Annotated in this window: 66 protein-coding genes; 22 read left to right on the top strand and 44 right to left on the bottom strand. The window is 54.7% G+C overall.

Going from position 1 to position 90,273, the window contains the following annotated elements; all coding sequences use genetic code 11:
- Nucleotides 1-125: 125 nt before the first annotated feature.
- The 5 genes from KJ970_20170 to tadA all read right to left on the bottom strand — a co-directional run bounded on the left by KJ970_20170 (nt 126) and on the right by tadA (nt 10,915).
- Nucleotides 126-3,269, bottom strand: coding sequence for a CHAT domain-containing protein (locus KJ970_20170; GenBank protein MBU2693240.1), 3,144 nt, complete (start codon nt 3,267-3,269; stop codon nt 126-128).
- Between the two features lie 32 nt (nt 3,270-3,301).
- On the bottom strand, nt 3,302-4,147 hold the full coding sequence (locus KJ970_20165) for a hypothetical protein (protein ID MBU2693239.1): 846 nt from the start codon (nt 4,145-4,147) through the stop codon (nt 3,302-3,304).
- Complete coding sequence (locus KJ970_20160) at nt 4,144-4,935, bottom strand: sigma-70 family RNA polymerase sigma factor (protein MBU2693238.1); 792 nt, start codon at nt 4,933-4,935, stop codon at nt 4,144-4,146. Before KJ970_20160 ends, KJ970_20165 begins: the two co-directional genes overlap by 4 nt.
- 135 nt (nt 4,936-5,070) lie before the next feature.
- Nucleotides 5,071-8,745, bottom strand: coding sequence for a hypothetical protein (locus KJ970_20155; protein ID MBU2693237.1), 3,675 nt, complete (start codon nt 8,743-8,745; stop codon nt 5,071-5,073).
- A 253-nt stretch (nt 8,746-8,998) separates the two neighbouring features.
- Complete coding sequence (gene tadA, locus KJ970_20150; GenBank protein ID MBU2693236.1) at nt 8,999-10,915, bottom strand: Flp pilus assembly complex ATPase component TadA; 1,917 nt, start codon at nt 10,913-10,915, stop codon at nt 8,999-9,001.
- A gap of 233 nt (nt 10,916-11,148) precedes the next feature.
- Here tadA and KJ970_20145 point away from each other — a divergent pair, with 233 nt between their 5' ends.
- Nucleotides 11,149-12,573 (top strand): FapA family protein, encoded by a 1,425-nt coding sequence (locus KJ970_20145; GenBank protein MBU2693235.1) that lies wholly within the window; start codon nt 11,149-11,151, stop codon nt 12,571-12,573.
- A 46-nt stretch (nt 12,574-12,619) separates the two neighbouring features.
- On the opposite strand, the gene KJ970_20140 is transcribed toward KJ970_20145, so the two are convergent.
- Nucleotides 12,620-13,477 carry a hypothetical protein gene (locus KJ970_20140; GenBank protein MBU2693234.1) on the bottom strand — a complete coding sequence of 286 codons (858 nt, stop codon included), beginning with the start codon at nt 13,475-13,477 and terminating at the stop codon, nt 12,620-12,622.
- Entirely contained in the window at nt 13,474-14,121 is a 648-nt protein-coding gene (locus KJ970_20135) for a sigma-70 family RNA polymerase sigma factor (protein ID MBU2693233.1), read from the bottom strand. The genes KJ970_20140 and KJ970_20135 overlap by 4 nt, the downstream gene beginning before the upstream one ends.
- Before the next feature lie 182 nt (nt 14,122-14,303).
- On the opposite strand from KJ970_20135, the gene KJ970_20130 reads away from it, so the two are divergent.
- Nucleotides 14,304-17,477, top strand: coding sequence for a CHAT domain-containing protein (locus KJ970_20130; protein MBU2693232.1), 3,174 nt, complete (start codon nt 14,304-14,306; stop codon nt 17,475-17,477).
- 231 nt (nt 17,478-17,708) lie between these two features.
- Nucleotides 17,709-20,888, top strand: coding sequence for a VCBS repeat-containing protein (locus tag KJ970_20125; GenBank protein MBU2693231.1), 3,180 nt, complete (start codon nt 17,709-17,711; stop codon nt 20,886-20,888).
- A gap of 104 nt (nt 20,889-20,992) precedes the next feature.
- Here the strand turns inward: KJ970_20125 and KJ970_20120 are convergent, their stop codons facing one another.
- Nucleotides 20,993-22,345, bottom strand: coding sequence for a hypothetical protein (locus KJ970_20120; protein ID MBU2693230.1), 1,353 nt, complete (start codon nt 22,343-22,345; stop codon nt 20,993-20,995).
- Between the two features lie 225 nt (nt 22,346-22,570).
- Between KJ970_20120 and KJ970_20115 the strand changes: the two genes are divergently transcribed.
- Entirely contained in the window at nt 22,571-25,843 is a 3,273-nt protein-coding gene (locus tag KJ970_20115) for a PDZ domain-containing protein (GenBank protein ID MBU2693229.1), read from the top strand.
- A gap of 60 nt (nt 25,844-25,903) precedes the next feature.
- Here KJ970_20115 and KJ970_20110 read toward each other — a convergent pair whose 3' ends face one another.
- Both KJ970_20110 and KJ970_20105 read right to left on the bottom strand, forming a co-directional pair.
- The gene (locus tag KJ970_20110) at nt 25,904-26,755 is read right to left on the bottom strand and encodes an HDOD domain-containing protein (protein ID MBU2693228.1); all 852 of its coding nucleotides are present in this window, start codon (nt 26,753-26,755) and stop codon (nt 25,904-25,906) included.
- Nucleotides 26,756-26,878: 123 nt separating this feature from the next.
- Nucleotides 26,879-27,406, bottom strand: coding sequence for a zf-TFIIB domain-containing protein (locus tag KJ970_20105; protein MBU2693227.1), 528 nt, complete (start codon nt 27,404-27,406; stop codon nt 26,879-26,881).
- A gap of 331 nt (nt 27,407-27,737) precedes the next feature.
- Between KJ970_20105 and KJ970_20100 the strand changes: the two genes are divergently transcribed.
- Nucleotides 27,738-30,053 carry a S9 family peptidase gene (locus KJ970_20100; GenBank protein ID MBU2693226.1) on the top strand — a complete coding sequence of 772 codons (2,316 nt, stop codon included), beginning with the start codon at nt 27,738-27,740 and terminating at the stop codon, nt 30,051-30,053.
- Nucleotides 30,054-30,137: 84 nt separating this feature from the next.
- Here KJ970_20100 and KJ970_20095 read toward each other — a convergent pair whose 3' ends face one another.
- Nucleotides 30,138-31,904, bottom strand: a complete 1,767-nt coding sequence (locus tag KJ970_20095; GenBank protein MBU2693225.1) for an agmatine deiminase family protein — start codon at nt 31,902-31,904, stop codon at nt 30,138-30,140.
- Between the two features lie 700 nt (nt 31,905-32,604).
- Between KJ970_20095 and KJ970_20090 the strand changes: the two genes are divergently transcribed.
- Nucleotides 32,605-33,660, top strand: a complete 1,056-nt coding sequence (locus tag KJ970_20090; protein ID MBU2693224.1) for an OprO/OprP family phosphate-selective porin — start codon at nt 32,605-32,607, stop codon at nt 33,658-33,660.
- An 86-nt stretch (nt 33,661-33,746) separates the two neighbouring features.
- Here the strand turns inward: KJ970_20090 and moaA are convergent, their stop codons facing one another.
- Genes moaA through KJ970_20065 form a run of 5 tightly spaced genes read right to left on the bottom strand, consistent with a single transcriptional unit; the run spans nt 33,747 to nt 38,425 of the window.
- Nucleotides 33,747-34,706 carry a GTP 3',8-cyclase MoaA gene (gene moaA / locus KJ970_20085; protein MBU2693223.1) on the bottom strand — a complete coding sequence of 320 codons (960 nt, stop codon included), beginning with the start codon at nt 34,704-34,706 and terminating at the stop codon, nt 33,747-33,749.
- Nucleotides 34,703-35,923 carry a molybdopterin molybdotransferase MoeA gene (locus KJ970_20080; protein MBU2693222.1) on the bottom strand — a complete coding sequence of 407 codons (1,221 nt, stop codon included), beginning with the start codon at nt 35,921-35,923 and terminating at the stop codon, nt 34,703-34,705. Before KJ970_20080 ends, moaA begins: the two co-directional genes overlap by 4 nt.
- A gap of 6 nt (nt 35,924-35,929) precedes the next feature.
- Entirely contained in the window at nt 35,930-36,907 is a 978-nt protein-coding gene (locus KJ970_20075) for an ABC transporter ATP-binding protein (GenBank protein MBU2693221.1), read from the bottom strand.
- Complete coding sequence (locus tag KJ970_20070) at nt 36,894-37,592, bottom strand: ABC transporter permease (protein MBU2693220.1); 699 nt, start codon at nt 37,590-37,592, stop codon at nt 36,894-36,896. The genes KJ970_20075 and KJ970_20070 overlap by 14 nt, the downstream gene beginning before the upstream one ends.
- Entirely contained in the window at nt 37,589-38,425 is an 837-nt protein-coding gene (locus KJ970_20065; protein ID MBU2693219.1) for a substrate-binding domain-containing protein, read from the bottom strand. The genes KJ970_20070 and KJ970_20065 overlap by 4 nt, the downstream gene beginning before the upstream one ends.
- Nucleotides 38,426-38,650: 225 nt before the next feature.
- Between KJ970_20065 and fdhD the strand changes: the two genes are divergently transcribed.
- Nucleotides 38,651-39,424 carry a formate dehydrogenase accessory sulfurtransferase FdhD gene (gene fdhD / locus KJ970_20060; protein ID MBU2693218.1) on the top strand — a complete coding sequence of 258 codons (774 nt, stop codon included), beginning with the start codon at nt 38,651-38,653 and terminating at the stop codon, nt 39,422-39,424.
- Here the strand turns inward: fdhD and KJ970_20055 are convergent.
- The 18 genes from KJ970_20055 to KJ970_19970 form a co-directional block, all read right to left on the bottom strand.
- Nucleotides 39,414-40,574: a cysteine desulfurase gene (locus KJ970_20055; GenBank protein ID MBU2693217.1), complete on the bottom strand. Its 1,161-nt coding sequence runs from the start codon at nt 40,572-40,574 to the stop codon at nt 39,414-39,416. The two genes, fdhD and KJ970_20055, sit on opposite strands and share 11 nt — an antisense overlap.
- Entirely contained in the window at nt 40,525-40,920 is a 396-nt protein-coding gene (locus KJ970_20050) for a LysR family transcriptional regulator (protein ID MBU2693216.1), read from the bottom strand. The genes KJ970_20055 and KJ970_20050 overlap by 50 nt, the downstream gene beginning before the upstream one ends.
- A gap of 169 nt (nt 40,921-41,089) precedes the next feature.
- Nucleotides 41,090-41,785, bottom strand: a complete 696-nt coding sequence (phoU, locus tag KJ970_20045) for a phosphate signaling complex protein PhoU (GenBank protein ID MBU2693215.1) — start codon at nt 41,783-41,785, stop codon at nt 41,090-41,092.
- 25 nt (nt 41,786-41,810) lie between these two features.
- Nucleotides 41,811-42,635: a phosphate ABC transporter ATP-binding protein gene (pstB, locus tag KJ970_20040; GenBank protein MBU2693214.1), complete on the bottom strand. Its 825-nt coding sequence runs from the start codon at nt 42,633-42,635 to the stop codon at nt 41,811-41,813.
- A gap of 5 nt (nt 42,636-42,640) precedes the next feature.
- Nucleotides 42,641-44,002, bottom strand: a complete 1,362-nt coding sequence (gene pstA, locus KJ970_20035; protein MBU2693213.1) for a phosphate ABC transporter permease PstA — start codon at nt 44,000-44,002, stop codon at nt 42,641-42,643.
- Between the two features lie 2 nt (nt 44,003-44,004).
- Nucleotides 44,005-45,075, bottom strand: a complete 1,071-nt coding sequence (locus KJ970_20030; protein MBU2693212.1) for a phosphate ABC transporter permease subunit PstC — start codon at nt 45,073-45,075, stop codon at nt 44,005-44,007.
- Nucleotides 45,076-45,246: 171 nt separating this feature from the next.
- Complete coding sequence (locus KJ970_20025; GenBank protein ID MBU2693211.1) at nt 45,247-46,092, bottom strand: phosphate ABC transporter substrate-binding protein; 846 nt, start codon at nt 46,090-46,092, stop codon at nt 45,247-45,249.
- 46 nt (nt 46,093-46,138) lie between these two features.
- Nucleotides 46,139-47,257 carry a putative porin gene (locus KJ970_20020; GenBank protein ID MBU2693210.1) on the bottom strand — a complete coding sequence of 373 codons (1,119 nt, stop codon included), beginning with the start codon at nt 47,255-47,257 and terminating at the stop codon, nt 46,139-46,141.
- Between the two features lie 110 nt (nt 47,258-47,367).
- On the bottom strand, nt 47,368-49,164 hold the full coding sequence (locus KJ970_20015) for a cell wall metabolism sensor histidine kinase WalK (protein MBU2693209.1): 1,797 nt from the start codon (nt 49,162-49,164) through the stop codon (nt 47,368-47,370).
- Nucleotide 49,165: 1 nt separating this feature from the next.
- Nucleotides 49,166-49,852 carry a response regulator transcription factor gene (locus KJ970_20010; GenBank protein MBU2693208.1) on the bottom strand — a complete coding sequence of 229 codons (687 nt, stop codon included), beginning with the start codon at nt 49,850-49,852 and terminating at the stop codon, nt 49,166-49,168.
- A gap of 243 nt (nt 49,853-50,095) precedes the next feature.
- A complete protein-coding gene (locus tag KJ970_20005) occupies nt 50,096-50,983 on the bottom strand; it encodes a DUF547 domain-containing protein (GenBank protein ID MBU2693207.1) in 888 nt (295 codons plus the stop codon).
- A 90-nt stretch (nt 50,984-51,073) separates the two neighbouring features.
- A complete protein-coding gene (locus tag KJ970_20000; protein ID MBU2693206.1) occupies nt 51,074-52,108 on the bottom strand; it encodes a branched-chain amino acid aminotransferase in 1,035 nt (344 codons plus the stop codon).
- A 277-nt stretch (nt 52,109-52,385) separates the two neighbouring features.
- Nucleotides 52,386-53,690 (bottom strand): citrate (Si)-synthase, encoded by a 1,305-nt coding sequence (locus KJ970_19995; protein ID MBU2693205.1) that lies wholly within the window; start codon nt 53,688-53,690, stop codon nt 52,386-52,388.
- Nucleotides 53,691-54,062: 372 nt separating this feature from the next.
- Complete coding sequence (locus tag KJ970_19990; GenBank protein MBU2693204.1) at nt 54,063-56,462, bottom strand: hypothetical protein; 2,400 nt, start codon at nt 56,460-56,462, stop codon at nt 54,063-54,065.
- A 192-nt stretch (nt 56,463-56,654) separates the two neighbouring features.
- Nucleotides 56,655-56,954 (bottom strand): isoamylase early set domain-containing protein, encoded by a 300-nt coding sequence (locus KJ970_19985; protein ID MBU2693203.1) that lies wholly within the window; start codon nt 56,952-56,954, stop codon nt 56,655-56,657.
- A gap of 178 nt (nt 56,955-57,132) precedes the next feature.
- Entirely contained in the window at nt 57,133-57,972 is an 840-nt protein-coding gene (locus tag KJ970_19980) for a metal ABC transporter permease (protein ID MBU2693202.1), read from the bottom strand.
- Entirely contained in the window at nt 57,969-58,718 is a 750-nt protein-coding gene (locus tag KJ970_19975) for a metal ABC transporter ATP-binding protein (protein ID MBU2693201.1), read from the bottom strand. Before KJ970_19975 ends, KJ970_19980 begins: the two co-directional genes overlap by 4 nt.
- Before the next feature lie 2 nt (nt 58,719-58,720).
- Nucleotides 58,721-59,626, bottom strand: coding sequence for a zinc ABC transporter substrate-binding protein (locus KJ970_19970; protein MBU2693200.1), 906 nt, complete (start codon nt 59,624-59,626; stop codon nt 58,721-58,723).
- A 181-nt stretch (nt 59,627-59,807) separates the two neighbouring features.
- On the opposite strand from KJ970_19970, the gene KJ970_19965 reads away from it, so the two are divergent.
- The 4 genes from KJ970_19965 to KJ970_19950 all read left to right on the top strand — a co-directional run bounded on the left by KJ970_19965 (nt 59,808) and on the right by KJ970_19950 (nt 64,834).
- Entirely contained in the window at nt 59,808-62,126 is a 2,319-nt protein-coding gene (locus tag KJ970_19965) for an SO_0444 family Cu/Zn efflux transporter (GenBank protein ID MBU2693199.1), read from the top strand.
- 12 nt (nt 62,127-62,138) lie between these two features.
- Nucleotides 62,139-63,017: a protease modulator HflC gene (locus KJ970_19960; GenBank protein MBU2693198.1), complete on the top strand. Its 879-nt coding sequence runs from the start codon at nt 62,139-62,141 to the stop codon at nt 63,015-63,017.
- Nucleotides 63,018-63,084: 67 nt separating this feature from the next.
- Nucleotides 63,085-63,978: an FtsH protease activity modulator HflK gene (gene hflK / locus KJ970_19955; GenBank protein ID MBU2693197.1), complete on the top strand. Its 894-nt coding sequence runs from the start codon at nt 63,085-63,087 to the stop codon at nt 63,976-63,978.
- A 37-nt stretch (nt 63,979-64,015) separates the two neighbouring features.
- The gene (locus KJ970_19950; GenBank protein MBU2693196.1) at nt 64,016-64,834 is read left to right on the top strand and encodes a hypothetical protein; all 819 of its coding nucleotides are present in this window, start codon (nt 64,016-64,018) and stop codon (nt 64,832-64,834) included.
- A gap of 40 nt (nt 64,835-64,874) precedes the next feature.
- On the opposite strand, the gene KJ970_19945 is transcribed toward KJ970_19950, so the two are convergent.
- From KJ970_19945 to KJ970_19930, 4 genes are read right to left on the bottom strand one after another with little or no spacing between them, the layout of a single operon-like run.
- Complete coding sequence (locus KJ970_19945) at nt 64,875-65,858, bottom strand: zinc-dependent alcohol dehydrogenase family protein (protein MBU2693195.1); 984 nt, start codon at nt 65,856-65,858, stop codon at nt 64,875-64,877.
- 18 nt (nt 65,859-65,876) lie between these two features.
- Complete coding sequence (locus tag KJ970_19940; GenBank protein ID MBU2693194.1) at nt 65,877-68,468, bottom strand: fused MFS/spermidine synthase; 2,592 nt, start codon at nt 68,466-68,468, stop codon at nt 65,877-65,879.
- Nucleotides 68,469-68,473: 5 nt separating this feature from the next.
- Nucleotides 68,474-69,652 (bottom strand): GNAT family N-acetyltransferase, encoded by a 1,179-nt coding sequence (locus KJ970_19935; protein ID MBU2693193.1) that lies wholly within the window; start codon nt 69,650-69,652, stop codon nt 68,474-68,476.
- Nucleotide 69,653: 1 nt separating this feature from the next.
- Nucleotides 69,654-70,409 (bottom strand): class I SAM-dependent methyltransferase, encoded by a 756-nt coding sequence (locus tag KJ970_19930; GenBank protein ID MBU2693192.1) that lies wholly within the window; start codon nt 70,407-70,409, stop codon nt 69,654-69,656.
- Between the two features lie 126 nt (nt 70,410-70,535).
- On the opposite strand from KJ970_19930, the gene KJ970_19925 reads away from it, so the two are divergent.
- Nucleotides 70,536-72,956: a sulfatase-like hydrolase/transferase gene (locus KJ970_19925; GenBank protein ID MBU2693191.1), complete on the top strand. Its 2,421-nt coding sequence runs from the start codon at nt 70,536-70,538 to the stop codon at nt 72,954-72,956.
- A gap of 9 nt (nt 72,957-72,965) precedes the next feature.
- On the opposite strand, the gene KJ970_19920 is transcribed toward KJ970_19925, so the two are convergent.
- Nucleotides 72,966-75,497, bottom strand: a complete 2,532-nt coding sequence (locus tag KJ970_19920) for a M20/M25/M40 family metallo-hydrolase (GenBank protein ID MBU2693190.1) — start codon at nt 75,495-75,497, stop codon at nt 72,966-72,968.
- 302 nt (nt 75,498-75,799) lie between these two features.
- Here KJ970_19920 and KJ970_19915 point away from each other — a divergent pair, with 302 nt between their 5' ends.
- From KJ970_19915 to KJ970_19900, 4 genes are read left to right on the top strand one after another with little or no spacing between them, the layout of a single operon-like run.
- Nucleotides 75,800-76,390, top strand: a complete 591-nt coding sequence (locus tag KJ970_19915; GenBank protein MBU2693189.1) for an RNA polymerase sigma factor — start codon at nt 75,800-75,802, stop codon at nt 76,388-76,390.
- Nucleotides 76,391-76,402: 12 nt separating this feature from the next.
- Nucleotides 76,403-77,275, top strand: a complete 873-nt coding sequence (locus tag KJ970_19910) for a hypothetical protein (GenBank protein ID MBU2693188.1) — start codon at nt 76,403-76,405, stop codon at nt 77,273-77,275.
- Complete coding sequence (locus tag KJ970_19905; protein MBU2693187.1) at nt 77,268-77,951, top strand: hypothetical protein; 684 nt, start codon at nt 77,268-77,270, stop codon at nt 77,949-77,951. The genes KJ970_19910 and KJ970_19905 overlap by 8 nt, the downstream gene beginning before the upstream one ends.
- Before the next feature lie 34 nt (nt 77,952-77,985).
- Entirely contained in the window at nt 77,986-78,429 is a 444-nt protein-coding gene (locus KJ970_19900) for a hypothetical protein (protein MBU2693186.1), read from the top strand.
- A gap of 55 nt (nt 78,430-78,484) precedes the next feature.
- Here the strand turns inward: KJ970_19900 and KJ970_19895 are convergent, their stop codons facing one another.
- A complete protein-coding gene (locus KJ970_19895; protein ID MBU2693185.1) occupies nt 78,485-79,783 on the bottom strand; it encodes a hypothetical protein in 1,299 nt (432 codons plus the stop codon).
- Nucleotides 79,784-80,086: 303 nt separating this feature from the next.
- On the opposite strand from KJ970_19895, the gene KJ970_19890 reads away from it, so the two are divergent.
- Entirely contained in the window at nt 80,087-80,719 is a 633-nt protein-coding gene (locus KJ970_19890; GenBank protein ID MBU2693184.1) for an RNA polymerase sigma factor, read from the top strand.
- Nucleotides 80,709-81,338: a zf-HC2 domain-containing protein gene (locus KJ970_19885; protein MBU2693183.1), complete on the top strand. Its 630-nt coding sequence runs from the start codon at nt 80,709-80,711 to the stop codon at nt 81,336-81,338. Before KJ970_19890 ends, KJ970_19885 begins: the two co-directional genes overlap by 11 nt.
- Before the next feature lie 202 nt (nt 81,339-81,540).
- On the opposite strand, the gene KJ970_19880 is transcribed toward KJ970_19885, so the two are convergent.
- Together KJ970_19880 and KJ970_19875 are read right to left on the bottom strand one after the other, a co-directional pair.
- On the bottom strand, nt 81,541-81,921 hold the full coding sequence (locus KJ970_19880) for a Fic family protein (GenBank protein ID MBU2693182.1): 381 nt from the start codon (nt 81,919-81,921) through the stop codon (nt 81,541-81,543).
- Entirely contained in the window at nt 81,918-82,070 is a 153-nt protein-coding gene (locus KJ970_19875; GenBank protein ID MBU2693181.1) for a hypothetical protein, read from the bottom strand. The genes KJ970_19880 and KJ970_19875 overlap by 4 nt, the downstream gene beginning before the upstream one ends.
- 144 nt (nt 82,071-82,214) lie before the next feature.
- On the opposite strand from KJ970_19875, the gene KJ970_19870 reads away from it, so the two are divergent.
- Both KJ970_19870 and KJ970_19865 read left to right on the top strand, forming a co-directional pair.
- Nucleotides 82,215-83,435, top strand: a complete 1,221-nt coding sequence (locus KJ970_19870; protein ID MBU2693180.1) for an ATP-binding protein — start codon at nt 82,215-82,217, stop codon at nt 83,433-83,435.
- A gap of 251 nt (nt 83,436-83,686) precedes the next feature.
- On the top strand, nt 83,687-84,064 hold the full coding sequence (locus KJ970_19865; protein MBU2693179.1) for a hypothetical protein: 378 nt from the start codon (nt 83,687-83,689) through the stop codon (nt 84,062-84,064).
- Between the two features lie 249 nt (nt 84,065-84,313).
- Here the strand turns inward: KJ970_19865 and KJ970_19860 are convergent, their stop codons facing one another.
- Entirely contained in the window at nt 84,314-84,574 is a 261-nt protein-coding gene (locus tag KJ970_19860) for a nuclear transport factor 2 family protein (protein MBU2693178.1), read from the bottom strand.
- Between the two features lie 338 nt (nt 84,575-84,912).
- Between KJ970_19860 and KJ970_19855 the strand changes: the two genes are divergently transcribed.
- Together KJ970_19855 and KJ970_19850 are read left to right on the top strand one after the other, a co-directional pair.
- Nucleotides 84,913-85,272: a hypothetical protein gene (locus KJ970_19855; GenBank protein ID MBU2693177.1), complete on the top strand. Its 360-nt coding sequence runs from the start codon at nt 84,913-84,915 to the stop codon at nt 85,270-85,272.
- A 432-nt stretch (nt 85,273-85,704) separates the two neighbouring features.
- Nucleotides 85,705-88,788: a S8 family serine peptidase gene (locus KJ970_19850; protein ID MBU2693176.1), complete on the top strand. Its 3,084-nt coding sequence runs from the start codon at nt 85,705-85,707 to the stop codon at nt 88,786-88,788.
- A gap of 7 nt (nt 88,789-88,795) precedes the next feature.
- Here the strand turns inward: KJ970_19850 and KJ970_19845 are convergent, their stop codons facing one another.
- The gene (locus KJ970_19845; protein ID MBU2693175.1) at nt 88,796-89,962 is read right to left on the bottom strand and encodes a hypothetical protein; all 1,167 of its coding nucleotides are present in this window, start codon (nt 89,960-89,962) and stop codon (nt 88,796-88,798) included.
- Between the last annotated feature and the right edge of the window lie 311 nt (nt 89,963-90,273).

The raw sequence follows: 90,273 nt of genomic DNA, 5'->3' as shown, positions 1-90,273 counted from the left end.
TCCGGTTTCTTGTGATACCGGCAATGCGGATTGGGACAGTGCGGCGGCTTGAAATAGGTTCGACATTTCGACATACCCTGCTAGGTGTGCAGGAAACACGCCAAATGCAATCTTCGAAGCACAAGCTATCGCTCCCCGATCAGGATGAAACTGGACCAATACGTCGGATGCTGGAAAGGTCGTACGCCTTCGGCATCGGTCATGTTTCGCAGCCATTGCTTTGCCTCACCAAGGGCCTCAGCCTTGTTCATTGGGAGATTCTTTCCGGAGATATCACGATGGCGTTGCGAATTTGTAAGATTTTCATAAAAGCGCCCCATGAGAAGCGAAGTCGCTGTATCTTCAACCCTCCAAAGACTCACCAATACACTTCGAGCTCCGGCCTGCAATACAGCATATGCCAGACCAATAAATCCTTCCCCCGCCATTTTCCCGCCGAGAGCGGTCTGGCAACCCGACAGCACCACAAGATCGGCTTCCAGGTCCCATTCACGAACAATCTCTTCCAAAGTGACCAGCCCGTCGTAGATTCTCTTCCCCTCCATTGTCGTTTCCAGTGGGTCTGGAAGATTGACCAGGGACAAGACGAGTGCGGAACGTTCCGGTTGTTCATCATCCATCAGAGTGTGGGTCGCGAAATGGAGAAGATCGAACTCGCCAAGGGCGCCCGATGAGGCCAGATCAACGATTTCCTGTTCCGTGGCGTCAGGGCCGATGAGTGTCATGGCATCAGGGAGAACAGATGCGACTCTCTTGACTTCCTCACGCGTTCCCGGCAGGCGTGGTAGAGAGGCCAGCGCTTCCTGATTCCCGGCAAGCATTCCCCGCAGCACCGGCAAATCAACTGGGATATCGCGCACCGAGAAATAGACCGGTTCCTTCTCTTGATTTTCCATTGCGGCGAGCTGATCTAATGTAAAAGGCGGATCGCCGACGAGAAGGGCCTTGTGGGATGGCCGGTCTGAATTTCTTTTCCCCATTTCTTGCAGCCAGGTATAGATTGTCGCCGAAGGGGCGTAAGAGACAGCGTACCGATCTCCAATAAATCTCCCACCATGATCTTTCAGGGCCTCAATAGGAATACCGAGCATCGGTCCTGTAGGTATAATGACTAGGTTTTTAATATCAGTAAGACATTCCGAGAAGGGATCGATCCATCTTTCACAAATCGCTTGGGCATCAGCTTCAATACGCTCAACCTCCGTGACCCTGAAGGGCCAGGAAGCCGCAATGATCAAGGCTTCATGAAAATCGAATGCCGTCGGCTCTTTCGGATCGACAACATCATCCGCCCCCTTTATTTCAATCCAAGTGACCGGGCCGGAATGCCGGATGAGATAGCCCCAAGAATCAAAAGTCTTTTCCTCCATTTCAGTGTGGAGCCACCCGAGTATCGCCGTCTCATCATCAAGCCCGCGCTGGATCCGCTCCAAGGGGAAAACCTGCCCCTCGGTCACAGGATACCTCGAGGCGATCCCGCGCTGAAATGCGCTCCAAGCGGCTTCCGTATAGAGAAGCTGAGTGCGTTTCTCGTTGAACTCCCCGAGCTTCTCACCCGTGGAGTCTGTCTCACATGTCTTTCCAAGCGCCTCGAGTTGTCTTTCCAGCCGGCCGAGTTCACCATTCAGGGAATCCTGTGTAGCGATTTCAAAAGGAGTCAGGGTCCGCTGTCCAGTGGCGATGAGCAGATCCGCCAAAGCACGTCCCAATCCCCTCTCCGCGGCGCGCCAGGCGCCCATCGGATCACCGAGACGCAACCGGGTCGCGGCGAGGCGAGTGTAAGGGGATTCTTGAAAACGGGCGCGGGTAAGACCTTCTCCAGCTCGGAGCCGCGCCGTCTCAAACACATCCGCTGCCTGCTTAAAGGCTGTTTCCGCCTCCTGATAGCGCCCCTGAGCCAAGTCATTGATCGCCATATCATTCAGGACCATCGCCACCTTTGGATGTTCTTCTCCCAGCAACTTGCGGAACATCTCCAGCGCTCTGGCGAAATCGACCTCAGCTTCGGCATACCGGTGTTGACTCCCAAGGCAACAACCCAAGGCATCATATGCCGCCGCGACTTTGGGGTGTTCTTCGCCCAGAATTCTTACCAGGGAGGGGATGGCCAGGTTTAACAGCTCAATGGCACCGCCGTAGTCTCCTTTTTGCCGGCGGAATGAAGCCAGGCTCTTCCTGTTGGAGGCGATCTCGAGATGATCTTCACCCAGCCGCCTCCTGTTCATTTCCAGAGCTTCTTGGAGGATCGGCTCCCCCGCTTCATAATCTCCCTTCCGGTAAAGAAGTGTTGCCAGAGCTTTTAAACAGCTGGCGACGCGCGGACTGTCTTCTCCCATCTGCTTTCGACGGATCGCCAGAGTTTCACGATAAAGTGATTCTGCCGCGCTATAATCTCCCTGATCCATAAGAAGGCAAGCCAAATTGTACAACAGCGTCGCCGTGTCTTCGTGTTCATTTCCGACCCGCTTCCGGCACTTCGCTACGGCATCCCTCAAGAGAGGCTCCGCCTTGGCGAAGTCACCCTCCCTCCAATAGACAGCCGCCAGATCACTCAAACTCATCGCCGTCCTGTCATGTTCTTCGCCGAAGACCTCCCTGCGGAGGGTCAGCGCCTCAAGATGGAATTGCTCAGCCTGCCGATAATCGGTTTGGATATAAGCCAGCCAACCCAGATTAGAATCAACCTCCGCAACATCGGGATGCTCTCTCCCGAGCAACTCAACACTCATATTCAAGGCCTCATGATAGAATTCCTCGGCGCGGGCATGATCCCCCAGATCGAAAAGACAGAGCGCCAGCCTATTGAGACTTCGGGCTATCTCAGGATGCGCATCCCCAAAATGGCGTCGATAAATCTGCAACTGCCGTTCGGCAGCGGTGACTCCTTTCGCATACTCACCACCACTCCAATAATCCTCGATATCAGTCACCAAACCATCCGCTTCGGAAAGCTCCTCCTGATCCTCCTTCGACAGGGTTGTTATCTGCTCCAATGTTTTCAAAAGCCACTCGGCGTCGATTTTTCTCCATGGTTTTGCCGCCGGATCGTCGGCAAGAAGTCGGGTGAGTTCGCGGGCCTGGATCAACGCCTCATCATATCTTGCGTCCACGCGCAGACCGGCAATCCCTTTGATCAAGGAGTCCGGATCCTGCGTCCTGCCGGCATTCCCGGTGGATTCCTCATCGGCATAACTGATTGAGATGGAGCAGGGGGCATATAGCCCGCACAGCAACAAAAGGAGGCTGACCCATGTGGAGCCATAGCGCATGGTGACACCTCCTGGTTGGGCAAAGGTCAGTTTTATGGCTGCATCAATTGACGCGCCCGGTCACCGATGGCGCCTGTTTCCGCAGCCAACACATTCAATAGGGAATCCGCGAGGGATGTCCGGCCGGATTTCTTTAAGGCGATATAGAGAGTCCAACGCGCCTCGCTGCCCCATGGATCCGGCAGCGAGCGGCTTGATACTGAATTCAACAGCTCCGCGGCCTCACCATATCTTCTGCTCATGGCCAGAGCGCTGCCAAGATAGACTTTTCGCACCGTTTCCAGATGACCCATCGCCTGAGCACTCTCAAGATGCTGGATCGCCGATTTTAAATCCCGGTGTGCATAGGCATCGAGTCCATCCGCGAGAATCTCATGGATGGCATCTCCGGACCCCGAGCGAAATTGCATTTCCTGACTTGATCGAGGCAGCCAATAAAGATCCGATGCGGTATCTGCGTCCTCATGCTGAGACCAAATGACAAGCAGGAGAGCCGCTGTGGCGACAACGAGAGCCGCGCCGAACTGATTTCGAGGGCGCTTGAGGATGGATAGGAGACCCTTCCAAGTGCGGGAAATCTGATCGGAAACCGGTTGTGAAGCGGCCTCCCCGCACTTAACCGGGTCCGATCCGGATCGTGTTTGAAGCTCGATCTCGCCGGCGGCGTTGGTCGTCAATTTCGCCATCGCCCTGAGCCGCTCCCGGCGGCTCACCATTTCCTGAAATTCAGACTCGCACTGTGAACAAACCGACAAATGGGATAGGGCCATATCCCTCTCTGCTTTCGGTAGCAGATTGTGTAACAAATCCAGGAGGAGATCCTCCCTCAGGTGACCGGAACTTCCGCCGGTACTCTGATTGTCGGTACGGTATTTCACTCTCCAACTCCCGGATTCAAGATCTCTTCAAGCCGGAATGCTTTCCATAATTCCACAAATGTCCCCGGCGGAATTTCCTGGGGATGATGACCTTTCTGTCGCATACAATCCCGAATCATTATGCGGGTCCTTTGTAATAGGACATCGACATGGCTCGCCTTGAGCGACACCTCCGGATGGCAGGCAATCTCCCGGCTCGACAGTCCGCAAAAGACCCGGAAAAACCAGATCTTGCGGGAACGATCGCTTAATTGCTCGGCGCATTCCCGCAGCGCAGCCGCGAATTCGTTTCGCTCTACTTGAATGTCGGGGGGATCTATCGGGCTCATTGTCCTAACCGCATTCTCCAGGGTATCGGGTCCCACATCCCATTCAGGACGATCTTCATCCACCGGTTCAATCCGGCGTCGCTTCTCACGGAGATGATCCAACAAGCCGTTGCGGGCCGCCTTTGACAGGAATCCCATGATTTCGCCATCGGTCCTGCCCGTCATCTCCCATGACCCTGATTCGATTCTGCGGAGCAAATCTAACGATTTTTGTGAGGCGATATCTTCCAGATCCTCAGGCGAGGCTTTTCCCAAGCGGGAGAGATGGATACGTAAGTATTTGGAAATAGAGGCATTAAGAAGAAACCATGCCGCCTCCCGATCCCGATCTTGTTGAGAATTATTTTGGGGATGCCGCAGCGTCCGGGAGAGCTGCTCCAGGCGTTTGGGCCAAAGCGGTCCCTGGGATGTGGCGGGTGAATCCAATGATGGATGACCCGCTGGAGTTTCTTGTTGCACAGCCGGCCTTTCCCCATCCGGTATCGCTTGGGGGGACAGTTCCTTCGGATCGATTATGAAGATTCTTCCCGACAAAGACAAGGAGGGCGGTTCACCTCGAACCGCCCTCTCCAGGGATCACTACAAATCAGCTGATCAGCGGACCAGCATCATCCGCCGGCTCTCCCTGTGGTTTCCTGACTCGAATCTCGAGAAATAGACGCCGGACGCAACCGGTTGTCCCGAATCATCCCGCCCATCCCAAATGATAGCGTGCGGGCCTCCACCAAACGCCCCCTGGGCCAGCGACCGGATCCTGCGGCCGCCGACATTGTAGATCGCCAGCTTGACCTGGCCCGGCGATGAGAGCTGGAAGCGAACCATGGTCTTGGGATTGAAAGGATTAGGCTGATTCGGCAGCAGACAGGTCGTCAGCAGGGCAGGATTCTCTTGATCGGGTGTTCCCGCGGCATCCCCGATGAACTGGATCTGCGCTTGATCGGAATTGGCCTGCAAGTCGGCCAGACTGGACCCACCCAATACCACAAAAGTCACTTCGTTGCTGTCCCCCGGTGCGAGTGAGAAAGGCCCCGCCGAGACCAGAACACTATAGTCATCAGGGGTTGAGCCGTCCTCTAGGATATAGGATCGATTCGTTCCCCTGAGGAACCCCATTTTGTCGGCATCGAGGAGATAACTCTGAGGCCAGACATAGGTCGGATTGTGAATCAGGGTGAGATTAGCGCGGCGATCAGGAGACTGATCGGCATCGAGCAGCCTCAAACCCACATACTCACCGGAAGTATCGGTCATGTAGACCAATGAGCGCGCCCGGTCGATCCCGCCCGTGTCATCCGTTCCATCACCCAAATCGAAATCGAGGAACAGGGACGCATACATTTCATCCATCGTTGAACCACTGGTGTTGTGGATAAAAGTGCGAATGATCACATAATCATCATCGGGCGCATTCGCATAAGCCCATGATTCCTGACGGACATAGAGCCCGTGCGGTGACACCGCCCCGGCATCTGTATAACCTGCATGGATCATCTGATCGGGATCGACCCCGGCCACACTGACGACATGGCCGTCGGGCGCCGTAGAGACAACCCACTCGCGGGCTGGGTCACTATCGTAGTCCCGGTTTGCAACATATTCACCATCCGAAACCCAGAGACCTCCCGTATAGAGATGATTGGACCCGGTGATCGGATAAATAAAGCCGGAACCCTCGGCTTGTGTTTCATCCATAAATCCAAGGATTCCCTGATCGGTCATTGTAAGAAGGCAATTGCCGACATTGTGATCGGCATAGTTTAGCAGGCCCCCACAGCCGATGGGCCAGGCGCCAATCAGGTCGCACTCGGGGTTCGGCGGAGAAAAGGGCGCGCAGGGTGAGCCGGCGGAGAGGGTATAATCGCCGTTGGGTGCATTGCAGAAGAGCGGCGGCAAATTAATGTTACCGCTGATGCCGTTCTGGGTGGCGATACACGCCGTATAGTCCCCGCCGGCATTACCGTAAACATCGCAACATTCAAGTGTGGCGGTGCAATTAACATTGCAACAGACCGCCTCTCCTTCAGTACTGTAGGCGATGATCGTATTCTGAATGAACAGGCGGGAATCCCAATCGACGAAAGCACCGGCGCCGCATTTATTGGGGCCACCGACGCTGTTGGCATAGAATGTGCAATTTTCCAAAGTGGCCTCCGCATCATTCCCCAGATAGAAACCACCGCCCCATCCATTATCGCCATCGGCTCTATTATCAACAAATGTGCACGAATCGATCGTCGAGAAAAAATAGAATGCAGCGATAGCGCCGCCATATTCAGCGTTGTTGCCATAGAACATACACTTTGTGATTTGTGGATCGAGATTTCCTTGGGTTTGAATAGCGCCGCCTGACAGGGCCTGGTTGGCTTCAAAATGACAATCGCGGACGATGGGTGACCCGAATACGGACCACAAACCACCGGCATCGATAGCGGCCGTATTCGATACAAATTCGCATCTCTCGACTAATCCCGTGGAACCGCCACCAAACGCGAGCCCTGCTCCATTATCCGCGGTGTTTCCCTGGAATGTGCAGCCGGAGAAATATGGATTTGAGGCGCCGTTAACCATCACCGCACCACCCTCATAGCTGTCACATTCTTCAAACCAAACATTAATAAAGGAAGGTGCCGCAGCAGAACAGGCGACAGCGCCACCATTGTGAACGTGATAGCCGTTTCGGATTGTCACGCCTTCCAGCATGGAGGTGCGATCTTCGTTGTTATGAAAATAAAAGCCCTGCTTGGTCCCACCGCAATCGATGATACAATTTTCGGGGTGTCCACTTGCGGAGCGCACCGTAATCGCCCTGCCCTCATAGTCCATATTTTCATTGCCGGCGCCTGCATAGATCGCATCGCAGAGCTCTACGGTATCGCCGTTTTGTGACGCATCGATCCCGGCCTGAATCGTCAAGAAGTCACCCGTGCCATCGGGGCAAACCTGATGAGTTATCGGCCCTGAACAACCAACGCCCCAGGCTCCAACCTGCTGGCCACAGGGACTGTTGCCGGGTGCGCACGGAGAAATATCGCGAAGGGTGAAATCATCATTTGAAGGATGGCAATAGGCCGGAAACGCAGAGAAATTATTGCTGGCTCCAATCAGGCCGGACACAAATCCCGGACCCCCTTCGTTTCCATAGACATCGCAACAGGACAATGTCACCGGGTCAGCCAAATACCTGTCAAAGGCGACGCCGCCGGTGCCATCTGAGACAATAGTCCGTACAATATTCGCATTGCCGTTTGTATGGAACATAAAGGCGCTTCCGGTATAAGATGAATTGGAATAGAAAGTGCAGTTTATAAAATCCGGGGCAAACGGGGTATCTCCATAAATGTAGACTGCACCACCGGAAGTGGATGAACTATTTCTTGTAAACGTACAATACTCAACCGTCATCTGTGCACTATAGGCATAAAGAGCCCCGCCCATCGAAGCGGTATTTTCAGAGAAAAGGCAATTATCGATCTCGGAATCAGTACCCTCCAAAAATACGGCTCCGCCGATAGTCCGAGCATCGTTATTGAGAAACGAACAGCCGATTATCTCGGGATTATATGGGATAACGCCGCCATAGAGATAAAGACCGCCCCCCTGACCGACCCCCATGCTGCCGGTTGTATTGCCTGTAAAAATGCAATCTTCGATTCTCGGCGAGGAGCCGACAATCCCGGCGATCCCACCACCGCGAACCGTATTGACAAAAGTTGAAACGGTATTGTTTTCAAGGATACAACCAATAATCGAGGGATGTGCCGGCTCATCTTCCGTGATGGGAGGAAACCCCGCTTTGCCGATCAGAACCCCTCCGCCGTCACTGTTGACATGGCCATTGCGAATCGTAACATACTTCAGATAGGAATCACGACCTTCACCGCCGTCAAACCAGAAGGCGCGGTCTTGGCCCTGGCAATCAATAATGCAATTGACCGGATCATTGTTCAGCGATCGAACCGTAATCGCCTTTCCGTTATAATGAATCCCGCGATTGCCCCCTCCGGTAAATGTGCCATCTGCGAGAAGGACGGAATCTCCATCTTGAGCCGCATTGATCGCCGATTGAATCGTCGGGTAACTACCACTCCCGTCTTCATAAACGATATAAGAATCCAGCCGGAAATTTGGACTCTCGCTGATCGACGCGGCATATCCGCCATGGGTTTCAACCGGATCCCCGGCGAATATCGATTCGCCCCCGGCAAATAGAGATAACAGAGCGATTAAAACCGAAACGCTCAGGCCTCTAATACTCATTGATGATCTCATGGTCACGACCTCCCCCCTTGCGGCGCTTCAGTTCGCCCCGCCTCACCGCCGCTTTTCTAAAAGGTTAAATTCCCCTCAACTTCATGAACATTTTCATATCCATAAACTGATACTGGGGAGGCGGGAAAATCTAACAGCGTACCATGGAGGAAGCCGCAACCTGCTGATTTAATGAGTTCTGGCGGTCCTCACTGACCTTGGGAGGATTCCTGTCAGAGAACATGCGTTCCGGCCGGAGGGAACTCACGGAAGATCAGGCGGAGTTCAGATTCTGCCCGGCCACCGCAAGATTCTCCGTGCAGTAGGGACAGAAATTCCATTCCGGTTTAACCGTTTTTTGACACAAGGCGCAGGTTTGATTAACCCGTTGACCGCACATCGGACAGCCAACGAACCCCGGCCTCAAGTATGTTCCGCATCGAACACAAAGAGTCGGTATATCATCATCCATATGAACCGTACGAAGAAGTTCCGAGATCGTCGTCTGCCCATTGAGGGCCTTATCAATTCCATCTTCCAAGAGTGTTTTCATCCCCTCGGCCATGGCTGCTTCTTTTATGGCCTGCTCGCTGGCATCATTAACAATCAAATCCCTGAGCGGAGGGCTCAAGACAAGCACCTCATGAACGCCCAATCTCCCCTTATAACCCGAACCATTGCATTTGGGACAGCCTTTTCCCACGTAGAATATTTTATTATGGGCATGAGTCTCCGGAATTCCCAAACTCTTAAGATCATGCGGCCCCGGTGAGTCTTCTTCAATACAGTCCGGGCAAATGCGCCTGACAAGCCTTTGAGCCACGATCCCTATTATGGTAGAGCTGACAAGGTAGGATGGAATGCCCAGCTCACGAAGCCGCGTAATAGTGCCCGAGCAGCTGCGCGTATGCACCGTGCTGAAGACAAGATGGCCGGTCAGCGCCGCCTGCATGGCAATCTGAGCCGTCTCAAGATCCCGCATCTCGCCCACCATGACGACATCCGGGTCCTGCCTCAACAGCGATCTCAATGTATTGGCGAAATTGAGCCCGGCCTTCTCATTGATGGCAACCTGGTTTATGCCTTCCAGATCGTACTCGATTGGGTCCTCAATAGTCGTAATATTCTTCTCAACACTGCGTATCTGCGCCAGACAGGTATACAGAGTTGTTGTCTTGCCCGTGCCGGTCGGCCCTGTCAGCAGAAAGATCCCCTGGGGTTTGGAAATGAGCGATGTGACTCTACGTTCGTTCTCCTTTGAAAAACCCAGTTTTTCAACACCGACAACCAGACCTTTTGGATCGAGAATTCGGATAACAACCTTCTCACCATAGGCTGTGGGAAGAGTTGATACGCGCAAATCACATATCGTGTCTCCAACATTGACCTGCAAACGTCCGTCCTGTGGCATCCTTTTCTCAGCGATATCAAGCTGCGTCATGACTTTAATTCTGGAAATCACCGCTCCCTGCACCCATTTGGGAAGTGTTGTGCTCACCCTGAGGTGGCCGTCAATCCTGTTCCTAACAATCAACGAGTCCCTTGTGGGTTCGACATGGATATCCGAAGCTTTTCCCTCAACGGCCTTTGAGATCAAGATATCGACCATTTTGACAATGGGCGCGGCTTCGCTTCGTTTCTTCAGATCCTCAATGCCCTTCTCTGTCTCCTCCATCGCTTTCAGGACAATCACGCGTTTTTCCGAAGAAATATCCTGGACCAATGATTCGACGGAAGATCCGATATGGTAATGACGATCAATGGCCCACTGGATATCGGATTTTGTGGTGAGGTGAAGATTGATATGCAATCCGGAGATAAATCGGATATCTTCCACTGCATCGAGATTCAACGGATCGACAACCGCAATGTTTAGTGATTTTCCTTCTATCGACAGTGGCAGGATAAGATGTTTTATGGCAACCTTTTCATTCAATATTTCAATGGCCGCCGGCTCGACCGGATAGGTCTTTAGATCAACTATGGGCAGACCGAGCTGCGAAGCCAGGGCGAGAGCGATATCCTGGTCCGTGCAAAACCCCTTCTCGATAAGGAGTTCACCAATGCGGGTTTTACGGTCCTTGCGATCTTCCAGGGCTTTCGTGAAATCGGCTTCTGAAATCACACCCATTTCGATGAGGAGTTCACCAATCCGTTTCTTCGCCTCTTTGGCCATGAATAAAGCTCCCATTGTTTTGCCATCCCCAGGTGCTGGATCTTGATCGGATTAGACCCATAACCTGAAGTACACCATGAGATTACAGAAACCAAATAATTCCGCTTTCTATCTATCGGCAGAAATCCCGGCCATCTCAATGAATGAGTTCCTGGAAACCGGTGAAATGGGAGCGGGCGGGCCATAAAAGCGGGGGCTTGCCAGGGAAAGAATTGCAGTCCCTTTCCGCATCACCTACTCTTTTAGCCATGAGCGAACTCACTGAAATAGCCGCCAAGACGGATGAAAAAAGGCAGATCAGACTCTGTTCCGATCTCGAGAATTTAACGCTCTATCTTGATATTATTCATGATTCAGAACCGATACCTATCGATGCTGAAATGATAAAGCGTCTCCTCGCCGAGAAAAAAATTGAACTCACAAACGAATATACGACTTTGTTTGACGAATTTATCGCTGATTTCAACGCCAACCCCCGCAATATCACCGAACACTTACTATTCTCGGGCCGGGCGCCGGTTCATGGGATAGATGCCCCTGTGAGCTGGGAAATTGAATTTGAAAAGCGGGCGCTGAGTTTGGAAGGCAGAGAGAAGATAAATATCCATGAGGTAACCAGCTTCTTTAATGTCGACAAAGGCCAAGTCATCCTCCGCCTCGGAGATCCCACGCCCGGTGTCGACGGTATCGATATATATGGTGGAACGCTGGTCGCAAGGGAAGGCTCGGCGATGCCCTTTGAAGCGGGCGTCAACGTCCAATATATCGATCCCCACACTTGTGTGGCCACAAACAGTGGAGCCATACAGATCAAAGGAAAAAGCATTTCTATAAGTCCCGTCTACAATGTGGATGGTGACGTCGATTTCAGTGTAGGGAATATCGATTATAAAGGCGCCGTGTTCATCAAGGGAAATATCTGTGACGGATTTTCCGTCAAATCGGAATTCGATGTCATCGTTGGCGGCTCGATTGAGGTTGCCAATGTAGAAACCGGCGGCAATCTGACGGTTATGGGCGCCATTCTAACACGTGGCAAAGGAACCATACTCGTCGACGGTTCGCTTGAGGCGAATTACATCAATAGCGCAACGGTGGATGTCGGCGGTGATATCCTGGTTCACAAATCGATATTGGACAGCAATATAACGTGCAAAGGCAAAATCCTCGTTGAGAACGGAGCCATCATCGGCGGCACCCTAAGAGCCCGGCATTCAGTCCACGCCGGTACTCTTGGTTCAAAGATGAGCGCCAGAACGGCGATCATTGTCGGACCACGTTATAACCAAGATGGCGGATCAGGTACTATCGATAAAAACCTCAAGAATCTAGAAGAAAAGATAAAGAAGCTGGAAACCACGTTGAGGCCTTTTGAACAAAACCCTGCTATTCTTGAACGTCTCCCGCAGGACAGAAGGGATGTATTTGAGAAGATTACGATGGAACTAATGAACCTCGAAGCCAAGAGGGATAAAATCCAGGAGGAGATGAACGCACCCGATACGGATGATACCCCGAAAGAAATTATAGTTAGAGAGCGGGTTTTTCCAAATGTCGAGGTTCAAATCGGGTATTCATCCCGGCTCTTTAATGATGAGATTATCGGCCCCGCCGTCTTGGTCGCCAACGAAGCCCGGGCCACAATATCCGCTTCAAGCCCCCCGGGCGTTTGATGGATCTCTCCACAAGCTGATCGTTCGGGGTGACCACCTCCTTGACTTACCATCCTGCTTCTCGCAAAGTGTTCAGCTGCTCATTCGCTTTTTTGCTATAACCAATACTGCTGTCCGCCAGGAATTCAAGATATTCCACCGCCATTTCAGGATTGCCCAGAAGCAGCTCAATTTGAGCGGAATACCATTTTGAGCGCTCCGCTATCGGCCGGATTATAGAGGCGGCGGTACCTTTCAAATAGGGCCGGGCCTCCTCCGGCCGGTTCTCGAGGAGAAGGCTGAGTCCCAAATAAAAACGTGTTTGATCAGGGTTCTTCCAATGGCCGTCCCTTTCCCCGGCCGCCACGGAGGCTGCCAGTTCAGCGGCGGCCTCTTCATATCTTCCCGCCGCATAATAGGTCATACCCCTGCTAAATCGTTCAGCGGCGTCCGTCGCCCCTTCTCCTCTGGTCTGCAGTTGTGTATAAGGGACGGGCTCGATCTGCGCTAATCCTGAGATTCTTGCGGTTTCATCCGATGATAGAAGAACGGCAAAAACAACCGCGGCGGCGGCGAGGGCTCCGAGGGGCGCCCAGACTTTAGGTTGGCGCGTCATGTCCCCCCATTTATTGAGCCGCGAGACGGCGCTCCTCCACCAGTCCGTCACTGTCTTGGCGGGATTCTTATCCCGTTTTTCAGGAGCCATCCCCGCCCCGGCCGTCTCAAGCAGCGCGCCGATCTGGTGCGCCTTATCCGTCATGACCCTGGAAATGGAAGATCCCTCATAAAGAGCTTCAAGGCAGTAGGGGCAATCCGTCAGATGGCTCTCAAATAGCATCGCCTCACTATCATCGAGAAGCCCGAGTTCATACGCCGCAATGAAAACTCCCTTTTCAGGGTCGATACACTGAATCCGCTCTTTCACGGCTGGAGGTTCCCTTCCATCTCTATTAAAAGGGCTCGAAGACGCGCCCGGCACCGGTGAAGCGCAACATGGTAACTCGCACGGGAAAGAAATGGGAAATCCTCATGAATCATTCCCATGGCCCTTTGAGATACCTCCCGCTGCCCTCCTCCTAGTTCAATGCTTTTTAAAACCCCTTTCATGATTTTCCCACACCGTTGATCATTCTGAGAGAGTGCCTGGATTGCGTCGGCGATCCGCTCAATGAGTCCGGAGGTCTGTTCCGCCCATCTCCATTTCTCATCCCAAAGAGAAACCGCCAGCGGTTCCCGAATCTCAAGGGTTTGATCGTCATGCGACATTTGGCGACCCTCTCTCCTTTTTGCCTGATAGTAGTTGCCTATGACATTTCTGAGAACGGTCAGGCTCCAAACCAATATCCCGGCGGAGATTTCCAGATCTTTGTACTTCCTATGAACGATTTGAATGGCATCCTGAATAACATCGTCCACATCGTCCGCTCGCACTCTTCGTTTGGCAATCGAGTGAAATCTTACACGCAGGTCTTCAAAGAAAAGCGACTCCGATTGAGAATCGCCTTCCCGAGCCCGGGCGCAAAGGACTTCCAATGAGCAGCCGGAATGCGACAACTCGTTACCCGTCATATCCTTCGTGCCTACCCTCTTCGTCCGCCTTCTTCGTCACCTGCCTTTGCCTGCCTTCTAGCGGGTTGCTTCGTTTGAGATCAACAGGCATACTCCCTGCAGCATCAATCGTTACAACAATCCTACAGTCTTTTGATCTGTTTAATGAAACGATTTCCAACCGTTCGAGAGGGATGACTATCATGTGTGGCCTCGGATTCAAGCGGCGTCTGACGCCCGGCGCCGGCGATAGCCGCCATCCCCGGCGTTTCACCGGACATCTCGCAGCACGGATGGTTCTCTCCATCTCATCTTATGGCAAGCAGTTCCTCCAATGTCTCCTCGTAGGATTCTGCATCCTGGGCCCCGATCCATGCTCCGCGGCGCTATCCCCTGCCGATTCAGCCTGGGCCCTCACTGCCCGGGGCCGGTATGAAGAGGCGGAGGTCGCGACAAAGCGAATATTGTCGCAGGAAGCCGATGAACCCCTCGCCATTTATTGCCTGGCGCTGGCCCTGCACGAATTGGAAAGGGATGAAGAGGCCACTGATTTTTTCCACCAGATGGCGAAGGGCGACGGCGCCCCCTATATCGAAGAGCTGGGAACAGGATGTATAGAGCTCCTCGGCCGGCAGCCCGCGACTGCTGAGAGCCTGTTGTCAAACGCACTCCTCGTTTATGAATCCCGCAAAGATCTCATGGGTGAACTTGTATTAAGGGAACAAATCGGATGGGCTTGTCTAAGACAGGAACATTGGTCGGATGCCGAATCTTCTTTTGCGGCGGCGCTGAAAATCAGCGATCAGCTGGCAAATGCCTTGTCCACGACCCATCTTCATATTGGTTTGGGGATGACGTTCAAGGATAGAAGCCGCTCGGGAGAGGGCGATTACATTGAAATCGCCGTGGAACATTTGGAGACAGCTATTCGTGGAGCCAGAGAGCACGATCTCCCGCAATGGGAGATGGAAGCATTGTTCGCCTTGTCGATTATTCGGCGGTGGCAAAACAATATTGACGACTGTCTGAATCTCAGAAGAGCGGCCCTCGAAGCCAGTGAGAGAACTCAGGATCTCACCTGGCGGATCGAGGGGTGCCAGCGTGTTGCGGCAATTCTTTTGATGCGCCAAGAATTATCGGAAGCGGCGCAGCTGCTTCATAAAGCCAGACGGATGGCCCGTGAGATCGATCGTCCACAGGAGGCGGGCTGGGTCGTCCTCAGCCTCGGCCATATTGCCTATTTGACGGGGGAATTGGAACGCGCCCGTGAGTTCTTTGAAGAATCTTATCGTATCGGCCAAACATACTCATTAATGGAGTTATCGACCGCAAGTTTAACAAACTTGGGCGTCGTTCTAATTGACCAGGAACGTTTTGAAGAAGCCCAGCATCATTTCCTCCAAGCGCTGGATCTTTGCAGGCAAATGCACAATAAGCGGGGGGAAGTCCAAATCCTCCAGAATCTTGGGTCCTGTCATTATCAGAGAGGAGATACTGACAAGGCCCTTTCCCATTTGGAACAGGCATCCCAAATCGCAGGGACGATCCGGGGGAATGTCGGCGTTACTCAGGCCTATTTAACAAGGGATATCGGCTTCTGCCACCTTTCAAAGAAGAATTGGGAGAAGGCGCAGGAGGCTTTTAGGCAGGCGGTGGAATTGGGTGCAGAGATGGGACTCGGCGGTTTTTCCGAGGATATCTACTGGGGATTGGCACTCGCCACCGCGGCCCAAGGCGATTCGGAGCTGGCTTTAACATTTCTTGCAGATGCCATGGCCGATCGTGAGAGCCTAAGAGAACGATTAGCCGGATCGGCCCGCGTGCAAAGCAGTTTTTTTGGACGGAAAGAGCTCTATTACCACATGGCGATTGATCTTCTTTTTGAATTACACCAAAGGAATCCTGAAGCCGGCTATGATCAGAAGGCGTTTGAGATCGCTCAGCGCACGAAATCGCGTTCATTCCTTGATATGCTGGCGGAGGCTGAAGTCGAACTCAGAAGCAGGGCCGATCCATTATATCAGGATCGCGAGGCCGAAATCCTCAACCGCATCGAGGAGCTTTTCCAGCAACAATTAGAAGCGACAGGAAGCGATTCCATCCGGATCCTCGCGGACATTGCGAGTCTCGAGCAGGAGTTGGATTTTCTCGAACAAGAGCTGAGGATGTCCGACCCCCGGTACGCCGAGTTACAATACCCGCGGCCCAGCACCCTGAAGAATCTTCAGGAGGATATTTTAAGGAAGGGTGAGCTGGTTTTAGAATATATAATGGGAGACAGCGCAGCCTATCTCTGGAAAATCACCGAAGATTCATTCGGCTTTTACAAACTTCCGATGGGCTCTGAATTGGAAGAATCGGTTCGGAATATTTTCCCGCTCCTGAGCGATTACAATCTTCTCGGTCCTGATCCGGCCTATTTTGCATCGGCCGCCGTTAAACTCTCGCAAATACTATTAAGTCCTGTGGAAAGCGATCTCGACAAAGCTACGCGAGTTATCATCGCCCCCCACGGGATCCTGTACTACCTGCCTTTTGAAATCATGCCGGTCCGTACCGGTTTTAATCCGGCCGATATCACCGAATTCGGTGACTTCCCCTATCTTGTTTTAACAAAAGATGTTATCTATACCCCGTCCGCCAGCGCTTTGGCGCGCCTGGGCGATCATGGAACAGTCGCCCGGCCCGCCTCCGAGAAAGGTCTCCTGATCATTGGAGATCCCATCCTCCCGAAAGGTGACGAGATGGGAATTTTCGCCCGCGCTGTCCTGGGTAAAGAAGCTTCCCCGCTCCCCTATGCCGGGGAGGAAATCGCTGGGTTGGAATCCCTCTTTGGCAACGGTCAGTGCCGCGTCTTGCGGGGCCGGGAAGCTGTCTCGGCCAATCTCAAGCAATGGGGGGCGGAACATGATTTCAGGCTTCTGCATCTCGCAACGCATGGGATCTTTAATGAACGACGGCCGAGATATTCCGGCCTCCTTCTCACACCTCAGGTTAAGATGGGGGATGACGGCTTTCTCTCCGTCGCAGAAGTCTTCGCGCTCGATCTGCCGTGCGATCAAGTGGTCCTATCGGCTTGCTCTTCCGCACTCGGCGAACAGGTCAGCGGCGAGGGACTTCTTGGCTTGACCCGGGCATTCCTTTACAGCGGAGCCAGAAGCGTTGTCGCAGCCCTCTGGGAGGTGTCCGGCAGAGCGACATCCATCTTTATGCAGGATTTTTACAGGGAAATTTCCCTCTCGACACAACCCGACCGGGCGCAGGCGCTGGCCCGGGCCAAACGGCGGATGATACGGCGGGGAGCGGGACCGGACGGTCTAACTTATTCTCACCCTTTCTGTTGGAGCGCATTCATACTCACCGGGAACCCCGAATAGCCGTTTTCAGTCCGGCAAAAATGAATTCTCCTCTTCTTCATCTTCTCCTGTAAGAAATCCCATATCGGCAAACACAAGGATATGAGAGGAGGGTAAGATGAAATTCCAGGTGAAACCGAATTCTATTCCCCCACAGGATCATGGCCATAAAACAACCGATATCATTCGGGCCAGGACCTCCTCCGATTCTGCTTTCCCGAGGAGACTTCGTTGCAAAAAAGGAGAGGAGTCATGAAAACTTTGCCCAATGTTCTAATCGGAACCATATTCATCACGGCCCTTTGCGCATGCGTGGCCGTCGCAGACGGCTCAATGGATTGCACAAGCTTGAATTGTATAAATTTAAACGGCATCAATCTGGAAACCGTAAATCCTAATGATATAACTCCGCCTCCCCCTTATAGCTGCGAGAACGATCTTGTCGAAATTATGTTCAAGAAGGATGCGCGGGTCAGGCTGCGGGGTGGAACACCGGTTGATCTCAATGCGGCCAATGCACTGATCGGCATTGATCAAGTACTATCCCGGGTTTCCTGGTCTGAGTGGCGGAGGATTTGTGATGTTTCCGAGGAATTGATTGATGAACTCACCGCCCAAGGCGAAGCCGTATCAGGAAACGAACTCTATAATCCGAACAATATGTATCGTCTAAGAATAGGCTCGGGACCGGACATTTGGGAAATCTGCCGCGATCTTGAATCTTGTCCGGGTATCCATCGCGCGAGACCGGTTCCAAAACCGATGATCCTTCCCCTACCAGGGAATTATGAATCCTCCCAGGGTTATCTACGGCCCGCGACATCTGCGCCGGCAGGAATCAATGCCGATTGGGCATGGACGCAACCCGGAGGCGATGGAAGCGGGATTAATGTCTGCGATCTGGAGTACAGTTGGAATTTTTTACATAACGATCTCTTTAACAATTTCGGTGGAATCCTCAATCTCTACAGTTCCGATCCAATGAATGATGATAATCATGGCACGGCGGTTCTCGGCATTTTCGGTTCGGAAAATAATTCCTGGGGCACCAAAGGGATCGCATATGGCTCCAGCATAAAGGCCTGCGGCACTTTCTATGGAACCTATATGGGAGATCCAAACCCAACATGGAATGTCCCCGGCGCCATCGTCGCCGCTGCTTCAGCCAGCGGCATCTATCCCGGAGATGTGCTGTTGTTGGAACATCAGTGGGACCTGACGGGTGGTAACGGATTTGTGCCGATTGAGTTTTGGACCGATACCTACCCGAACCAAACCTACAATGGCGTTTACAGCTCGATTGAATGGGCTATCGCCGTCAAGGATGTTCACGTGATCGAATGCGCGGGGAACGGCGGTATCAACATGGATCTGCTGAACTGGTACGGAGATTCAGGCGCGATCATTGTCGGGGCCGGTGGCGCCTATGCCGGTGGGACTTATACAGAAGGCGACTTGCAGAGACTATCCTTCTCATCCTACGGCGCCCGCGTCGATTGCCAGGGATGGGGTGAGGACGTCGTCACAACCGGATATGGCTACCTCTATAATGCCGAGGGATCGAATTATTATTATACTAATAGTTTTAGCGGAACTTCCAGCGCCGCGCCGGTCGTCGCAGGCGCCGCGGCTTCCTGCGCTGGTTACTGGAAAGCTAATGTTTCCTCCCGATTCTCCATGCATCCGATATATCTCCGCCGCATTCTGAAAACAACGGGAACACCACAGGTGACACCACCCAGCGGGAATATCGGCCCCCGTCCTGATTTGGCCGGAGCCATCCCCCGTCTCAGCGAATGGAAGGATGTGACGGCATCCCCATTAAATGATACGCGGGGATTCGGCAATTGGGGTGATTACGACAATGACGGAGACGAAGATCTCTATGTCGCGAATTCCCCATATGTCAGCAACAAGCTCTTCCGCAATGACGGTGGGGGAGTCTTTACCGACGTGACCACCACCTTGCTGGGCGACATGCAGGGTTACGCCGGGGGCGCGGTATGGGGCGACTATGACAATGACGGCGATATTGATCTCTATATCGGGAACAATGGAAACAACAATAATATCCTGTTCCGAAACAACGGTGATGGCAGCTTCTCCGATGCAACAACCTGGCCGATAAACTGCGGTTTCTACGGTTATCGCCCCACCTGGGTCGACTATGACAATGACGGCAGGATCGATCTCTACGTCGCTTTCTCCGGACAGGCCAACAAGCTCTACCACAATGACGGCGGCGGCGCCTTCTCCGATGCCACCATTGGTCCCGAGGGCGACACGGGGAATACGGCTCACGCGGCATGGAGCGACTACGATAATGATGGGGACATGGATCTTTATCTGGTTGAGATGGGCGTCCCAAACAAGATGCTTCGTAATGACAACGGCGTCTTTACAGACATTACGACGCCCCCTCTGAGTTGTGTCGGCAGCCACCAGGCTTGCTGTGGTGACTACGACAATGACGGTGATCAGGATATCTACCTGGTCGATGGAAATTACGGTGTTCCCAACATACTGCTGCGCAATGACGGCAACTTCGCCTTTACCGATATCACCGCGGCCCCTCTCGATGACACCGACCATTGCAGCATGGCGACCTGTGTTGATGTAGAGAATGACGGCGATCTCGATATCTACCTTATCAACAACCAGGAGCGGAGCCGCATCTATCTCAATGACGGTTCGGGAAACTTCGTCGAGGACACACATGGGTTGTTCATGTGGGAGGACTATACAACCACTAATGCCTGGGCTGACTATGACAATGACGGCGATCTCGACACCTATTTCGGCGTCACTTTCCCAGCAAACAGCAACACGCTGGCTCAGAACAACAGCGCCGGAGGCCGCCACTACTTACAAGTAAAATTGGCCGGCGCTGCATCGAACGCCTGCGGTATCGGCGCGCGGGTCAGAATTGTCACGGGTCGCGGCATCCAGGTTCGAGAAATCAAGGCCGATCGTCTCCAACAATCATTAATCGCCCATTTCGGTCTGGGTTCAGAGACCCTCGTCACGTCATTACAGGTCTTCTGGCCGGGAGGCACGGTTCAGGAAAGTCTGATGGTCGCCGCCGATCAGCAAATCACGATACTCGAAAAGGTCTCTTCCGGGGCCGGCGAATCCGTGCAGCCGCTCTCAACAAAGCTCTATCCGAATGCGCCGAATCCCTTCCGGGCGACAACACCGACTTTGATCCGCTACGACCTGCGGCAGAGCGCGCCGGTCAGCCTGATGATTTATGATTTGGCCGGGCGGCGCGTGAAGAGTCTGTTGAGTGGGATCGAGCAGGCGCCGGGGAGTCATCCCATCCATTGGGATGGACGGGATGATTACGGACATCAGGTTGCTCCAGGTGTCTATTTCTATCGCCTGAATGCCGGGGCTTATCGTGAGAGCCGGCGGATGCTGCTGATGAGATAGCGGGATCGAGTTCGGAGATCGCTTTCAATTTGTAGCAGGAGCCTGGCGGTTCTCTCGGCCGCCAGGCTCCGGCTGAAGGATCTGCTCTAGGTTCACACGAATAATTACGGCATAAAATCCACAAAAGTCGTGTCGCCCACCGCGTCGACGAGGCACAGCTGGTAGTCTGTTCCAATCGTCAAAGGGATCGGCGCCGCTCCCGCCAGCGGGTAGAGCTGCTGTGCATTGTCCGGCACCCTTCCATAAACCACCGCCGGATGAAATCCCCCGATGGTTCCGATGATCGTCCACCGGACATTCCCTATCGAAAGACCGGCCTGGCGGATGATCATTCCATACATCGCATTGGCGGGTGTCCAATTAATTTCAGGATGGGTACCCTGGCTCACCGTGACGTGGATAACCTCATTCAAGTGGAGCTCGGCATACTCTTCGACGCCGAGAGCCGAGGCGACAATGTGAACCTCCCCCGCCGTCGTACCGGCGGTGACCGTCGCCGAGGCCTCCCCGTCTGTTGTTGTTACGGTTTGGGGCGTCACACCGGCGTACCCTTCCGGCGTCACGGAGAAGGTGACCGTCGTTCCATTCGGACAATCGACGCCGAAATCATCCTGAATCGTCACAAAGACCTGCGTTGTGCTTGTCCCATCGGCATCCATTGTCCACTGATCCAGATAGGCGGTAATCCACCAATTGGTTTCACCCGGATCGGCCCCCTGCGTCAGGATGGCCGCATCCCCGGGAAGAACGATGCCGATCCCGCTTCCCACCGATGCCAGCTCTCCTGTGAAGGGCCAGGCTAATTCACCGAGATCGACGGTTATGAGCAGCTCTTCATATGAATCCCACTCCCCCGTCTTGTCCGCATTGATTGTATAATGAGTCGTTGATCCGGCCAGTTCCTCTTCGAGGAGCATGACGTCCTCATCACCGTCCGAGCCGCTCACACCGACATAGACATGTCCGGGGACATCACCATCGTATTCCCACACCAGATCTATCGCCTCTCCGGGTGTGAATCCCCTGTCATCTCCAGGAGCAGTAATTGTGACCCATGTATAATCCGGCGCCGTAAAACTGCATTGCGCCGATTTTCCATTCACAGAGACATTGGCGGTGTAAAGTGTTCCCGGGTCATAACCCCAATCGAATTTGGCGAAAACCGCCTCATCATCAGTGCTGGCCAAGCTGACCAAGGGAATCTCCGTCTGATTGACCGTGAACGCGCAATCCCTCGCCGATGGATCAGAGGGATCAAGCCGGAGAACCGTACCGGTAAAACTCCCGCTTTCGGTCAACGCCGCCTGGAAGGAGGCAAGTATCAGATACCCTTCAAAGGGATCATCGTCCCCAGGGTTTCCCCCGCTGTTCGTCGAATTGTCGCTGCCGCACCCCTGAAGTGCGACCACGAGGCACAGCAAACCAAAAAATAGTGTTCCCCTTCTTTTCGATGGCATACAGATCCTCCCTTTACCCTCTCAGGTGTTGATATTCAATATTTCATTCCCTTTATCGGCAAGGCGGCGGGTGACCTGGAGAATCAATGTTGTCCGGGAACTCTTTGAAATAAAGTCAGTTAGCCGGTACCATGCCGGCAACATCCGGGGGCATTGATCCGTATATTGTAAAGAAGCTAAGCTCAGCGGTATCTTATTCCATCCCTAATATAGAAAGGGTCGATTATGCGTTGGTCCCTATCCATTGCCCTTCTTTTCCTTCTCCCCTCGGCACTTCTCGCGGCGCCGAAGGAAGGATACTACCGCTATCCCGCGATTCATGGCGGAAGTGTGATCTTCGTCGCGGAAGGAGATCTTTGGAGAATCGACATCGCTGGTGGAGCGGCGCAACGCCTGACGACCCACCCGGAATCGGAATACTATCCTTCGATTTCCCCCTCGGGAGAGCTCGTCGCCTTTTCCGCCTCCTACGAAGGACCGAGGGAAATATATACAATCCCCATGGAGGGAGGACTTCCCACCCGGCTGACCTATGATGGACAAGAGGGACGTGTGGTGGGCTGGACCCCCGCTGGCGGCATCCTTTATGCGACAATGAGCTTTTCAACACTCCCCAGCACACAACTCGCCACCCTGGATCCGGAATCGGGGATCATCAAACTCATTCCTTTGGCTCAGGCCGCGGAGGGCACCTACGATCCGGAGAGCTCGACCCTTTTCTTCACCCGTTTCGCCGCACAGGGAAGCCACACAAAAAGGTATCGAGGCGGCACAGCGCAAAACATCTGGAAATATGGCGGCGGCAATGAAGAGGCGGTCCCCCTGACATCGGATGACACGAGCACCAGCCGGAACCCCATGTGGTGGGATCACCGTGTCTATTTCATCAGCGATCGAGATGGGACCATGAATATATGGTCGATGAATGCTGAAGGCGCCGATCTCCGGCAGCACACCATGTATGAGGGATGGGATGTCAAGGACCCCGATCTCTCAGAGGGGAACATCGTCTATCAGCTCGGCGCCGATCTCTATCTCTACTCGGTTGTTTCCGGCGAAAGCAGAAAGATCCCCATCACGCTCGTCTCTGATTTTGATCAAACCCGGATCCGTTGGGTCGAGAAACCGATCGATTATCTCACGGCGGCGCAGCCCTCTTTCAACGGGGACCGGTTGGCTCTCACAGCCAGGGGGCAGGTCTTTGTCACACCGGCTAAAACAGGCCGTTTTGTTGAGGTCACAAGAAAACCGGGGGTCCGCTATCGCCAGGCTCAATTCCTTCCTGATGGCAAATCCCTTGTCGCTCTCTCCGATGAAAGCGGCGAAGTGGAATGGTGGCGGCTGCCCGCCGACGGCATCGGTGATCCTGAGCCATTGACGGATAATGGATCCGTTCTCCGGCTGGCCGGTTTCCCTTCGCCGGACGGACGGTGGCTCCTCTATACCGATCAAGATCAAAAACTCTGGCTATTGGAGATCGACAACGGAAAATCGGAGCAGGTCGCCTACTCGCCCCAGTGGTGGTTCGATGATCCGCACTGGTCGCCCGACAGCCGGTATTTTCTATATGGAATGAAAGCATCCAACACTTTTTCCCGGGTTTATCTCTATGGCATCGAGGAGCACGAATCGGTTCCCATCACCAGTGACCGCTATGAATCAACATGCGGGCGGTGGGATCCGCAGGGCGAATGGATTTACTTCCTATCAGAGCGGCATTTTAGATCACGCGTCGGGGGTCCCTGGGGCCGGCGGCAACCGGAACCGTATTTTGAAAATATGAATAAGCTCTATATGATCCCCCTCAAAGCGGGAACCCGCAGCCCGTTCCAGCCGGATGATGAATTGCACAAGGATGAGACGGATGAGAAGAAACCGGACGGGGATGGCAAGGATGTGGATGATACAAACTCCGGGGAGAGCGAGAAAACCAAAAAGATATCCATTGACCTGGAGGGAATTCAACAACGACTGATGGAGATCCCTGTTTCACCGGGCAATTATAATAGTCTTTCCGTAACCAAAGACCGGCTGCTATGGATTTCCACTGAAACACCGCAGGGCGGGCGGCAGGACCTCATGATGATGAAAATCGAAAGCGATGATTCTAAAGCGAAGGTTCTGGTTGATGATATAAGAAGTTATGAGTTGACCGGCGACGGCGGGAAGCTCCTCATCCGCAAAGGGGAATCATTCTATTTCATCGATGCCTCATCCAGCGCACCCGCCTCACTCGATGACGCCGCCGTGAATCTCTCCGATTGGACATTCGCTTTCGATCCCCGTGAAGAATGGCGTCAGATGTTTGTCGATTCATGGAGGTTGGAACGCGATTATTTCTATGATTCGGAGATGCACGGTGTCGACTGGGAAGGCGTGCTGGCGAAGTATCTCCCCCTGGTGGATCGCGTCACGAACCGCTCCGAACTGAGCGATCTTCAATCCCAGATGGCCGGGGAACTTTCAGCCCTTCATGTTTATATTTACGGCGGTGACCATCGCGAAGGCAGCGATGAGATCATTCCAGCTTCCTTGGGGGCGCGATTGGTTCGCGATGAAAGCAGGGGCGGATTCCGCATCGAGAAAATCTATCGAACCGATCCTGATCGCCCTGATGAGTTGTCCCCGCTGGCACGACCGGGTATCGATTTGAGTGAAGGGGATATCATCACCGACATCAATGGTGTCCCGGCACTCAGCGTCACCTCTCCCGGCAATCTTCTGCGACATCAATCGGGGAAGCAGGTCCGCTTGCGGGTTCAGCCGATGAAGGGTGGCGATCTTAGAGATATCATCGTGACGCCGATCACCCAAGGAGAGGATAATGACCTCCGATACAATGAATGGGAATATACACGGCGGCTGCGCGTGGAAGAGCAGGGAAAGGGTGAGATCGGATATCTGCATCTACGGGAGATGAGCCGATCCAGCATCGCGGAATGGCAGCGGGAATTCTATCCCGTGTACAATCGCCAAGGACTGATCATCGATGTCCGGCACAACGGGGGCGGTAATATCGATAGTTGGATTCTTGAAAAACTGATGCGCCGGGCTTGGATGTACTGGTCCGACCGGGTCGGCGACACCTATTGGAATATGCATTATGCTTTCCGCGGGCATATGGTCGTCTTGGTCGATGAGTGGACCGCCTCCGACGGCGAAGCTTTTGCTGAAGGTTTCCGGAGATTGGGTCTTGGAAAGGTACTCGGCACAAGAACCTGGGGCGGTGAGATATGGCTCTCATCAAGCAACGTGCTGGTCGACAAGGGCATCGTGACGGCGCCTGAATCAGGTGTTTATGGACCGGAGGGTGAGTGGCTCATTGAGGGACACGGCGTTGATCCAGACATTATCATCGACAACCTGCCCCACGCGACCTATCTGGGATATGACGCGCAGCTCGAGGCCGCGATAAAACATTTGCAGGATCTTATACAAAATGATCCGCGACCTGTGCCGCCGCCGCCGGCCAGGCCGAACAAATCATTTCACCGATAAAGAAGGCTCTGTGGGCAAGGCGCATCCCAGCTGGATCCGGATAAAAATTGAAGGCACCGATCAGTATCGTTCGGGCATATCCTTGCGTTTTTGCGCCACTAATTCGCAGACCGACTTCAAAGATTCTTCCGTCATGCCAAGAAACTCCCGGCTGACATGAACCTCTGCGGGCCAAAAATCTTCAGGCGGCTCTTCGAGATCAATATACTTCGCAATCCAGTTCGCGAGATGTACTGAATAACAGGTCGGCTTTGTCTCTTCGTTATAATCTTCTTCAGGAGTGTGATGATATGAGATGCCCTTGACAATACTCTCCGGAAGTTCCCAATTTTGAGCAATCAGACCGCCCAGCTCGCCATGGTGAACCTCGAGAAGCTCTCTCTCAGCCTGCATCCGGGTTAAGCAGCCTTCCCGCATGGCGCGATCAAGATAGGATTGAATGTCGGGTGTAAGAAATCCGGCGACAACCAATTTTCCGATATCATGCAATAGGGCGGCGGTGAAGGCCGCGGGTGAGATCGTCGCTTTACAAAATTTCCCCATCGTTTCTGCCGCCAGCGCCGCCGTCACCGAGTGAAGCCACAAATCCCCCTGCGAAAGACCGTACTGAGGCAATGCCCTGCTGAGAGATCCCTTGACAGCCGTTCCCATGGCAATCGAAAGAACCATCCCCTTGCCCAATCGCAGGACGGCGGCTCTCACATTTGTGATTTCCATGATCGATGCGCTGAAAGCCGAGTTCGCGACTTTCAGCAACCGAAGCGTCAAGGCTTGGTCAAACGACACGACATCTACGATTTCACGAATATCCGAATCGTCATCCGCCACCAGTGTGGCAAGACGCGTCAAACTCGACGGAAGGGGCTCCAGCCGATTGGCCGTTTCGATCAATGTATCAATGTGTATCATCATCCGCCCTCATGCGAGCTAAGGCATTCCCATCGAATCCATCGACCGGTCCCCTGCGGATGTTTAGCCGGTTCTGGCGCGGCATCGTCAGGCCCAAACCCCGCAACATGTTGCCTTTCATACTCCTTAGAAGGCCCCCCAAGATTGCTTTCCCGGGATATATTGGCTGGGGCAGAGGAAGCGCAGGGCCTTGGCAAACCGGCGCGCTTTCGCTTTTTTCTCATGGCTTTCCGCCTTGATGTTCTCAAGATCCCCGCCAAAGAGCTCTTCAAAGTATTGATCGGCGGCCTGTCTCCTCTCGGTTTCCGTCCGATAGAGCTCCCGAATCATCCCCAGCTCTCCAGCATCCAACCAAATTCCAGCGCAGCCGCCACATTCATCAATAGTGACTCGGCGCTTCACACTCATAAAATGCTGTATCATGATGACATCGTCGCAAATCGGGCAGTGCCGTTTGCGTTCTAACTCAATCCGTACCCCTTCTCTTCGCGGAATATCCAATAGGGCTTCCCCGGCCGACTCGTGTTCTTCATCAACTTTGTCCAATTCAAACCGATCAAACCAAATCCCTCCACATCCGCCATCACAGACATCCACGGTTATCTCTCCGGTCGCTATCGGTCTGAGATCCAAGCCACAAGCAGGACATTTCATTTTTGCAATCTCCTCCATTTGAGAAGGGCCGGTCATTCGCCGACTCAATGATTTGAGGGGGCAAAACCCCTTCTTCAAGGATCGGCAGGAGGCACCGGCTCCTCTATCCTCTATAGCCCTTGGATTTCAGGAAGAGGAAGGTTCCATCCCCACCGGATGACCTGGCCATCTAACTTATTATACGAAAGGAGGTAAGGGATTTCGTCATGGGACCAAGCACCCAAGGGGCCAGCGAAAGAGGACGATTCGCGAAGACTTTCCAATGAGACATCCTTGCCGGAACCGCTTTCCAACCTTAGGCTGTGTGGGACCCGGACAGGAGGAGGTCATTATGATTCAAGGCACCCACGAGGAACGGCGGACTTTCTGGCAGGCGAGACGGCCCGGAGAGCTTTGTATTCCTCATTTCCACAGGCCCCATGATCTCATCGCCCTTTTCTTCGCGCCCATTTTCCTCCTTTTGGTCCTTGTGGTGCCCATGAAGGGCGGGGCCCTGCCCCCCCCCGGCATCCCAGATCCAGAGGGTTTAACAAACCCATCACTCCTCACCCCTTATCATCTCATCTGCATGGATCGCGTGGGTTCCCCATCCGTCGATCTTGGTGGAACCCGCGTTCTCTATCCCGTCACCCGGTACCACCCGGAAGAGTCGGCACGTAAAACACAAATATGGTTGCTCGATCTCGAGACCGGCACCACACGCCAGATGACATTCGGATCTTCCGCCACATCCCCATGTTGGTCTTCTGAAGGCGATACATTCTATTTCCTTCGCGACAGCCAGGTTTGGAGGCTTTCGCTCCAAGGAGGGGAAGCCGAGCCGGTCACAAGTATTCCCGGCGGGATCGACGGTTTCTTGTTAAATCCAAGCACGGATCACCCGCAACGATGGAGCATCGCTTTCAGCCGGCGCGTCGATCCCCTGTGTCCCCCTTGTGATTGGGGTTGCAGCCATGAGTCCGTAACAAAATGGGAGGCGCGTCCCGGGCTCGTGAGTGAGCAATTTCCACTGCGCCATTGGTCAAGTTGGCGGGACTCGCTTCGAAGCCATGTCTTTATCGGGGACCCGACGACGGATCATTGGACCGATCTAACCCCGGGATTCCCCGATTGCCCGCCGATAGCTCTTGCGGAAGGCCTCTCCTATAGCGTGTCGCCGGATGGGGAATGGATGGTCGTCATCCGGAATATGGACGGACATGAAGCCCTCAGCACCAACAATGATCTTTTCCTGCTGAATCTGCGGAAAGCCGAAAGACTTGCCCGGCGGCGACAATCAACCTGGGATGCCGCGGATCTTCTCACCCGCGGTCTGAGCGAGGGCGGCGGCAATGATGATCACCCGACCTTCTCGCCGGGGGGCCGATGGGTCGCCTACACATCGATGGCGCGCCCGGGGTATGAATCGGATCTGCGGCGGATCGTCTTGCACGATCTTGAATCGGGTGAGGATCAATGTCTTTCCTGCGATCTTGACCGCTCCGCCGGCGGCCTAACTTGGAGTCTTGACGGTCGGTACCTCTACTTCACTGCGTATGACAAAGAGGCGGCGGCGCTTTATCGTATCAGGGTCAAAGACGGCCGGCTGGAGAGGTTGCTTCGCGCCGGTTCCATCAGCGATCTCGCCCCACTACCCGACGGAAGGCTCCTGTTGACCCTCTCCTCATCACGAATGCCCAGTGAGGTTTTTCTCTGCGATCCAGAAAAGCTGAAGGAGAACCCGGAACGTTGGGAGGATGATCTCGCTGTTTGCGTCGATGGGCGTTATGGATCCCCCTTCCCCGAGATGGCGCCGATAAAGACAACGTCACTGCTTCAACAAATCACCTTTCACAATTACGATAAACTGCAATATCTGGAGATGACTCCGCCGGAACATTTCCATTTTAAAGGCGCTTTATCGGATACGATCCACGGATTTATCGTGATGCCTCCGGACGCGTCACTGCGGCAGCCCGGGGCCATCCCATTGGTGCTCGTCTTTCATGGAGGACCTCAATGGGCTTATCACGATTTCTGGCTGGGGAGTTATAACTTCCAAATGATCGCCGCGCAGGGTTATGCCGTGGCGACAATAAATTTCCATGGAAGCGCCGGATTCGGCATCGATTTCCAGGATGCCATCCGCGGCCATTGGGGTGATATTCCCGGGCAGGACATCCGGCTGGGGCTGGATTATATTCTTGAACATTATGGCAATATTGATCCCTACCGGATCGCCGCGATCGGCCGGTCCTACGGCGGGTATATCGTCAACTGGCTCAATGGCCAAACCGATAGGTTCTCTTGTTTTGTTTCCCACTCCGGCTCTTTCGACGAGACGGCGGGTTGGGGGACGACCGACGAGTTATGGTTTCCCGAGTGGGAATTTTCCGGGCCGCCATGGGTTCAGCCGGAAACGTACAGGGCCAACTCGTCTTCCAGCTTCGCTCACCGGATGCGGACACCGACTTTGATCATCCACGGCCAGCGCGATTACCGGGTTGATTTGAGTGACGGCCTTCAAACCTATTCGACCCTCAAGAGGCAGGGCATTGATGCCAGATTTTTAACATTCCCGGATGAAGGGCATCATATCCTCCATCCGAAATCGTGGTTGCTCATGTGGGATGAAATCTTTGGATGGCTGGATCGCTATCTTCGATAGGCAGGCTCCCTGCCGGGCGCACGCACCAAAAAAAGGTGCGTGGATTTTGTGATCCACGCACCCTAACAATATGACACTGGATTTTTACTTGATCAAAACACCACGAGCCGTCTCCATCCGATCCTCTGTCTGAAGCCGGAAGAAATAGACCCCCGCGGGCGCCATCTGCCCATTGGCTGTCGCTCCATCCCAGCTGATGACGTGTTCACCCAGCGGCATGTCGCGATGGATAAGGTTCCGCACCAATCTCCCATCGGCGGTGTAGACACCCAGGGTAACCGATCCGGCTCGATTCAGATCGAATCGCAGGCTTGTTTCCGGATGAAAGGGATTCGGCGCAAGCCGGGTCACGGCCATTACCGGCGCCCCATCGGGAATTCCAGAGGAAGGTTCAATCGTAAAGGTATAATAACCGCCGGGGGCGACCCAAGGTCGTGTCGAGATCCGTCCCGAGTAGTCTTCGGCGGAGATATAATATTCCACGACGGAATAGATCGGCTGTTCCGGAATCGTCGTCTCGAAGGAATCGGGCGCCGCCATCGCCGTCAGGGACGCCGTCGTCCAGGCGCCCTCGCCTTGGAGACGCCAGTAGACAACCTGTTCACCGGTGACAAGCCCCGTTTCGCTGCGGTCATCGATGAGGGCGACGACATTGTACCCCCCCGCGCCATAGGTTTGCTCCTGCAGCGGATTGTGGTCCACATAGAGCATCCCGTCATCCATGATCCCTTTCCCACGGCAATGGATGGCGTCATCTGAATACCAACTCCCGTCGTACCCCAAGACGGTATACCCCGGCATCGCCGCTTCATAGGTCGCGATCGCATCGTCGTCATACTGGGAGCCGAACATCGGGACATAGACCCTGTCTTCCAGGATGAGAGAGTTGGTATAGGCGCAGACGGAACTTCCGCTATACGTAGGGCAGTAAATACGAACAACGTTGTAGGGCCTGCCATAGCAGTTCGTCAACGTGGCGAGATAAGCCGCGTTGGCTTCACACTCAGGATAATCGCCATGAGTCGGTGGAACTTCCTTCACCATGATCGTCTCTTCGTTCAGTAATTTCGCCCAACAATCTATATGATGGATGCCCGTCGATGCGACGTCCGGCACAACGTTGTAGGTGTGAATCCCCAGATACTCTTCCATAATGCCGTCGATCTGGCTATGTGACAGACCCGTATTCTCATTCCAGACCAGATCTGTAGAGAATGAAATCCCATGGCCGTCGGTCATGTAATTACCGCCGGTATGATGAAGATCGTGACCATAGACTTCAATGCCCCAGATCGGACCCAGTTGCCAATTCACCGCGTCATCGTTGGGGCGCGGCCGGTTGTAGATATGATCGACGACGGCCCGGTCGCCATTTCCATCGAAAACAAACCATGGGCCATAATCCCTTGTCCAAATGGAGTCTGTGTTTATGATCAGAAACTCGACATTGGCCATATTGACGCCGTTGGCGGTAAAACTGCTGACCGCGGAGCTGTAGGAGCCCGAGGAAACCAGGCAGTAGACGGTAAAGTGGTCGGCGAAGTCACTGATCAGATCATACGGCAGTCCAAGGGGATAGCGGATGAGGACTCCCTCCAGGGGTTCCCACTCAGCGCAGTTGCGCGGTGTTTGAGGCGGCGGGTCGGTGGAACGGTGCCCAATGCCAATCTCATCGATTCGCCCCAGCTCCTCATCCGTCATATAAATCGGCAGGGAATGGGCCTCATCTGTTGGCTGATATCTGCCATCGCCGGCCATGGCAGGGGACGCGAGTAGGGATATTATTCCAAGGAACAGGATTATAAGACTGAATAGCGGCCCCTGCCTCTGTTGTTTTCCGCTCTGCTGCATCTGCAAATCCCCCTTATGGTTACGAAATTGACTTGCTTAGGGCATCCCTCTTATTCTACCACGAATCGGCGTTTTTTTCAAACGTCGATGCTTGGGGATCAGGGATCTATCCTGCCTAGCAACAATCCCCATAATAGGATACCGGCACTGAACCCATGAGAATTATTAGTAATTCTAATCTTAAATCACCGTCGATTTATTTTGATTTCTTGAATCGCCTCTGTATACTCCGCCCCGAGTCGTGTCCGGAGGATTCGACTCCTCTAAACAGCACGGGGGAATCAAGTTCCCTGGAGATGCCGGGCAGATCCGGGCAAAATGGAGTCCTCATTCTTGACTTGGCTCCGGGGTTGCCTATCGTCTCTGTTAGTTGAGCCGTGGGTTTTGGTTGCGGCTGGGCGCCCGAGGAAACGTTGGATTTCCTCTGTGAGAGGGCTGTTGAGATTGAATGAGTCGATCTCGGTCAGAAGTAGAATCCTTGGGCTGGTGTTGACAGATGGTTTCTGAGCATGGAGTGCGCTGACAGGACAGGGGTTTGAACCGCTTCATCGCCTTGTCGGCTGCCAAGCTTACTACCGTGCTTTGAAGCTGAGCCCTAATTCCTCCATGCGCTTTTGCCAACCGTCGGTATCGGTTGGTGGGGTTGGCGTGAGGGAGGGATGGGACGTTTAGTTTCAAAAACGGAGGAGGAACATAGGACATGAGAAAACTCATCTGCTTGGTTATGGGTGGGATACTGCTTTCCTTGTTGGCCGTGGGCCCCGCCTTTGCCGAGATGGAAGCAATCAAGGTTGGGAAAGGCTCCCTGAAGGTAGGGGGTGTTCTCCAGGCCGGTTTTACCTACAACATGGAAGATGAGGATGTAATGAAGATATCCAACTCTTTCACGTTGAACCGGGTACGGTTTCTCTTCTGGGGAGACATTGTACCTGAGAAGGTTAAGTATTTCGTCCAAACCGAGGGGAAAGGTGGCACGGGTGTCCTCGATTACAAAGCCCGTTTTTTCTATATTCCACAAACCGAAATCTGTATCGGTCGCTTTGTCCCTAACTTCACCTGGTACCAGCCTCAATCAACCGGAAAGTTGGAGTTCATAAACTATCCGTGGACGACCACGATGTATGCGCAATGGCGGCAGACAGGTATCATGTCCACCACCACCACCGAATATGTCGATTTTAATCTCGGTATCTTCAATGGTGGAGACATCCCCAACAACGTTACAGACAACAACGACGCGAAGGACTTCCTTCTCCGGGCTGATTTCAAGGTTCCTGTCGAGGCGGCCACGGTTCGGATCGGCGGTTTCGGCTGGCTCGGAAACGCCTTGCCGACCGACGTAGCAGCCAACCCGGATGAAGAAACCTACTCAATGAACTCTTTCGGCGGCTTCGCCGTGGCGGACTACAAGATGGACAACGACATGGTCCTCAAGTTCCGCGGCGAGTTTGTGACCGGCACCTGCGAGTACTCCACCGACGGCACCTTTGACAACATCGACGAGACGACATCCCAAGCGATGTTCGTCCAGGGTTCGGTCATGCCGATGCCGAAGTGGGAGTTCCTGGCCCGTTTCGAAACCTATGACCCGAATACCGATATGGATGATGATAAGGTAACCGCCATCACCGGTGGCGTGAACTATTATCTCGAAGGCATCAACTCGATGTTCTATCTCAACTACATTCACATTGGTGAAGAAACCACTGATGTTGATAACGATCGGGTGCAGTTGCAGGCTCAGATCCTCTTTTAAGATCTGACCGCAGGATCAAAGAATCCCCGCATCGGAAGTTCCGGTGCGGGGATTTTTATAGGACATGCTGCCCCATTATCCTGGGTCTAACCGCCTATCTGCGACATGGGATGAAGTTGATGCTCGGGGCACTTCTCTTTTAAATCGTTAGACATAAGGTCCCGGATGGCGACCGCCAAGTCATCCCCGCGGAAAATAGGGCGAATATAGGGCATGAGATCGTATTTGGTATATCCCTTGAGGCACGGAACGAGTTTCCCATCGCCGCGCAGGCGAATCCGGTTACACTTTGTACAAAAAGGGCGGCTCACGGGTGAAATAAAACCGCAAGGAACCTGTCCCTCGCCGACTCTGTAGCGAACAGCGGGACCATGGGAGGCCTCATTGTCCTCAAGTTTCGTCAATGAGACCTTCTTTTCAATGGCCCTCTTAACCTCATCATTAGAGATATAGCTGGCATTCATTTCCGAACGAAACGGCATGAGTTCAATGAAGCGGACCTCTATATTCTTCTCGATTCCGAAGGCGATAAAATCGGCCGCCTCATCCAGGGTTTCCTTTAGAGCAACAACATTGAGCTTAATCGGCTGGAATCCAGCTTTGATCGCCGCCTCAATCCCGCGAAGGACTTTGGGCAGGCCGTCCGTTCGCGTGATTTGTTGAAATCGGTCACGGCGCAGTGTATCAAGGCTGATATTGAGCCGTGTCACACCCACATCATGGATATCACCCGCCAGATCCTCGAGCAGATAACCGTTGGTCGTGAGCGCAACATCTTCCAGATCAGGGATACAGCGGATCTCGCGCAGGAAATCGATCACCCCCCGGCGGATAAGGGGCTCGCCCCCGGTGATCCGGACCTTTCGAATTCCGAACCGCTCAACCATGAGCTGAGTTACCGCGATCAGTTCTTCCCGGCGCAGGATCTGATCGTGCGAAAGCTTCTCTACCCCGCCCTCCGGCATGCAGTAGACGCAACGGAAATTGCAAAGATCCGTCAAGGAGATCCGAAGGTAATCGATGTGTCGGCCCTGCGCGTCTTTCATTGATGTCCCAATCTGCAGAATGGAATCCTGTCACCGACCTCCAGCGAACCTGCATCCGGTGGAATGATGCCGATGGCATCCGCTCCGGCAATGGAAAAGATATCCGCCGATCCATTGGTCCGCATCGGTGTGATATAAAACTCCCCCGATCTCCATTCGCTCACACAGGGGATGAGATGGGTTTTGCCGGATTTCTTTGAAACCGCACCAGTCAATACTCCATGATAGCAGATGGAATCCGGTTTGGGATGATGCTGAAAGTGACGGAGCACGGGTGCGACATAGAGCTCGAAGGCAAAAAAGGTTGCAATGGGATTCCCCGGAAGCCCAAAAACCGCGGTGTGATCTTTCATCCCGAAGAGCGTCGGGTGACCCGGCTGCACCTGAAGGCGGCGAAAGTAGATCTCGACTCCCATATGAGAGAGGATGCCGGGCACGAGATCATAGCGGCCGCGAGAAACACCCCCCGATAACAGCAAGAAGTCGGACTCCAATCCCTGCCCGATCTTATTTTGAAGATCATCTTCATCATCCAACGCAATACCGAGATATTGGGGAACGGCCCCGGTCCCGGCGATCTGCGCGCCGATCGCATAGGCATTGGAGTTCCGAATTTTCCCCGCAGGCAGAGGTTCTCCCGGCTCCACAAGCTCATTGCCGGTGCCCATATATGCCACCACGGGCGGAGCCCAGATTTTGACACTCCGCCGGCCGACGGCGGCCAGGATGGCGATCTCCTGCGCCCCCAGAAGATGCCCCTCCGGGAGAACCTGTTGCCCTCGTCTGAGATCTTCGCCTTTGGGTGAGATGTGCTGCCCCAGGAATGGAATCGACTGGAAGAGAACCGAGGCGCCGTCCGCCTCCCGATCCTCTCCCTCCTCGAACGCTTGCTCGAAGGGTATCACGGTATCGGCGGAATCCGGCACGGGCGCTCCTGTCATAATCCGAACGCACTCCCCCGGCGCCAATCGATACCCCGCCCTATCTCCAGCGGCAATGGTCCCGGCAATGACGAGCCGCCCGCCTTCCACGACATCCGCTCTCCGGAAGGCATAGCCATCCATCATGGCGCGGTTGAAGTCCGGCATGTCGATATCCGATTCAATCTCTTCCGCGAGGATAAAGCCCGCGGTCTGCGTTATATCCTTTTCAATCCGGTTCAAACCCTGAACAGAGTTCTCAAAAATAATGCGCAGGGCGTCACGAAAGGTGGTCATTTTACCTCACATAAAGTTTACGGCGGTGGATTTGAATGAGACAAAAACCTTGCTGTGAAGATTCAGCTCCATCTTCTCGTACGATGCGCGGCTGATGATGGCCGTGATTTTCTCCCCCGTCTCGATCTCTAGCCAAACCACATTCTCGTCCGCATGGATTGATTCTATGCGGCCGGGAAACCCGTTCTGCATACTGGATCGCAACGGCTCCCGGGATATAACAATCGCATGGGGATCGATTGCCGCCACGACATGGGGTCCTGGAGCGGGTCGCAGCATCGGTATTTCCAGCCCACCGCGGCTGATGAAAGTGCTCCCCTCACATCTCCCCACGAGGATATTCGCCGGCAGCTCCTTCGATATGCGGCCGCCTTTGAGGGTTAGGATTCGATCAGATAGGCTCATGGCCAATCTGAGATCATGTGTTGTAAAAAGGAGCGTGGCCTCGCAGCGCCGCAGAAGCTCTTCTACAATCTCCTGCGAGCCCCCATCCAAATGCGCCATGGGCTCATCAAGCAGGATGATCTCGGGATTCGCAATCAGAACCCGCCCAAGGGCCAGCCGCTTCTGTTCTCCTCCGGATAAACTCCGTGCCGGTTCCTTCAGATGTGAAGACAAACCGATCCATTCCGCCATTTTTTCAACCTTGGAATGGATCTCCTTACGGTTCAGCCGGCGGACTTTGAGACTGTAGGATAGATTATCGGACACACTATTGTTAAAGATCCAAGGCTGTTGTTTGAGAAACCCCATTCTGCTTCGATCAGGAGACTTCCCATTCAATTCCCGGCCTTGATAACTGAACCGGGTGCAGGATTCGGGTCTTTCGAGAAAGGCGAGGATTCTCAACAAGGTCGTTTTTCCGGATCCGTTGCGGCCCACAAAGGAGAGTTTCTCTCCGGCCGCGAGAGAGAATTCATCAATATCCAATTGAAACCGTCCCGGGTACTGAAATCGAAGCCCTTGTATGTTATACAGTTCCACGCTGCCTCCCCCCGATTTGAATTCCAAGATTAATGAGGAGAACAATGAAGAGCAGCAGGATCCCGAGCGCCACCGCCTGTGGGAAATTCCCTTGATTCGTCTCGAGTGATATGGCGGTGGTCATCGTCCGTGTATAACCCCGGATGTTGCCCCCCAGGATAAGTGATACGCCGATCTCCGAGGCGACCCGGCCGAAACCGGTCATGAGTGCGGTGAGTATTCCCAATCGGGCCTCCACCAGCGTCTTAAGAAAGGCGTCCACCGGGGAGGCCCCGAGGAGTCGCGCTTCTTCGTGGATCGTCCCGATACAGCTCTGGAGCACACTGTGAACCAGGGCGATGATAAGAGGGACCACCAAAAGAACCTGCCCGATAATGATGGCGGCGGGTGTAAAGAGGAGATGCAGCCGTCCCAAGGGTCCTTGGTTTGCGAGAAAGGCGTAGACAAATAGAGCCACCACGACTGTTGGAAAGGCGAGTGCGGTCTTTAAAGTGGCCAGAACAAGGTGCTTGCCGTGGAATTCGTGCCGCGCCAATAAAAATCCAAGCGGTAGCGACAATATCGAAGCAATGGCTGTTGATGCAAAGGAAACCTTGACGGTTGTGACGAGGGCGGACAACAGGTCGGCATCCAGTTGAATGATCCTCTGCAAAGCCTCTCCGACACCGCTGAAAAGAAAATTCATTGAGCGTACTTTCCCTCTGCATCCGGGTAGAATAATTGCTTCCCATTGGCTCGAAATGCCGCGATTCTCTCCTGCCCGGCCGCCGAGACCAGCCAGTCGGCAAAGGTTTTTGCCTCAGCATAATTTCCATCCGGCCGCAAATTACGTTTAACAATCATAATTGTATAGGGGTTATAAAGGAGAGGATCGCCCTCATAGAGGATTTGAATCGCCAAATCGTCGAAGCGGGAAAGGTAAGTCCCCCGGTCCGAAAGGACATAGGCCTTTGTTTCGCTGGCCAGCAACAGGCAGCCCCCCATCCCCTGACCCGCTTCGGTATACCAGGATCCGGACGGCGTGATGCCCAATAAATCCCAGCAGGCACGCTCTTTCATGTGTGTGCCCGAGTTGTCACCCCGGGAGATAAATGGAGCCCTCTTCTCGGCGATGCTTCTCATCGCATCCTGAAAAGAACTGCATTTTGAAATGCCGGCCGGATCCTCCGGCGGGCCGAGGAGAACATAGTCATTGTACATTACAGGAATACGCTTTTCCCCGTACCCGGCCGAGATGAACTCCTTTTCAGCCGGAGCGGCGTGGACCAGAACAACATCGACGTCGCCTTTCTCTCCCAGTTTCAGTGCGGCGCCTGTTCCCACCGCGACAAAGTCGACGCGGATTCCTGTCGATTCGGTGAAAGCATTGATCAAATGATCAAGGAGCCCGCTGTGCGCCGTGGAGGTCGTCGTGGCCAATAGGACACGCCGTTCAGACGCCGAATCTTTCCCACACCCAACCAAGACGCCGCAGTATATGAGAAGCGTTGTAAGTAATAACAGCTTGCGGAATAGCATCTTAACCTCGTCGTGAATTCATAGTACCAGAATCATGTAACTATGCCAATGTTGACACAAATCTAATCCTGACTCACTCTTCAGGTCAAGCTCCCGCGTGGCATACTCTGGATCGGGAACCCCGGCTCCTGAAGATCAACAGACTGGAGGAAAAGAATCCCGATGTCCTCTACCCCTCCCGACCCATCGGCGGCGAACACAGACCATTCTTCCGTGCATCATCTTATGCGCTCTGTCCGGATTACGCGCCTGACCGAGAAGCGAAAGGAGCGAGTAGAAGATCTTCTGATACGTGAAGAGCGATTTGATCTTTACCTTAATGGAAAACACCTCATTGCGTTGGTCTGCCTGCCCAGTGATCTGAAGGCTTTCATTGTTGGATTTCTGGTCAATGAGGGCATCCTTTCCGCCCCCTATACGGTTGACCTTGACATCGATGAGGCGGCGGCCCGAATCGACGCGCATGGTGATTTTCATGACACCGCCATCCAGGACTTCTTTGCGAAGAAAACACTGACCTCAGGATGCGGTTCCGGGGTCACCGGCCAGGATCTCGAGGAACCGATCCCCTGCCTTAAGGTCGATACCGATTTTCGGATTCAGCGGGAGGTTATCTCGAATTTTATGCATGTCATGAAGGAAGAGGCCTCTCTTTTCCAGCAGACCGGCGGCGCTCATATTGCGGCGCTTGCGGATGCGCAGGGCCGACTTCTTATGAAGACCGAGGATATCGGGCGGCATACGGCTGTCGACAAAGTCATCGGCATGGCTCTTCTATCGGGAATCGATCCCAGCCGGTGCGTTCTCTTTTCCTCCGGAAGACTATCCTCTGAAATCACCGCCAAAGCGATTCATGCACGGACGCCGGTTCTCGTCTCCCGAGGAGCTCCGACCGACCTGGCCGTAAGACTGGCCCGCCGTTTTCTTTTAACATTGGTGGGATTCGCCAGAGGCCGGCGGATGAATATTTACTCAGCAGCTGAGCGCATTATCGAATGATTCGTCGAACTGCAGACGAGTACCCTTCCAGTTCTTCAACAGCTTCAACGATGATCCCGATTGCCTCGGTAATTTCCTTCTCGGTTATATCAAGGCCCAGTGAAAAGCGAACCGCGCCTCTGGCCAGTGATTCCGGAACCGCCATGGCCCGGAGCACATGTGAATAGTCGTTCGATCGGGCTTCACAGGCCGCGCCGGTTGATGCGGCGACCCCCTTGAGATCCAGAAGTTGTACAAGGGCCGCGCCTTCGAGGTTCCTAAAGGCGATACAAGATGTGTTGGGAACCCTTTCAGCTCCTCCCCCCATAACTACGGTTCCCAAAAGACGGCTTTGGACCTCCGTCTCCAACCGGTCTCTCAATCTCGATGGATTCGCGTCGGGCTGGGAGAGCCTTTTCATGGCCAGCTCGGCGGCGGCGCCGAATCCGGCGATGCCGATCACATTTTGGGTCCCGGCCCGCAAGCCCCGCTCCTGTAGACCTCCGTGCAGTATCGGCAAGGGCGTCGATTCCGAATCGATCCACAGGGCGCCGATGCCCTTGGGACCGCCCATTTTGTGCGCCGAAAGGGTCATGAGTTGCACATTGAGATCCCTGACGCTGACGGGTATTTTCCCGGCGGCCTGAACGGCGTCCGTGTGAATGATGAGGTCATTTCCACCAATCCGGTACCGCAAATCACCGACCGGCTGCAGGACTCCCGTCTCATTATTCGCCAGTTGCAGGCTGACAAGGCCGACGTCCTCACTCAAACCTTCCTTGACGGCCTCGATGGAGACACGCCCCTCGTTATCCGGCGAAACGTGCTGAACAACATGTCCCAATCTCGCGAGATGGGCCGCGGTCTCCATCACCGAGGGATGTTCTATGGCCGAGATCATCAGCGCTTTGCCGGTTCGGAAGAGGGTCCCCATCAATGCGAGCGCATTGGCTTCTGTTCCACCGGAGGTAAAGACGATCTCCTCGGCCGAAGCGCCGATGAGCCGGGCGACCGACCCCCGGGCTTTTTCAATGGCTTCCAGGGCACGCCGGCCCTCCCTGTGAAGGCTGGATGGGTTCCCAGGCAGCTGCTCCATTGCCTCCGTCATCAACTTCCGAACTTCAGGAAGCAGAGGCGTCGTGGCGTTGTGATCCAGGTTTATCAGATTCATGTTTTCGGAAGAGCCCACTCAGGGATTTTGTAAAGACCGCTTCGGAAGCGGAATAAACCTCATTGAGGACCCTTTGATAGCGATCCAGGAGTTCGTTGGCCTCTGGAGTTAGCGTCGTTCCACCAGATTTGCCCCGGCCCGGCTTCGAATCGACAAGAGAAAATCCCAACCGCCGCTCTGAATGGCGTAGGCGGGCCCAAAGTCCGCGATACGACATATTCAATTCCGCGGCCGCCGCTTTAATCGATCCCGTCTCGCGGATGGCGACGAGAATTCGTTGACGTCCCAAACCGTAGACAACTTGGCCGTCTTCATCCTCAATCCAAATGCTGGTTCGGATTCGCATGCGCCTGTTCCCCATATAAGATCTGGACCCCTTGTCACACCCCATAATGGCGGAAACACCGGTTTTCGAAACGAAGGGGCCGCCGTTCACGGAGATTCCAGGTAAGGATACTGCGTTTCGGTGCGGAGACAACGTATATCAGAATTAACCTGCGCGCGTTCCAGCGAATTCAGCGCCTATCTTCCGGCCCTTCGGCAGCCCAGGCGGCGGATATCTCGGTATGGCGGACGATTTTCCCATTGATGAGATAAATGACATCCTCTGCAATATTCGTGGCATAATCGGCGATTCTTTCAAGATGCCGGCTGGCGGAGAGATAGCTGAAGAGAACCTCCGCATTGTCAGGATTTTCATGCATGGCCGCGAATACTTTTGCATAGGCCTGCCGGTTAATCGCATCGACTTCATCATCAATGGCAAGAACCGTCCGGGCCCGCTCAAGATCCATCCGCATGAGTCCGTCCAAGCTGTATCGCAACATATCTATTGTCTTACGACAGAGCTCCCCGAATTCAAAAGGAGCGCGGATTGTCGGATAATTGCAGATATAGGTCGCCCGTTTCGCAATATTGACACCGAGATCGCCGATACGCTCCAAATCATTATTAATTTTCAAAACAGCAATAACGAATCTAAGATCAACAGCCACGGGCTGGTAGAGGGCCAGAGCTTTGAGGCATTCCTCTTCGACATCAACCTCCATCCGGTCGATTTCTGAATCCGCCGCGATAACTTCTTGGGCGGCCTCCCGGTCGGCCTTTTCCATTGAATTCACGGCCTTGCGGACATTGCTCTCAACAACAGCGCTCAAAGCCAAAATCATTTTTTTCAGACGTTCAATTTCATTCTGCAAATGCATCGGCATCGCATGATCCCCTTATCCAAACAACTTATCCAAACCGGCCGGTGATGTAATCTTCCGTCTGTTTCTTTTCGGGTTTAGTGAAAAGCTGCCGGGTCAATCCATATTCAATCAGCCATCCTTCATATAGGAAGGCCGTAAAATCAGAGACCCGGGCGGCTTGTTGCATATTATGTGTCACAATGACAATAGTATACTCTCCGCGAAGCTCTCCAATCAAATCCTCAATGCGCCCTGTAGATTTCGGATCCAAAGCCGAGGTTGGTTCATCCATGAGAAGAACATCCGGATTCATGGCAAGCGCCCGTGCAATACATAACCGTTGTTGCTGCCCCCCCGATAAGCCGAGGGCGTTTTCCGCCAAACGATCCTTGATTTCATCCCACAAAGCCGCTCGTGAAAGACTCTGCTCCACAATGTCGAGGAGCTTGCCTTTCTTCCTGATCCCGAGAATTCTCGGCCCATAGGCGACATTGTCATAAATCGATTTGGGAAATGGATTCGGCTTCTGAAAAACCATCCCAACATGTTGCCTTAATGAGGTGACATCAATTTGTGACCCGTAGATATTATCATCCATAAAATGCAAGTCCCCGGCGGGCCGGCAATGTGGGATGAGATCATTCATACGGTTGATGGCTCTCAAAAAAGTGCTCTTGCCGCATCCACTCGGTCCGATAATCGCCGTGACAAGACCCTGGGCGATATTGAGGGTTACTTTTTTGACAGCCTCATTGGAGCCGTAAAAAACTGAAAAATTCTCAGCCCGGATTTGGGGGAATTTCTCCGGAGCATCTTTGAAAAAGTCCTTCTTTTGTTCAGGCACGGCGAGTTTGAATTTTGTCGCTTCCATCCAGCTTACCCTTTCAGTTTTCTTGATATCCGTGCCCGCATAATAATCGCGGTCGTGTTCAAAACCAGCACCAGGAGAACCAATGTAAGAACCATTCCATATTGTACATGCCGGATTTCGTCAACGGCTTCATGCTCTGTGCAAAGATTATAAATATTCCAGGGGAGCGCCGGCGTCGGCTGAGACAAAACCTCCCAGAACTTTGCTTTGAATAGGTTCAGCGGTTCCCCTACACTGACCGCCGCGGTAAAGATGATCGGCGCCGTCTCACCAGCGGCGCGTCCCAAACTGATGACGGTTCCAGTGAGGATTCCAGGTATGGCGGCCGGCAGAACCACGGTGACGATTGTGCGCCATTTCCCCGCTCCAAGACTCATAGAAGCCTCGCGGTATGTGTTCGGAACAGCGCGAAGGGCCTCCTCGGAAGCCCTGATGACCGTTGGTAGTATCAAACAGGCCAAGGTCAACGATCCGGCGAGAACCGATTTGCTCTCGGTGACCTTCATTGTATTGATAAAGAAGGCGAGACCGAACAGGGCGAAGACAATGCTGGGAACGCCGGCCAAGGTGCTGACGCAGGTCCGCAATAGGCTGATAATTCGACCTTCCCGGGAATACTCGACAAGATAAACGGCGGACAGAACGCCCATCGGCAGGGCAAAGAACATGGCGCCGATGGCCAAAAAGAGAGTTCCCAAAACCTCGGCGCGGATCCCGCCAAATAAATGTGAATCGATCGATATATCGGATAGAAACCGCGGATAGAATGTGATCCGGGGCGCCAGCATTTCCTCAATGTGTTCTTCGAGATATGGAAAGAGGCCGGCCAAAGCCGTCCCCGCAAAGTCATTCGCGCGCGGCACGAAGACTTCAGTCCCCATACTGGCCGTGTCGGAGTAATCGTATTCCGTGCGAAAGATAACCTGACGGAGCTTGACCTGAGCCCTGTCCCAGCGGGTCTGGCCGTACTGCTGCCGTGGAAGAACACGCCGGGGGTCACCCGGTTTGGGACCGAGCAAGACCGCGATATCACCCTCGACTTCCTTCAGCTGTTTGCGGTATCTCAATTTCTCATTGATCTTCATTGAATCTATTTCAGATTTAAAAGTCTCAATCATGGCATAAACAGGCTTGCGCGCGGCGGCCGCCTGCAGGATCTCTTTCTCAATCGCCTCCCGATGGCCCCGTTCAAAATTCTCTAACTGCATCCGGCGGAACTCGACCGTTCCCTTGAAAACAAAGGCGCCCAGACCCCGGGTGATAATAGGCGCCAGAATCACCAGTACCGCCAATCCCATCAGGGCGACAGAGAAGAAACCCAGACCTGAAAAGGAACGGTCGATCAATTTTCTCGTGCCTATTCGCACAATCAACCACCTACTTTTCTTCGCGAACGCAAAACAATCCACTCACTGGCCAGATTGCTGAGAAATGAGAAGGCGAGGAGGATAAAGGCCATCGCAAAAAGGACATGATAGCGGGCGGAGCCCATCACTTGATCTGCTTCACCCATATCGCCGGCAATCGTGGCGGTCAGGGTTCGAACCGGCTCCAAAATGTTATACCAGGGCTCGGGAATCTGCGCGGCGTTTCCCGACGCCATCCAGACAACCATCGTCTCTCCGATAACCCGCATAATCCCAAGAATGACCGCCGCGATAATACCGCTGCCGGCGGCGGGGATGACAACCTTGAGAATCGTCTCTGCCCGGGTGGCCCCAAGAGCATACGATCCCTCGCGCAATTCGCGCCCAACGGCCTGAAGGGCGTCTTCGGATACGCTGACAATCGTCGGCATGGCCATGATGCCTAGAATAATTGAAACATTCAGCGCATTGGTCCCACTGCTGATTTCGACATCGTTCAATCGGCTCGAAATCAGGGTCAACAAACCGATGACGGCGCCGCCGAAACAGACAAAGAGGACGGCGCGAGCCCCATTTCGACGATCTTCCCGGATCCGGCCGGTGATCAAATCGGCAAGAACAATAACAAGCAGGCCGCCGGCAGGAAGTCCCAGAAGCCAGGTTATGACAGCCAGGATTCGCCCCCCGCTCTCTTGAAGCAAAGGGGCGAAAACGACGAGGGCGAAAAAACCAAAGGCCACGGATGGGATCGCGGCCAACACCTCAATGATCGGTTTGATGGTTTGCCGGATACTGAATGGCAGGATATCACTGAGGCAGACAGCGGCGGCGATCCCCATAGGCATGGCCAGCGCGATAGCTCCCAAAGTCACAAGCCCGCTCCCTATAAATATGGCCAGAGTGCCGTATTCACCGGGCGAGGCCGAGGGATACCACCGTGCGCTGGTAAAGAACTCTTTGATGCCTTCGAGCTGAAAGAAAGGAATGGCATCCCTAATGATAAAGTAGAAAATAAAGAGAACAACAATAGCGGAGCTTGATGTCACAAGAAAAAGCGCGCTCTGCCCCAGCATAGCGCCGATATGACGGAGGCGGCCCGCCTTTTTACTGATCAGCAGGTCGCCGCGCAGTTTTTGGAGTCCCGCCCCGGAGGCAATCCCCGGGACGGCAGGACTCGCTTTCTCAACTTCGCTCACAGGCACCTCTGGAGACCGCCGTAAAAGGCGGTCCCCGCACAGCCAAGACTAATAGGCGGTCACAGGAATAAAACCGATAGCCTCAATAATTTCCTGCCCGTCTTTTGTGAGATGAAGTGTCACAAAGGCGTGAATATGGCTTCCCAATTTCGGATAGCCGTTTGTAAACATGTAGAGCGGCCGGGCAATCGGATAGACACCGGAGGAAACGGTACTTTGGTTTGGGGTAATGCCGTTAATGTCCAGAGCCTTCACAGTCTGATCCACAAAGCCCAACCCAGCATAGCCAATGGCGCTCGGCGTCGACTGGACCCGCTGGCGCGCCGCGCCATTGCTGCCCACATACTCGACACTCTCCGCCATCTTTTCCTTATTCATGACCAGATTTTCGAAGGTCTCATAGGTTCCGCTGTTCGTATCACGACTCACGACGACGATCTTCTTGTCGGGGCCGCCTACCTGATTCCAATTCGTGATCTTGCCGACATAGATGTCCCGCACCTGCTCCACGGTCAACCCGCTGACAGGATTGCTGGGATGGACAATAATCGGCAAGCCGTCCATCGCCACGACATGCGCCACCGGCATGATACCCTTTTCAACAGCGGCCGCGAATTCGTTCTCTTTCATGAATCGGGACATATCGGCGATTTCGCACGTCCCGTTGATAAGGCTCTTCGCTCCATTGCCGCTCCCCGACTCGCTGACGGTGATTTGGACATCGGGATGAAGGCCCATGTAATACTCTGCAAAGGCCTTCGCGATGGGTCCAACGGTTGTGGATCCGTCAACGATGATCCGAGTCTCTTCGGCATGGACGCCGGTCAGCCCGGCCAGAGCCAAGCCCAAGATCAGGAGACCGGTTAGTGTAAGACGGGATTGTGCCAACAACATTATCGAGTCCCTCCTATCATTTCAATTTTAAACCCTAAGAAAACCCTTAGAATTTCGACATCAGATCAACCTGCAGCCTCTGGTAGTCGAGGCCGTCTTCACCATCAGCAATACCCCGCGTGTTAGCGAAGAAGATGGCTCCGGCATCGAGATTCGTCATGAGCTTCAAAACCACACTGATTTGGTGTCCCTTGGCGTTGGTCCCGCCGCCGGCGAAATCGGAATCGCTGAAGATTCCCAAAACCGCATCTCTCTGCAATTCACGATAGTTGTAAGAGACCTTTGCCGTGCCCGGTCTCATGGCTTTGCCGACCTCAACACCCGCCATCCAGCCGACATTTTCTTCGGATGGATCGGTATTGGTCACGAAGTCGGCGAATAAGGCGACCGGCCGGCGGGCCACTGAAAAGGCGGCTTTAAAAAAGCCTTCAATAAGGGTGTACTCATTGGCGTAGATGTCCGCGGCGTCATCCGGCGTGGAGTTTCCAAAAGAATCACTCATCAAGAGAGGCTTGTCTTTCAGCTCTGTATAAGAGAAGAAAGAGGCGCCGGCCGTGAGGTTGAGGTCTTGTTCATCAAATTCCCGGTTGATCCCGCCCTGGAGGCCGTACATAAAGACATCGCTCTCGGCTTTCCGGTTGTCGATAATCCAACCGCTGCCGGACGCAAAGAGCTTGAGAGCGCCCTTGCCGTGAGAGAACTTCGCCGCCAATCCTTCCGGATTCAGGTCTCCGTCCCAAATGAGTTGGCTCTTCTGCGGCGTATAAAAGGGATTGGATATCTTCCCCGCCATGAGGTTCAGGCCCGGGGTCTGAACCGGCCGAATATCGAGATAGGCGCGATCGAGCCAGATCCCCTTGCTCGAGGAAGCATCATCCAGGGTCTGATTGGTCGAAATCGGATCGGTCGAACCGCTGGCCAGTCTTAGGAAGAAATGGGTCTGATCGTTGACCATGGCGGCAAGGCCGACCCGCGCCCGCAGCCGATGCCGGTCATAGACATCCTTGTCTTCTTGATCTATTCTCTCATAGCGATAGCGAAAATCCCCATCAACCTTCAGACCATCCTCTCCATCCGAAGCGTCCACCGGGCACCACAGAGTAGAACCGCCGAAGATGAAAGCCGCAAAAAGAATGAACCACAAGCACGACTTATCCCATCGCATTGTTTCCGTCCCCCATTAGAGTTTTTATCCATCGCATCCCCTCACCTGGATTTTTACCTCGGAGACGTTAGTCTTCTTTTACTGAAATGTTAGAGTTGTGTTAGAAGGGCCTAATCGAAAGCTTGCTTCGGCAGGTTTATAAAGAATGAGGAGCCCTTCCCCGGAATGCTGGTGACACTGACCGTTCCCCGGTGGGCCAGAGCCACATGTCGCACAATCGCGAGGCCCAGCCCTGTCCCACCGAGTTTGCGGCTCCTAGCTTTATCAATACGGTAGAATCGCTCAAAAATCCGGGAGAGGTGCTTCTCCTCGATACCGCAACCTTGATCTCTGACTTCAATGACAACCCCGTCTTGCCGGGTCTCCGCCGTGACATAAACGGCGTTCCCGGGATCACTGTACTTGATCGCGTTATCCAAGAGGTTGATGAGGGCGTTCTCCAGGAGAACCGGCTGAACGAGCGCGGTGAGATTCTCCTCGCAGCTCATCCGGACCTCCACCTTCAGTTCCTTGGCTTTGGCATCGCAGGATTGGATGGCGGCCGACAGCAATGCCGTGAGCTTGTGAGGCGCCAACTCAATCTCTGTAGCCGGCTGACCCTGTTCAAGCCGTGAAAGATCGAGCAGATCCTCAATGATCGTATTCAGGCGATTCGCCTGGCGGGAGATGATCTCCATGAAACGATCGGCGGTGGGGCCGTCCTGCACCGCTCCATCCTGCAGTGTTTCAATAGCGACCTTGATCGAAGTGATCGGCGTCTTGAGTTCGTGTGAAACATTCGCCACAAAATCCCGGCGGATTCGCTCTAATCTATGAAGACGGGTGACGTCATTCAGCACCAAGACCGCGCCGATGAGCTTCCCTTGGGCATCCCGCAAGGGCCCTCCATGAGCCTGGAGATACCGGTCCTCGCCGTTTCCGATAACAAGATCGCTTTCGATTGGTTCCGAATCTTCAAGAGTCTGGTTCACAAGATGTTGAAGCTCCAAAAGACGCACAATCTCGTGAATCGCTTTCCCTTTTGATTCTGAGGGATCGACATTCAGGATTTCACCGCACGCCTTGTTCATGATCCTCACCCGGGTCTGCCCGTCCACGGCCAGAACCCCCTCAACCATACTGCTGAGAATCGACTCCTGTTCGTTTCGTTGCCTTGTAATCGCCCGGATGCGGCGATCGAGTTCTGCAGCCATATTATTCATCGTCTCCGCCAGATTCCCCATCTCGCCGACCTCTGTGACGCGGAGTTTTTGATCAAGCCTCCCCTCCGCGAAGGCTTCGGCTCCCCGTCTCAGCTCTTCAAGGGGACGCGTGATCCGCCTCGAGACAATGAGCCCCGCAATGGCGGCCAGGAGGGCGACCACGAGAGCCCCCAAGGCGATCTGCGTATAGATTGACCGGAGGGGTTTCCTCAGTGCGGTGATCGGCATCGAGACACGGACAACCGCCAGAACCGAAGATCCAGCCTCATTCCAGATCGGAATGGCGACATAACTCATCGTTCGCTGAAGAGTATGGCTGTAACGGATCGATTGCCCCGACGTTCCCGACAGCGCTTCTCGAATCTCGAGGCGGGCTTGCCCGGTATGGGGCTCCATGGCCAGTGGATCCTCCTCTGAATCACCGACGACACGCCCCGATTCGAGGATGACGGTGATGCGGGTTTTTGAGGGTGGGCCCAGGCGTTTGCAAAGACGATCGACCGCGGCAGGATCATCCGAATTGAGGCTTTCCCGGACCTGGTCCCTCACCAGAAGGGCCCGGGATTCCAAATCAGTGGCTGTATAGTCTACATGAAATCGCCGGATGGCTTCTGATGCAAACCAGGCGACGATAAGTACAGCAGCCAGAATGACCAACAGGTAGGTCGGATAGAGCTGCCACAGGAGGCGCTTACCTCGGAACATCCTAGTCCCTCAATTTGTAGCCGACACCCCGCACTGTTTCGATAATCTTCCCGGCCTCTCCGAGACGTTTCCGGAGACCGGCGACCTGCACATCGATGGCGCGATCGGTGACGACATAGTCCATGCCGTGAATAGCTTGTACTATCTGAAAGCGGGAGAAAACCCATCCCGGCCGGCTGGCGAGGAGCTGCAACAATTTGAATTCTGAGAAGGTCAATTTTACGGCTTGATCCCCCACGCTGACTTCATGGCGCCCGGCGTCGATGATAAGATCATGAAGTCGAATGCGGCCATCAATTGACGAGGCGACCTGGGACTTTCGGCCAAGCACCGCCTTGATCCGCGCCAACAAGACCTTCGGACTGAACGGCTTGGTTACATAATCGTCGGCGCCGGCGGTGAAACCGGCCAGGATGTCGGATTCTTCACCCTTGGCTGTGAGAATAATAATGGGAATCGCCGCCGTCGCCGGGTCCTTTTTCAGAGAACGGCAAACCTCCAAGCCATGCAGCCCCGGCAGCATGAGATCCAACACCAGCAGATCCGGGTTCTCGGAAAGGACCAGACTCAGCCCCTCTTTACCGTCTCCCGCACAATCAACCGTGAAGCCCTCCTTAAGAAGGTTATACTCAACAAGTTGTTGAATATCCTCATCATCTTCAACCAGCACAATATGATACCCCGTCATCTCTCACCTCTCTGCCTTAACCTTAATGAAACATCAAGCATGATGGGAGTGTCCACACCGATCGATAGGATCATATTGCTCACCGGATATTATGATTATGTAAGAAACAGGTTACCACTTGTTTATGAGAATATCATATTTTCTTCTTGAGGATCTGGTGCGGTGGGTCCGCCGCCCAAAACCGGGCCGGGGCCATCCGCCGAATGACGGGGATCCGCTGCCGTGCAACTTGTTTTCGATGATCTAGTTCGTGGATATCGAATCAAGACGCCAATCGAATTCCAAGAAACGCACTTCAACCGGATGGGACTGAAGGTAGGCCGCATCAGATTCATCGAGATACTCGCTGAAGAACCCGACAATCGCCCTGTGCAGAGGTGTTGCCTCTCCCACAGACGGGACGTTGGAAATCGCACCGGATGGTATCTCGGATGGCCCGATGGTCTTTCCGTACTTAGGGATAAAATCCTCGCCGTACCACTCGAAGATTTTTGAGACATAGAGAATGGAGTTTTCACGATCCAAATGATTCGTTAGCGAATCCCGAACAAAGTTCTCCGCGGCAGCGGACAATTGTTTATCGAGAAGTTCGTACATATAGGCTTCAGGGATCAGCGCGGGGCCGCCAATAGAGGCATATGTCAGCGCACAATGGATTCTGGGTTCATCGAAATCCTTTCGAAGAAACTCCTCTCTCAGCTGCGTCAGCGTGCACTCTTTTCTGAGGAAAAGAAAACGTTTCTCATCCCATTTCCCCGCAACGTCCAGGATGGAATTCTCCTGCTGGTCTCTGAGGATGATCTTTAAAACCATCGCGTTATACGTATTAAGAAGCAGAGCTAGTTTTTGATCCCTCGTAAAACTGTCATAGTCGCTTCGATCCAAACCGCCGGCCTGCCGGAGATATCCATCCAACTCCGCCCCCTGGATCCTTAATTTCTCAAAGTCGACCCGGCCATTATGAACATGGCGGTAAAGAAGCGCATCCAAAACAACATGATAATGATCAAACGGCTTTGAGCGCCCGGTCTGAGCGCCGGCGGATATCACCAAGATCATGACCAAAAGGATGGTGGAATTGATGGTCAGCCGCTTCACTCGGGACCGGGATGGCATCAAGCTCATCTCCATCAGAAATCTCCTCAGAAAAATCAAAAGCTCGGATCCAAGAACGGCCCAGGATCGAACAAATCCGATAAATCCCGGGCCGTAATTGGGAATCTACATCTCGATTTCTTCGGTCCACCCATGAGGATCAGGAGCATCCCCATGCTGAATATCAGTTAATGCTCTGTAGAGAGCCGTACAGTGCTGGCCGGGTTTGCCGTCTTTGAGGTAAACGATCTCCCGGTCCCGGAACGTAATGCTCTCAATAGGCGTGATGACGGCCGCCGTACCGCAGGCTCCGGTTTCAATAAAGCTATCCAACTCTTCTACAGGGACTTCTCTTTCCTCCACCCGATATCCAAGTTCTTTGGCAATGGTCCGGAGGGACATATTGGTGATGGAGCGTAATACCGTCGGGGAATTCGGGGTCACATATCTCTTGTCGGATGTGATTCCGAAAAAGTTGGCGGCCCCAAGCTCATCAATTGTTCTGTGGTTCTTGGCATCAAGATACAAGGCCTCACCATACCCATTGCGGCGCGCGCGGACGGTGGCCCGCATCCCAGCGCCGTAATTACCGGCCGCTTTTGCCGTCCCGACGCCCTTGGGGGCGGCCCGGTCAAAGCTCTCCTCGATGATCAATCGGGTTGGTGTAAATCCCGATTTGAAATAGGGACCGACGGGGGTCACCAGCACCATGAAGGTATATTCATCCGCCGGCTTCACACCGATTCTCGGGCCTGTCCCAAAAAGAAGAGGGCGCACATAAAGCGAAGCGCCGCTCCCATAGGGCGGAATGAAGCGTTGATTGGCTTTAACCATGCGGTGAACCGCCTTGCGGAAGAGCTCAACTGAGGGCGCCTCCATCATCAGCATCTCACCGGAGTGCTGCATCCTCTTGGCGTTTTCTTCAATACGGAAACCAAGCGCTCGGTTATCTTTTGTACAAAACACCTTCAATCCCTCAAAGGCGGCCTGTCCGTAATGAAGTGCCGTGGCGGCGATATGGATCGGGAAGTACTCTTCACGCGATTCGACCCCGTTATCCCACTCGCCTTCCCTCCATGTATAGCGGATACTGACATCCGTCTTCGAATATCCAAATGGCAAACTGGCCCAATCGAGATGCACTCTCTCGGCGATACCCATCTTTTCCACTCCCTCTCGTCCCCCAGCCATCCACTCCGTCCGCCGGGCCGGGACGACACCCGCCGGGCGTGGTCATCAGGTCAGAATCCAGGAGGCTTCCCTCCCTCAGTTATTCTAGCCAAAGATGAGGGAAAACCCAAGCCGAAGCCGAACTCAAGAAAGGGAGGATTGCGGGCCGGTCCCTGCAACAGGCAAATCCTACAAAATCGATGAAAAAGCCTAGAAAAATGGGGCGCCTCCAAGGAGCCGCCCCATTCGTCATTGGACTTCTTAATACCTACTTGGATACAAACGCCTTGAGGAACTTTGTGCCCACCGATTTCGGCCGGGTGAGGGCCGAACCGACAGCGCGGTTCCAGACGAGCTGCGCGCACATTCCCATCGCACGGCTGACACTGAAGAGAACCGTATAATAATTGAACTCGGTCAGCCCATAATGATAGAGAAGGCATCCTGATCCCGCATCCACATTGGGCCAGACATTCGCGATCGGCGCCTTGCCCGCCTTCACCCGTTCCTCACTGAACTCCCCGAGAACCTTCGGCACGACCCTGAAGACGGCGTCGACCGTCTTGAAAACGGGGTCGTTCGGCAGGTACTCGCGTCCGAACTCATTGAATCCGGTAAACCGGGGATCGGTGACCCGGAGAACAGCATGACCGTATCCTGGAACGACCTTGCCGCTTCGCAGCGTCTCAAAGGCATAATCGCGGATCTCTTCTTCAGAAGGCGCCCCGCCGAATTTCTGCATTGTTTCCAGAATCCAAGCCAAACATTCCTGGTTGGCCAGGCCATGCAGGGGGCCGGCAAGACCGTTAAGCCCCGCCGAGACGGCATAGTAGGGATCGGAAAGGGCCGAACCGACGGTATGGCAGGTATTGGCCGAGACATTTCCCGCCTCATGATCGCTGTGGAAGTGGAGATAGAGTCGCATGAGCTTGGCAAAGGTGCCCTCGGGATCGGGAAGCCCCAGCATATTTGCGAAGTTGGCGCCCCAATCAAGACCCGGTATCCAGGAGATAAGATCTCCTTTGTTATACCGGATACGATAAACGGCGGCGGCGATTCCAGGGAGTTTGGCCAGTATCTGGAGACTGTCCTCCAGAGCCGGAATCCAGTAATCATCCTTCTGCATCCCCTTGTCGTACCAGGCGCGGAAGACACTCTCCTTTTCCATCGCTAAAATGGCCGTGTTAAACATACACATGGGATGAGAATCTTCCGGCATAGCCTGAAGAACATCATAGACATAGCCCGGAACCTGAGATCTCTTGTCATACTCCAACATCATATCTTTTTTGATCTTTTCATCCGGAAGATCGCCGGTGAGGAGGAGATAAAAAGTCTCTTCAGGCCATAAATCCTTGATCTTCAAAAGAGGGTAGCCGCGGATAATCAATCCCTTGTCCGGTTCAACGAGGGATGTATCACAGATCATCCCTTTGACTCCGCGCATCCCGCCGTATGCCTGTGTAATGTTCACGTCGGAGATTTTGACATCTCCGTGGTTCTTGAGAATCTCGGCACGTTCTTGGCGCCATTGAGGAATGAGTTCCTTCAGTCTTTCCAGTAGCTTGCTCATATGATCGCCTCCTCGAATCCTATGATTAAATGACCTCCGGCAGTTCCAAATCCCTGAGAGATATGTCTCATCTCAACCGCCGAAGCCCCCGGGATGGTGATGACATAGATTAACCCTTGCACATCCGCCCAACACCTATGCGCAAAGCATACTAGCCCACCTGTGCGCTTTCTTGCAAGCGCTTATGAAATGCCGATGCGCAGCGGGGCGACCCATAAGGTTCGTTAACCGGTTAGTTTGCGGTGTAGACAAAAAACATTCAATTGGAAAATTTTCTAATCGTTTGTGACAAGTCGGCTTGCGGGGATTCTCCTGACAAGACGGGACCCGAATTCACTCGGATCCCGTCATGGAAAGCCATTTTGCGCGAGATTAACGCACCAGCGTTATGGGGCGCATCTGTTCACCATCCGGGGTCGACAGCCGGATGTAGTACATACCGGAGGCCAAATCCTGATTCCGCCTGAGATCCAAGCTAAGGGTGTGCCTCCCGCCCGTCATGATGTGATCGATCAATCTCTCAACCCGCCGGCCGTCGACCGAGTAGAGATCACAAATGACCCGTCCGCTATTGGTGAGTGAAAACTCGGTTTGCAACCGGAACGATGCCGGATTGGGTCCGACCCGGAACCGCATGGCCGGTGGAGCCGAATCGTTGATTCCAGTGGTGAGATCCTCGCCCCCACCCGCCGCCTGGTAGCGTGCTGAAAATTCCTGGAAGTACTTATTCGCCGTGATGGGATCATGAATGATGATGTGATTCTCATCATTGTCGCCGACGGCGGCATTGCTCCAGTTGGCGCTCCCGGTGGCAATGACTGGATTGGAGCTGGGATGGTCGACATCAATGATCATATACTTGTGGTGCAATGCGCCTGTTTCCGCGTCGAACATCACATCGGCGGGAGGATCCCAGGGATAATCTCCCTCGCCATTCATGGGAAAATACTGGCTCCCGGTATTTCCGCTTTCTCCGGAATCAAACACACCGCGGATTTTCATCCCCGGCGAGTTCAGCCAGCGATCTTCCATTTCATTGGTCAGATCAAATCGAGTAAAGCTCAAGATGCAGAAATTGATGGAAAGATCCGCTGTTTCGACCTGATCGATCAATGCCCCCAGCCACGGATCCGAAGGCGCAAAATAGATCTCGATTTCCTTCCCGCCGACATTGAAGATTTTGGGGGTATTGTCGATCTTGTTCGTGCCGAAATGGGAGTTTGAGGCGTTCGGCGTTGCGCTCGAGGAACCCCACATCTCATCCATTTCTATTGTACAAGTTCGGGCCAGGGCCTGATCCTGAATCATGATGACATTCTGCGCGTCGGTATTCGTACCCTGAACGCTGAGGTTCCAGGACCCGGCATATACCCACGGATCAGCAGGATCGGGGCTATAGGCGTCAAACACCCAGAGCTTATGATGCATGATTTCATTTCCGGTATTGGCGCCATAAGCATCATCAATCACCGTGATTCCATTACTTATCAAGCGTGTCACCTCAGCCTGATAGGTATCGCGATTATCATAGATGAACCTGATTTGGACACCGCGATTTTTCGCAGCGATCAATGCATCGGCAACGGCGGGAAGATCAAAACTATAGATCGCAACATCAAGGGTGAGATTCGTGGCGTCAATCCGGTCGATTATCCACCCCTCCAAATCCTGGCCGCCCAATGCCTGTTCATAGGTCGCAACATTATGATCAACCGATTTGTTAAAGATCGCCTGAATCGTTCCTATGCCACCCGCCGCTGAAGCGGAACTAAAGAGGCGGTCCGGCGTCGTCGTGAGCCCGGTTCCGTCTTCAAGATCGATCGAATAGTGATAGACCGTCGCGGGATCCAGTCCGCCGGTGAGGATATCATGAACTGTTGTCGACACACCGTCCGTCGCCGTTCCGATCTCATAGGCGTCGGTCAGACCATAGGAGATAACGGCCGTGCACGCGGTTGATGTTTCAATATGGATCGTGACGTCATTATGTTGAAGCTCGGTTTCGCGGGGGCCGTTGACGATTTGGGGACCGGCATGGATGAAAAAATCACCGGAACTGCGGGGCATCAGCTCATAACCGGAGGTGTACGGAGGGGTAAATCCGGCATACTGCTTTACAATACCGACCACATCAAATGATCCGGCCGGCGGCGTCATATTCTGTATGGCGGTCGTTCCATCAATATAGAGGACACAAGTCCCTGACTCGTCATGCAGCGTAATGGGTCCGCTGAAACTCGGCCATGCTCCGGTCCAAGAGACATCATTGATCCGGATAAGACGGGCTTCATTCGGTTCGCTGTAGTCGGGTAGAAAGGCGTGCTCAACGTCATCGCAGGTTACAACGAGGGGTTCCGGCGGCGTCGCCCCGCTTGAATGAACCGTATAAGTTGTCATTGCGACTTCCGTCAAACCGCGATATTGATCAATGGTCCCGTTAATCGTCACGCTATCCCCAAGAGCGAATTGATGCGGAACCGCATAGTGATAAATATTGATCCCTGCAGTGCCATCCTGCACCCATACATCTGTATAGTCGGCTGTAAAAACACCAGAGCCGACCGTCACAACGCCATGAACCGTCACCGCGGTCCCGATTCCATAGGGAGCTGCCGGCACTCCGCTAGAAGTGTTATGGTGCAAGTCGATAATATCGACCCCCTGGGCCCGGCCGCCCATTCCCAACAGGAAGATCACGGCGAGCGCAACAGTGAGAAGAAAACACCGATGTCCGGTATGGAACCGGTCGGCCCTGCGGAATAGGTGACTCATTGTGTTTGACTCCTTAGTAGACCCTTGACATGGCCCAAAGATGTGGCCCTGGTCGGAAACCTCTCCCACCACAGATGGAGAATGACGGTGCCGGGAACGACCCTTTTTGATTATATCAGATTGTGGCCGAAGAGACGATGGATGGACCGCTTTGATGTGTACACCCGCATGAAATAGAGAAAGGGCTGGAAATTATAGCTTGAGGACCGAATCTTCCCCGCCAAAGGGATTCGGGAGATAGTTGTCGGCAACCCAATCGTTTTCCCACCTTTCTCCATCGAGAAGATAACGAAACCTATACTCGCGGCCGGTTTTCAGGGTCAATGTTGTGGAGAAGCGGCCATCCTTGCGGCGGATCATCGGCCGCCCCGGTCTTTCCCAGCCATTGAAATCACCGCATAAATGGGCCTTTTTCGCTTCAACCTCGGTGGGAAGTGTGAAGGTGACCCTGCAGGCCCTTCCGCTTCGTGTCGGTGTTTTCTTGAGCATCATTCATCCCCGTTCTACAGCGGCAACTGAATATTGAGAGCGCCTGAGCCCCTATCCCACAACTTCGGGGACCTTATCTTTCAAAAGTCTGATCAACGCCGGAGCTTGCCATAAAGACATCCCTTTCGCAAGCCCGTTGGGGCGCGGATGTTTGATGCGGCCGGTGAGCCGGCCTCGACCTTCAACTCGTCCGTTTCCGGCGCCGGCGGGTCATCAGGTATTTTCCGAAAAAAGAAAGAATATAGCCGCCCGCCGCCAAGAGAATGATGGAGGCGCCCGCGGGAAGATCCGGTTCATACGAAAGAATCAGGCCGCCGCTTGTAAATAGAGCGCCGAGAATGACAGCGACAACCATCATCCGTCCCAGGGATCCGACATGGTGGCCCGCAATGGCGGCGGGGAGGGTCAGAAGGGCGATGACAAGAATAAGCCCGACAACTTGGATGAGAAGGACAACCGTCAGCGCCGTCAGGCAAAGTAAAAGTAAATAGAAAAGATTCACCGGAACACCTTGGAGGCGGGCAAACTCGTCGTCAAAACAAACGGCGAGAAAAAGTCTATAAAAGAGAAAGACGATGAGAATGATTACGAGATCCAAAATCGTCATCATGATGATATCAAGTCGCGAGACCATCAGAATATTGCCGAAGAGATAACTCATCAAATCAACGTTATATCCCGGGGTTTTGGAGATAAAAATGATACCGATGGCCATCCCAACCGCCCACAGGGCGCCGATCAGGGTATCCTCATGCTGCCTCCATCGAAGGCTGACCCAGCCGATGATCAGAGCCGCAACCAGGGCCGCAATCGTCGCGCCGGCCATCGGCGGTTGTCCGAGAAAAATGGCGAGCCCCATCCCGCCCAGCACGGCGTGGGCGATCCCCCCCGCCAAATAGCCGATCTTCTTAACGACAACGTAGGTGCCCACAACACCACAACCAATACTCGCCAGAATCCCGGCCAGAAGGGCATTCTGGAGAAAGCTCTGGTTCATTAAGGCTTGAAAGAAACCACTCATGACGGGGGCTCCGGACCGAGATGGTGTTTATGGTCTATCAAGTGTATATCGGATCCGTAAATCCTTTCAATCGTTTCACCGGTAAGCGCGGAGGTTCTATGACAGACCAGCGTTTTATTCAGACAGGCGACTCGGGTCACATACTGGGATATGAATCCGATGTCATGCGAGACGACGATGATCGTCATACGCTCATTCAATTGCCGGAGAAGATCGAAGATCGATTTTTCAACATGCGGATCAATATTGGCTGTCGGCTCATCAAACATGAGGATTTTGGGCTCTCCCGCCAGCGCGCGGGCGATCAGAACCCTTTGAAATTGCCCTCCGGAAAGGTTGCCGAGCGGGCGGCTTCTAATATCGAGTATCTGGGCCTCATTCATGGCCAGTTCCGCGGCCGCCCGATCCTCCTGTCGATATCCGCCGATAAGGTGCGTGGCGCTCAGCCTTCCCAGTAGAACCGTTTCTTCGACTGAAATAGGGAAATCCCGCACCGCCGTGGCGCGCTGCGGAACGTACCCTATCGCTTCCCGCCCCTGGCTCGCCCTCCGGCCCAGTACCGTTACGGAGCCGGACGAGGGCTCAAGAAGCCCCAGTGCGATTTTAAGAAGGGTGCTCTTACCGCCGGCGTTGGGCCCGACGACACCGAGAAATTCACCCCTTTCAATGGTGAGATCAATATTCTGGAGCACCGGGAACGATCCGTAGGAGAAGGAGAGATTCTTAAAAACGATGACCGGTTCCATCACTATCTCATGGCTGTGGCAAAGGCCGCCGCCGTCCTTTTCAGGTTCGCCGCGTAATCCGGCGCCAGGGGATCCACCTTGACGACTTGCGCGCCGATCGCCCGGGCCACCGTTTCCGCAATGGAGGCGTTGAATTGTTCTTGTACAAAAACGACTCTGATGCCCTCTTCCTTCCCAATTTGTATCACCCGCGCCAACATCTTTGCGCCAGGCTCCTTCCCCTCATACTCGATAGGAATCTGCTCAAGGTTATACGTTTCGGCGAAATACCCCCATGAGGGATGGAAAACCATGAATCTACGGGAGGGGAGATCCGCCAATTCCCGGCGGATATCGGCATCCAGGCTGTCCAGCTCCGCGGAAAATCGCCGATACCCCTCGTCGTAGAGAGCGCTGTTCCCGGCGTCGAGCTCTCTCAGAGTGTCCCGAATCCTCTCCGCCATCATCTTTGCCAGCGGCGGGCTTGTCCAGACATGCGGGTCAAACGAGCCATGGTCATGCTCTTCTACATGATCATGACCCGCATGCGAAGCGCCGGCGCCGCCCGCCTCAAAGGTCCTCAGGGGAAGATCTTTTCTCAGATCAATGATCATCATCTGCGGATTGACCGATTGCAGCCGGTCGATCCAAACATTCTCAAAGGGGACCCCGACCCTAAAGTAGAGCCTTGATTCCGCCAGCTGCGACATCTGCTTCGGTGTCGGTTCATAGGTGGCGGGACTCTGACCGGGGCCGACCATGACGGATACCTGCACGCGATCTCCCCCGACACTCTCAACAAAGGACTTCAGCGGCAGGACACTGACAAAAACCGAAAGCGGATCAGCCGATGCTTCCACTGACGAGGCCGAAGCCCCAAGAAAAAGGATGACGGCGCCTCCAAGGAGGCCCCTGACCCATTGTGACATCATAATATTCTCCTGCCCCATTCAAACCAAGGCGACTCGACATAAGATTAGTGGACCGAATCAAACCGTGTCATAAAAATTTGTACCTATAGCGACGGATTGCAGACTCGGCTAGGATGAAAGGTTGAAGAGGGGACTTTCTAAAATATGTATTTGCGTTAGACTTCCCCTGATCCCTTTGATGGAAATCCACCCAACCGGGTGGGGTATCACCGCCGTCGAGGACTGCAATGTGAGTTGGATTCCCACTGTATTGACCGAGGCCTGGAACCTCTTCTACCTGGCCGCGCCCTTTATCCTCTTTGGGCTGCTGATGGCAGGAGTTCTTCAGATTCTGCTCTCTCCGAGCCGCATTTTGAGATGGATGGGTCAATCGGGCCTTTCCGCCGTCGTCAGGGCGGCTCTCCTCGGCATCCCGCTCCCCCTCTGCAGCTGCAGCGTTCTCCCGACCGCCATTGCCCTGCACCGCCGGGGAGCCAGTGAGCCGGCGACCGCCTCTTTTCTTATCACGACTCCCGAAACAAATATCGCCGCGCTGATCCTCACCTGGGGTTTGCTGGGCCCCCTCATGGCGATCTTCCGTCCTCTCGCCTCATTCCTAACGGGAACACTCGCCGGGATCCTCTCGATCGCCTCGACGAGCGACGAAGAGGGTGGCGCACCCCATACCGGCGCAGCCGCCCAGCCCCCGGAGTGCGGATGCCGGATCGATGAGGCTTCTCATCTCGATCAAAACCCAGAAGATTTTGTCGGTTTCCGGCAATTCCGGCTCTCTTTCAAAAGGTGGCTCCGCTCGCTCTTCCTGGAATTTCCACAAAAATCATCCGGAGCGCCCATCAAATCCAAGCCGGAAGAATCGGTTGTCCCTTTCCCCGCTATTTTGCACTCGATCGGGCGGTATGCCTTCACCCGGGCTCTCGACGATATCGCTTTTTATCTCATCATCGGTCTTCTCCTCGCCGGTGTGCTCGGCGCTTTATTCCCGGCGGATTTGGCGGAGCGCGGCGCCGGTTCACAGCTCCTCACAATGATTGTCGTCCTCCTGATCGCCGTCCCCATGTATACCTGTTCATCCGGGAGCACGCCGGTGGCGGCCGCTCTCGTCGCGGCCGGATTCAGTCCCGGGACGGCCCTGGTGCTGCTTCTGGCCGGTCCCGCGGTGAGTATCGTCAGTATTCTGGTTGTGGCGAATCACTTCGGGCGCCGCTTTCTGAAGATCTATCTCATCAGTGTCATCCTGGGGACCCTTGCCTGGGGCTTGGCTCTCGATGCTCTCCTCCGCGTCACGGGTTTAACAATTTCAGCCAGCCTCGCGCCCCCCGCCGGCGGGTTAACAGCGCTCTTACATTTTCTGTGTGTTGTTCTTCTCGCTGCGCTTCTTGTCTGGCGGCTCTGGGCCGGCGCCGCCCGCGAACCGCTATCACAAATGCGGGGGAACTTCATCTCGATCCGCGAGCATCCGGGAACACAATCGGCGATCGCGTCCATCCGCGCCCATAAAATCCCGATCCGCCGCGCCATGATCGGCGGATCCCTCATTCTCGGCATCCTGATCTATGGACTCACGGGTTTCAAAAGTGTTCCGCCGGATTCGATGGGGTTCGGCCGGGTCTTTAACAAAGTAACGAGGAAGAATCTCGCCCCCGGACTCCATTGGGCGCTTCCGGCTCCGTTCGGGGGAATTGATGTTTGGCGGGTCAACTATCCCAGAAAGACCGACGTCGGATACCGCACTGATCTTGAGATGATCGCCAACCGCCGCGAACTCCGCAGCCAGTCTCCGCCGGATGTCTGGCATAGCCCCGTGGCCGCGATGAATTCCGATCCAACCGTCGCGAGTTATCTGAGCGGCGACGAAAACCTGTTTGAGATGAGCTTTTCAGTTCATTATTTCCTCTCCGACCCCTATAACTATTTTTATGAATTGGATAAAAGCTTGGATCTGGTTAATCTTTACGCTCAGGCCGTAGCCCGCGAGATCATCGGTTCCAGTTTGCTGGATTCACTGCTCACGAGCGACCGGTCCCACGTCGAATTGTATATCCGCGACAACCTGCAAACCCATTTAACCCATCTCAAAACCGGAATCCGTATTGTCTCCATCCATCTGATCGATATCCATCCGCCTCAGGAAGCGGTCCACGCCTTCCGCGACGTTTCAAGCGCCCGGGAAGACCGTCAGACCTTCATTCATGAAGCCTATGTCGTCACGGAGCGTGAAATCCCCATCGCGCGAGGGCAATCAAAAGTGGAAATCGCTGAAGTAGAGGCGGTCTCCCTGGCCGCGACGGCCGAAGCGAAAGGCAAAGCCATAGGATATATCGCGCAGGTTGAGGCTTATCAACGGCATCCTGCTATTTTGAGAGATCTGCTCTGGCTTGAAACGAGCGAGTCCGTATTGGCGGGGCGCCAGAAATTCATTGTCCCCCCGGGCACACAAGGGCATGGCGTGATTTTGTGGAAGCTCCCCGCAACCCTGCCGGCTCCCAGCGGGAACTGAGAGGAAAATGAGATGAAAACCCGACGTTCTTTCTTCTGGGGTCTCTTGGCCGTTCTTCTTCTCGGCTGGATTTCGACCGTGCTGTTCGCGATCGACGAGACGGAAATCGCCGTGGTGACTCGCTTTGGACGGCCCCTTCCAAAAGTGGCCCAGCCGGGACTGAATGTTAAAATGCCATGGCCGATCGACGATGTTGAACGGCTCGACTCCCGGCTCCTTCTTTTTGATAACGAACCGATTGAGATGTTGACCGCAGACAAAAAGAACCTTCTCATCGATAGTTTTATTTGCTGGCACATTGCCGATCCGCTGCGCTATACACAAACAGTGCGGACCCGGGACGAGGCGGAGGCCCGGCTGCTGGACATCTCGGTTTCTGAATTGGGCGCCGCCATTGGAAGTGAACCGATGGACTCTTTCCTCGACGTGACGGGCAAATCCGTCAAGTTCGCGGATATCAGCCGGCGCGTCACCGAGGCTATGAACCAGATCACCTCCGCGGGTTTCGGAATCGAAGTACTCGACTTCCAGATCAATGGATTCAATTTCCCCGATCAGAACCGATCCAGTGTTATCAGCCGGATGCGTGCGGAGCGGTCGCGGATCGCCACGCGGTACCGCAGCGAGGGAGAGGAGTCGGCGCTTGTGATTAAGGCGGAGGCGACGACGGAGCGCGAACGCATTCTCGCGCGGGCCCGATCGATGGCCGATTCGATTCGAGGCGCCGGCGAGGCCGAAGCCCTGCGCATTCTGGGCGAGGCCTATGCCGAGGATCCGGAGTTCTACCGCTTCTTAAGAACACTAGAGAGCTATAAAAAGATCATTGACGAGGAAACGACGATCTTCATCGAATCCGACTCAAAACTCATGAAGGTCCTTACCGGTGAATGACCCAACATCGAAAAGACCGGGGACAAAACCGGCGAGCACTGTCATCATCCGGCGGAGCGCTCTTTGGATGACCGGCCATAAGGGCCTATTAGCCCTGCTGGGCGTCTTTCTCATCGCTCTGATCTGGATCGCCGGCGGGATCTATACGGTTCAGAACGGTGAAGCCGCCGTCCTGAAGAGATTCGGCGGCCTCCAACGCGAGGGCATCGGGCCCGGCCTGCATTTCTGTATCCCCAGACCCGTCGATGAAACCCAAATCGCGAAGACCGGCGAGGTGCATCGAATTCGGATTGCCGGTGATACGGGTTCAAAGCTTGAATTTATAACCGGCGATGAAAACCTCATTGACACCGACATTGTTGTACAATACCGCATCAGCGGGCTGAGAGAATATCTCTTCGGAACGAAGTCGCCCGACGATGTGCTGCAGCAAGCGGTACGCACCGCTCTCCTGGAGACGGCCAGCAAAATGAAGGTTGACGATATCCTGACATCCGGGAAGACATTGATTCAGAATGAGGTCCGCATCAAGACCCAAGATTGGCTCAAGAAGTATGGGACCGGCATCACCGTTGTGGCCGTAACATTACAATCGGTCGATCCCCCGGTTGAGGCGGCCGCGGCCTTCCGCCGGGTAAGCGACGCGCGGGCCGAATCAGCCCAGTCGATCAATAATGCGGAAAGCCAGCGCGAGCGCAAGCTCAGCCTGGCCCGGGCCGAATCAGCCCAGATGATTGCCGCGGCTGAAGTGGAGGCCGAAAACAGATTTTCAGCGGCGGTGGGAGCCGCACAATGGTTTGGACCTCTCCTGCAACAAAACCGTGACGCGCCTCTTCAAACGCGAGTGGAGTTGTATCGCAAAGTGATGGAGGATGTCTTGAGTAAAGCTGAAATGATTATCCTTGCGCCGGGTGAATCACCCCGCATTGATGTTCATCTCCGGCGCGGCGAGAAAGAATGATTACTGAGGAGTATAAAAGAAAAATTGGTATGCTTGAATGTTAGCTAGAATTTTGATTTGGGTCCTCGCATTTTTCATCACCGCGGCGTCGGCTGTTTACCAGCGCGTGACCGGTCCCACCACCCCCCTCCGGGGGGAAACAACGGTCGGGAACACAGATATAAAATTCAAGTTATTGCGCACCGAAGTCGTCGGAAAGGATGCGCTGGTCGCAATCGATGTCTCCGATCCGTCGATTACCGGACTCGTTAAATACAAAAGACTCCGCTCTCATGACGATTGGATAACACTTCAGATGATCCGGCGGGAAGGGCGATTGACCACCACTCTCCCCCGCCAGCCGTCCGCCGGAAAAATGATCTACTTCGTCTATCTCGAGAAAGGGGATGAACCCATCTCCTTGAGCGGCGAAACTCCCGTCACGATACGCTACAAGGGGGCTGTGCCTGGAGTCGTCCTCTGGCCGCATGTTTTTCTGATTTTCCTCGCCATGCTCTTCGCCAACCGGACGACGATAGAGGCGATCCGGCCGAAGGGAAATCCCTCCAGTACGCTCGGCCTTACATTGGGTCTTCTCCTGATCGGCGGAATGATCATGGGCCCCATCATGCAAAAGTACGCGTTCGGCGCTTTCTGGACGGGATTTCCGCGGGGGCATGATCTCACCGACAACAAGATGCTGATCGCCGTTATCGTCTGGATCTGGGCCTGGTTCCGCAATCGCGGCGGCCAAAGAAACAGAGCCTGGATTATCTTCGCCGGATTGGTGGTCTTTGCGATCTTTATGATCCCCCACAGCATGCTGGGTTCCGAGCTGGATTATACAAATCTTCCGGAGGGAGCCGGAACGCCCTAGCCTGATTACGCGGCGGCGGGCAGGTTCGGAATCCCGCCGGCTAAAGCACCAGCACGGCGGAACCGTTGAAACGCCCGTGCCGCAGATCATCCAAAGCCCGGTTCGCCTCCTCCAAGGGATACGTTGAAACCTCGGTTTGTACCGGCACACGCGGCGCCAGCTTCAAAAATTCGACGCCGTCTTGGCGGGTGAGATTGGCGACCGAATGGACCGATCGTTCTCCCCACAGGATCTTATACGGGAACGAGGGTATATCACTCATATAGATGCCGGCGGAGACAACCCGTCCCCCCTTCCGGACATGTTCCAACGAACGCGGGACGAGAGCGCCCACCGGCGCAAAAAGGATGGCCGCATCGAGGCGCTCGGGCGGAATGTCATCCGACGAACCGGCCCAGACGGCCCCGAGCCGCCGGGCAAAGTTTTGCCTTTCTTCATCACCCGAACGGGTGAAAGCATAAACCTCCCGCCCCTCGTAGCGGGCCAGCTGAATCAGGATATGGGCGGCCGATCCGAAACCGTAAAAGCCGAGCCGCTTGCCTTCGCCGGCCATGCGGTAGGCCCGGTAGCCGATGAGTCCGCCGCAGAGCAGTGGGGCCGCCTGTAGATCCGGATATCCATCGGGAATCGGAAAGGCGTAACGGGCATCGGCGCACACCTTTTCCGCGAAACCGCCGTTTAATTGATAACCATGAAACTTGGCCTGGTCGCAGAGATTCTCCCGGCCGTTTGAACAATCATCGCAGCGGCCGCAGGTCCATCCCAACCAAGGCAATCCGACCCGGTCTCCCTCGGAAAGATCGTTAACGCCGGAGCCGACGCCGACGACACGGCCCACAACCTGATGACCGGGAATGACCGGCCGGCCGAGGTCGGGAAGCTCGCCGTCGACGATATGCAGATCGGTCCGGCAAATGCCGCAGGCATGAACCTTCACAAGGACCTGTCCGGTTTCCGGAACAGGATCCGAAATCTCTTTCATAATCAAAGGCTTGCACGGTGATTCCAGAACCATGGCTCGCATGGCGGACCTCCTTTCGTTTTAAGGCGATTCCTGCAGCAACCGGCGCGCCTCGGGTCTGGAGGGACGGCTTCTTATAAGATCTTCCAGGATCGCCCGCGCTTCCCCCGGATTCGCGCCGGCCCTTCTTCGGGCCATCAAGAGGGCAATGTCATACCCGGTTCTAAAGTCAGGCGTCACGCCGGCGCTTCTGACATATAACTCGATCGCTCCATCCTCATCGCCGTCAATGCGGCGCATGTCGCCGCGAAGATAGATATCGCGGGCTTCCAGAAAGAGGCCGAGCCGGTCCAGAAAAGAAGGATCCCCCTCCGCCGCGGCCGGTTGGAACAAAGGTCCGGGATCGACCTGGCACCGTTCAAGCAGAGTTTCGAGCAATGTATAAGAAATATTCCCGCTCCGATACACAAAGCGGGGCGCGGTGAAAGTGACCAACGGCAGATTATCGGTGTTAAGCGGAGCGCCGGCGGCGAGATCAATGAGATCATCCGGATCGGCAATGAGACATCCAAAGAGATCCAATGCGCCGGAGATCCCTTCCCGCCGGCATACTTCAGCGAACCCCGGGCTGGAGTAGGCCGCATGGAGGATGTCGGGCGGGTAACGGTGGGATTCGACACGGCCGACCAGGCCCAGGGCGGGCGTCAAGGCGTTGTAATGCGCCAGAAAAGCCCAAGGTTCGGGAAAAACCTGTTGAAATGTCTGTATAATCGTCCGCAGGAGATCCAAATCCATCTGATAAAGCGGGAGCCATTGACAGAATAACCCCTCAGGTTTCAGATCATCCCGGATCATCTGGAAATGCTCCAATGTATAAAGCGACCCGGCTCCATCCCGCGCCGGATGAAAGAGATCCGCCACAATGACATCATAGGGTTCCTTGACGGCTTGGATGTAGCGGCGGGCGTCGGCCACGGCGAGATGCAGCTGGGGCCGCGATTGAGGGTCGCCATTGACGTCGCGGAAATACGGCAGGAGATCGATAATCTCCGGAATCAGCTCCACACCATCCGCCATGACTCCCGGATGATCGCCCGCCGCGCCGAAAGTGATCGCCGTGCCCAAGCCCAGAAAGAGGGCCCGCTTCGAATGCGGATGCAGCAGCAAGGGAATCCGCCCCATCCGCCGTTCACCGAAGGCGCTCGGTGTTCCCCCCATGCGGAAGCGGTTGTTCACCTTTAACAAAAGCCCGCCGTCCGCATCCTGCACGACGGAAACAGCAGCCATCACCCCTTCTTTAAGCGCCACCAGGCGGCCGCCCGGCGGGGGTTGGATCAAATGAAAGGAATGGGGAAGAAGCGGCAGCAGCAGGAGCGGGATGAGGCCGAGAAGCGCCGCCCGCGAACGGTACACGGGCAGCAGCAGCAGATAGGCCGTTCCCACGATCATAAGGGCGGCGCCGGCGCCGGTCCTCGGCAGCAGGATCCATCCAAAAAGGAAGGGCGCCAGCGCCGCTCCCAGTGTATTGATCGCCAGCGCGCGCCCCACACCCCCCACACGGGTTCGGGCCGATTGCGCCAGATGGCTGAAGACGGCGCCCATGAGAAGCGTCGGTAGCAGAAAGACCAGACCAGCCGTCGCCATCTCCGCTCCGATGGCCGCCGCCATGCCGCCGCCCAGCGCCGCATGAATCGATTGATAAAGCGCGCCGGACTCTGAAAGTGCGATCAGACCGAGAAGACAGCTGGAGGATAGGGCTGGGAAGAGAATGGAGAGAAAGGACTTTCCCCCGGCTTTGGCGGCCCATTTTTGATAAAGGGCCCCTCCGGCGGCGGTGCCGATGAGATAGACCGCCAGAGTTGAAGCAAAACTATAGATCGTGTTCTCGAGAACTTGGGAAAGAACACGGACACCCAAGACCTCGTAACCGATGCCGAGGAGACCGGTGCCGAAGAGCATGAGTTTCAGGCGGAACGGGTTTGGCCTCTCCGCCATGGGTTCATCGATCTCGGGCCGGGATTGTTCGTCCGCGCCGGAGATCCGAAAGATGGCGGCCGCGCAGAGTAAATTGATGGAGGCGAGAAAGATAAAGCTCAGGCGGAATCCGATGCGGGGGAGCAGGATAAAGGTTGCGCCCAGGACACCGGCGACGGCGCCGAGCGTATTGATCGCGTAGAGACCGCCGATCGACCGGCCATGGGCGCGGATCCGCGAGAAAAGGCGATCCATGGCGGGCAGCGTCGCCCCCATCGCAAAGGTGGCCGGGAGCAGACAGATAAAGGTGGCGCAGAAGGCGAGAGCTAAATGTTCAACCGGCCTGGGATTCAAACCGAGAAGGGCCGGCATCATCCGATTCACTGCGGGTATCACAATGAGAAGAACAAGTGCCCAGGCGCCGATCACCGCCTCGGCCGCGGCGTACCAGCGGCCCGGGACCCGGCTGCGACTGATCTTTCCGTCGAGAGCCCAGGCGCCGAGACCGAAGCCCGCAAAAAACGCGGCGAGCACGGCAAGCATCGCAAGAATCTCCGCACCCAAGCCGATGGCGAAAATCCGCGTCCAGATAATTTCATATCCCAATCCGGCAAAACCGGAGAGAAAAAAGAGACCGGCCAGGAGGACGGTGATGCCAGCGGAAGGGTCCCGCCGATGGAAAGGAGGTCGGCCCATCATTCCACCTAGTACATATCCGGCATCCAGGGCTCGGGACCGGAGAAGATTTTTGTGGCGAGTTCGAGGACGCCTCCGCCGGCCTGGAGGAAACCCAGCGCCTGGAGCTGATCGGGCGTAAAAAGAGAGGTATAGAGCGGAACGATGCCTCCACACCTCGCACGGAGATCTCCACGCCCCCCCTCGCGGATCGCCCCCTTTCCACCCCCCACGCTGAGAACAAAGCGTCCGCAGTTCGCCGGCAAGAGGTCGTCATCAATCATGAAATGGATCTCCCCCTCGACGCCGTCCGGATATCCCCGGAGCGTCAACGCCCGTCTCAGGTCGACAAGACGAGTCAGCCAACGCATCGATCGCTTGACCTGGAAATTCTGTTCGGCGGTTATACAAAGAAGGGGTTCAATCGCCGGCCCGGCCCATACGGCGCTTCGGCCGATCGGCCCATGCCCCATCAGGAAATCCAAGAGCGCACGGCCGGCGGCCGGAGTGAGGGCGGCCATATCATGAATATGAAGAGAGTATCCCAAGCCCGTGGATTTCTCTTGATGGAAGAAAATATATCCTTCTGGATGGGATTCCTCGCCGATCAGATAGGCATAAACGATCTGATCCTTCTGGGTGGCGATTTTCTCCCACATTGTCTCGTTTCGGTCGAGCTGGCCATTGGAAAGCCCGGCGCGTTTCGTCGCGATGGATTGAAAAGGTGCGTGATGAGATGGGTCGACCGGGTGGATGGGAAGATCACTCCTCCCGTTCTTGGGATAGACAAGAGGACATTCGTACTGAATCCGGTTGCCGGCCTGTTCATACCCGGCCTTTCGGTAAAAGGCCTGGGTGGAAGCATAGAGCGTGCTGAGCGGCACACCCTCGTCATGCAACTCCTCCAACAGGGACTTCATCAGGAATCCGGCCGCTCCATACCCCCGCTGCTCGGGGGAAATTTGAACCGCCGCGACACCGGCCATTGGAAGCCGGCGGCCGCCGAAGTACTGGCCGATCGGATAAACAGCCAAACCCCCGATAACGCGCCCCTGGCGGCGGACAATCCGGAAATTCGCCGTGCCAATCCGGTTGAAGTAGATCTCCCAATGGGGCGGCGTGAAATGAAAGGCTTTACTGGTGATATCTTGAAGCGCCCGCACGTCTTTTTCATCTTCAAGCCGCATGTATTCGAGCCGCTCGTTCATTTCAACTCCTCTGTTCCTGTAACCGGTCATGAGATCCGGTTGGCCGCCGGGTGCATGTATAATAAACGGTCATCCCGAGAAACGGTCCCAAAATGTGCAAGGGTGAATAGGTGACGGCATCAATGACAAGGTATTGCTCCAGCTTTTGCTTGAAGACCCGGTAGTCGAATCCAATATGTGAATAATAGTAAGGGAGATCCGATAATTCCCCCGCCTCCCCTCTGTCGATCTTCAGACCGAGAAAAGCCTGGATGAATTTCTTGAGAGTCAACCCCCTCCCCTTTGGATTCTTAAAATACCGAAAGGTGTTTTTCAGCAAGGCGGGGATGCCGATTTCAACCGGTACGGAGATGACGGCCATGCCATCGGTTTTGACGGAGCCCGCCACATCATTCAACACATCCGCCAACACCGTATCGGACAAATGTTCACAGGTTTCCAAACAGCAGACGCGCGAAAAGATCTGGTTTGATATGGAGCTCAGGGTTGAGACGATTTTTGCATCAGTTCCGGCCAACTGCGCTTTGCACTGCTGATACATCACCTCGGCGGGTTCATATCCGACAAGTTGCCGGCCGGGGAGCAGATCCCGATCCATGATCTGCTTCAGCAGGAAACCATCGCCGCAGCCATAATCAAGAAGGGTGTCATCGGATGAGAGGGAAAGAATATGAATCGCTTCTTCAAACCGCCGCCGGTGAAGCCAGCGTTTCAAGGGAAAAGAGCTCCCGTAGGTATAACCGCCATACTCACTCATGGGAGCATCGTATCGACCCCGGGATCGGCAGGCAAGAATGAAGCGAGGCGTCATGCCGCAACCGGGGGCTCCGGAGCCCCTTGATATACCGGATGGGAGGCCGTAAGATAATCCGGAGGTCCAAAGATGCTGATAACCCGTCAGAGCCGTTTCTCATCCCTTCTAATCATCGCCGCCGCGATCATTCTGTCGATGGCCCTGCCCTCCTGCTCCAAAGCGCCGCAAAAGCCGGCTCCATCGGTCATTCTTATCAGCATAGACACCTGCAGGCCGGATCATCTCAGTTGCTATGGGTATCCGCACAACACAACGCCTCGCATCGATGCCTTCGCCCGCGACGGCATCCGTTTCAAAAACACCGTCTCGGCGGTTCCCATGACGCTGCCCTCCCACTGTTCGATGATGACGGGGATCTACCCCTTGGTCCACGGCGTTCACGACAATCTTTCCTACCGCCTTCACGACTCAGCGACGACTCTGGCTGAAATCCTTCGTGAGCACGGATACGACACCGCTGGTATCATCGGTTCTTTTGTGCTCGATTCACGATTCGGAATTCAGCAGGGGTTCACACTGTACAACGACAGGTTGAATTCCTCGTTGGCGGCGGATAAAAGCAGCGGCAGCGAACGAAAGGCCCAGGAGGTTACCCGCCTCGCCGAAGCCTACCTTCAGAAATCCCATAACCGGCCCTTCTTTCTCTTTCTGCACTATTACGATCCTCATGATTCCTATCTCCCCCCCGAGCCCTACGCCTCCGCCCACCCCGGACGGCCTTATGATGGAGAAATCGCCTACACCGATCATTGCATCGGCGAGGTTCTCGACAAGCTGAAAGAACTGGAGATTTATGACTCCAGTCTAATCATTATCACAGCTGATCATGGTGAAGGCCTGCGCGAGCACGAGGAGCTGGTGCATGGCTATTACATTTACCAGAGCACCCTCAGGGTGCCGCTGATGATCAAACCGCCCCACGCATCAAATCCCCGGGAATTGGACGGCCCGGCCTCGCTCATCGATATCCCCCCGACAATTCTGGGACAACTCGGACTCGAGATTCCCGAAATAATGCAAGGGATCGATCTGCTGGCGGAAGGAGGCGCTGTTTCCAAAGGAGAGACGACACGCTATCTTCTCTGCGAATCGCTGATTCCGACCAAGTTCGGCTGCAGCCCGCTGCTGGGCGTCATCACGGAGGATTGGAAATATATCCAGGCCCCAAGAGCTGAATTGTATAACTTAAAAACCGATAGCGCCGAACTCGACAACCGCCTGAGCGCGGAGCCGCGCCATGCGAGGCGTTTGAGCGCCAGGCTCAAAAATTTGCTGGCGGAACAGCCCACCGGCGGCAGCGCCGACAGCCGCGCGATGCCCGATGCGGAAACCCGGGAAAGGCTTCAGTCTCTGGGATATATTTCGGGCGGTGAAATCGATGAGTCCTTCACGTTTGATAACAGCCGGCCGGATCCGAAGGATCTACTGGTCGTTTATCAAGGCTTGCAAAATGTGATGCATCTGATGGGAGCGGGCGCTTTCACTGAAGCCGATTCCCTCTGCCGGGCCTTAATGAAAGATCATCCGGACATCCTGAATCTTCATATCATTCTCGGCGACATCGCCACCCAAAAGGGCGACGCGGCGGCGGCGATGGAGCACTACCGTCGTTTCATCGAGCTTTCACCGGGACCCGATCCCGCGAGGCCCGATACGATCGATCCTGAACAGGCCCAGGCTCATCTCGGCCTGGCCAACCATCTTGCCGATGCGGGGGAGCTGGAGGAGGCGATCGCTGAATACAGGGAGGCGCTTCGATATATCCCGCATCATGTCGACGCCCTGTTCAATCTCGCCGCATCGCTCGGCGAAGCCGGGCGGCTTGATGAGGTTATCGTGACGTTGAAAAGACTTCTCACCATCAAGCCGGATTATGCCGAGGCCCATTACAATCTGGGATACGCCTATCTGCTTCAGCAAAAATTTGAGGAAGCCGCCGATCAATTTTCCGAGGCGCTGCGGCTGCAACCCGATTACGCCGATGCCTATATCGAACTGGGAAATATCCAGATCTCACGGGGCCGGATTCCCGACGCCGTTTTCAATTATTCCGAAGCGCTTCGATCGGAGCCGGGCCGGCCTGATGTTTTAATCAAATACGCCAATGGATTGTTAAAGATGGGAAGGACCGACGAGGCGCTCATGAAGTATCGGGAAGGGGTCAGCCGTTTCCCGAATTTCCCTCCCCTCGCCAATGAGCTGGCCTTGATCCTGGCCTCGCATCAGGATCCCCGCTACCGTGACGGCGAGGAGGCGGTGCGGATCGCGACGAGTCTCTGCGAGAGGACGGGATTCTCAGACGCTCTCTTTATGGGCACACTGGCCGCCGCTTACGCCGAAACCGGCCGGTTTGATGCAGCGGTGAAGATGGAAGAACAGGCGCAACGAGCCGCCCAATCGGCCGGTATCACAGCCCTCGTCCAATCCAGTGAGGCGCGTCTCGCCCTGTATCAGCAGCGGCAACCGTTGCGGATCCGTTTTGGACCTTGACGGCCCAGCTCAGCGCACCCGGACAATCCGCCGGATGTGCCTTGCCGCGCCATCGCGGAACCGCAGCCAATAGATTCCCGACTCGACGCGTTCCCCGTTTGAAGCGCGTCCATCCCATGGAACGGTCACATACCCCGGTAGAGCGCTGTCGAGGGAAAAATTCTTCACCAGACGCCCGCGCACATCATAGAGGTTCAGCGAAGCATCCCCGGAATGGATCACGCGAAGGGCGAAAGTGGCCTGATCCCTAAAGGGACTGGGCCAGACGAGAAATGTGCCGCCCTCGAGTAGAAGATCCACAACCGAATCCGGCATCCCCCGGTAGGTTATGCGAGAAGCCCTGACGGCGACATCATCAACAAGAGCTTCAACAATTGAAGGGACGCCTTCATCCTCTGCGACAAAACGAAGCTTCATTTCCTTCGTACAAACGAGACTGTCTTCGAATCCTACGTGTTTGAAATAAGTCCATCCCGGAGTGTGTTGCTTCAATTTTAGTATGTTGTTCCAAGTTGTACCGTTGTCATTTGAAATATCCACACGCATTGTATCATCTTGCGATATCGCCGGCCCATTATGATACCAGAGCCAATATGAAATCTCCGGATTTTTTACATCGGTTAGATCGAAGACCGGCGACAAGAGGGTTGTCTTTCCGGCATCAACATCCCAATCCCCCGGACTATCCCCCATCCGGCCGTTGCCGGTCACCCAGCATAGGCCGCCTCCGGTATGATCCCCACCCGGCTGATAGGGTGTCTCCACCGGCTCGGCAAGCGTCCACTGACCGCTCAGGGCGGTATCATCATCGGCGCCGGAGACCCAGCCCAGGTCCTCTTCAAAATCATCCACAAAGATATCCGCAAAGCCCACCCGGACCCGATGGACACCGCCGATAACGCCCATCGGATGATGCGCGGTCCGGCCTTCTTCATCTGTGGCCTCAATGTAATACTCGATCACCACGCCGAGCGGCTGCGCGGGAATCCACGCCTTAAAGACGCTGTCAGAACCAGCTTCCTCCAACGGAACAATGCTGAAGTCCTCTTCCCCGGCCCGGTAGAAAAGATTCAAACCGGAAGGAACCAGTTGGCCGGCCGATCGAATCGTCGCGGTAATCTCGAATGGGGTCAGAGGATCCAAATCTTCGGCCAGCGGTTCATGCGTGATCTGAATGGTAAAGGGCGCCGCCAGCGATGCGATCGTCGCGACCGAAACCTTGACGCATTTTGTCATGAAATCGAAGCTATTGAGACTCATCCCGATGAGATCCAATTCGCTGTGGATGTAAGGGCTCAATTGCTCGGCGTCTTCAAAGAAAAAGACAGCTTGATAGCCATTCTGCAAAAAGGAGGTGTGATCCGAATCTCCGCCGCTCAGCTGGCTTTCGATGATCGGGAGCTCGGGCACATAAAGCGGCGCGACCTCTTTAATATAATCGACCAGTTCCTGCGCCTCGGATCTGGTAATCAGATCCAGATCCTGGTCGTCACCGGGCGCGACATACCCGATCATATCGACATTGATCATGGCGATGATATTCCAGTTGCTGTGAGCCGCCCACTCGGCGAAAGCCGCGCTTCCCACCAACCCCTGCTCCTCTCCGCTGAAGGCGGCGAAAACAAGGGTTCGTTCAAAATTGCTGCCGGCCAGCAGTCTCGCCACCTCCAGTACCGTCGTGGTGCCCGTCGCATTGTCATCCGCACCCGGAGCCGTCCCGTTCCGTGAAATGGAATCATAATGTCCGCCGATCAACACGATCTCATCGGGACGATAGAGTCCGGGTTTGACAGCGATGACATCATCGCACCACATGTTGTAATCAAAATAGGAGACATCCGTGTATCCATATTCAATAAACCGATCGAAGAGCAGGGCCCCGGCCTCAGCGCCTTGGGCGGTATTTGACCGGCGGTTGCCGAAATCTTGAAGTGTCTGGCATAGGGCCATGAGGGAATCGGTTGACACAGCGTCAACACGCGATTGGATCCATGGCTGGTAATAGACACCGGGCAAAGCGCTGCGGGCAACCGGCGAGCCCCCGGTCTTGTCCGCCGTCCGCGGCATGAAGATCTGCACCGGCGCTCCGATTGACGTGATCTCTTCCATCCGCCCGGCAGGGATTAATGTAATATATAGATTCTCTTCCAAGCGCACCGTACGACCGATACCGGCCAATCGCTCTTCATCGGCCGGTGCCATTGCAAAAACGGCCGTGAGGATCTCCCCGGCCTTCGGTACGGGAAGCTCAATCGCTCCGGAGATCTCAGAGCCGTCCATCCGCCGCTCCAGACCGGCAATGATCCATCCGGCAAGAGGGCGGATCGGGACCGATCCGTTGATGGGGGTGTACCGATCTTCCCGCACGGCAATGAGGGCCGGCCAGGGTGACGGCCGTCCCGATGGATCGGGGGCCGAAATCCGCGGCGCCGGCCCCTCCATCGCAGAAAGACCGCCGGCCATGGAAGCGACGGCGGCCAAGGTGATCGCGACCGTGAGGACAGGTGTGGAAAATCTCAACACTCTCAGAAAATGTGACATGATGGTCATCCTCTCCCCGCAGGAGATTTTTGGGGGATTCTGATCCTTCCAACCCGGCAGGCTACTCTTTAACTGTAATTCCCTCGAGCCCTTTGGGAAACTGATTTTCGTCGATTATCCGCAAGGGGGTTTCTCAAGGTGCTGGAATACACCCGATCATGGGGATAGAGTAGGCCTGGATATACCACGGGGTGGGGATTAAGGCGCTGCCGCAGCTCAATATGCCAATTTTCTTTGAACGATCGATCCGCAACAGCCGTCTTAACACATGAGAGGATGAGGTACCGGAAATGGGAGGTAAGTTGAGTCCCTTAAGCGATGCCGAACTGGTGGCTCAGTCCCAGAGAGGCAACATAGAGGCTTTCAACAGCTTAGCCGCAAGGTGGAATGAGGGTCTCTACCGCTTCATAAGGAGGATGTTGGGCAATGACGAAGAGGCGCAGGACATCTGCCAGGAAGCCCTGGTCAAAGCCTATCAGAATATCGATCGCCTCCGCGATCCGGCCAAATTTTCCTCTTGGGTCCACCATATCGCCCTTAATCTCTGCCGGGATTGGCATCGATCATCCAGGCGAAAGATGGATCCTCAACCCTACTATGAGGAGGGAGACCACCACGATCTTCAGATCGTTGAAGCCAGGGGAGATCAAATCTCCACAGATCATGAGGCCGAGCGGACCAGTCTGTCGGATGTCTTACAGTCGGTCTTCGTTCAGCTCCCCATGGAACAGCGGACGGCCATTCTGCTGCGCGAGTATCAAGGATTCAGCTCGCAGGAAATTGCGCAGATCACCGGTGTCCCGCCGGCCACCGTCCGAACAAGGATTTTTTATGGGCTCAAGTCAGCACGGAAAATGCTTCTTGAGCGGGGTATCACAGAGGCCTACCTCTAGGAGGAAGAGACAATGAGTGACGAACCCCTCGATCCCCGTCGCGAGCAAATGATCATGGCGCTTTACGGCGAACTCTCACCCGAGGAGGAGAAGGAGTTTCACGATCTCCTCGCTCAGGATGAGAAACTACAAGCGGAATGGGAAGAGCTTCAACTGACGCGGGCATTTTTGAAGAAGGCGGAAGAGGAAGAGACGGCGCCGAGTTTTGTTTTCCTGAACCCCGCCCAACCGGCTTCCAAAACTCTTGAACGTTCCCGAAGCGGGATCTTTGCCAAGCTGTCCGGATTGTGGACCCGCCTCTTCGGAACCCTGCTCTCCCCAGCCACCGGTTTTGCCATTGTCACGGCCGCGCTTGTGATTCTGATGCTGGCCGGATTCCGGGTGGACCGGGTGGATGGCGGTCTCGTCTTCCGTTTCGGACGTTCGCCCGAGCCTACACCAGGTAATGTTGAAGTGATGCCGGGTCAATTGCCCGTCGAACCCGGCTACATGGAGCCCGGCGGCGCTTATCCGGGCGGCTCCTATGATAATGTACAGATGATCCCGGCTTCCGCAGGTGGAAATTACCTGACAAGGACCGATTTCGCCGATTACTCGAACGATCTCATGACCCTTGTCTCCAATATGATGAGTGAATATGAACAACGGCGGGATGGGCAGATCGCCTATGCGCTCCGCGGTTTTTACGACGATCTTCTGCAGCGCCAGCAGCGGAGCCACGAAGATCTGAATTCAGAGATGGACAGGATGTGGCTGGGTCTTGTCGGCATCGAGAGAGAAGCCGCCGGCCAGTCGGAAGTACCTATCAATCAGGATGATCGCTCCGGCATTCAGCCGGTCGGCGATGCACCCTCGCAGCGAGAGGAGGATGGTCAAAATGATTAAAAGCGAGAAGGGAATTGTTGTCACAGGGGTAATTCTCGCTTTCTTCTTAGCGATAGCCTGGACCGTTGCAAACCCGGCCGATGCATCGGACAAGACGGATATCAAAAAGTTAAAGCGCCAGACAAACGTCATGACAAAAGTCATCGACGAGGCCTTGGTTGACAGTCCCAACCTCCTCGTCTACTCGAGCAATCCGACCCACGATCTCTATCTTGAGGAATTCGGTGTCGTTTTCACATTTGAAGCCTCTTTGGTGGACAAAGGATCTAACTGGAAGGATCTTAGCTTCCTCAAGAACTTCAAAGTGCAAACGGACGACGGCAAGATCATTATCTCTAAAGATAGCGAAGACGAAGATGCGGAAGAGCTGGACGAGGAAGAAGCCGAAGAAGTTGAGAAATGGCGCGACAAGGACTCGCAGCGGGACGAGAGGCTCTATACCAGAGGAAAAGAAGAACTGATCGATGTTTTAATCTACTACGGCGATACCATGGACAGGCTTCCCGATGACAGCTGGGTCGCCATCGCCGCATTTCTGAAAAACAGTGATTACTTTGTCACGAACCGCATTTCGCAACTGATCCTTAAAGCAAAGGTTCGTGATCTGAAAGCCTACGGTGAAGACAAGCTCACCGACGAAGAGATGATAGCGAAAGTCGTGGTTGAGGAGTATTAAAAGCCAGAATACTAAAGGCTAGAGGGTCCTGAAAATGTCTAAAAATAGACGCTCGATACTGCTGATCCTCACAATGGTATCATTTATCGCTCCACTGGCAGCGTTGGGAATTTCGCCTCTGACGACCGGGGAATGTACGGCCATTCCATGGTCCGAAGACAACGAGTACTCCATGATCCCCCCGGCATTCTGTCAGAATGGATTCGCCGATGGCGAACTCGAGATCGAAATCTCCTGGAAAAACCAGAGCGGCGAGGAAGAGTGTTTGGTCATCCATTTCCCCGGCACGGATGAAGCGTCACTCTCCCGGCATTCAGAACACAAGTGTCCGTTCTGTTCCCTTGTCGCTCTGCTGTTGTCACATAGAGCACCGGAAAACAGAGAATCCCCGCTGACGGGATTTTTACACCGGCCTTTTACAATCCTGTATCGTGTATTTCTCAGGCCGGCTATAGCCATTGTTTTTCCGATGGTCTAGATGAGAAAAAAGAAGTGGCCCTTTCGCCTGACCAAGGGGACAGTCGGCGTTTGGGTCACTTCATATTTTCAACGATCTCCCGCGCCTCTTTTACAAACTTCGAATTCGGATCCTTTTCTTCCATCATCTCAATAAGAGACGCCGCCCGCTCCGGCTTCCCATGAAAGGCCCAGATTTCAATCGCATCGACAAGATAGGGTCCTCCCACCGCGAGTGAGCCTTGATTGATCAGCCCCGACCCGAGCTGGTCGAGAAGTCCCGCATAATTGAAGGCGAGACCGGCCAGCGAACTTTCCCGCTCCCAGTCGACCGACAGATCCGTCATTCCGTCGATTCGATAGACGGAATCGAAAAGCTCCCGCGTCCTGGCCAAGTCCAATTCCGGCGCCTGCTCCGTACTCTCCCCGCCGGGAACGATGCGCTCCAGCAGCCCCTCCAGCACGGTTCTGTATTCCAAAGCCCGATTCCCTTTATTCACCGTCACCGCGTAATAGAGGGGACGGGGGATTTCATCATTTACAACTCGCTCATAGAGGCGCCGCTGGATTTGAGCTCCGATCAGGGACTCCGGTGTATTTTTCAGCTCGTTGATTGCCGCATCATCCAAATCGATGGGGAGCCCTTTATCGCGGAGGTAGCTAATGTACCATGTCGTGTTTAACAGCGAGAGATTGACGATCGACACATCGGTTCGATCCCCCGAGATGGCCTGATAAGCCAGCGGCGGATAGGTATCATTGTCGCCGTTTGTAAATATGATGGCGTTCTGGGGAGCGCCGGCGATCATATTCCGCCCGTAATTAAACAAGGCGGACGACATATCCCCCAATCGAACAAGCCTTTTTAAACACTCCTGCGCTGTTTCCTCATCCCTCGATCGCAATGATGTAATCCAGAGCGAGTAATAAATATCAGCACATTTAGGATCTATATGTGTCGCCCGCAGCAGGCGTTCATGCGCCAGTTTCCAAACATCGTTGTCCTTTTCATGCAGCATCTGCGCGCAATGAGCGACGATCGCCGCCGCATTGGTCGAATCGACTTCGAAGGCCTTGGCATATTTCCTTTCAGCTTCATCCCGCCGATCGGAATAGCGCAAAGCATCTCCCCACTCGATCCAAGCCTCCGGCTCTTTGGGATGCTCTTTGACATAAGCGAACCACTCGTCGGCGAGAGCCTTATATCGCTCCCGGTCCAGGATTTGATGCCGCCAGGACAGGATCACCGGCGGGCGCCCCACCGGCTCCATCGATCCGATCACCAGACCTCCAGCGATATCGGCCGAAGAATCCTTCTCTTGGCATGAGACGAAAATGGGTATGAGGAGCAACAAGAACAGTATTCGCCTTGACATAGATCCCTCCTTCTTGTGACACCTGAAAAGATTCTGCCTTCCAGTCCCATGAATACAACGCTCGAATACCTGGAGAGTTCACTCGCCGGCGGATTTTCGGAAAAACGAAACAGAACTCGATCCCGAAAAGAACTCCCAATCGATTGCCATAAAACCAGTTGCAGGATATACCCTCTTTTTCAAGCATCCTCGATTCCCTGTGAACCTTCCGGCCGATTCAAGCGTTGTAAGGTAAGGAAGCGCAAGGGTTGGGAAGATCGGGGCCTTCGGCCTCTGTAATGGACAGCGGAGAAAGAACCGGCCGTGTCATCGAGAAAAAAAATACAGGGTGAAACGGCATTCGAACGATGGGATGACCTGGCCCTGCTTCAGGGAGTCGGGCGTGGCTGTGAAAACTCTTTCCGGGTTCTCTTCCGCCGATGGTCTCCCCGCCTGGGACGTCTCCTCTTCCAAATCACCGGCTCGCGGGATGTGGCCGAGGATCTGCTTCAAGAGACATTTCTTCGGATCCTTAAGGCGGCGCCGCAATTCAAGCCGGGGGGCAGTGTGGTCTCGTGGATGTACAGGATCTGCGCCAACCTCGGGTACAGCTACTGGAGACGGAGACGCTCCTCCCCCCTGCTCCCACCGGGTCACAATGATTTTATCGGCGATATCCTGGCGCCGAACCACGAAAGCCCCGATGAAAAGTTTCTGGCCGGCGCTTTTGCCAGCGACGCCCAGGGAGCAATCCGGCGCCTGCCGCCGAATCAGCGCATGACTTTTTTGTTAAAGATCGATCAAGGTTTGACCTATGAAGAGATCGCATTGGTGCTCCATTGCCCCACCGGCACGGCCAAGTCGAGATTTCACCACGCCGTCCGCCGGTTGCGCGAGGAGTTGAGCGCCTGGGATGAGAACAAAATCCCTTGCTGGAGGAATCAAGATGGCTTGTGAAAAGTGGAGAGACTTGATCATTGACAGGCTCGCGGATGAATTGGGGGAGGAGGATGCCGTTCTGCTCGAGCAACACCTCGCCGATTGCGCCGATTGTACAAAAGAAGAGCAGCGGCTGAGCCGCCTCCTTCATGCGGTGCTCCCCCGTGAAGAATGGCCCGAGAAATCCGCGATAGAAGACCGGCTTGCCGCCGTGCTCCGGCAAAGAACGGCGGCCTGGGCGCCGGCCGCGAGCGCACCGGCCGGATCATCCGCCCTGCGCCGCCGGATATCGCAGGGAGCTCAGCAGTTCTTGCTTCTCTTCCGCCAACCGATGCCGATCTACGCCGTTTTTTCCCTCGTCCTCCTCGCCGTGACCACCGGGTTTTGGATCGGACATGCCAGCGTCCCTGATGGGTCCGCCGAGCTGTACCGGGAACCGGTTTGGCTTTCGCCCGAGGACTTGCCTCCATCCGAACAGGGTCGCGGCATGCCGGTGGCCGTTCCAACCGCGGAGCGGGATGGTAACAACGCCGGCCTGGCATTGGTCCACTGGCCCATGGATTCGGAGACACGCTTCTCACAAACGCCGACCGATGCGATATCTCTGGACATCGCCTTTCAACCGGACAGTTTATAGATTGGAGTTATGTTAAACCGGCTTATTAGGTGATTATCCGTCCCACCCGGCTCCCCGGGTAGAATCCTCTGCGGACCCCTCTCCGTTTTGGGACGCAAGCTCCTGGATGGGATTTGCGGAGAATGCGGCTTCTTATGCATGATTGGGCTTTCTACCCTTGAAGAACCGATCGGACTCAGCAATGTCGACCGAGAAGCCGCGCTCAAACCTTCTCATACCAACTCCCACGTCCCCGCCCCTTTCGCGCCAGGTAACCGGCCTCTACGAGTCGAGCAAGATGATCCTTAATCATATTGCGATTGGCCCCGATTAGAGCGGTCGCTTCGCCCTGATCGAGTGTGGATTGGGCGCGCCGCAGGGCTTTGTAATACTCCTCCTTGTTGTCCTCGACGATCCGCTCCAGCGAGGAATAGGGCACATAGTCGTAACCGGCCCGCAGAAGGAGTAGCGTGGTCAGCGCTCGAGACAAACGTCCATTGCCATCCTGGAAGGGGTGAATCGCGAGGAATCGTACGACGAACACTGCGACGACCAGGAGCACATGGTATTCACCACTCTGGACTGCCTCCGAGCTCCAGGTCACGAGTTGTTCATCAAGCGTTCAATCTGATCGTCGGTCAGTTTGACACCCTCGATCCGCGTAGACGATCCGACCGTTTCAATGGTGGCGATCATCGGCGCCCCGGGTGGGACCGTTTCCTGACCATTTCTCCGTTCCTGTCGACATTTCACCTGGAATGATATCGCATAAGTCAAAGTACTCCAAAGCAATAGGGCACCAGGATATGTGTTGCGACCAAACTAACGACTAGCGTTAGAATGGTCTAAACCAAATGCAAATTGACCAAACTAACGGCAGTCGTTATAATGGTCATTATGAAAAGGAGATCGCTCGCCCCGGCTATTGGAGAACTTGCCTTCTCCGATCACAAAATTGCCTTCGTCTCAGGACCACGACAGTGCGGCAAGACGACATTGGCCAAAATGATGCTGAGAGAGAGGAAAACTGGCGTCTATCACAATTGGGATGAATTGAAATTTCGACATCTTTGGACCCAGGATCCTTCCTCCATAATTCCAATATCTAGAGGCAAAGATGTCCCGCTCATTGTTCTTGACGAACTCCATAAAAACCGCCGGTGGAAGCGCGATCTCAAGGGTGTCTTCGATACCTTGACCAAGCCATGCGATTTATTGGTAACTGGGAGTGCCCGGCTTAACATCTATATGAAGGGAAGCGACAGCCTTTTAGGCCGGCACCTCAGTTTTAGGCTCCACCCCTTTTCGCTTCGAGAGATGGAATCTTCTGTCGTCTTAAATCCTGATGAGGCCCTTAATCGGATTTTCGTTCACGGGCTGCGTAGAAACCAACGGAGGCAAGACAACCTTGCGGCCCTAATGAATTTCGGTCCGTTTCCCGAGCCATTACTAAATCAGGATAAGCGCAAAGCCCGCATTTGGCACAGAAATCATGAGCAGCTTATTGTTCGGGAGGACCTTCGCGATCTCAGCCGCTTACCTGAACTTGGGCGAATTGAAATGATGATTGCTCTGCTTCCGGCGCGCATCGGCTCCCTTTTCAGCATGGCCTCCATCGGCCGGGATTTGGAGGCCAGCATTCCCACCGTGAAACGCTGGATCGGGTATCTCAAAGCTTTGTATTACCTTTTTGAGGTCAAACCCTACCACAAGAAAATCCCCCGCGCACTCCGACGCGAGGGAAAAGTTTACCTTTGGGACTATAGCGCGATTCCAAACGAAGCGGCTCGTTTTGAGAACTTGGTTGCTTGCCATCTCTTAAAGGCTTGTCATTTTTGGACTGATACCGGAGAGGGCACATTTGAACTCTTCTATCTGCGCAATAAGGAAAAACAGGAGATCGATTTCCTCATCGTACGCGACGGCGTTCCCTGGCTTCCCGTAGAAGTAAAACTATCTGAAACTATGTTATCACCGAGTTGGCGCAAGTTCGCAGGTCTACTTCCCTGCAAACGTTGTATTCAAGTTGTGCGCCAACCAAGTTGGAATATTCATGACTACCAAGGCACTGAGATCCTTGTGGTAGGCGCCTCCGAAGCTTTGGCACATCTCGTGTAGGCTACTACACCAAGGTTAAACTCACGCCGTTTCCTGTCGTCATTTGACATGTCAACTGACGAAACAGACGACGTTTGGAAATGCGTACAGATTGAATATCCGAAATTCAACTTGATGAAGATGAGATATAGTTTGTGGAAGTCTGAATTGACTAACCCGCTTTTAATCGGCTATTTTGGGGTTACTCAACCGCAATCCCTCTTCCTCATCCTAACCGATTTTGCCGTAAAATATGACGGATGGAGGGATCGGTGGAATTCATCTTACAGCCTTGGCATCTTCTCCTGGCCACCTTTGCCGGATGGCTTAATCGCGAGCAGCAGACCATCATCGAATACCTGCGCGCCGAAAACCAGGTGCTTAAAGAAGCGCACGGCAAGAGCCGGATTAAACTCATCGACGACCAGCGGCGGCGGCTGGCCGTCAAAGGCAAGGCCCTCGGCTGCAATATCCTCAAAGAGATCGATATGGCCTTCTCGCCGGATACGATCCTGCACTGGCATCGCATGCTCGTGGCACAGAAGTGGGATTATCAAGATCTTCACCAAACCCACAGCCGGCCGCGGATTAGGGAGGAGTTCATTGATCTGATTCTCCGTATGGCGCACGAGAATCCATCTTGGGGATAAAAACGCATTCAAGGCGCTTTGTATAACCTGGGACATAAACTCGCTAACTCGACCGTTAGCAATATCAATCCTCAGGGAACACTGCATTGACCAGGCGCCGGAACGCAAATGTCAAATGACCTGGGCGACTTTTCTCAAGGCCCATTGGGAGGTTCTCGCCGCCATTGACTTTGCGACTATCGAAGTTTGGACTAAACAGGTTGGAAGAAATCTCACTGACCCCAATAACGGATTCCTACCTGGCCCGAACTACTTCATCATGGACCGCGACACGAAATTCTGCGCTTCATTTCGAGCAATGCTACAAGAAACCCAAGTTAAACCTGTGAGGCTCCCACCCCGGTCGCCGAATCCGGTCGCATCAATTGTATAGATCTTCGCCAAGGCCTCCACATCGCCCGCGTTGTAGGCCGTCTCATACTGCTTCACACGGGCTCGAATCGCTGCCTCGACCGACTCCTCGCTCAAGACCAGACTCGGCATGAGAAGTGCCATGCACACCAGGCCCACGATTGGAAGACTCCTGCGCATCGAGCTCACCTTTCTTCAAGTCCGCTTGCTCTCTCAGCCATTCGCTGACTTCTGGACGGGCCAGAGGCGAGTGGAAGTTTCCGGAAGTCTTGCCTAACAGTCGTTAGGCGTTAAGCTGGCACAGCATGTACGGCCCGATGTCCTGTCTCTTCTTTTTGTTGAATCAAATCCAGATCATGAGCTGTTACTCGACAGGGCCACGCCTTGAGACCGGCTTTATGATAGCAGTTCGGATGGCGGAGAGACAGCGTAGATTGACTAGTTATTTTAACTAAATTAGAGTGTTAAAAATACCCGCTTGTGAAAAGGAATAAATAATGAAACGTATCGCTTCGATCCCAGTCTTAGGAATCTCTCTAATTGCTGCACTTTTGGCTTTTGTGATCCTAGGTATTCTTAGTGGTTTTATTGACAAACCTTTAACTTATGTCGTTTGGGTTTTAATGAATGCTTCTGCCTCTTTTCTGATTTGCATTCTTCATCCAAAACAGGTATGGATTGTACCTTTGCTTTGTAATAGTTTTGTTGCATTCCCTGCTATACTTGACGATTCATTCTGGTCTACCTCTTTTGGGTTAATTATTGGATTGGGTGTGGTTTTTTCTATTTTAATGGCACATTTTGGTGCATTATTAGGTAGACGAAGAGAAAGTCGCAAAACAATAAAAACGGATTAACCACTTAATTTGCGGATCTGAAGAATGTGAAACTTTTACTCTTTCATCCATTGCCCAGTTCGAGTAATTTGGCCGGTATCCGAGCGATACCTTTCCCAAACAGAGAACCCAATCCAAAATATCGCAGCCGCAACACCCCTTAAAATTTACACATATAGCGAACCCCGGCAACTCACACCACCGGGGCCGGCATCAACCAAAAGAGCGGCCCATTTCGAAACAGGGATATTCGAGGTGGAATTTTGACCCCAATCGAATTTCATAACATCGCGCTGCTTGCGGCCGCCCCGCCGCGCCCCTAAACTCATCAATCGTGAGCGGTGTACCTTCAAGACACTCAGAACGGGAGTGAAGATGCGAGTTCCTTGCGTGTGCTTCCATGTGAGACACCGGAAGCCGGTGTGTGCCCGGCGTACTCTTAATGGATTCTGGTTGTCATTCTTTCTTCTTCTGTCGATCTTCAGTGCCGACCGCGCGGACGCCTCCGGGCGCCTCGCTGCAATCGAGACGCCGGCACTCGCGACGATTCGCGGCCTGGCGCCGGAAGTGCGTGCGGGCCTCCTTGCCCGACGGGTGGGCGATCCGAAGACCGCCGATGGACGGATGGGCGTGGTGGTTTCCTTCACAGCAGAACCGACGGCCGGCGATCTGCAGGCGTGCCGCGCGTCCGGTTTCGAGTTTGACCGGCTGCCCTCCGGGTCGATGGCACATGTCGGATCGATCTACTCCGGCCGGATCGCCCCGGAAAAGCTGGCCGACCTGGCCGATCTCCCCGCAGTTGAGCGTCTCGACACGACCTGGAGACCGGCGGTCCAGCGTCCGCTCGATCTCTCCGTCCCCGAGACGCAGGTCGATCAGGTCTGGGCGCAAGTCGACGCTCTACAGCAGCCGATTTGTGGAGAGGGTGTCACCATCGCCGATCTCGACACGGGGATCGACATCTTCCACCCCGGCTTCTTCCGCGACGACGGGGGGACCTACTCCTGGATCGATGTCAACGCCAACAGCCAGTTCGATCCAGGCACCGACGCGGTCGACCTCGACGGGAACTCCCAGGCGGGAACCGGGGAGACGCTCCGGTTTCTCGACGGAGCGGTTTATGACGACCCTACGCAGGCGGGCCCGCTCTTTCTCGACGGCTTCTATGACACCGACAGGGACTGGCTCTACAACGACGCCAATGGGGACGGATGGCGAAACTACGGCCGCTCCTACGGATTCACCGATACCTCCCCTTGCTTCGGCGAGCGGTTCTTTATCGCTGGCGACACGAACGCAAATGGCAGGCTCGATCCTGGGGAGATGCTGATCGGACTCGGCAGCTCGAAAGTCAAGGCGGTTTACAATCCTTATACAAATCAGGAGTGGAATCGCGGAACCAACCTGATAGATTGTGAAAGCGACGCCAACGGCCACGGAACGGGCGTTTGCGGTGTCCTGGCCCAGGACAGCGCGGGGCGCGGTCGCAAGCTCGTCGGACTCGCTCCCGATGTGGAGCTGGTTGTTGCGAATATCTTCAGCGGGATTGACATCGCAGACGAGGTACAGTTCACCAAGGTGATGAACTGGGCCTCGGACCAGGGAGCGAAGATTTTCCTCTGGGAGATCGGAGCGATCACCTATCACTTCACCGATGGTTCTTCCGCATGGGAACAGGCTGTCAACAGCTCGGCGGCCCAGGGAATTGTTCAGGTCTGCCCGGCCGGCAATTACAGCGGCGGAGGGAAGCACGCATCGGCCGACCTCGGGCCGGGAGCGAACCTGAATCTGCCGTTCCACGTTCCGACCGCGCAGGAAGGACCGTACTACGCCACGACGCGCTACATCTTCTTCAGCATCCTCTGGCCTGGAACCTCCAGTGAGATAGACGTCCAAGTCCAGTCCCCAACGGGTTCACCGGTCATGATCCCCACATCTCCCCCGAATGGAACCCTTTCGATGGGCACCGACGGATCCATCTACTATGCAAGAGATGTCTCGCCGCGCGGAACGGCGGGCGTCTTCCTCACATTGTACAAAGGGCTGCAGGGCGGGGAGCCTCTGGCAACCGGTAACTGGACGCTTGCGGTGACCAACCAGACGGCGTCCTCCCGGCCCCTTGGCTTGTGGAGCCTCGACGACATCTCCTCCTGGGGTTATGGGGTCGTCTGGCAGAGCCATCTCGACGACGACACGACGATCGATCTTCCCGCCACGGCCGACAGCGCGCTGGCGGTCGCCTCCTACAGCACGCGCGGTTACTACGCAGACGTTGGGGGTCTGAGCGGCTTCAGCAACCGCGGCCCCAGGATCGACGGCGTCAACGTGATGGACATCGCCGCCCCCGGCAATTACGACATTTACGCGGCCCGCTCTAAGGATGCGTACAATGCCACGCCGGCAACCTACACCTCTTTCGGCGGGACGAGCGCGGCCGGTCCCCACGTCGCCGCCGTCGCGGCGCTCCTCGCCCAGGCCGCCCCATCCGCGGGGCAATCCGAGATCAGCGCCGCGATCCACTCCGGCGCTGCCGCAGATGGCTACACCGGCGCGGTCCCGAACGAGTCCTGGGGTTACGGCAAACTCCGGGCCGCCGCGGCCCTCTCGCTGCTGGATCCCGGCGGAGGGGAAGGGATCCCTGGTGATGCAAACGTCGACGGAACGGTCAACATCCTCGACATCGTCGTGATCGTCAACCATATCTTGGGCATCAACACCCTCACCGGCCAGGGATTAGAGAACGCGGAGATGACTGGTGATCAAGTCATCAGCATCCTCGATCTGGTGGCCGTCGTGAACGTGATCCTCGACAAGCAGCCGCTCGCTTCGAGTCCGGGACTCGAGAAGCCGGATGGTGAGATTCAGGTGACCGCGACGCATGACGGGGAAGATCCGGCCCTTCTCATCGATCCCGGCAATGCACGGCCGATCGCCCTTGATTTAACATTGTCAGCTTCCTCGGATGGCCTCGGTGCAGGGCCGTTCGAGCTCGAGCTTCCCCGCGGCGGGGAATGGAAAGGGAGGGGAAACCGGCTCCGCGATCGCTGCATCCGGATCGTTCTTTACCGCGTCACCGATGATCCGCTCGATGAGCCGGTCGCCGTCACCGTCAAGCTCGCCGGGCGGGACGATCCGGTCTCGCTCAGTTGGATCGAGGGTGTAGCCGTCGATCCCGCCGGGGAGCGGATCGAGCTGCAGCCGATCGGATTTCCGTTGCGCGTCGAGGCGATCCCCGCCACCGATCCGTCGGTTTCGTCTCCCATGGAGGGGTCGTTTCGGGTCGTTCCGAATCCGTCGGCCGGGCCGGTGAGTATCTTCCTGGCGCCGCGCGTGGAACACGGCGGGAACCAACCGAGGATCTTCAGCGTCCACGACATCACTGGCGCTTCCGTGTGTAGGCTTCGGGTTCCCGAGGGAATGTTCAGGATCGAGTGGGATGGCCGCGACGCATCGGGGAGGCCCGCTGCCTCCGGGCTCTACTTTGTCCGGGAGGTCGGCGGCGAGGGAAGGGGATTGCGCCTGCTGCTCATCCGCTGACAACGGCTTAATCAGCCCGTTTGTACTCGTTGCCGAATATCACCACAATCGGCCAGCCCCCGCACCGGCATTGCTGGCTTCCCTCTACATAGTAGAAGGGCTCAGATCCCTTTGGGTGATCACGGCTCGGCGCATTCACATTGGACTTGCGGTTGCAGAAAATCCAGAAATCAACCTTCCTAAAAGAATCATTGCCCTGCGCCAGATAGAGACCGCCGTCCTGCACCATCCAACGTCCCGCCGTCCCGCTGCCTCCTGAAGCGCCGGCCATGGAGCCTACCCCGCTTTGAGAACCGCTTCCGGAGAAGGAAGTCTCGCTGCTTTTTGAATGGGAGTAGGTGCCGTCGGGATAGAAGTACATCTTCCGGTACTGCGAAGATCCGTAGGAATAGGTGATCGACTCTCCCCCGCTATAGGTTGTGGATGAGCTTGAGGAGAAGTTAAAACTCTCCCAGCCGTGGGAAGTAAGCAAAGAGCTGATAAGGCGGTCGTTCCCCTGCGCTACGGAATCGGAAATCTTATCAAAGGTGTAACGTTCACCATTTGGAAAGTTGACAACCAATGTATTTCCGCTCAAAGCGTAAGGGAAGTCCACAGGCCCGGTCTCTCCCTGGAGCCGGATTGCGCCATCGACGAGGCTGTACGCCGCCTCTTCGCCGTCGAAAACCAATTTACTTTCAGAGGCGAAAACCAATTCTACGGACCCCTCGCCGGTTCCCCGGCTGATCCATGTTCCCAACAGCAGCCCGCCCGCGGATTTGCCCGCGGCGCCGCCGGCCGGATCTATTCCGGAACCCTGGCGCTGAAGAGTGAGCTCCTGCAGAGTGTCGTAATTCGGCTGGCCTTCGGCATCGGGATCGACGATCGCCAGTATCAGCTCTCCTTGCACTTGAAAAGTGGAAGTTCCTTCAATAGAAAGGGTCCCCGATACAGCACCCTGTGAGTCCACATCCAGGAAGAATGTCAGCTGCCCGGCGAACCAGGTGCCTCTTATCTGCCTGGCAAGTTCTGCATTGGCCGCCGACATACCGGCTTCGTTTGTGGCAGAAGCCGTTCTGGGAGCGGGCTCGCCGTCTTCTTCGGAGCCCTCGAATGAGTGGGCGGCGCCTGAGATTAGGATACAGACGAGACTGGCGATGAGGGCATGGAACAAGAAACGGGAATGGCGAATCATGAGGTTCCCTCCTTAAAGTGGGAGAAGAAGACTGTCGGAGTTCAATCTCAGGGACTATTTCAGGAAGACTATTTTGCCCGACTGCCGCGTCGAACAACCCGTCCCTGCCATAACTGCCATCCGCCCCAAGATCTGCGTCTCTTGCCGAGACTGGCCATGCCTTGAAACACGCTCTATGGTATCAGATCGGATGGCGGAGAGACAGGATGGAATGACAGTAAGATATCGCCCAGCCCCACAAGCCGAATTTGGGAAATTCTTCGGTTACCCGATGATTCACAAGGAATTACAAGAGATCTGACGGAAGGATT

Source organism: Candidatus Eisenbacteria bacterium, assembly GCA_018831195.1.
GTDB lineage: Bacteria > Eisenbacteria > RBG-16-71-46 > CAIMUX01 > JAHJDP01 > JAHJDP01.
The sequence above is the reverse complement of the archived record's forward strand: the minus strand, read 5'-3'. Positions and strand labels throughout refer to the sequence as shown.

What these genes read in the sequence shown, in the direction of transcription:
- KJ970_20120 (MBU2693230.1), bottom strand. Translation starts at nt 22,345, where the DNA reads ATGCCATCGAAAAGAAGGGGAACACTATTTTTTGGTTTGCTGTGCCTC.
- KJ970_20010 (MBU2693208.1), bottom strand. Translation starts at nt 49,852, where the DNA reads ATGACGGGGTATCATATTGTGCTGGTTGAAGATGATGAGGATATTCAA.
- KJ970_20080 (MBU2693222.1), bottom strand. Translation starts at nt 35,923, where the DNA reads ATGACCACCTTTCGTGACGCCCTGCGCATTATTTTTGAGAACTCTGTT.
- KJ970_19935 (MBU2693193.1), bottom strand. Translation starts at nt 69,652, where the DNA reads ATGAACGAGCGGCTCGAATACATGCGGCTTGAAGATGAAAAAGACGTG.
- KJ970_19965 (MBU2693199.1), top strand. Translation starts at nt 59,808, where the DNA reads ATGGAAATCCACCCAACCGGGTGGGGTATCACCGCCGTCGAGGACTGC.
- KJ970_20095 (MBU2693225.1), bottom strand. Translation starts at nt 31,904, where the DNA reads ATGCAGCAGAGCGGAAAACAACAGAGGCAGGGGCCGCTATTCAGTCTT.
- KJ970_19900 (MBU2693186.1), top strand. Translation starts at nt 77,986, where the DNA reads ATGTCTAAAAATAGACGCTCGATACTGCTGATCCTCACAATGGTATCA.
- KJ970_19925 (MBU2693191.1), top strand. Translation starts at nt 70,536, where the DNA reads ATGCTGATAACCCGTCAGAGCCGTTTCTCATCCCTTCTAATCATCGCC.
- KJ970_19855 (MBU2693177.1), top strand. Translation starts at nt 84,913, where the DNA reads ATGAAACGTATCGCTTCGATCCCAGTCTTAGGAATCTCTCTAATTGCT.
- KJ970_20020 (MBU2693210.1), bottom strand. Translation starts at nt 47,257, where the DNA reads ATGCGATGGGATAAGTCGTGCTTGTGGTTCATTCTTTTTGCGGCTTTC.
- KJ970_19920 (MBU2693190.1), bottom strand. Translation starts at nt 75,497, where the DNA reads ATGTCACATTTTCTGAGAGTGTTGAGATTTTCCACACCTGTCCTCACG.
- hflK (MBU2693197.1), top strand. Translation starts at nt 63,085, where the DNA reads ATGACCGGCCATAAGGGCCTATTAGCCCTGCTGGGCGTCTTTCTCATC.
- KJ970_19950 (MBU2693196.1), top strand. Translation starts at nt 64,016, where the DNA reads ATGTTAGCTAGAATTTTGATTTGGGTCCTCGCATTTTTCATCACCGCG.
- KJ970_20070 (MBU2693220.1), bottom strand. Translation starts at nt 37,592, where the DNA reads ATGAATTTTCTTTTCAGCGGTGTCGGAGAGGCTTTGCAGAGGATCATT.
- KJ970_19995 (MBU2693205.1), bottom strand. Translation starts at nt 53,690, where the DNA reads ATGAGCAAGCTACTGGAAAGACTGAAGGAACTCATTCCTCAATGGCGC.
- KJ970_20005 (MBU2693207.1), bottom strand. Translation starts at nt 50,983, where the DNA reads ATGGAGATGAGCTTGATGCCATCCCGGTCCCGAGTGAAGCGGCTGACC.
- KJ970_20050 (MBU2693216.1), bottom strand. Translation starts at nt 40,920, where the DNA reads ATGCGAATCCGAACCAGCATTTGGATTGAGGATGAAGACGGCCAAGTT.
- KJ970_19930 (MBU2693192.1), bottom strand. Translation starts at nt 70,409, where the DNA reads ATGAGTGAGTATGGCGGTTATACCTACGGGAGCTCTTTTCCCTTGAAA.
- KJ970_20025 (MBU2693211.1), bottom strand. Translation starts at nt 46,092, where the DNA reads ATGTTGTTGGCACAATCCCGTCTTACACTAACCGGTCTCCTGATCTTG.
- KJ970_20100 (MBU2693226.1), top strand. Translation starts at nt 27,738, where the DNA reads ATGATTCAAGGCACCCACGAGGAACGGCGGACTTTCTGGCAGGCGAGA.
- KJ970_20000 (MBU2693206.1), bottom strand. Translation starts at nt 52,108, where the DNA reads ATGGGTATCGCCGAGAGAGTGCATCTCGATTGGGCCAGTTTGCCATTT.
- KJ970_20090 (MBU2693224.1), top strand. Translation starts at nt 32,605, where the DNA reads ATGAGAAAACTCATCTGCTTGGTTATGGGTGGGATACTGCTTTCCTTG.
- KJ970_20145 (MBU2693235.1), top strand. Translation starts at nt 11,149, where the DNA reads ATGAGCGAACTCACTGAAATAGCCGCCAAGACGGATGAAAAAAGGCAG.
- pstB (MBU2693214.1), bottom strand. Translation starts at nt 42,635, where the DNA reads ATGGAAGCGACAAAATTCAAACTCGCCGTGCCTGAACAAAAGAAGGAC.
- KJ970_20030 (MBU2693212.1), bottom strand. Translation starts at nt 45,075, where the DNA reads ATGCTGGGGCAGAGCGCGCTTTTTCTTGTGACATCAAGCTCCGCTATT.
- KJ970_20130 (MBU2693232.1), top strand. Translation starts at nt 14,304, where the DNA reads ATGTGTGGCCTCGGATTCAAGCGGCGTCTGACGCCCGGCGCCGGCGAT.
- tadA (MBU2693236.1), bottom strand. Translation starts at nt 10,915, where the DNA reads ATGGGAGCTTTATTCATGGCCAAAGAGGCGAAGAAACGGATTGGTGAA.
- KJ970_19910 (MBU2693188.1), top strand. Translation starts at nt 76,403, where the DNA reads ATGAGTGACGAACCCCTCGATCCCCGTCGCGAGCAAATGATCATGGCG.
- KJ970_19845 (MBU2693175.1), bottom strand. Translation starts at nt 89,962, where the DNA reads ATGATTCGCCATTCCCGTTTCTTGTTCCATGCCCTCATCGCCAGTCTC.
- KJ970_19870 (MBU2693180.1), top strand. Translation starts at nt 82,215, where the DNA reads ATGAAAAGGAGATCGCTCGCCCCGGCTATTGGAGAACTTGCCTTCTCC.
- KJ970_19970 (MBU2693200.1), bottom strand. Translation starts at nt 59,626, where the DNA reads ATGTCACAATGGGTCAGGGGCCTCCTTGGAGGCGCCGTCATCCTTTTT.
- KJ970_19975 (MBU2693201.1), bottom strand. Translation starts at nt 58,718, where the DNA reads ATGGAACCGGTCATCGTTTTTAAGAATCTCTCCTTCTCCTACGGATCG.
- KJ970_19885 (MBU2693183.1), top strand. Translation starts at nt 80,709, where the DNA reads ATGGCTTGTGAAAAGTGGAGAGACTTGATCATTGACAGGCTCGCGGAT.
- KJ970_19905 (MBU2693187.1), top strand. Translation starts at nt 77,268, where the DNA reads ATGATTAAAAGCGAGAAGGGAATTGTTGTCACAGGGGTAATTCTCGCT.
- KJ970_20105 (MBU2693227.1), bottom strand. Translation starts at nt 27,406, where the DNA reads ATGAAATGTCCTGCTTGTGGCTTGGATCTCAGACCGATAGCGACCGGA.
- KJ970_19980 (MBU2693202.1), bottom strand. Translation starts at nt 57,972, where the DNA reads ATGAGTGGTTTCTTTCAAGCCTTAATGAACCAGAGCTTTCTCCAGAAT.
- phoU (MBU2693215.1), bottom strand. Translation starts at nt 41,785, where the DNA reads ATGCCGATGCATTTGCAGAATGAAATTGAACGTCTGAAAAAAATGATT.
- KJ970_20015 (MBU2693209.1), bottom strand. Translation starts at nt 49,164, where the DNA reads ATGTTCCGAGGTAAGCGCCTCCTGTGGCAGCTCTATCCGACCTACCTG.
- KJ970_19945 (MBU2693195.1), bottom strand. Translation starts at nt 65,858, where the DNA reads ATGCGAGCCATGGTTCTGGAATCACCGTGCAAGCCTTTGATTATGAAA.
- KJ970_20065 (MBU2693219.1), bottom strand. Translation starts at nt 38,425, where the DNA reads ATGCTATTCCGCAAGCTGTTATTACTTACAACGCTTCTCATATACTGC.
- KJ970_20125 (MBU2693231.1), top strand. Translation starts at nt 17,709, where the DNA reads ATGAAAACTTTGCCCAATGTTCTAATCGGAACCATATTCATCACGGCC.
- KJ970_19940 (MBU2693194.1), bottom strand. Translation starts at nt 68,468, where the DNA reads ATGATGGGCCGACCTCCTTTCCATCGGCGGGACCCTTCCGCTGGCATC.
- KJ970_19990 (MBU2693204.1), bottom strand. Translation starts at nt 56,462, where the DNA reads ATGAGTCACCTATTCCGCAGGGCCGACCGGTTCCATACCGGACATCGG.
- KJ970_19895 (MBU2693185.1), bottom strand. Translation starts at nt 79,783, where the DNA reads ATGTCAAGGCGAATACTGTTCTTGTTGCTCCTCATACCCATTTTCGTC.
- KJ970_20170 (MBU2693240.1), bottom strand. Translation starts at nt 3,269, where the DNA reads ATGCGCTATGGCTCCACATGGGTCAGCCTCCTTTTGTTGCTGTGCGGG.
- fdhD (MBU2693218.1), top strand. Translation starts at nt 38,651, where the DNA reads ATGCGCTCTGTCCGGATTACGCGCCTGACCGAGAAGCGAAAGGAGCGA.
- KJ970_19985 (MBU2693203.1), bottom strand. Translation starts at nt 56,954, where the DNA reads ATGATGCTCAAGAAAACACCGACACGAAGCGGAAGGGCCTGCAGGGTC.
- KJ970_20115 (MBU2693229.1), top strand. Translation starts at nt 22,571, where the DNA reads ATGCGTTGGTCCCTATCCATTGCCCTTCTTTTCCTTCTCCCCTCGGCA.
- KJ970_20110 (MBU2693228.1), bottom strand. Translation starts at nt 26,755, where the DNA reads ATGATGATACACATTGATACATTGATCGAAACGGCCAATCGGCTGGAG.
- KJ970_20055 (MBU2693217.1), bottom strand. Translation starts at nt 40,574, where the DNA reads ATGAATCTGATAAACCTGGATCACAACGCCACGACGCCTCTGCTTCCT.
- KJ970_20155 (MBU2693237.1), bottom strand. Translation starts at nt 8,745, where the DNA reads ATGAGATCATCAATGAGTATTAGAGGCCTGAGCGTTTCGGTTTTAATC.
- KJ970_20135 (MBU2693233.1), bottom strand. Translation starts at nt 14,121, where the DNA reads ATGACGGGTAACGAGTTGTCGCATTCCGGCTGCTCATTGGAAGTCCTT.
- KJ970_19960 (MBU2693198.1), top strand. Translation starts at nt 62,139, where the DNA reads ATGAAAACCCGACGTTCTTTCTTCTGGGGTCTCTTGGCCGTTCTTCTT.
- moaA (MBU2693223.1), bottom strand. Translation starts at nt 34,706, where the DNA reads ATGAAAGACGCGCAGGGCCGACACATCGATTACCTTCGGATCTCCTTG.